Here is a 115,343-nt window from a genome sequence, read left to right as displayed (position 1 = left end):
GATAAAGCGCAACGATTCAACTTATCAGGTTGGAAGAAAAAAAGGCGATTGGTGGAAATGGAAAATTGAACCTCTGGTAATTGATGCCGTTTTAACGTACGCCATGCGCGGCCACGGACGACGCTCGAATCTTTTTACCGATTATACTTTTGCACTTTGGCAAGATAATGATAAAGGCGAACGAGAATTAGTCACTTTTGCAAAAGCCTATTCCGGTTTAACCGATGCCGAATTTAGAAAAGTAGATGATTTTATAAAGAAAAACACCTTGGAAAGATTTGGTCCGGTAAGAAGTGTAACGCCACAACTAGTGTTCGAAATTGGTTTTGAAGGAATTGCACTTTCAAAAAGACATAAAAGCGGAATTGCAACACGATTTCCCAGAATTTTGAGATGGCGACAAGACAAAAAAATTGACGAAGCAAATTCAATTGAAGACCTAAAAAGTATGATTTCATAAAAGGTTCAAAGAGACAAAGTAACAAAGTTTCAAAGAAAAAAACTTTAGGAAACAGCTAAACTTTGTCCCTCTGAGCCTTTGCAACTTTGAACCTTATAAAAAAATGAACAGAGACGAATTATATACCATTGCAGAAAACTGGTTTCATACTCAGGGCTGGAAAGCATTTCCGTTTCAAACCCAAACTTGGACAGCGTTTCTACAAGGAAAAAACGGTTTATTAAACGCGCCAACCGGAAGCGGAAAGACGTATGCCTTATGGTTTCCGATCGTTCTTGATTACATGAAGAAAAATCCGGATTATAAAACCAAACACAAACCCGGATTAAAGGCGATTTGGATTACGCCTTTGCGAGCACTTTCTGTAGAAATTAAACAAGCTGCAGACAGAATTGTTCACGATTTAGATACCCAAATGACAGTTGGAATTCGCTCTGGAGATACTTCGCAAAGCGAAAGAGCAAAGCAAAGTAAAAAAATGCCGGATTTGCTTATTACAACACCCGAAAGTTTACAATTGCTTTTAGCATCAAAAGAATTTGCAAAAACTTTTGCCAATTGTTCTGCAATTGTAGTAGACGAATGGCACGAATTGCTAGGAACAAAACGTGGTGTTCAAATGGAACTGGCTTTGTCACGTTTAAAAACAGTTGCACCAAAAATGCGAATTTGGGGAATCTCTGCCACCATAGGAAATCTCGAATTGGCGCAACAAGTATTATTAGGTTTAGATTCTGAAGCTTATCAGAATTCAGTTTTAATCAAAGCCAACATCAATAAAAAAATCAAAGTACTTTCGATATTGCCCGAAAAAATGGACAGTTATCCGTGGCGGGGAAATATGGGTTTACATTTAATTGATGAGGTTGCTAAAATTATCAGAAAAAGCAAAACGACTTTAATTTTTACCAATGTGCGTTCTGCCTGCGAAATGTGGTTTCAGGCAATACTCGAAAAATATCCTGAATTTGCCGGAGATATGGCCATGCATCACGGAAGCATTAGCAGAGAAACCCGTTTATGGGTCGAAAATGCTATTAGAAATGAAGATTTAAAAGTGGTAGTTTGTACTTCGAGTTTAGATTTGGGAGTAGATTTCGCGCCAGTTGAAACCATTATTCAGGTTGGCGGGCCAAAAGGTGTCGCACGTTTTCTGCAAAGAGCAGGACGAAGCGGCCATCAACCGGGAAAAGAAAGTGTTATTTACTTTTTGGCGACACATGCAATAGAACTTATAGAAGCATCTGCACTTAAAAAAGCGGCAGAGAAAACGATTGTTGAAGACCGGATTCCGTACCTGAACAGCTGGGATGTTTTGGTACAATATCTAAATACCCTGGCAGTTTCTGACGGATTTTTTCCGGATGAAATTTATGAAGAAGTTCGAAAAACATTCTGCTATCAAAACATTACTAAAGACAACTGGAACTGGATTTTAAATTTTATCACCAACGGAAGTCAAAGCCTGCAAGCTTACGACGAATTTAAAAAAGTGGAGGTTGAAGAAGACGGACGTTTTAAAATCAACAGCCGAATGATTGCCATGCATCACAGAATGCAAATTGGTACTATTGTGGGCGATGCAGCACTGAACGTTAAGTTTTTAAGCGGAGGTTATATCGGTTCCATTGAAGAATGGTTTGCTTCAAAACTGCAGCCCGGAGATGTTTTTACTTTTGCCGGAAAAAGGCTCGAGCTTTTTCGTGTAAAAAATATGCAGGTTTTAGTACGAAAAGCCGATCCTAAAAAAGCATCAAAAGTAGTAAGTTGGATGGGCGGCCGTATGGCTTTATCCGTACAAATGAGCGAATTGCTTCGGGAAGAATTATATGCTGCAAATACAGATAATCTAACGCCCGAACTAATAGCATTGCAACCTCTTTTTGCAAGACAAAGAAAAGAAAGCATTGTTCCTGATACCAATGAGTTTTTGATAGAAACTTTTAAAACAAGAGAAGGATTTCATGCCGTTTTTTATCCGTTTGAAGGGCGGTTTGTGCACGAAGCTTTGGCGAGTATTCTTTCGTATCGCATTAGTTTGTTGTCACCAATTAGTTTTTCTTTGGCCTATAACGATTACGGATTCGAATTGCTTTCGGATCAGGAAATTGATATGGAAGCTGTTTTTGATAATGATTTACTTTCGTCAGAATATATACATCACGATCTGCAAAAAAGTTTGAATTCTACCGAAATGGCACGAAGAAAATTCAGGGACATTGCCGTAATTGCCGGTTTGGTTTTTACAGGAATGCCCGGAAAACCAGTTAAAACCAAACATTTGCAAAGCGGTTCGCAATTGCTTTTTGAAGTTTTTAGAGATTATGAACCGGACAATCTATTGCTTCAGCAAGCTTATATTGAAACTTTTGAGCATCAATTAGAAGAAGGACGTTTGCTTCAGGCTTTGGAAAGAATTAATAATCAGACAATTGTCTGGAAACAATGCAAAAAGCCAACACCTTTTAGTTTTCCTATAATTACAGATCGATTAAGAGAAAAATTATCGAGTGAAACATTAGCAGAAAGAATCAAAAAAATGACAGCGAGTTATATGAAATAATCTTGACGATTATAAAAAAGGTTACTATATTTAAATATGAGAATTACAATAAACAGCCAAAATTTTATTTTGCATCAATCGGGTGCTGCGTTTTGGGAAGAAAAAAAAATACTTTTAATTTCTGATGTACATTTAGGGAAAGTAGCACATTTTAGAAAACACGGAATTGGAATACCTAAAGATGCTATTTTTGAGAATTTCACAAGATTAAACAACGTTTTAGCATTATTCCGTCCTGAAATAATTATTTTTCTGGGCGATTTATTCCACAGTAAAATAAATAACGAATGGGATTTTTTTGTTGAATGGACAAAACAACATCAGCAAAAAATAATCTTGGTTGAAGGAAACCACGATATTATTTCAAAACAATATTATGCAGATTTGAATATCGAAATTTACAGCGAATTGGTAATAGATCGTTTTTTGTTGACACACCATCCAACAGAAGAAGAAGGACTTTTTAATTTTTGCGGACACATTCATCCCGGAATCCAATTAAGAGGATTGGGCCGACAATTTTTGAGTTTGTCTTGTTTCTTCCAAAAAACCAATCAATTAATTTTTCCGGCTTTTGGTGAGTTTACAGGAAATTCTTATTTAGTTCCCACAGAAAATGACAAAGCATACGCCATCACAAAAGAAGGAATTATTGAAGTAACGATAAATTAATTTAAAGCAAAAGGAGCGCACATTCTAAAAGTCGGAACAATAACTTTGAATGTTTTTGTAGTCGTGAAATTAATCATATTAAAATGACCTTTCATGGCTCCGTAAGGAGATGATAGTAGACAACCTGAACTGTAAGTGTGATTTTCACCTGGTTTTAAAACCGGTTTTTTTCCAATAACACCTTCGCCGTCAACAAATTCTAGATCATTTAAAGAATCAAAAATTTCCCAGTGACGGGAAGTTAACTGAACTGAATCTTTACTGTGGTTTTCGATTGTGATTACATAACTAAAGGCAAAATGAATCTTATAGTTCTTGAAGTAAGTACCTTCAAAACTAGTCAAAACAGAAATTTTTATACCTCGTGTAATCTGAGAAACCATACTAAAGTCGTATATATGTGTGTGTTATAGAGGCAAACTTACAAAAAAAAATCATTGAACAGAAACCTTTAACAATGTTTTAATTGATGATATTTATAGAATTGGCATTGCCTTTTCCAATAACTCGTTCGTAGCGAGCAGAACTTTCTTTATAATAAACCAGTATAGTATATTCATTTTCTGTTTGGTAGAAATTGCCATCAATCGCATTTTCATAATCAATTATACCTTTTTGGTCTGCAATTGTATATTTAAAATTGGTAAAACCTTGTTTAATCATTACCGCTTTTTCATAAACTCCTTTATCCTGATTATAGTCCATTTTATATTCCGGAGATAAGCTGTAATTGCTGAACATTCCTGTAATATAAATGTCTTTGTTTAATCTGAAAGTGGGAGCAGAAAGCGTAAAGTAAACCCACGCATAATCTGCTTCAATAGAATTATCAGATGCATTAATATTTTTTACGACAAAATTCCCGTTTACATCCTGATAATTCGTGTAAATCTGGTTGGCTCTTGCCTGATTGGTATATAAATAAGAGTTGTAAATATCATTATTAGTGCCAACTTTTCCCACATTGTTGCTGGCAGAACGAATGTCTTTATTTTCAAAATATAAAAATTCGTTTCCGCCCCAAAATTGGGTTTCTTTATCATATTTGTAAACCATTTGGTTTCCGATCGTATATTGAGGAACTATATTTTTAATTCCGGTATTAAAGTCACTGTTTTGCAATAATAAAACTCTAACATTTTGCAACGGATTTTGAAAAACAATATCATTCGAAAGTATCGAGAAATCCAGATTTTGCTTATAATCAATATTGCTGAGGTTTCGGCTTCGTTTTACCTGAGCGGCAACCGTAGCATGGTCTTCGTATAAAATAAATTTTCTCGAAAAAACAACTTCTTTATCTTCATTTAGAATTTTAAGTATATAATTACCTGAAATGCGCAATTGAGTCGTGAATTGGTTTGGAAAAGCCAATCTGTAATGCGAATAAACCTGAAGTGTATTGAAAGAATTCGAATAATCAGTAATTCTTTGATTATCAAAACCTGTTACGTAATCCGTTTTAGGAATATCAGTTGGTTTCCAGTTATAATTGCAGTGTGTTACTTCAAAATAATAATTAGCTTCATTGCCAAATAAATCATCAAATTGAAATTCAAAGGAAGAACCTAATTCAAATATCGGCACAACATTACTTCCGCCCTGAACAAACGTAACGGTTTTAATATTATAAGGAGGAACTACTTCAGTTTGAATTTCCTGGGCTGTCGCCGAAGCAAAAATGAAAAACAAAAGAAGGTTTTGAAATAAAAATTTTGGCATCTTATTATGTTCTAAGATTGTAAATATAACAATTTATATAACGAAAAATAAGACATTTTATTTTTAGAACAATTATTAAGAACCCAAAATGTATTCTAAATTAACTTCGATTTCATCGTTAACAAAACTTTCTTCTAAAAGCGAATCAGATAACAGCTTTTTGTTTTCCTGCAGTTTAATTATTTTTTCCTCAACCGTATTTTTAGAAATAAACCGGATCACGTTTACTTTATTCAATTGTCCAATTCGGTGCGCTCTTCCAATACCTTGTTTTTCAGCAAAAGGATTCCACCACGGATCTAAAAACAAAACATACGAAGCTTTTGTAATATTCAAGCCAACGCCACCGGCTTTGAGCGAAATAAAAAACAACAATGGTTCTTCGTTTTCCTGAAACAGATTCACTTGTTGTTCTCTCTTGTTGGCTGGAGTTTCGCCTGTAATTTCACAAAATGCTATTTTATTTTCCTTGCACCAAGTCGTGTAAAAACTCAAATTAGTAACAAAGGAGCTAAAAATGATCGTTTTTTGTTTCCCCTTAACTAAACTCTCCAGATAATTAGTAACCGCAATATATTTTCCGGAATCAATTTCAGATTCCTGATCTATCATTTTTGGGTGATTACTCAGCTGTCTTAACTTCATTAACGTATTAATAATGCTAATTTTGTCAGGACTTGATCCATCTGTTTTTAGTAAAAAATTGCGAGCTTTAGATTTTTCCTGCTCATATAATTTTTCCTGTTCAGGATCCATATCGCAATAATAAATCTGTTCCGTTAATTCGGGTAAATCTTTTAAAACCTGTTCTTTAGTTCGTCTTAAAATATAAGGCTGAATGATGTTTTTTAATTCGGCTAAACTATTTTCATCTTGCTTTTTCTCAATCGAAATTTTAAAATTCTCTGCAAAAAAAGCATAACTGCCCAAAATATCCGGATTTATAAACTGCATTTGTGACCACAAATCGTCTAGTGAGTTTTCGATAGGTGTACCACTTAAGGCAATTTTATGAGCCGTATTTATTTTATTAATGGCCTTAAAAATCTTAGAGTTTTTATTTTTAATGTATTGGCTTTCATCCAAAATTAAATAGCGGAAATTATATTTTTCTAAGATTGAAATATCACGATGAATAATGCTGTAACTCGTAAAAATTAAATCTGACGACTCTAAACGGTTCACTAACAATTTCCTATCGTTACCAATATACTGCATTTTTGAAAAATGCGGCGTAAATTTTGAAGCTTCGTTGTACCAGTTAAAAACCAATGAAGAAGGCAAAACAATCAGTGTTTTTAAAGGTTCTCTTTCAACAATAGTTTCATTTTGAAACAAATCAAAATTCGTGGTTTTGGTTGTAAATCCTAATTGTTCCTGAACAGCAACCAGAACAGCCAAAGTTTGTAATGTCTTTCCAAGCCCCATATCATCAGCAAGACAAGCGCCTAAATTCGAATTAAAATGACCCAAAAGCCATTTTACACCATCAATTTGATAAGGTCTTAAAGTTGCTTTTAGCAAATCAGAAGATACATATTCCGCCTTATAAATGGGTTCTGCATCGTTTTTGATTTCCGGAATTGCATCCAAAGCAGCAAAATTACTTTTACGCAAAAGGAGATCGCCATTTTCTGTATTTGCCAATTTTGCAAGCGAACGATATTTGCTAAACCATTCTAACGGAATCAAAAAATAGTTTCCGTCAGGCAATAAAAACAGTCTTTCTTTGCTTTTTATATTCGGGATAATCTCGCTGAAGTTGATCGTAAAAGGACCAACGGTAATGATTATTTTGATGTCAAACCAATCTGCTTTTGTTTCTTTTGAAATTGAAACAGTATGGTTTTCTGTAATGATTTCTTTGCTTTCCAGTTTCAAATTCTGAATTGTAAAGCCTAAGTTTTCCAGTTCTTCTTTACGATCAATAACCAACTGAATATTGGCGAAAGGATCGTAAGTTTCTGCATCAAAATTCCATCCGAATAATTCGTTTTTGATTTTTAGGAAACCAAATTCAAGTAATTTGTTTGTATATAAAATTTCATCAGCACTTCGTTTAAACTGAATTATTTTAGGTTCATTAATAATACTAAAATCAACGAACGAATGTGTTTTCTTTGTTTTGCTGGCATCAAATAAATATCCGTTATAATCAAAGTAAAGGTTGAGGTAATAGCAATTTTTGAAGAAATCGTAAACGGGCTGAATCGTACATGAAATGATTGTATCACGATGTTCGATTTCAAAACCAGTAGCTTCGATATTAATTTTTTTGGCTATTTCAGGAATGAAATTCTTAAAATAATTATCAACTAATTTTGAAGGTATTTCGATTGATTTTTTCTTTAAAAAAGGCGAAAGTTTTTTAGCATTAAGGTCTTTTAACTGCCCTAATTTTTTATCAATAATTAGCCATCCCGGCTCATCTAAAAGAATTTCAATACTACTATTCATGGGTAAAAATGTAGTTTCGTTTTCTTTTAAAGAAAGGGTATAAGTGATTCCTTCGTCGTGTTTATCAAATTGAATTTGAGGTTCAAAATAAAGTGGATTAATATCGACTCTGGAACGAAAAAAATCCTTTTCAAGTCCCATGTTAAGAGATAACGGAAATTGTTCCTGCACAATTAGAGTGTAAAAGCAATCTAAATTTAGTTGCAAATGCTGGCGAATGGCAAAATCAATTTTGGAATCTTTTTGCAAATCAGCAATTGTTTTTGCCGATTTGACTTTTGTACTAAATTTTTTGAAAATAAACTCAGGTTTTAAAGATTCGCAAACGGTGAGTATTTTTTTTGTATTCGAATCTAAATTTTCAACAATTCCAAAACTTTCAAGTACATCAGCACTTGCTTTTTTGTTTAAATATTTAATTTCATCGGTATTCTCAACGATGTAAGCTGTTGGAGTATAAATGTTCAGATTTTTTTCAAAACTGATGTCAAAACAAAACTGAAATGATTTAGAAGGTTCCAAGAGTAGGGATTTGGTTTGGTGGATTTGAGAAGTTGGCTAAAATTTAAAAAGTTTTCAAAATAGTAATAAATTGAAAACTTTTTAAATGTATTTATTATGAGAAAAAATCTAATTATTTTGATTTTCCGGTTTGAAACAAAGAGGAATAATTTCTCCTTTTGCCAAACAATATTTTTCTACCAATTCCGGTGACATTTTATTAGTATAATCTTCTTCAATTACGATAAAACCAATGCTTCTTAATTTGTCAAAATAATCACGGCCATAAATACGAACGTGATCGTATTGACCAAATATTTTAGCACGCTCTTTTTGATCTGTAATAGTATCATCGGCAAAAGTAACTTCACGTGATAAGTCTTGTGGAATTTGAAGAATCGCCATTCCACCCGGTTTCAATACACGAAATAATTCCTGCATTGCTTTTGTATCATCCGGAATATGTTCTAAAACGTGATTACATAAAATGACATCATATTCGTTGTCTTTAAAAGGCAAATTGCAAATGTCTGCTTTTACATCTGCCAAAGGCGAAAGCAAATCGGTTGTCGTATAATCAAGGTTTTTTTGCTTGCGGAATAATTTATAAAAAGCTTGTTCCGGAGCAAAATGAAGCACTTTTTTTGGTGCAGTAAAAAAATCAGTCTGATCGTTTAAATACAACCAAAGCAAACGGTGTCTTTCTAACGAAAGTGTACTTGGTGAAAGCACATTGTTACGTTGTTTTCCGTATCCGTAAGGCAAAAATGATCTAAAACTTTTCCCGTCAATAGGGTCAGTGTATTTGCTTCCTTTTAATGATAAAGCTAAAATTGGACGCGCCACATAACTCAAACGAATTAATAATGGGCGTGGTATTGTATTTAAAATAAGCTTAAAAATTTTTTTCACGGCTAAATAGATTTGAACACGAATTTCACGAATTAACACTGATTAAATGTTGTGTGAAATTTCACGAACCTTTGATTTGGGTTAAAGTATTATTCTTTTGTATTTGAGGCTGTCTTCTCCAAAATTAGTAATCCTAATTTGTTTTTTGAAGCAGCTAAATAATTTAATGTTTGTTTTATTTCACTTGTTGATAACGCTGCTAGTGCTTTTAATTCTAAAATTAACAGAATTTATTTAGTGTAATTTTCAGCCTAACAATAATCCGTGCTAATTCGTGAAATTCGTGTTATAATACCAACGGCACTTTTCTGAATTCATCTTCTTCATTGCTTTCAATTCCTAAAGCTTTGTAGATATAATAGAAAGTCGATAATATTTCTGGTTTTCCGTCGATTAGGGCCACATCATGTTCGAAATGCGCGCTTGGTTTTCCATCAGCAGTCAGGATTGTCCAGCCATCTTTTAGTTGTTTGATGTTTCTTGTTCCCATATTAATCATTGGCTCAATGGCAACAACCATTCCTTCAACAAAAAGTTTTCCACGACCGCGTTTTCCGTAATTTGGCATTTCAGGTTCTTCGTGCATTTTTTTCCCTAAACCGTGTCCAACCAATTCGCGTACCACTCCGTAACCGTGAGATTCAGTATATTTTTGAATCGCGTTTCCAACATCTTCAACACGATTTCCAGCTTTAAATTCTCTGATTCCTACGTAAAGAGATTCTTTAGTAATCTGCAAAAGTTTTTTAGTTTCCGGAGCAACTTCTCCAATTTCAAAACTGTAAGCGTGATCACCGTGATATCCGTTTTTAAAAGCACCACAATCAACAGAAATTACATCTCCGTTTTTCAGAGGAGTATTATTAGGAATTCCGTGTACAACTTGTGCATTCGGACTCATACAAAGTGAGTTTGGGAAATCATATAAACCTAAAAAGCTTGGAACTGCTCCGTGATCACGAATAAATTCCTCAGCTAATTTGTCAAGATGTAATGTGGTAACTCCTTCTTTAATTTCAGAAGCAATCATTCCTAATGTTTTAGATACTATCAAAGCACTTTCGCGCATTAATTCGATTTCTTCTCTATTTTTTGGGATAATCATATTTTTCAGATTTTCAGTTCGCAAAAGTACGATTTTAATATTATTTTTTGTCTAAAATTTCTGCGATGAATTAGTTTTTTTGCCACGAATTTCTCGAAGTATAATTTAATAAAATTCTTGAAGCAAATGCATTTCGTGGAAATTATTGCAATTTGTGGCAAACCTTTAAATTGCAGGGTTATCATTCTTTTTAGTTTAATATCTCAGAAAAAACGTAAATTAGTAATAGTTAAAACGAATGAAATTATGGAAACGTCAATAGATCAGGAAAATATATCGAAACAAAAAGCTTTAAACAAAATGAAAAATAACGCTCTGGCACTTTTAGGTGTTGCGGTGTTGTTGTTTATTGTTGCCATTTATTTTAAAATTCCAATTTTGCAGGCTTTTAGCGAAGCTGCAATGGTAGGTGGAATTGCAGATTGGTTTGCTGTTGTGGCATTATTTCGTCATCCGCTGGGAATTCCGATTTGGCATACGGCAATTATTCCGGTCAAGAAAAATGAAATTGGAGAGAATTTAGGAAGTTTTGTTTCTGAAGAATTTCTGAATCGGGAAAAATTAGAAATTAAATTAGACGAATTCAATTTTGCTTCAAAAGCTTCAGATTGGCTTTCACAAAATGAAAATGCCAATAAAATTGCCAGTTCGATCGCATTAAATATTATTCCGGGAATTTTAAAAACGATAAAAGATGAAGACATTAAGCGATTCATTCAGTTTCAGTTTAAAGAAAAATTAGAGGCTATTAATTTTGGAGATTGGGTTGCACTGGCTTTAGAACCTTTACAAAACGGTGAGGTTAAGGATCAACTGCTGACCAATCTTTTGGTAGTTATGAGTGAAGAATTGACGAATAATAAAGATTTGATTCGGAAAAAAGTAAAAGAGTCAACGCCTTTTTTAAGTTTTGGTCTTGCCGATAAAAGTATTTCAGAAGGTGTTTTTAACGGATTGGCCGATTTTTTAAACGAAGCTAAAAATCCGGAAAGCGCGGTAAGAATCAAAATAGATGAATATGTTTATGATTTTCTGGATAAAGTAAAAAACTCTGAAGAAATGCGAATCAAGATCAATAATCTAATTATGGGTTTTGCGGGCAAAAAAGAGGTTCAGGATTATATTAACGGAATTTGGGATGAAATAAAACTTTCGATTTCAAGAGATATTGAAAGAGGTGATGACTCTTCTATAAAAAATAATATTGCAAATCTGATTCAGGGCTTCGGCAGCGGAATTCAGGAAGATCCTGTAATGATCGATAAAATCAATAATTTCATTAAAAATGATTTGTTATCTGTGCTTTTGAACAATAAAAAAGTAATTGGAGATTTAATTTCTTCAACAGTAAAAAGCTGGGACGGAAAAGAAGTTTCTGAAAAATTAGAATTAGAAATTGGAAAAGACCTTCAATACATCAGAATCAACGGAACTTTGGTTGGCGGAATGATTGGGCTTATAATTTATGGAGTTGAGCAGCTTTATCATCATTTCATTATTTGATGAATTTTTGGTAGTTAAAACAGATAGTTGTGTCATCTCGACGGAGGAGAGATCACATGCGTAACTCTACAAAGATTGGCGAATTTCTTTCTGGAATTTCTAGTGTGATTTCTCCTTCGTCGAAATGACAAAACGAGATTAAAACAAAAAAGAGACAAATTCTAAAACTTGTCTCTTTTTTTTATTTTGAATAAAATGTTTTTACAATAAAGAATGACAAGTCATTGCAGCAGGTTGCTGAACACCCATTAATTCCAGAATAGTAGGAGCAATGTCACCTAAAACCCCATCGTTGATATTTTTTAATTGTTTGTCAACTAAAATGATCGGCACAGGGTTGGTTGTGTGAGCTGTATTCGGGCTTCCGTCAGGATTAATCATTGTTTCGCAATTTCCGTGATCGGCAATTACGATAGTGGTGTAATCATTGGCAAGAGCAGCTTCAATAACTTTTTTCACACAAACATCAACCGCTTCGCACGCTAAAATTGCAGCACTCATGATTCCGGTATGACCTACCATATCACCGTTTGCAAAATTCAGACATACAAAATCAACTTCGTTTTTATTTAACTCAGGAATAAGAGCGTCTGTAAGTTCAAAAGCACTCATTTCAGGTTGTAAATCGTAAGTGGCAACTTTTGGAGAATTTCGTAAAATTCTTGATTCTCCTTCAAACGGAACTTCTCTTCCGCCTGAAAAGAAAAATGTTACGTGCGGATATTTCTCTGTTTCGGCAATACGAATTTGTTTTTTGCCTGCTTTTTCTAAAACTTCACCAAGAGTTTCGGTAATATTATCTTTGTTATAAACCACTTTTACGTTTTGATACGTTTCATCGTAGTTGGTAAGCGTTACATAATACAAGTTTAATTTGTGCATGTTTTGCTCATGAAAGTCCTGCTGAGAAAGTGCTTCTGTAAGTTCACGACCTCTGTCAGTTCTAAAGTTAAAGAAGATTACAACATCGCCTTCAACAATTGTTGCCAATGGTTTTTCCTGCTCATCAACCATTACAATTGGTTCAATAAATTCATCTGTAACATGATGTGCATAACTATCCAGAACACTTGCAACTGCATTTTGAGATGGTGTTCCGTGAGCATTTACAACCAAATCATAAGCCTGTTTTACACGTTCCCAACGTTTGTCACGGTCCATTGCATAATAACGACCAATGATCGACGCAATTTTTACCGGAGTTTCTTTAATATATTCTTCAAGATCGTGAATGTATTTTGCTCCGGATTTCGGGTCAACATCACGTCCGTCAGTAAAAGCATGAACGAAAACATTTTCAAGGCCATATTCTTGAGAAGCATCGATTAATCCGCGTAAATGCGAAGTATGTGAGTGAACTCCACCATCAGAAACCAATCCTAAAAAGTGTACTTTTTTATTATTTTGTTTGGCGTAAGTAAAAGCATCAACAAGTACTTGTTCCTTGGCAAGTGTTTTGTGCGCAACAGCCAGATTTATTTTAGCTAAATCCTGATATACAATTCTTCCGGCACCAAGATTCATGTGGCCAACCTCGCTATTTCCCATTTGACCTTCAGGCAAACCAACGTTTAAACCATCAGTTCTAAGTTGTGCGCTTGGGTAATTTTGATAAAGACTGTTTATAAAAGGAACGTGTGCATTGTCTATTGCAGAAACTTTAGGGTCAGGAGATTTTCCCCAACCATCTAAAATCATAAGTATAACTTTTTTGTTCATGATTTTTGTTTTCTACAAAGATAAGCCATTTATAAAACTTGCAAAGAAAGCATTGTTACAATTATGTTTAATAAAATGAACTGTATTTAAAAATATTAAATTAATTATATAAGTCTTTATTTTTTAAAATTAATTCAGAACTAGGCTCTCTTTCTAATCTTATTTTTGACGGCATTGTAGTCAATAAAATATTTTACACTTATAGAAAAAACGTGTTTTAAGGAATCGTTCGTAAGTAAGTTCGTTACGTTGTGCTTGAAATCTTTATCAATAATCCGTTCAAAATTTGAAGCATTATTTCTGTATAATGCAGAAAGCTGACTTCCCGGCGCAAACCACCATGAATACGATAAATCTGCATTCCAGGAATAAAAACTCGAGTTTTTGTTCTCCGTATACTGAGCATAAGGATCTAAAGTTCCGTCTTGTTGAAGCTCAAGAATATTCTTGTTTTCAGCCGAAGACCAATATTGGCGCACCGCTAAATTAAGCGTCATTGCACTGTTTATAGCATATTTTCCGGCTAAGGTATTGGCATAAGTAATTACATCTCTGTTCGCAAAAATGATTTTATCAGTTGTAGTTTCATTATCATCGTCATCAAAACTGTCAATATATCCTTTGTTGTTATTTCTTTTTAAAAAGCTAAAAGTATATGTCAGCAAAAGCTTATCGTTAAAGCGATATCTCGGACCAATATCAACACCATAGGCAACTCTTCCGGGTTCATCGGCAAAAATAATGGTAGGATTTAAATCTAAAGCAAATTTGTAATTGTAATTTGTTGAGATGCTAAACCAAGATTCTATTCTTTTCGGAATTGCTACATATCGGTTATCGGCTCTTGGTTCGTAATAATCGTAACATTCTACAGGATAAACGGTAATCCCCATTCCGTAATAATTATTTTTTACAGTCGTCAGGTTTATATTGGCATTGATACTGTTATCCTGAACTTTACCGGAATCTTTATTGAATTCGGCATACATATTATAATTAATCTTAAAACTGTTGAAAAGCTTTGTAGGGTTTAAGATTCTATAATTGGCATTTCCGTAAAAGTTATAAAAATTTGTATAGAAGTTAATTCCCAAATCATTTGGATCAAAATCTTTCGTAACAAAATCAGTACCAAAACTATAACGATACTTACCGCTTGTTTCGGCAAGGCTAATGGTGGAATAAAAACCAGTTTTATCTTCCGGCGCATTTATAGTACTGTATTTTACATTTCCAAATAAATTATACGTATTTGCTTTTGTGTTTAAATCCCAGGCAATGCCTGTTACGTTGGCATCGCGATAATGTGCATTTCGGGAAACATTAGTATTAATAAGTGTTACTGAAGAATTTTTACGAAAACGCTGATCTAAAACCAAAACATTATAATTGGTCAAAGGTTCTACAATTTCACGTCTGGTTGCGCCGGTTATAGTATCTTTTATCGTGGCGAATGTTTTTTCAGTTACTGCATTTAAAATCCCAACTCCTAATCCGTTTTTCGTTCTTCCGGAAACTTTCAAAGCATTAATAAGATTTACGTTCTGAACCGTTTCGATTATTTCTTCATTATCATTCAAATCCGGTTCAACAGAAGGTTTTCCTCCAATTCTTCTCGAATAGAACATTTTTCCTTTATTAAACAAATCGGTTCCTTCGGTAAAAAAAGCTCTATTTTCATTGAACTCCTGCTCAAACGGACCTAAATTTAAAATCTGATCATCATATTTAGTCTGTCCAAAATCCGGAATCAAAATAGCATCTAGCGTAAAAGCATCGTTAATTCCGTACTTAATATCCATTCCGCCTTTTATCGTACCATATGTTTTTTGACCATCGCTGGCATTTAAATAATAAGAAGCATACGGCATAAAAAACAATCGAGTAGGAGGTTTGATGTTTTCAATTCCTTCCAGATTACCATTTTGTTGCGTAAAGGTGCCTACTTTAGTATCAATTATAGACCATGTGTATTTTCTGCGTTCGCGTTTTATTTCTCTAAAAAAATTAATTCCCCAGGTTTGTTTGTTTTCTCCTGAAAATCGCAAAGCCGCATACGGAATTTTCATTTCTACAATCCAGCCTTTGTCTGTTATTTTTGCTTTGCTAATCCACACAGCGTCCCAGGAATAATCTTCGCCAATGGCATCCGTCATAATACATTCACCCTGAACATCGGCGGCAGAAACAAAAAATTCAAAATTTTGCTGACCATCATTAAAACCATTAATAAAAACGCCAAAAATATCAGCAGTTCCAAAATTATCGCGTTGCGAAATTTCTTTTAAAATTTTATCAGGCTCATCATCATACATAATCGCACCAATATAAATTGCGTCATTATTGTATAAAACTTTAATATCAGTTTTTTTAGAATCGGGTATAGGTTTTCCGTTATCGGGATCAAACATAACAAAGTCTGAAGCTGTTGCTGCATTTTCCCACGCTGCCTCATCCAACTTTCCGTCAACAAGAATATTTTGCGAAATAGATTGTGCTTGCAGTGTTTTCTTTTGGCTATAGCCTAAAAAAGAAGAAAACAGAAGACATAAAAAAGCTATTTTTCTCATGACAATTTTAAAGAAAGTAATTATTAATGGATGATTTGTTGGAATAATAGACTCACTTTTAATCTAAAAGTTACAGTTTTCGAATGTAAAAGTACTGTTTTCTTATATTTTCTTTAAGAAAGTCTTACAAAACGTTTAGATTTTTAGCAGAAGTAAATATCCTACAGAAACGCCCTTTTTTTGTTAATAATGTTAAATTTTAATGAAAAAGTGCCTGATTTTCAGAGTTCTATTTTGTCAAGTTTGAAATTTTTATACTTTTGCCCTACCCAAATTTATTATTAACCTAAAGAGATTCAATGATTTACAAAATTTATCCACTAGTGGTGTTTTTGCTATTGTCTTTTGGAAAAGACACAAAAAGCACCCCCGAATTAAAAGAGGTAACTGCAAAAAGTTTTGCCATGGTTGAAAAGGTTTCTATTGATGCTAAAATTGAAAGCATTTATAGTACATTAAATCCTAACCATTTTAAGTTACCAGAATTACGAACTTTTTCTGAAGCTCTAAAAGGTTTTTACTTATTGAAAGAAAAAGGATTAATTCAAAAAGACATTTTAACTTTAATTGATTTTAGTTTATCATCAAACACCAAACGTCTTTGGGTGATTGATTTGTCGACTAATACAATTTTATTTCAGTCTTTAGTTGCTCACGGCAGAAATACCGGAGAAGAATTTGCAACTGCATTTTCAAATACCAATTCATCTTTTAAAAGCAGCCTTGGTTTTTATTCTACCGGCGAAATTTATAAGGGAAAACATGGTGCTTCACTACGTTTAGATGGTTTGGAAAGAGGTTTTAATGACAATGCCCGCGAAAGAGGAGTTGTTATGCACGGAGCAGATTATGTTTCTGAGTCATTTATCAGAGACCACAAAAGATTAGGCAGAAGCCAGGGTTGCCCGGCACTACCAGTTGAATTGACGGATGAAATAATCCAAACTATTAAAAATAAATCGTGTTTGTTTATCTATCATCCATCAAGAACTTTTACGATGGAAGAAAAACTAATGTCTTAGTTTAGCATACAAATCCGAATCTAAATTATAAATATCAGCTCTGAACAGGAGCTGATTTTTTTTGCTCCAAGCCGTCCAGTACCATTGATATAAAGCATATTTTTTGGTTATTTTGATGTTTATCGTTTTCTTGGTTTCGATAATCGAATCGATTTTTTCTTTAGACCAATTATTAGATGTGGTGTCATTTAAAATATGCTGCGCTAATTCTAGCGGGTTTTCAATACGAACACAGCCTGAACTTAGTGAACGGTTATTTCTTCCAAAATAATTACGGTGATTCGTATCGTGCAAATAAACACTATGATGATTTGGGAATAAAATCTTCATTAAACCCAAAGAGTTATTGTATCCCGGGCTTTGTACGTATCTATAGCTATGAGGTTTGTTTGCATTCCACGCTCTAGGATCTACTTCATGACCGGCAGAATCAAATATCGTAATGTGTTTTCTGGCTAGATAATTTCTGTTTTTTTTCATTTCCGGAACAATATCTTCTTTCAAAATAGTTGGCGGAACTGTCCATGTAGGATTAAAAACGACTGTTCTAAGTCTTGATGTTATAATAGGAGTTCTTCTTTTGCTTGTTCCTACCACAACATTTCTTGCTGCAGTAGTGTCTTGGTTTTCAACGACATTCAAGCTGTAATTGGGGATGTTAATAATAAAATAACTTTCTCCTAAATCACTGGTGTACCATCTCCAACGCTCTAAATTAGCAATGATTTGCTGTTTTCTTTTTTCTTTAGAAAAATTCAAAGCACTCATCGTTCCTGCGCCAATAACGCCATCAGCAGCCAAGCCGTGTCTTTCCTGAAATTTTTTTACAGCTTCAAAAGTTTTTTTGTCGTAAATTTTTGTCAGGCTGTCTTTTCCTTTAAGATCTTTCCAGAATAAAAGTCTTTTTTTGATGTTAATTAAGGCATTATTAGTGTCTTTGAAAGTTATTTTCTCTGCAGATTTAATGCTGTCTATCTTTTCATCAGGAAAAGTATTGATGATTTGAAGCGCGCTTAATAATTGCTTATACGTCTGAGATTTTGGCTGAATATTTTCAACAATGCTGTCTAATTTGTTTTTATTAAAAGCTTTTACAAGAACATTATTTACATCAAAAGGTTTGTCTGCTAAGTCCCAGTCTGGATATAATTTCTTAGGATCCAGTTTGCCTTTATACAAGTGTTTTAGATATAATTCAAAATTATATGTTAGTAATATGTCATAAGTACCCAGCTCTTTATCGTTTAAAGCACTGATTCTTTTCTCATATTTTTCAAGGGTTGAAGCTTTATAATCATTTGGATTTAAACCTAATTCTTCAGCTTTCTTTAATTGAGACAAAACATATTTTCTCTTTTTAAGATTTCCCCAAACGGTTTTATTTCCTGATGATTTATAAAATTGCTGAAGTGTTTCACTTTTAAATGTATTTATCAATACAGTATCAATTGCAACTTTTCTTTCATCAGTAAGTATGATGGTTGGAGGAGGAGTTATTTTTCGGGGAAGAGCTTTTGGCTCCTTTTTGCAACTAATAAAAACACATATTACCAACAGAAAGTAAAGTTTCTTCATTTTATAATTTTTTAGACATTAAATAATGTTCGCCCACATCTTTGATATCAAATGGTGCGCCAATTATTTGGTAATTCATTTTTTTGTAAAATCCCACAGCAGCTGTTCTGGCGTTAAACCAGATTAAATCAACATTTTTTTCTTTGCAATAATTTTCACAATGTAAAACTAAAGCTTCTCCAAATCCTTTTTTTTGATGCGTTTCTAAAACTGCCATCCCCCGAATTTGAGCCTGGTTTTTTTCGGCAAATATAATGTTGCTTTGAGAGAATAATGAAATAATTCCTGTTAATTTATCGTCGTCAAATAACCCGAAATGATGTGTAGTATCTAAATCGTCTCCTTCAAATATGCAGGTTTCAATAGGTTTTCCGTTTCTAAGAACAGGTTGACGAACGATATAAGTTTCTTTTGAGGGTATTTCTTTAATGAGATTCATAATTTGTAAAAAATAAATAAATGTATAACATTTTAGTTTTAAATAGGTTATAAGAAATAGTTGTTTTTAATTAATTTTTTTTCAAAAAAAGCTTGTTTTGAACTGAACTTATTTTTTATATTTGCACCAGTAATGCGAAAGTAGCTCAGTTGGTAGAGCTCCAGCCTTCCAAGCTGGTTGTCGCGAGTTCGAGCCTCGTCTTTCGCTCTAAAAAACCGAAACTTAATTGTTTCGGTTTTTTTATCAAAATTAAATAATTTTTTGATTTTTATTTTTTAGAATCATTTATTTGTTTATATTTGCACCCTGTTAATGCGAAAGTAGCTCAGTTGGTAGAGCTCCAGCCTTCCAAGCTGGTTGTCGCGAGTTCGAGCCTCGTCTTTCGCTCTTCAAAATCCTCAAACAATTTGTTTGGGGATTTTTTTTGTTTTTACCATTAAGATATTAAGAAAATAAAGGATTAAATGTAATTCTTAATGTTGAAAATGCTTTGTTAAGAAGTTAAGCTTAATTTTCTTAATATCTTAATGGTAAAAAAAAACTTTAATTTAAACTACTCAAATCACTTTCAGTTTCTAACTCTTTTGGAGATTCATTTTGTAAAAATAAGCGTGCGGATAAATTCCCCTTTAGCGTAATTTTTTCTCCTTTTACTTCAAGCCAGCTTCCTTCTCTCAAACCCAAAACCGGAATAGCATTAAAAGCATGAAATTCCTTAATTCTAGTTTCGCGGGTTTCGCCCATATGTTTTGATTGTGTATCAGGATCTAAATAATGCGGATTTAAATTGAAAGGAATTAATCCTAAAGTCTGAAAACTTGGCGGATAAACAATCGGCATATCATTCGTGGTTTGCATCGATAATCCGCAAATGTTACTTCCGGCGCTTGTTCCTAGATACGGAGTTCCGTTTTTAATGGTTTCAGCAAGTAGCTGCATTATGTTTTGTTGGTATAACTGACTTACGAGTAAAAAAGTATTTCCGCCTCCGGTAAAAATACCTTCTGCGTTTTTTACCGCGTTTTCTGCATTTTCGAACTCATGAATTCCTTTTACAGAAATGTTAATTGTTGCAAATGCCTGTGCGACTTTCTGCGTATATTCAGTATGCGAAATTCCGCCCGGACGCGCATAGGGAATAAATAGTATGCTTTTGCAATTTTTAAAATGAACTTGTAAAGTTGGTAATAAATACTGTAAATAACTGCCTTCGTGCAATGTAGATGTACTGGCAATGATAATGCTTTTCATAAATTTTAAACTCAGATTATACGGTTAAAGGTATTAAAAACTACATTTTTAAGCTAAAAAAAGTTGGGTTTAATTAACATTTTTTTACCATGCTCTTAATACTAAATTTGGAAGACATTAGGATATTTTTACATTTTAAGAATAATTCTAATTTTATTTTATTTTGATCAACAAAGTTTTTTGTTTTTTAGTAATTATTTTGAGTCAGACTTCCTGGTCTCAAAATCAGGATCGTTCTATTATAAACGGAAAAATCATTTCTAATACAAATGATTTGGAAGGTGTTTATGTAGTAAATGCTCAAACTGAAACGATGGTAGCGACAAGTGCCGACGGATCTTTTTCGATTATGGCTAAAGCAGGAGATACACTTGTTTTTTCATCCATACAATTTAAAGAAAATAGGGTTTTGCTAACTCCTGAAAATTTCTCTGATCTAAATTTTACAGTGAAATTAAATCTCGTAATGCATCAATTACAAGAGGTAATTATTAAAACATACGGTAATATTAATGCTGTCGCTTTAGGGATTGTTCCTGCAGGACAAAAAAAATACACTGAAGCAGAAAGAAAACTCCATACTGCAACAGCTTTAAACGCAACTGCAAATGCGGGATCGATGGCTGGAGGATCTATTTCTGCAGATCCTTTATTAAATTTCTTTTCCGGACGTACGGCAATGCTGAAGAAAGAAGTGGCGGTTGAGAAAAAAGAAACTTTCATGAGGCTTTTAGAGAATATGTTTAGCCTTGACCATTTCGTTAATCGATTAAAAATCCCTCATGAATATGTAAAAGGATTTGAATATTATGCTGTAGATAATGATAAGTTTACGGCTATTTTAGATTCTAAAAACAGAACTTCAACAGAGTTTCTCCTTGGAGAACTAGCTGTTAAATACAAAGAAATACTTGCTATTGAAAACAAATAAAGCACTACTCCTAATACTATTCTGCATTTTTCAAATTTCGTTTGGACAAACTAATGGCGCAAAGGAAATTCCAGGTCAGATTTTTGAGCAATCGACTTCTGTCGAAGGCGTAAATATTATCAATAATACAACTCAGGTTACTACGGTTTCTGATGCAAACGGAATGTTTTCGATTGTGGTTCGGGAAGGAGATGTATTGGTTTTTTCATCAGTTAACTTAGAGACGCTTCAACGCAGAATTAGTGCTGAGGATTTAAAGTCTGCTTCGCTTCAGATAAAAATGACTGCTAAAGAAATTGAATTGAAAGAAGTTGTGGTGAATGAAAATGCAAATATCAATGCCGCAAATCTTGGGATTATTTCGCATGACCAGAAAAAATATACGCCGGCAGAAAGAAAAGTGTATACAGCACAATCGACGCCGGGCGATATGTTATTGAATGCTATTTCAGGAAGAACTTCCATGCTTAAAAAAGAAGTTAAAATCGAAAAAAAGGAGGCGCTTTTCAGAAAAATGGAATATCTTTTTGATGAGAATTATTACACAGAAAGATTGAAAATTTCAGTACAAGACATTAAAGGATTTCAATTTTATTGTATAGATGATGCCGAATTTGCTGTATCTTTGGATAGTAAGAACAAAACGATGAGTATGTTTTTAATAACCGATTTAGCCAGAAAATATCTAAAAATTTTAGAAAATGAAAAATAGCCTTAAAATACTCGTTGTGTGCCTATTTTGTCAAATTATGATGGGACAAAATTCAAGAAAACCATTACACGGACAAGTTATAAATAAATCGCTTGCCATAGAAAGTGGTTATGTGATGAATGTAAATGCCAATGTAAGAACTTTTATTGGTTTAAACGGATTGTTTGATATCATGGCAAGGCCTAAAGATACTTTGTTGTTTACGGGACTGGCATTTCAAGCTAAAAAAATTGTTTTAACGGAGAAGGACTGTGCAGAAAAACTTTTTTCAGTGCCGTTGGATTTAGTAAATATTGAATTGAAAGAAGTTTTGGTTCATAAAGAACTTAAAGTAAAATCATTGCAAGGCGGATCGCAAAGTATAACCGATATGCAATTTGAAGATGACAAACTATCTAGTCCGGAAAATAAGGTAATGTACTCTGATCAGACGATTAAATACGGAATGGATTTCGTAAGGATTTTTAAAGACGTTAAAAAGCTTTTACGCAAAGATGAGCAAGTACAAGAGGAAGTTATAAGTGATATAGCATTTGTTGAATACGCTAAAGATAATTTTACGCCTGATTTTTATACTAAAACATTAAGTTTAAAACCAGATGAAATAGACTTGTTTTTGATGTATTGTTCTAATGATTCAGAATCTAAAAAACACTTAAAACCGGAAGATAAGTTTGAATTGATTGATTTTATGATCAATAAAAACAAAGAGTTTAAAAAAATTGAGATGAGTCAAAAATGAAAAATAGATTAATTTATCCCTTAATCGGGATATTGTTTTTGTCGCTTTCTGCTTTTTCATTCCATAAATTTTATATGGGAGTTTTTCAGGTCAATTACGCTGCAGAAAAGAAAATGCTTCAAATTACGTCCCGGATTTTTATCGATGATCTGAATAATGGAATGGAAAAGAAATATCATCAAAAAACATTCGTTGGTACCGATAAGGAAACCCAGGCGGATGTTGATTTATTAAAAAAATACCTTGCTGAAAACTTTACTGTAAAAATAAACGGCCAGTCAAAACCTATTACTTTTTTATCTAAAGAAGTAGAGGCTGGAGATGTTTTGGTTTGTTACTCAAGAATTAAGGATGTTGAAAAGTTTAAAAACATCGAAATTTCAAACACTATTTTAGTCGACTGGAACGCTGAACAACAGAATATTACACATGTTTCAGCATTCGGAACCAAAATGAGTGTTCTCTTTACAGAATCTTCAAGGAAAGAAGTGTTAAAATATTAATCAATAGGTAAAATTATTATTTTAATTGTTATTTTCACACCCTACAAAACTACCTATTATATTTTATGAAAAAGCTTTCATTATTATTACTTTTTCCTGCTATTTTAATGGCTCAGGAGAAAACCACCACAACAGCTGCTCCAAAACAACAAGGAAAGTACGATACTAATAAATTTAGTCAAATGTATGACCTGTTAGCGACGCCTAACATGTTTCGTACAGCTTCCGGAGCGCCGGGTCCTGCTTACTATCAACAACAGGCAGATTATAAAATTGATATTGAATTAGATGATAAAAATTCAAAATTAACTGGTTCTGAAGTTATTACATATTCTAATAATTCTCCGGACAGTTTAGAATATTTATGGATTCAATTAGATCAAAATCAGGCAAAAGCAAATACACAATCTACTCTAGCTGAAAGCGAAAAAATAAATCAGGTTTTGGCACTTGATGGTTTTTCAAGCAAATATTTAAGAAAAGACTTAGAGCGTGGTTTTAATATTGAACAAGTAAAAGATATAAAAGGAAATCCAATGTCATATACCATCAACGAAACGATGATGCGTATTAATCTGGCAACTCCTCTTAAGCCTGGTGAGAAAATTTCACTGGCTATAAAATGGTGGTACAACATCAATAATTACAGAAAAGAAGGTGGACGTTCAGGTTATGAATTGTTTGAGAAAGACGGAAATAAATTATATGTAATTGCTCAGTTTTATCCAAGAATGGCCGTTTATAACGACGTTGAAGGATGGCAGAATATGCAATTTTGGGGAAGCGGAGAGTTTGCTCTTCCTTTTGGAAATTTTGACGTAAACATTACAGTTCCTGCAGATCACGTGATTGATGCTACAGGAGAATTGACAAACAGAGCAGAAGTTTTTACCGCAGAGCAGGTAAAACGTTACGAACAGGCTCAAAAATCATTTGATAAACCCGTTGTAATTGTAACGCAGGCTGAAGCTGAAGCGACTGAAAAAGGTTTCTCTGAGAAGAAAAAAACATGGAAATTCAGCGCTAAAAACGTTCGTGATTTCGGAATTGCTTCTTCAAGAAAATTCATTTACGATGCAATGGCGGTAAAATTAGGCGGTAAAATTGTGATGGCAGAATCTGTTTATCCAAAAGAAGCAAATCCGCTTTGGGGAGAAACTTCAACCATGACAGTTGCTCATACCTTAAAAAGTTACTCCTCTCATACATTCGATTATCCTTATCCAAAAGCGGTATCAGTTTCTGCAGAAGATCAGGGAATGGAATATCCAATGATTTGTTGGAATTTTGGTCGTCCTGATGAAAATGGAGTGACTAGCAAAGAAGTTAAAAACGGAATGATTGGGGTTGTAATTCACGAAGTGGGTCACACTTTCTTTCCTATGATTGTAAACTCAGATGAGCGTCAATGGACTTGGATGGATGAAGGTTTAAACTCCTTTTTAGAATATTTGGCAGAACAGGAATTAGATCCAAATTTCCCATCAAGACGCGGTCCAGCAAAAAATATTGTTCCGTACATGAGCGGAGACCAAAAGTTTTTAGAGCCAATTATGTCTAACTCTGAAACAATTGTACAATTTGGTAATAACGCTTACGGAAAACCGGCTACAGGTCTTAATATTTTAAGAGAAGTAGTTATGGGTAAAGAGTTGTTTGATTATGCTTTTAGAACCTATGCAAACAGATGGAAATTCAAACATCCAACTCCTGAGGATTTCTTTAGAACTATGGAAGATGCTTCTGCTGTAGATTTAGACTGGTTTTTTAGAGGATGGTTTTACTCAACAGATTTCGTGGATATCGGAATTAAAGAGGTGAAACAATATTATGTTTCTGAAACTCCAACAGCTGATATTAAAGATGTAAAAGTAAGAAAAGGACGTTTTGGATTTGAAAAAGGACCATTCGTTTACTTAGTTGCTGCAGAAAATGCTGAAGTTAATGCTTCAAAGAAAAAAGCCTTAAAAGTAGAAGACGTAAAATTATTGTCTGAATATGTAGATAAAACTTTTACAGCTGAAGAAAAAGCAAGTTTAAAATCGCCTAAATATTTTTACGAAGTTGAGTTTAACAAACCAGGCGGAATGATTATGCCAATTTTGGTTGAGATAACTTACGAAGACGGTTCGAAAGATAATTATCAATATCCGGCTCAAATCTGGAGAAAGAATAATGACACCGCTAAGAAAGTTTACGCAACTTCAAAAGCAATTAAAAGTATTCAGGTTGACCCAAAATTAATGACTGCTGATATTGATGTAACCAATAACTCTTGGCCAAAAGTAGAAGAAAAGTCAAAATTTGACTAAATAGATAAAAGAGACTCTGCAAAGAGTCTTTTTTTTTAAGTAAATTTTAAAACTCTCAGCTACAAAATTTAATATATTTGTAGCTACACAAAAATAAAAGATATGTTTGGTATAGGAGGAGGGGAATTAGTTTTTATACTGTTTATAGTACTAATGCTTTTTGGTTCAGACAAAGTGCCGGAAATTGCCCGTACAATGGGTAAAGCGATGGCGCAATTAAAAAATGCAACCAATGATATTAAAAGTGAAATTCAAAAAGGCGCAGAAGCAAATGGCTACGATGCTAAATCTTTAACAGATATCACCGGAAATATCAATGCCCAGATAAATGAAGCAAAAACGAATCTATTAGGAGATACTACTAGTGTATCCGGTAATATATTAGGCGATACTGCTACAGAAATCGACAAAGTAAAAGAAGACATAGATTCAATCTCCGGACCTGTAAAACGCCAAGGATAATGCTTGAAAAAATAAAAGAATTAGATACCAGTTTGCTGGTATATCTTAATGGTTTAGGTTCTGAAAAATACGATAGCTTATGGCTTATTATAACCAATCAACTTTATTGGGTACCATTTTTCTTATTTCTTTTTTATATTATTTATAAAAAATTAGGCGGTAAACAAACCTTATATATTTTACTTTTTATAGCTATCCTTATTACGTTTACAGATCAGGTAACTAATTTGGTTAAATATAATTTTCAGCGTTTACGCCCGTGTAATAACCCTGAAATCAGTTCACATATTCGTCTTGTACTGATGCGAAATTCCTATAGTTTTTTCTCAGGTCACGCTGCTAACACAATGGCGGTTTCAACCTTTTTATTTTTGATTCTAAGAAATCGTATCAAATACTTTGGATTTATATTTTTATGGCCTTTGATTTTCGCTTACAGCCGTATTTATTTAGGAGTGCATTATCCTGGAGACATTTTAACTGGTTATTTCTTCGGAGCACTTTTTGGATTTTTATTATTTTTGGTTTATAGAAAATTAAAACCACAATATTTTCCGGAAAAGCTTGTATAAGGTTCTGAGTTTCTAAGTCGCTAAAATTCTAAGTCTTTTTTTTAAACCTTAGAATCTTAGTAACTTAGTGCCTTAGTAGCTCAAAAATTAAAGAACTCTACTAACCGTCAAACCATCGCGAATTGGCAATAAAACGGTTTCAACTCTAGGATCATTTTTCAGAAGTAAGTTATATTCTAAAAGGACTTTGGTGCTTATATCGTTCGGATGAACCGGTTCTAAAATTTTTCCGCTCCACAAAACATTATCAGATAAAATAATTCCGCCTTTATTCATTTTCGGAACAATCATTTCCCAGTAGTTGAGGTAATTTTCCTTATCTGCATCAATAAAAACCAAATCAAATTTTACATCCAGATTCGGGATAATATCTACAGCTTCTCCTAAATGCTGAAAAATTTGTTTTCCCCAAGGCGAAGCATCAAAATACTTGCGTTGAAAATCAACCAATTCTTCTTTAATATCAATAGTATGTAGTTGCCCGTTTTCCTGCATTCCTTCGCATAAGCATAAGGCAGCATAACCGGTATAAGTTCCGATTTCAAGAATATTCACCGGACGAATTAATTTAGACAACATACTTAAGACACGACCCTGAAAATGTCCGCTTAACATTCTTGGCAAAAGTATTTTCTGGTACGTTTCCTTGTTTAGTTTTGCTAATAATTCTGGTTCGTTTTCAGAATGTTGTTCAATATAATCTTCTAAGTCCTGTGAAATAAAATGCATCTTGTAAGTGTTCTAATTTTAGTAGCAAAAATACAAAAATATCCACTCTCTTTTTTGCATAAAAAAACCACTCGTCGCAACGAATGGTTTCAATTTTGAACTTAAAAAAAATAAATTATTTTTTCAAAGCTTCATTTACATCTTTAGCCGTTTTTACAGTTCCGTCTTTAGCAGCTTTAGCAGCAGCTTCTGCTTTGTCTGCCGCTCTTTTAGAAGCTTCTTTTACATCTGCAGCTGTTTTTTTAGCAGCATCTGCAACTTCATTTGCTGTTTTTTTAGTACCATCTTTTACTTCCTCAATGGTTTTGTTCGTAGCATCTTTTGCTTCAGCAGCAGCATTTTCTGCTCTAATTACAGCAGTATCTCTCGCTTGTTCAATATCTGTTGTAAGCGTATCAACCTTGTTTCCAAGTGTTAATTCATCTTCTCCCGGTTTTGGTTCTTTTTTTTCGCATGATTGTACAGCGAATACCAATAAAGCAACAGCAGCTAAGCTTAAAATTTGTTTTTTCATAATGAAATTAATTTTTTTAGGTTGATAAAATTTAAAGGTTATAATGGTGAAAAAATAAAAGTACAAATTTTAAAATTAAGCGCTCTTCGTAAGATTATTTTTCTTTTCAGAGCAAGACAATTCCTGTGCCAAAATTTTAATTTTTAAAAGATAAACATAAAGTTTTTTCAGAATTAAAAGGTTTCCATAAATACTTAGTAACTTTGCACCATGCAAATCGAGAAAAAAGACATAAGAGCCTTATCAAAAGATCAATTAAGAGATTTTTTTGTCTCAAATAATGACAAAGCTTTTCGTGGAAACCAAGTCTATGAATGGTTATGGAGCAAAGGAGCACACAGCTTTGAAGATATGACGAATGTTGCAAAGTCAACGCGTTCTATGCTTGAGGATAATTTTGTTATCAATCATATTAAGGTTGATACCATGCAGCGCAGCAGCGACGGAACTGTAAAAAATGCTGTTCGTTTGCACGACGGTTTAGTAGTAGAATCAGTTTTAATTCCAACAGAAACCAGAACAACAGCTTGTGTCTCTAGTCAGGTTGGTTGTAGTTTAGATTGTAATTTTTGTGCAACATCAAGATTAAAAAGAATGCGAAATCTGGAACCGGGAGAAATCTACGATCAGGTTATAGCAATCGATAAAGAAAGTCGTTTGTATCATAATCATCCGCTTTCGAATATTGTTTTTATGGGAATGGGAGAGCCTTTAATGAATTATAACAATGTCATTAAAGCAATTGATATGATTACTTCGCCCGAAGGTTTAGGAATGTCGCCAAAACGTATTATGGTTTCGACATCAGGAATTCCGAAAATGATTAAAAAGATGGCCGATGATGATGTAAAATTCAAACTGGCAGTTTCCTTACATTCGGCTATTGATGAAATTCGCGCCAGAATCATGCCTTTCAGCAAAAACTTTCCTCTGGCAGATTTGCGTGAGGCATTAGAATATTGGTACAGAAAGACAAAAAACAAGATTTCATACGAATATGTTGTTTGGAAAGGAATTAACGACGACAAAGCTTCTATTGATGCCTTGGTTAAATTCTGCAAATATGTTCCCTGTAAAGTTAATTTAATTGAATATAACCCAATTGATGACGGAGAGTTTCAACAAGCTTCAGAAGAGTCTATTATGGCTTACATAAAATCGTTGGAAAATATTGGTATAGTGGTAAAAGTTCGTCGCAGCCGCGGAAAAGATATTGATGCTGCTTGCGGACAATTGGCGAATAAAGAAGGATAAAATATTTAATGTTTCAAAAAACAAAAAGCATTAAAGACAAGAGTATAACTTGTTTTTAATGCTTTTTCATTGGGCAAAAAGGATTCTTATTTTTAAGTCAATTTGTTTTCGTAATAAATAATTTTAAATGCTTTACTTTTAAATAATGAACTCAAATTAGTCTTTAAATAGAGAATGATTTTAGTATGCTTTCTTAATAATTGTATAAAATATCGATATACTAACATAAGTAAAGAACGTTTTTTTATTTAAAATAGTATATTTGGAATCGAAATGAATATTACTTCTCAAATAAAACAGCCAATCTTTAAAGAGATGGAACTTTTTGAAACAAAGTTCCATGAATCGATGACCTCAAAGGTGGCATTATTAAACCGCATAACTTATTACATCGTAAACCGAAAAGGAAAACAAATGCGTCCGATGTTTGTTTTTTTAACGGCAAAAATGGTTTCAGGTGGAATTGTAAACGAAAGAACATATCGCGGAGCCTCAGTAATTGAGCTTATTCATACCGCAACTTTGGTACATGATGATGTCGTGGATGACAGTAATCGCCGCCGCGGATTTTTCTCCATCAATGCGCTTTGGAAAAATAAAATTGCCGTTTTGGTTGGAGATTATTTATTGTCTAAAGGATTATTGCTTTCTATAGACAATGGCGATTTTGATTTACTCCGAATTATTTCTGTAGCGGTTCGCGAAATGAGCGAAGGAGAATTGCTTCAGATAGAAAAAGCCCGAAGACTTGATATTACAGAAGATATTTATTACGAAATTATCCGAAAAAAAACCGCTACACTTATTGCGGCCTGTTGTGCTCTTGGCGCAAAATCAGTAATTGAAGATGATATTCAGGTCGAAAATATGCGTAAGTTTGGTGAACTTATCGGTATGGCTTTTCAAATAAAAGATGATTTATTTGATTATAGCGAAGAAGCAATAGGAAAACCAACCGGAATTGATATTAAGGAGCAAAAAATGACTTTGCCTTTAATTCATGTTTTAAATACGTGTACTCCGCAAGAAAAAAAGTGGCTGATAAACTCCATCAAAAACCACAATAAAGACAAAAAACGCGTTAAAGAAGTAATTGCTTTTGTAAAAGACAATAATGGTTTGGCTTACGCCGAAAATAAAATGGTTAAATTTCAACAAGAAGCACTTTCTATTTTAGAAAATTACCCCGATTCTGAATTCAAAGCCGCACTTATTTTAATGGTAAACTACGTTATCGAAAGAAAAAAATAATTTTTTTTAGATAATTTGTCAATTTGATAATTGTTTTACGGAATCCTTTTTGATTAATTCTAAAAAATTAATCAAACACATAGAAACATAGATTTATATTTTAAAAAAAGTTAATCAAAAAGAAACTCGTTTCTCACACATAGCTATGCGTGTTAATGCAAGTGAAACGCCTTTTTTGAGTTCAATAATTCTATGTTTCTATGTGTTAAAATAACTGCATACAACGGATTACTCAATTATAAATCAGTTGTTTTTTTTATTTTTTATGTTGGAATTTGGAATTTAAATATTGGAATTTCATTTTGTAATTGAATTTTTTAATCCCCATGCAACCATTTCAAAACAATACTCGTCTATGCTAATAGAAGTCTGTTAGTAAAACAAAATTTGAACGCTTATTAATGAAAATTATTCATTTACATCAAGAAGAAACCGAAATTATCAGGTTGGCTGTCGAGCATAATCGACAAGCACAACAACAGATATACAGCAGGTTTTCATCAAAAATGCTAAGCGTTTGCCGACAATACATAAAAGATATTCAATTGGCCGAAGATGTCATGATAACGGCTTTTATGAAGGTATTTACCAACTTAAATAAATTTGAACATAAAGGAAGTTTTGAAGGCTGGATTCGCAGAATCATGGTTAACGAATGCATTTCGTATTTAAGAGTTCAGAAGAAAGTGAAATTTACCGAAGATGAAATTTATACAGAAGAAAGTTTCAATGCAATAGATATTCAGTTTTCAATAGATCAGATTCAGTTTTTGATTGATGCCTTGCCGGATGGTTATAAAATGGTTTTCAATTTATATGCTATTGAAGGTTATAAACACAATGAAATTGCAAAGATGTTAGGGATTAATGAAGGTACATCGAAATCGCAATTATCGCACGCGAGAAAAATGCTTCAAACTCAAATTAATACATTAAAAAAACAAGATAATGGAACCGAATAATTTTGAAAAGGATTTCCGTGATAAATTAAATCAACGCAAAATTGAACCAAGTGATAAAGCCTGGGACCGATTAGATGCGATGTTGAGTATTGCCGAAAGAACCGAACCGAAAGAAACTTCAAAGAGAAAATGGCTGTATGTCGCTGCAAGTATTGTTGGCTTTTTATTGATTGGAACTTTCTTTTTTAATCAAAAGAAAAATACAATCGAAACTCTAAAAGAAAATGTTGTAATAGAAGAAAATCTAAAAAAGGATTCAATTCTAAAACCAATTTTAAATACAATAGATTTCCGTAAGACTGAAATTGCAAATTCAGAAAAAAGTTCAGATCAAACTTCAAATAAAGAAAAAATAAACCTCAATAATAAATCGAGTAAACCAATAAAAAAAGAACAAAATCAAATAGCGGAGTCTTCAATCATCATCAAAAACAATCAGGAAAATCAAACAATCAACAATCAAATTTCAACAGTTGAAACTTCTAAAAATGAGAATAGAGATCAGTTGATAAATTCGGCAGAAAAGACAGCAGTTGCAGAAAATTCGGCGAAAGCAAAAAAAATAAAAGTAAATGCAGGCGATTTACTCAATCAGGTCGATGGCGAATTAGAACTTTCATTTAGAGAAAAAATCATTACAAAAGTTAATAAAAATTATCAAACAGTAAAAGTGGCGGTTACAAATCGAAATCAACAAGAGTAAAGAGTAAAGAATTAAGAATTAAGAATTAAGAATTCACAATTCATAATTAACAATTTACAATTCACAATTAAAAAACAATCATCAATCATTTAAAAATCAATCATGAAAAATTTTACCGTTTACCTCGTAATCCTGGTTTTCTTATTTGTCAGCAAAGTGCTCGGTCAGGAAACTTTTGAATCTAGGGCCAGAGAAATTGCCAATAAAATAGAGAAGATTACCAAAGAAGAAAAAGAAGCTTTAAAACAAGAAATTGAAGCCATAAATGTTCAATTATCAGAAGGAAAGATAACGCAGGAAGTGGCCGATAAGCGCAAAAAAGAATTAGCTGAAGCAAGAGCTGTTATCATCGAAGAAAAAGTGACTTTGGCCCAAAATGAACTTAATGATTTGGTACAGCAAAAAGTAGATGGAAAAATAAAAGAACAGGATTCAGACACAAAATATAGTTTAGTATTTCATCGAAATGATAAAAGAACAGACAGCGATTCTATCTATGGAGAAAAAAGAACCACTTCGCAATTTGTGTTTGCAATGGGTTTAAACAACATGATGGTCGACGGAAAACTTCAGGATTCAAAGTACAGTTTTATGGGTTCGCATTTTTACGAATGGGGTTTAACCTATAATTCAAGGCTAATGAAAAACGATAATTTATTGCACGCCAAATACGGACTTTCATTAATGTATAACAATATTCGCCCAAATGATAACAGAAGCTTTGTCGTAAATAATGATCAGACTAATCTAGAAGTTAATGCTGTGCACCTAAACGAATCACGTTTTAGAAATGTTTATTTAGTCGCGCCCGTACATTTAGAATTCGATTTTTCGAAACCTAAATATAGTGATGGACAAACTTATTTCAAAACACACGAAAGTTTCCGTTTCGGGATTGGAGGTTACGCTGGAATAAATGTAAAATCCAAACAAATTTTAAAATTTGAAGAAGAGGATTTAAAATATAAAACAACAATAAAAGGCGATTACAATGTAAATAATTTTATTTATGGATTAAGTTCTTATGTTGGTTACAAAGAGGTTAGTTTGTATTTAAAATATGATTTGAACCCTTTATTTAAAGACAATTTAGTTGAAGAAAAGAATATTTCATTAGGATTGCGTTTAGATTTAAATTAAAAATTGAGTTGAGTTTAGTTAGTAGAAAAAGTGCTTCGAAAGAGGCACTTTTTTATGCAAAATTTTAAAATTTCAAGATTGATTTGTGTACTTTTACAGGCTCTCAACTTTAAAAATATTTTACGTTTTGATTTCACAAAATACAATTGATACTGTTTTTGAAACTGCTCGAGTAGAGGAGGTTATAGGTGATTTTGTAAATTTAAAACGCGCCGGAAGTAACTTCAAAGGTCTGAGTCCGTTCTCAGATGAACGTTCTCCGTCGTTTATGGTTTCGCCTGTAAAACAAATATGGAAAGATTTTAGTACAGGAAAAGGAGGAAATTCTGTTAAATTCCTGATGGAACATTCGCAATTTACCTATCCCGAAGCCATTCGCTATTTAGCCAGAAAATACAATATCGAAATTGAAGAAACCGAACAATCAGATGAAGAAAAAGCAATAACAGACGTGCGCGAAAGCATGTATCTGGTTTCTGAGTTTGCATCAAAATATTTTCAGGATGTACTTTTAAATTCTGAAGAAGGAAAAGCAATTGGATATTCTTATTTTAAAGAAAGAGGTTTTACCAATGAAACCATCAAAAAATTTGGTTTAGGATACTCGCCTGAAACCTGGGATGCTTTTACCAAAGAAGCATTAGGAAAAGGCTATAAATTAGAATATCTTGAAAGTACCGGTTTAACAATTGCAAGGGAAGACCGTCCTTTTGACCGCTTTAAAGGTCGTGTTATGTTTCCGATTCATAGCATGTCCGGACGTGTTTTAGGATTTGGAGGCCGTATTTTAACCAATGATAAAAAAGCAGCAAAATATTTAAACTCTCCCGAAAGTGATATTTACCATAAAAGTAAAGTGCTTTACGGAATTTTTCAGGCGAAGCAATCGATAGCGAAATTAAATAATTGTTATTTGGTTGAAGGTTATACTGATGTTATCCAGTTCAACCAGGCCGGAATTGAGAATGTTGTAGCATCGTCAGGAACTGCTTTAACACCGGATCAGATTCGTTTAATAAATCGTTTGACAAGAAATATTACCGTACTTTTTGACGGAGACGCTGCAGGACTACGTGCTTCTATTCGGGGAATTGATTTGATTCTGGAAGAAGGAATGAATGTAAGAGTTTGTGCCTTTCCTGATGGAGAAGATCCGGACAGTTTTGCCCGAAAAAATTCTCATGATGATTTAGTAGCTTATTTAGAAGCAAACAGCAAAGATTTTATACAGTTTAAAGCTTCGATCCTAATGGGCGATGCTAAAAACGATCCTATTAAAAAAGCCGATTTAATTCGCGATATGGTCAATAGTATTTCTAAAATACCAGATCGTATTCAGCGTGAAATATATATTCAGGAATGTGCCAGAATCATGGATATTTCTGAACAGGTACTTTTGAGTACACTGGCTCAGTTGATTCAAAAAGATATTGCAGAAGTTAATAAAAAACAAAAGCAGGAGCAAAAACCTTTTGAAGTTTTTAGAAATCAAAAACCAAAAAATGGTGGGTATTCAGGGGGAGATCCTGAAGATCCAAGAGTAGGGCCACCGGAAGGTTATCCGGGAGAGACAGGATATCTGCAAGAACAAGCAGAAAAAGTAGATATTTTGTACGGTTTCGAAAGAAAAATTATCGAAATATTATTGCTTTACGGAAATGTAGAAGAGGACTTTGAAGATGTTTTTTTGAAAGCTGATGAAGAAGGAGTTATTAAAGAAGTAAGCGAAAAAAGAAAATATAAAGTTTACGAAAAAGTTTATTTAAGTCTGCAGGAAGACGAAGTAGAGCTTTCTAATAATTTGTTTCAAAATATATTTGCAGGATTAATTGATTTTTATAATCAAAATGAAGCTTTTAGTTTAGATAAATATTTAATGCATCTTCATCCTGATTTTGCACAGGAAGTGACCAATATTTTAATGGAAGATGAAAAAGTAACCATTCACAACTGGGAAGGACAAAATATTTTTCCAAAACATAAAAGCGTAACCATAGAACAAAATGTATCAGATACCATTTTCTCTATGCGCTGGTATTTGGTTTCTAAAATAATCCACGATTTAAAGAACTCATTATTATCAGATCCTAAAGAAGATAATTCAGAGCTTTTATCGATGGTTGTAGATTATTCAAGATTATTAAATAACTTTTCAAGAAAACTGGGAAGAGTTGTAGTTCCGTATCATTAAATAAAATTAAAAAGCTCTATATAACTGATAAATCAGACAATACAGAGCTTTTGTCTACGGTTTTTGGATTATTCATAGTGGTATTTGGAATATACCAGAAGAGTAATTTTATACCATTAAATAATTTCTAATGTCTTAGCTTTATTAACTAAGTCAACTAAATTAGTAACATTTAATTTAGTTAATAATCTCAATTTGTACGTGCTGATCGTTTTTTCGTTCAGGTTTAGAATTTTTGAGATTTCATTGTTTTTTTTACCATCGCTTAAATAGCGCAAAACTTCAATCTCGCGATTAGAAAGTTTTCTGTACAAACGTTCGCTCTTGCTTTGTTTAGCAATTAGGGCCATGTTTTTGCGAACTGTTTCATTGATAATAATTTTTCCTTCATGCACTTTGATGATAGAAAGACCTAAAGTTTCAAGTTTTTCTGTTTTGTGCACGTAACCAGAGACTCCTGCTTTAATTGCGTTTGGAGCATACATCTGTTCAGCGAGGTCACTAAAAATTACAATTTTTGTTTTTGGAAAATTTTTCAGAATAGATTTCACTTCGAAGATGCTCGAAAGACCTTCTAACTCTAAATCTAGAATTAGGATGTCGATCTCCTTCGTTTGAAGAATATCTCTAACCATTGAAAAATTGCCTACGTTGGCAACAATTGAAATTTGATCGTGGTCTTTAAAATAAGACTTAACGCCAAAGTGAGTCACAGGATGATTGTCTGCAAGACATACTTTAATCATAATTTTACCTTTTTAGAATTATTATCATGTTTTTTGGAGCTGTAAAATTAATAAATAAATTCTGTAATTAATGGCAGACAAATGTTAAAAATGTTATTTTAACGTTTTTGGGATTAAACAAACTGGTATTGGATCCATTTTATGCTTGTTGCTGGTGTTTAAACGTTTATAGATTTCAAAGACAGATTTTTCTCTCCCATTGAAGTCAGCTACCGAATTTCCTGACTCCGCGGCCAGCATCGCCCATTCAAGCTCATCATAACTGGCTCCCAATTGGTCTTCATCTGTTCTGTTATCACCAAATAAACCATCTGTAGGTGCTGCTGTTAAAATTGACTGTGGTATTGTTAAATATTCGCCAAGAGCATAAACATCAGACTTCATTAAGTCAGCAATTGGGCTAAGGTCAACTCCGCCATCTCCGTATTTTGTATAAAATCCTACACCAAAATCCTCTACCTTATTCCCCGTCCCTGCTACTAAAAGTCCATGAATACCAGCTAGATAGTAAAGAGAAGTCATTCTTAAACGAGCTCTGGTGTTCGCTAACGATAAATTAACTTTTGTTGAATCTTTTGATGATGGCACAGCGCTCTTAAAAGCCTCAAAAGTGCTTGTTAAATCAGTTTCAACATTAGAAACATTCGGAAAACGTTTTTTAAGCTGATCAATATGTTCTCTTCCTCTTGACACTTGATTTTCAGCTTGATGAATTGGCATTTCAACACATAAAACTTGTAAACCGGTCTGCGCACATAGCGTAGAAGTTACTGCAGAGTCTACTCCGCCCGAAATTCCAATTACAAAACCATTAGCTTTTGCATTGGTAGCGTAATTTTTTAACCATTCAACAATATGAGTATTTACTTTTTCTGTCTGAATTGTGCTTTTTTTAGCCATAATAGTTCAAGTTTTAAAATACAGGGATGTATATTTGCATAAATTTTTTAAGTATACGTTTTTACTTAAATTCCAGCAACACAAATCTAATTAAAATAAAATGAAAATATATCGCTTTGCAGTGGTTCTGTGCTTGTTTTTTTTGTCTTGTGATCAAAAAAGTAAAGTCGAAAAAGCAGTTGAGGAAATTCCTGTTGATATTAAAGTAGAACGTTTTGATAAAGTGTTTTTTGAAACCAAACCAGAAGATCTGGCTAAAGTAAAAAGGCAATATCCTTTCTTTTTTCCTCCGGGCAATGATGATGCCGTTTGGTTAAATAAAATGCAAGACCCAATCTGGAAGGAAGTTTACACAGAAGTACAAAAAAAATACGGCAATTTTGAGCCCGTTCGTGAGCAATTCAATGCACTGTTTCAACACGTAAAGTATTATTTTCCAAAAACAAAAACGCCTAAAGTCATCACAGTAATTTCAGAAATGGATTATAATGCCAAAGCAATTTATGCAGACAGCCTGGTGATAGTTGCATTAGAATTGTATTTGGGAAAAGACCATAAATTTTATCAGTTCCCAAATTATCTGAAACAAAATTTTGAAGAAAAACAAATCATGCCTGACGTGGTTTCTAGTTTTGCTTACCGAAATATTCCGCCTTCTGCTGATAAAACGTTGCTTTCTCAAATGATTTTTGAAGGAAAACAATTGTATGCAAAGGATTTACTTTTGCCTGACTATACAGATGCAGAAAAAATGGGCTACACGCCGGAACAAATAAAATGGTGTGAAGAGAATGAAAATTATATGTGGCGCTATTTTCTTGAAAAAGAAATGTTATACAGTCCTGATCCTAAATTAAACACCAGATTTATTGCGCCTGCTCCATTCTCTAAATTTTATTTAGAATTAGATAATGAATCCCCGGGAAGAGTGGGAGGCTGGATTGGCTGGCAAATCGTGCGCTCGTACATGAAAAACAACAATGTTACGTTGCCGGAATTATTAAAAACAGATGCAAAAGAAATATTCGAAAAGTCCAAATATAAACCTAAGAAATAATGTCAGATACAATAAACTCAGAAATTAAATTCAATATAGAATTAGACGAAAACCGTGTGCCGGAAAAATTAACCTGGAGCGCTCAGGATGGCGGTGTGCAAGCAGAAGAAGCAAAAGCTATTATGTTGTCTATTTGGGATAGTAAAGCCAAAGAAACGATGCGTATTGACTTGTGGACGAAAGATATGCCGGTAGATGAAATGAAAATTTTCTTTCACCAAACATTAGTAGCAATGTCTGATACTTTTAAACGCGCTACAGATGACGAAAAAATGGCCGATACAATGAAAGATTTCTGTGATTATTTTGCAGAAAAACTGGAGTTGACAAAGCAATAGTTGAAATTTCAATTTTTTAAATCCCAAATTCCAATTGCAAGGTTGGAATTTGGGATTTTTTATATTCAAATTTGATGTTTTGCTATTTAACCGATCTTTTCTTTAAATCTTTAAATACCTTTTTTAAAGCTCCTAACATTAAATTATTTGTGTTTTTGTAGAATGCTATATTGTCTATAAGTTTATCGGATTTTTCTGTTTCCCACATCGATTTTGTATTTCCTTTTTCAGTAATACCCACAACATTCTGAGAATAAATAATTTGTTGTAAGTTTAAATCATATATTTCCAAAATTACAGATGCTTCATTTTTTCCTGTTTCGTAATCAGTCTGGTAAAGTTCTATGTTCGAAAAGTCACTTTTGCTTTTTTTGGTAGAAATATTAATAAAAAAATCAAAACCAGTTCCGTCTTTGAGTTCTTTTAGTTTTACGCTATTGGGATTTAAATGAATCTTTCTTGTAACCAGTAATCCATTAACGTCATTAATGTATGATAATCTATCACCTACACTTTCTCTAAAAAATTTTAAAGACTCTGAAGTCATTTTTTCTTTAGAATTATTCGGGCAATCTAATTCATTTAAAAGCCATTTGCCGGATGTAAAATCAACACCGGTTCTTTGTCCGGTCATGAACATGTATCGTGGGGCATGGCATGATGATAAAATTAAGAGAAAAAGGAATGAGATTACTTTAAAATTCTTCATAGACTAAATTTGATTTGTTTCAAATGTAGTTTAAAAAAGTTGTGGTTTAGTAAGTTATAAATATATTTTGAAGATTTTAACTACAAACAAAAAATCCCAAATTTCAATTTGTAATTGGAATTTGGGATTTTTTTGTCACCCTCAGCGAAGTCGAAGGTTTGGAGCTTAATTCTCAGAATTTAAAACTCGCTGTTATTTTTAAAAACTTCCTGATTTACTTCATCAATATAATTTAAAACTTCATCTTTTCCGGTTTGTTCTGTCGCAGAAGTCACAAAATAGTGTGGCATTTCTTCCCAGTTATTGGCAAACATTTGTTTTTTGTATGCAGCAATATGCGAGTCAATTTTTGTTTTACTGATTTTATCTGCTTTCGTAAAAATAATGCAAAACGGAATTTCGCTTTCTCCCATATACGACATAAATTCAATGTCAATATTTTGAGCTTCATGACGAATATCAATCAAAACAAAAGCGCAAACAAGTTGTTCTCTGGTTTCAAAATAATCGGTAATAAATTGTTGAAAAACCGATTTTGTTTTTTTAGAAACTTTGGCATAACCATAACCAGGTAAATCGACAAGGAACCAGTTGTTGTTAATCTTAAAGTGATTAATCAGTTGGGTTTTTCCGGGTCTTCCTGAAGTTTTAGCTAAATTTTTATGGTTGGTAAGCATGTTAATCAACGATGACTTGCCTACGTTTGAGCGGCCGATAAAAGCATATTCCGGCAAAAAATCTTTTGGACATTTTGCAACTTCAGAATTACTGATAATAAATTCGGCGGTATTAATTTTCATGTGTTTTGTTTTTTAAACCTTCTGAAATCGAAAGTTAGATGCTATAAATTTGTCTTAACGAGCCATTCTTCAAGAATTTTGTTGAATTCTTCAGGATGTTCCATCATAGCAGCGTGTCCACATTTGTCAATCCAGTATAAAGATGAATTGGGCAATAATCTATCAAATTCTTCCGCCACATTTGGTGGAGTTACAGCATCATTTTTACCCCAAATAATACAGGTTTCGACTGTCATTTTTGGTAAATCTTTTGCCATATTATGACGAATGGCACTTTTAGCAATCGTTAAAGTTTTGATCAGTTTAATACGATCATTTACGGTAGCATATACTTCATCAATTAATTCTGGTGTTGCAATTTTAGGATCGTAAAATACATCTTCAGCTTTCTTTCTAATGTATTCATAATCGCCTCTTTTTGGGTAACTGTCTCCCATTGCGCTTTCATAAAGTCCAGAGCTTCCGGTAATTACAAGTCCGGCTACTTTTTCAGGATATAATTTAGTGTGGTAAAGAGCGATGTGTCCTCCTAATGAATTGCCTAATAAAATTACTTTGTCAAAGCCTTTAAAAGTGATAAAATCTTTTACGTATTTCGCAAAACTTTTTACGTTGGTTTTTAAAATACTCTGGGTATATATTGGCAAATCAGGAATTACAACTTTATAACCCTTTGCAGGGAAATATTCTGCTACAGCATCAAAGTTACTTAGGCCTCCCATTAAGCCGTGTAAAATAACGATAGGAGTTCCTTCTCCAGCTTCATAATAGCTGTACTTGCCTTCTTTTTTGTAGTTTTTGTCCATTTAATTTAATGCCAATTTCAATTTGGACAAATATAGGGTTAAATAAATAAAAATGAATTTTTGCCACCGTTTTTTAACTAGATTCTTTTAGTAGAATATATAAGTGTTTAAAAATCAGCTTTTAGAACGTATTTTGTTATAATTTGTAAATGTTAAAATATTTGCATAATGCTTAGTTTTTTAAGAGAATGGCGAGGTATTTTTTGCAATTGTTAAATGATATTGTCTCTAAAACAATTATTAGTTAAAGTATTGATTGTCTAATAATTAATGCTTTAAAATCAAAAGTGGTTAAACTTATTAACAAAGTGGTATTTTGTGGTAAAATGTGGTAATATTTTTTATATTTTTGCTGTATAACATGTTAATACATTTTTTTTGAACACAATTGTCGGAACATATGAGTGTAAAGTCGATGCTAAAGGGAGGCTAATGTTGCCTGCGCCTTTAAAAAAGCAATTGGCGACCTCTCTTCAAAACGGATTCGTTTTGAAGCGTTCTGTTTTTCAACAGTGTTTAGAGTTGTATCCAATGGAAGAATGGGATTTGATGATGCAAAAAATCAACAAGCTGAATCGTTTTGTAAAAAAGAACAACGATTTCATCCGAAGATTTACTGCAGGAGTTAAAGTGGTAGACATTGATGCATTGGGTAGGTTGTTGGTGCCAAAAGATTTGGTAGCCTTTTCAGGTATTGCTAAAGATGTTGTTTTTTCATCTGCGGTTAATATTGTTGAGATTTGGGATAAGGATTTATATGAAAAATCAATAAGCGGCGAAGATATGGATTTTGCAGATTTAGCCGAAGAAGTAATGGGAAATATTAATGACGACGACAATGGAATATCATAATCCGGTTTTGCTTCATCCTACAGTTGATGGTTTAAATATTAAGCCCGACGGAATATATGTAGATGTTACGTTTGGTGGCGGAGGTCATTCAAAAGAAATTTTGAAACGATTAGGGCCAAACGGAAAATTGTTTGCTTTTGATCAGGATGAAGATGCTTTAGCAAATGCATTACCAGATGAGAGGTTTACCTTAATTAATGAGAATTTCAGGTTTATAAAAAGATTTTTACGTTTTCATGGTATAAAAAGTGTCGACGGAATTTTGGCAGATTTAGGTGTTTCATCACATCAGTTTGATGTTCCGGAACGAGGTTTTTCGACAAGATTTGATGCCGAGCTCGATATGCGAATGAGTCAGAAAAATGATTTAAATGCTTACAGAGTTGTCAATGAATATGAAGAACAGGATTTACGTCGTGTTTTTTTTGATTATGGAGAGTTGAAAAACGCACCACTTTTATCAAGAACAATTGTAGAGGCAAGAGAGCACAGGCCAATTAAAACGACAGACGAATTAAAAGAAGTTTTGGCAAAATATTTACCCGAAAGAGTTCGAAATAAAATATTAGCTCAGATTTATCAGGCCATTCGTATTGAAGTAAATCAGGAAATGGATGTTTTAAAAGAATTTATCGAACAGTCGTTAGAAATTCTTAATCCGGGCGGAAGATTCTCTGTAATCTCTTATCATTCTCTAGAAGACAGATTGGTAAAAAGATTTATAAAAAACGGAATGTTTGAAGGAGAACCAGAACGTGATTTCTTCGGAAATTTTTCAGTTCCTTTTAAAACAATAGGTAAATTGATTATTCCGGATGATGCAGAAATCAAAATTAATAATAGAGCAAGAAGTGCAAAATTAAGAATTGCAGAAAAGATATAATAATAAGGTAGAAAAATGAAAGGCGGAGTATTTAGCATATTAAAAGCAAGGTTTCTATTAAACGATGATGCGGTGAAAAACTGGCGATTCATTGTTTTTATCATTTTACTTGCCATAATAATGATTGCAAATACACAACGATACGAACAAAAGGTTTTTGAAATTGCAAAACTGAGCAATAATGTAAAAGAATTGCGATCAGAATTTGTAGACCGACGTTCAGAATTAATGAAGTTGAAAATGGAGTCAACGATATCGGATAAAATGCTCGAAAAGCAAATTTTCCCATCAACGGTTCCTCCGACAAAAATAGAAGTCACTAAAGAAGAAGAAAAAAGTTTCCTTAAAAGAATATGGCAGTAGACGATAAACATATATCCTACAGAATTTACCTCGTAGCAGTTTTCATCTTTGTGATGGCAATTGCTATTGTCGTTAAATTAACTAATATTCAATGGATTGAAGGCGACCACTATAGACAACTTGCAAAACAGCGTACCGTTAGGAATTTTATAATTCCGGCGAACAAAGGAAATATTTATTCGGCTGACGGAAGTTTGCTGGCAACTTCAATTCCTAATTATGAAATTAGATTTGATGCAAGAGCACCAAAAACAGAAATTTTTGAAAAATATGTAAAAGCATTATCAGATTCATTGGCTACAGTTTTAGACAGACCGGGAGGTTATTACGAACAGGAATTAAGAAAAGCCAGAGCCAATAAAAATCGTTATTATCTGATTTCCAGAAATTTGAGTTATACCGAATATGTCAAAATTAAAGGTTTTCCATTATTCAACTTAGGTGCTTTTAAAGGTGGAATTATAATTGAACAGGAAACCGTTAGAAAACATCCGATAGGTAAAATTGCTGAAAGAACAATTGGCTACGATCGTATTGATCCGGCAACAGGTGTTGAAGTGGGTAAAGGAATTGAATGGGCTTTTAAAAGTTATCTAAATGGAAAAGACGGTAAAATTTTAAAACAAAAAATTGCAAAAGGGCAATGGAAACCTATTCGAGATTTAAACGAAGTAGATCCTGTAGACGGCTATGACGTAATCTCGACCATAGATGTATTTATTCAGGATATTGCACATCACGCTTTATTGAAACAACTTCAGGATTATGAAGCAGATCATGGTTGTGTAGTAGTGATGGAAACAGAAACAGGTCATGTAAAAGCCATTTCTAATTTAGGAAGAGGAGAAGACGGATCTTACAGTGAGACTGTAAACTATGCTGTAGCAGAATCTCACGAGCCGGGATCGACTTTTAAATTGGTCGATTTAATGGCAATTTTAGAAGATAAGGTTGCTGATACAAGTACGGTTTATGATAGCCACGGAGGTCAAATTAGATACTACGGTCGTCCAGTTAATGATTCGCACAAAGGTGGTTACGGAAAAGTTTCATTAGCCCGCGGATTTGAACTTTCGTCAAATACGGTAATGGTTCAGGCGGTTTATGATAATTATAAAAGCAACCCATCAAAATTTGTAAACCATATCAAAAATTTTGGTTTGGATAAAACTTTAGGATTGCATTTTAAAGGAGAAGGAAGACCAATCATTCCACATCCTGGAGATAAAAGCTGGTCAGGAATTTCACTCCCGTGGATGGCTTTTGGATATGAAGTTTCGGTAACACCAATGCAAACATTGGCATTTTACAATTCGGTTGCAAATAATGGTGTAATGGTAAAACCGCAATTTGTATCTGAAATAAAAGAATGGAACAAAACAATTAAGAAATTCGATACAGAAGTAATTAATCCAAAGATTTGTTCACCGGAAACGATTAAAAAACTAAGAGCTGTTTTATTGAATGTGGTAAAAAAAGGAACGGCTTCTAAATTGTATTCGAAAGATTTTTCGATGGCAGGGAAAACAGGAACCGCTCAGATGAATTATGGAGGAAAGGAAGGAAAGTCGGCATTGTATTATGCTTCTTCATTCGTAGGTTATTTTCCGGCAGATCATCCTAAATATTCATGTATTGTGGTCGTTCATAAACCCAATACAGCAAAAAATAATTATTACGGGGCAGATGTTGCAGGACCGGTTTTTAAAAGAATCGCTCAAAAAATATTTACAGATGCGCCATCAACAAATATAATTAAACAGCTCGATTCTAAAATTCCCAAACAGGAAATTAGCTATGATAAGTTTGAAAAAGAAGCAAATAAAAAAATAAATCAGATTCCAAATTTAAAAGGAATGCCGGGAATGGATGCAGTTGCTTTATTAGAAAATCTTGACGTAAAGATTAAAGTAAAAGTGATTGGAGTAGGAAAAGTAAAAAAGCAATCTATTCAGGCCGGACAAAATATAAGTAAAAACACAACCATAGTATTAGAATTATCGTGAAAATACTGAAAGACATATTATATAAAGTAGCTATTGAATCTGTAACAGGTTCAACAGAAATCGATGTACATAAAATTGATTTTGATTCAAGAAAAATTGAAGCAAATGATGTTTTCGTTGCAATTCGAGGATCTCTTTCGGACGGGCATGATTATATCGAAAAAGCAATTCAGTTAGGAGCGACAGCAATAATTTGTGATACATTACCTGAAAATGTTAAAAAGGGAATTACTTATATCAAGGTAAAAGATACCAATTCAGCATTGGCTTTTATGGCCGCTAATTATTTTGGAAATCCTTCTGAAAAATTAAAATTAGTTGGCGTAACAGGCACAAACGGAAAAACAACAATTGCGTCATTATTGTTTCAATTGTTTCAAAAAGCAGGTTTTAAAGTTGGTTTATTATCAACCGTAAAAATCATGGTTGATGAAACAGAATATAATGCAACACATACAACACCGGATTCTTTAACAATCAATCATTATTTGAATGAAATGATCGAAGCCGGAGTAACACATTGTTTTATGGAAGTGAGTTCACACGGAATTCATCAAAAGAGAACAGAAGCATTGCATTTTGTTGGCGGGATTTTTACGAATCTTTCGCACGATCATTTAGATTATCATCCAACTTTTGCAGAATACAGAGACGTTAAAAAATCATTTTTTGATTCATTGCCAAAAACGGCTTTTGCATTATCAAATATCGATGATAAAAACGGTACGGTGATGTTGCAAAATACAGTTGCAAGAAAATTTACATATGCCTTAAAAACCTATGCAGATTTTAAAGCACAAATTTTAGAAAGCCAATTGTCAGGATTATTGTTGAAGGTCAATGATAATGAAGTTTGGGTAAAACTAATTGGGACTTTTAATGCTTACAACGTTTTGGCAATTTATGGTACGGCTGTAGAATTAGGAATGGATAATCTTGAAGCACTAAGATTATTGTCTGATTTAGAAAGTGTTTCAGGTCGTTTTCAGTATATAGTTTCAGAAGGAAATATTACTGCAATCGTAGATTACGCACACACGCCGGATGCTTTAGAAAATGTTTTAAAAACAATTGATGACATCCGAACTAAAAACGAGCAATTAATTACAGTTGTAGGCTGCGGAGGAAACAGAGATAAAACCAAAAGACCAATTATGGCTAAAATTGCTGCCGATTTTAGCGATAAAGCGATTTTAACTTCAGACAATCCAAGAAATGAAGATCCGGAAGTGATTTTGGATGAAATGGAAAAAGGTATTGAAGCGCACAATTATAAAAAAATGCTGAGAATTACAGATAGAAAGCAAGCCATAAAAACCGCTTGTCAACTAGCGCAGCCAAACGACATAATATTAATTGCCGGAAAAGGGCATGAAACCTATCAGGAAATAAACGGAGTTCGTCATCATTTTGATGATATGGAAACTGTAAAAGAAATTTTAGATCAATTAAATAAATAAGAACAATAAATTTTTAAGTTCGAATACCACCAGAATGATTGGAATTTGGAATTTCAAAATTGGAATTTAAAAAATAGAAAAATATGCTATACTATTTATTTGAATACTTGAGAAAAACATTAGACATGCCAGGAGCAGGAGTTTTTCAGTACATCACTTTTAGATCAGCTTTAGCATTTATGCTTTCGTTACTACTATCAACCATTTACGGGAAAAGAGTTATTAACTTTTTACGTAGCCAACAAGTAGGAGAAACAGTTAGAGAGCTTGGTCTTGCAGGTCAAAATGAGAAAGCAGGAACACCAACAATGGGTGGACTTATCATCATTTTTGCCACTCTTGTACCGGTTTTATTATTTGCCCGTTTGCAAAATATTTATATAGTATTACTTATCGTAACCACACTCTGGATGGGGACAATTGGTTTTATTGATGATTATATTAAGATTTTCAAAAAAGATAAACAAGGACTAAAAGGAATTTTTAAAGTTATCGGACAAGTTGGTTTAGGAATAATCGTAGGTGCAGTTTTGTATTTTAATCCTGCAGTTACCGTAAGAACAGATGTAGGAAGAACAGATATTTACAAATCTGTAAATTCTACGGTAGTTTTGCCGGCTCAAGTTGAAGAAAAGTCGACAGCAACAACAATTCCTTTCATAAAAAACAATGAATTTGATTATGCTGAAGTTTTATCTTTTTTAGGAGAAGGATATGAAAAATGGGCATGGTTGATTTTTATTCCCGTTGTGATTTTTATCATCACTGCAGTTTCTAACGGAGCTAATTTAACAGATGGTATAGATGGACTCGCCGCAGGAACTTCAGCAATATCGGTCCTCGCGCTCGGGATATTCACATTTGTTTCAGGAAATATAATTTTTTCGAATTATCTAAATATAATGTACATCCCCAACTCGGGAGAAATGACGGTTTTTATATCCGCATTTGTGGGAGCTTTAATTGGGTTTCTCTGGTATAATTCCTACCCCGCCTCGGTCTTTATGGGCGATACAGGAAGTTTAACAATTGGCGGAATCATAGCAGTTTTAGCAATTGCAGTTCGTAAAGAAATATTAATTGTTTTCTTCTGTGGAATTTTCTTAGCAGAAAGTGCTTCAGTAATTATTCAGGTCGCTTATTTTAAATACACAAAAAATCGTTTTGGCGAAGGCCGAAGAGTTTTTCTGATGTCGCCATTGCATCATCATTATCAGAAAAAAGGATACCATGAAAGTAAAATTGTAACCAGATTCTGGATTGTTGCCATCATGTTAGCCATATTGTCAATTGTTACATTAAAATTAAGATAGATGAGGCTAGTAGTATTGGGTGGAGGAGAAAGTGGTGTTGGAACTGCTATTCTTGGTAAAAAACAAGGATACGACGTTTTTGTATCTGATTTTGGAAAAATAAAAGAAAGCTATAAAGAAGTTCTTATTATAAATGGACTTGCCTGGGAAGAAGAAAAACATACAGAAGAACTGATTTTAAATGCCGATGTCGTCATGAAAAGTCCAGGGATTCCGGATAAATCTCCAATAGTAAAAAAGCTGATTGAAGCCGGAGTAAAAGTGATTTCTGAAATTGAATTTGCAAAACCTTTTACAGAAGCATTAACAATTGGAATAACGGGAAGTAACGGTAAAACAACCACGACAATGCTAACCCACCATTTGTTAAAATCGGCAGGTTTAAATGTAGGTTTAGGAGGTAACATCGGAAAAAGTTTTGCCTGGCAGGTAGCCGAAAATAAATACGATGCCTACGTTCTTGAATTAAGCAGTTTTCAGCTCGACGGAATTATAGATTACAGGCCGGATATTGCCATTATAACGAATATTAGTCCGGATCATTTAGACCGGTACGAATATAAATATCAAAATTACATCAATTCGAAGTTTCGAATAACAATGAATCAAACCGAAAGCGATTATCTTATTTATGATGCAGATGACGAGACAATAGCAGAATGGTTGAAAAATAACAAAACAAAAGCAAAATTAATTCCTTTTTCACTAACTGAAAAATTTGACGAAGGAGCTTCTATAAATAACAACAAAATGGAAATAAAGATCAACCAAGAAGAGTTTACAATGGAAACGGAATACATTGCGTTAGAAGGAAAACATAATATGAAAAACGCAATGGCAGCAAGCTCTGTAGCAAAATTGATGCAAATAAGAAATGCAACAATACGCGAAAGTTTATCGAATTTTCAAGGTGTTGAACACCGTTTAGAGAAAGTACTAAAAATTCAGAATGTACAATACATTAATGATTCAAAAGCAACGAATGTAAACGCTACTTTCTTTGCATTAGACAGCATGAATGTGCCAACCGTTTGGATTGTTGGCGGAGTTGATAAAGGAAATGATTACAACGAATTGATGTCATTAGTTCGTGAAAAAGTAAAAGCAATTATATGCTTGGGAGTTGATAATCACAAAATCATCGAAGCTTTCGGAAATGTAGTTGATATCATGGTTGAAGTAAACAACATGAGCGATGCAGTAAAAACAGCTCAAAGGTTAACAGAAAAAGGCGATACTGTTTTATTATCCCCAGCCTGCGCAAGTTTCGATTTATTCGAAAACTACGAAGACAGAGGAAAACAGTTTAAGCAAGCGGTACACAACTTATAATTTTAGATTTTAGAGTTCAGATTTTAGATTTTTGACAAGTGTTAAGATTAGAATTTGGAATTTAAGTATTTGATTTATATAAGGATTTAAGTTCTTTTTATGACGACGGATGAAATGAAGTTGAGAACAAAAAAGTTCTCTTTGAGGATAATTGATTTAGCAGAAAAATTACCAGCAACATATATTGTAAAAGTAATTGCTAATCAAATTGTGAGAAGTGCGACATCTGTTGGAGCAAATTATAGAGCAGTATGCAGGGCCAGAAGTGACAAAGAATTTATTTCTAAAATGAATATTGTTTTAGAAGAATCAGATGAAACTTTATTTTGGTTAGAAATTATAAAAGAAAAAGATTGGAGCGATAAATCAGAGTTAGAAATAATTTTGAAAGAAGGAAATGAGTTAACAGCCATTTTCGTCAGCAGCTTAAAAACAGTAAACAATAGAATTAATAAAAATACAAAACCGAAGGTTTAGAAAATAATCTAAAATCTAAAATCAGAAATCTAAAATGAAAGAGCTCGTAAACAAATTAAAAGGAGATAGAGTAATATGGTCATTCGTGGCTTTATTAGCGCTGTTTTCGTTTATGCCTGTTTTTAGTGCGAGTAGTAATTTGGCGTATATAGGTCACGGAACCGGAAATACATTAGGTTATTTGGTAAAACATCTGGCACATATCTGTATTGGTTTCCTGATTATTTATTGGGTTCACAAAGTTCCGTATCATTATTTTAGAGCGATTTCAAAAATAGCTTTGCCTGTTGTTTGGTTTTTATTGCTTTACACATTGCTAAAAGGAACCGTTATTGCCGGAGCAAATGCAAGCCGTTGGATACAGGTTCCGTTTATCGGAATCACGTTTCAAACTTCGACTTTAGCCGCTAGTATATTATTTATTTATGTTGCACGTTATTTGTCAAAAAAAAGAGAAGAAAATGAACCGTTTCAGGTTTCGTTAATTCAACTGTGGTTACCAGTATTTATCACTTTAGCACTTATTTTACCAGCGAATTTCTCGACCACTGCGTTAATTTTTTCAATGGTAATAATGTTGACATTTATTGGTAAATATCCATTAAAATATATAGGTTTCATTATAGGTTCAGGAGTTGCAATGCTGTTGTTTTTTCTTTTGGTAGCCAAAGCCTTTCCGGATTCAAGATTCTTTAGCAGGGTATCAACTTGGGAAAGCCGTATTATGAACTTTACCACAGATAAACCAGATGAAGATGATTATCAAATTGAGAAAGCTAAAATTGCAATTGCATCAGGAAAATTAGGAGGTTTAGGTCCGGGGAAAAGTGTTCAGAAAAACTTTTTGCCACAATCTTCTTCAGATTTTATTTATGCGATTATTGTAGAAGAATATGGTTTAGTTGGCGGAGTAGCAATATTGGTTTTGTACCTGTTGTTATTATTCAGATTTGTAATAGCCTCGCATAAAGCCAATACATTATTTGGAAAATTAGTCGTCGTCGGGCTTGGGTTTCCCATGATATTTCAGGCCATGATTAATATGGCAGTTGCAGTAGAATTGTTGCCGGTAACAGGGCAAACACTTCCGTTAATCAGTAGTGGAGGTAGTTCAATCTGGATGACGTGTTTCTCTCTCGGAATTATCATTAGCGTGACTAAAAAAGATGAAGAAATTGTAGAGGAACAACTGGAAAAAGAAAGAAGAAAAGAAGCACTTCAAAGATTAATAGATAAAGAACTGTCCGAAGCAGATTTGCCGGTTGATGAAAAAGAAGAGATTTACGAAGGAGAGCCAATGTATTCAATCGAAGATAATTCCAGAAATCCGATGAATGCAGTATTAAACAAATAAAAAGAATAATTTTTAAAACGGTAAAACTTTTAAAAAATGACAAATTATAAATTCATATTAAGTGGTGGCGGAACAGGAGGACATATTTATCCTGCAATCGCTATTGCAAATGAATTAAAATTACAATTCCCTGATGCTGAATTTCTTTTTGTTGGAGCCAAAGATAAAATGGAAATGCAAAAAGTACCTCAGGCAGGATATGAAATAAAAGGTCTTTGGATTGCCGGCTTGCAAAGAAAATTAACATTACAAAATCTGATGTTTCCTTTAAAACTGGCAACAAGTTTGCTAGAGTCAAGAAGAATCATCAAACAATTCAAGCCAAATTTAGTAATAGGCACAGGAGGTTTTGCCAGCGGTCCGTTATTACAAGCGGCAGGCGGAGCAGGAATTCCAACAGTGATTCAGGAACAAAATTCATTTCCCGGAATCACGAACAAGTTGTTGAGCAAAAAAGCAAATGCTATTTGTGTTGCGTACGATAACCTGGAGCGTTTTTTTCCAAAAGGAAAAATTGTTTTAACGGGAAATCCGGTTCGTCAGGATTTAATTGATATTGACAGCAAAAGAGACGAAGCCATTGCTTTTTATGGTTTAGATCCGAATAAAAAAACACTATTAGTTCTTGGCGGAAGTTTAGGTGCCAGAAGAGTTAATCAGTTAATAGAAAAAGAATTAACCAATATGCTGTCGCAAGATGTTCAGGTGATATGGCAATGTGGGAAATTATATTTTGAAGACTATAAAAAACACAATCAACAAAACGTAAGAGTAGTTGATTTTATTGAAAGAATGGATTTTGTTTATGCTGCTGCAGATATTATAATTTCACGCGCCGGAGCATCATCAGTATCAGAATTATGCATTGTAGGGAAACCGGTAATTTTTATTCCGTCACCCAATGTTGCAGAAGATCATCAAACTAAAAATGCTCAGGCAATTGTAGACGCAAAAGGAGCCATTTTATTAAAAGAATCAGAATTAGATGCCGAGTTTTCGCTAGTTTTTGAAGCCTTAATAAAAGATAAGGGAAAACAAAGTCAGTTAAGCGAAAATATAAAAAAGCTGGCCAGACCAAACGCAACAAAAGTTATTGTTGAAGAAATAAAAAAGTTGTTATAATATAACTTTTTTATAAAATTATAGAACAAGATTAAAAAATTAGAACGCTATTTTTAGGCGTTTTGAGTTATTAAAATAAGAAAATTACAAAAGCTTAATTACTAGTTTTTTATATAAAAAAGTGACTTGTAAATAGCTCAAAATAAAATTTAAAATGAATTTAAATCAAATACAAAACGTTTATTTTATCGGCATCGGAGGAATCGGTATGAGCGCCCTGGCCCGATATTTTAAATATATCGGAAAAGAAGTTTCCGGTTACGATAAAACGCCTTCGATGTTAACCAGCGAGTTAATAGAAAGTGGTATTGATATTCATTTTGAAGATAATATTGGTTTAATTCCAAAAAATTATTTTGTAGAAAATACATTGGTGATTTTTACGCCTGCAGTGCCTAAATCACATTCAGAGTGGAATTACTTCATCGAAAGAAATTACGAAATTAAAAAACGTGCCGAAGTTTTAGGGATTATCACGAAAGGCACTTTTAGTTTCGCAGTTGCGGGGACCCACGGTAAAACAACAACATCCAGTATTTTAGGACATATTCTACACGAAAGCGGTGCCGATGTTACAGCTTTTGTTGGAGGAATTGTAGAAAATTATAATTCAAATTTAATCGGAACAGGAAAAACCGTAACGGTTGTGGAAGCCGATGAATTTGACAGATCATTTTTGCATCTTCATCCAAACATCGCCTGCGTAACATCAATGGATGCTGATCATTTGGATATTTACGGAACAAGTGATGCTATTGAAGCTTCGTTTATGGAATTTGCCTTAAAAGTGGAAGATAAAAACAAGTTATTTATCACTACAGAATTGCCTCTGGATGGTGTTCATTGTGGTATAAATGAAGATGCCGGATATAAAGCATTTAATGTTAGAATAGAAGACGGAAGTTATGTTTTTGATGTGCAGACACCATCAGAAATCATGAAAGATTTACGTTTTGGATTGCCTGGAAAACACAATTTAATGAATGCGCTGATGGCGATTGCAATGGCAAAAACATACGGCACATCAACCGATGCAATTGCAAAAGCTCTGGCTTCATTCAACGGAATCAGAAGACGTTTTTCTTATCAGATTAAATCTGAAAATTTAGTTTACATAGATGATTACGCACATCATCCGACAGAAATAAATGCTGTACATCAGGCAGTTACGGAATTGTATCCGGGACGTAAAGTTTTGGCGATTTTTCAGCCACATTTATTTAGCAGAACAAGAGATTTTGCTGATGGATTTGCAGAGAGTTTATCTGCATTTGATCAGGTGTTTTTAATGGATATTTATCCGGCACGCGAATTACCGATGGAAGGGATTACATCAGAATGGCTGTTGGAGAAAATGACAAATTTGAACAAAAAAATTGTTGCAAAAAATGATTTATTAGCGGAGATCAAAGCCAGTGATGCGCCAATAATTGTAACAATAGGAGCTGGTGATATTGGAGAAATGGTACCATCAATCAAAAAAATGCTCAATGAAAATATTTAATTGGACAAACATTCGATTACTGCTCATTTTTGGGCTTGTACTTTTTTTGTATTCATTCGCTCAGCACCGAAATGGAAATAGAAAATTAAAGAAATCTACAGTTGTTTTTGTGGGAGAAAACACACTGTTTGTAAAACCGGAATCGGTTAATAAATTGTTAATAGAAAATAAAAAAGACGCTTCCAGTATCCGAAAAGTTGAACTAGATTTGAATAAGATAGAAAAATCCCTTGATACGCAAGACATGATTGAAAAGTCAGATGTTTTTGTAAGTATCGATGGCGTTCTAAAAGCGATAGTAAAACAGAAGACACCAATAGCAAGAGTTTATGATGGTGATAACTCTTTTTATATTGACTATGAGGGAAATAAAATGCCTTTATCAGACAATTTTACAGCGCGCGTTCCACTTGTTTCTGGGACAATAAATAAAAAAAACAACGAAGATTTAGCTGCCCTATTTCGCACAATTTACGACGATGCGTTTTTGAAAAAAAACATCATTGCAATCCAAATTATGCCTAATGGTAGCCTAAAAATGTTTAATAGAAATTATAATTACTTCATCGATTTTGGCAGAACGATGAATGTTGATAAAAAATTTAGAAACTATAAAGCGTTTTTTCAAAAAGCAGTTTTAGACAGTTCGTTATACAAATACAATAAAATTGACCTGAGGTTTACGGAACAAGTAGTTTGCACAAAATAATAGAAAATGGAAAAAGATAACATTGCAGTAGGTCTAGATATTGGAACCACCAAAATAGTTGCCATGATTGGCAAGAAGAACGAGTATGGCAAATTGGAAATTTTGGGTATTGGTAAATCCAAAAGTTTGGGTGTTGCGCGAGGTGTTGTAAACAACATTACGCAAACTATTCAGTCAATTCAACAAGCTATTTTAGAAGCAGAAAATAATTCAGGTTACAAAATAAAAGATGTTGTTGTAGGTATCGCCGGGCAGCACATCAGAAGTATTCAGCATACAGATTACATCAGCCGTAGTAATCCGGAAGAAGTAATTGGCGAAAATGATATTCAAATGCTGATTGACCAGGTTAATAAACTGGCCATGTTACCGGGAGAAGAAATTATTCATGTTTTGCCACAGGAATTTAAAATCGACGGACAATCTGAAATCAAAGAACCAATCGGAATGTACGGTGGAAGATTAGAATCTAGTTTTCACGTAGTGGTTGGGCAGGCATCATCTATCAGAAATGTTGGAAGATGTATTCAGAGTTCAGGTATCGAATTGTCAGGTTTGACATTAGAACCATTAGCTTCTGCTGATGCCGTTTTAAGCCAGGAAGAAAAAGAGGCCGGAGTTGCACTTATCGATATTGGTGGTGGAACAACAGATTTGGCCATTTTTAAAGATGGAATTATTCGTCATACTGCAGTTATTCCTTTTGGAGGAAATGTAATTACAGATGATATTAAAGAAGGCTGTTCGATTATAGAAAAACAAGCAGAGCTTTTAAAAATAAAATTCGGATCAGCGTGGCCGGGAGAGAATAAAGACAACGAAATTGTTTCTATTCCAGGTTTAAGAGGAAGAGAGCCAAAAGAAATTTCGCTTAAAAACCTATCTAAAATTATTCATGCTCGTGTAGTAGAAATAGTAGAACAGGTTTTTGCTGAAATTAAAGCTTATGGACACGAAGATCCTCGTAAAAAACTGATTGCAGGAATTGTTCTTACAGGTGGCGGAGCTCAACTAAAACATATCAAACAATTAGTAGAGTACATTACAGGAATGGACACGAGAATTGGATATCCAAACGAGCATTTAGCAGGAAATTCAAGCGAAGAAATTTCAAGTCCTTTATTTGCAACTGCAGTTGGTTTAGTAATGAATAGTATCGAAAATAGTACGCAAAGTGCTGTTAGAATGGAACTTGTAAATGAACAGCCAAAAGTAGTGTACAGAAACGCTCCGGTGCAGCCGCAACAACCTGTACAACCGCGATACGAAGTTGAAGAAAACTACGTTGAAAGAGTAGAAACATTCGAACAGCCAAGAGAAGCCAGAGCAACAGCGGTTAAAGAAGAATCTACAGAAACAAAAATTAGAAGATCATTTTTTGATCGTTATGTCGATAAAATCAAAGATTTTTTAGACAACGCAGAATAAAATAATAATAAACGAAAAGGATTACTTTTTGCCCCAAGTCAAGAAGTAAAAAATGTATTTAATAAGAATTTCAAAACCAAAAAGATGATGAGCAACTCAGAATTTGGAAGTATTTCATTTGATTTACCGAAAAACCAATCAAATGTAATCAAAGTAATAGGTGTCGGTGGAGGCGGGAGTAACGCCATAAACCACATGTTCAAACAAGGTATTAAAGGGGTAGATTTTATCGTTTGTAATACAGATTCACAAGCACTACAAAATAGTGCTGTACCAAATAAAATTCAATTAGGAGTAAACTTAACAGAAGGTCTTGGAGCAGGAGCAAATCCTGACGTAGGACAACAATCTGCTATTGAAAGTATCGCTGACATCGAAAAAATGTTAGATCGTGGTACTAAAATGGTGTTTATTACTGCTGGTATGGGTGGTGGAACAGGTACTGGTGCTGCTCCGGTAATTGCACAATTGGCAAAAGAAAGAGAAATCCTGACTGTTGGTATTGTAACAATTCCGTTTCAGTTTGAAGGTAAAGTACGCCAGGAACAAGCACTTTTAGGAATCGAAAAATTGCGCAAGCAAGTCGATTCATTAATCGTGATCAATAATAATAAATTAAGAGAAGTATACGGAAACCTTGGTTTTAAAGCAGGATTTTCAAAAGCTGATGAAGTTTTAGCAACAGCCTCAAGAGGTATTGCTGAAGTAATCACGCACCACTATACTCAAAATATCGATTTACGTGATGCAAGAACTGTTTTAGCAAACAGCGGAACTGCTATCATGGGATCTTCTGTTGCTTCGGGTGAAAACAGAGCAAAAGATGCAATTGTATCTGCGTTGGATTCTCCGTTGTTAAACGACAACAAAATTACAGGAGCCAAAAACGTATTGTTGCTTATCGTTTCTGGATCGAATGAAATTACACTTGATGAGATTGGAGAAATCAATGATCATATTCAGGTAGAAGCAGGTCATAACGCTAATATTATCATGGGAGTTGGTGAAGACGAAACTCTTGGTGATGCTATTGCCGTGACTATTATTGCGACTGGTTTTGATGTTGAACAACAAAATGAAATCGTAAATACAGAGCCTAAAAAAATCATTCATACGTTAGAAGATGAGCAAAGAAGTGTTCATAATCTATCGAATAAATCGGTAGTATCTTTTGATTTAAATGCAGAATCATCTGCACCAAAATCCGAAGAAAAAATTGTTTTTGAATTGATGGAAGATACGGTTGCTCCCGTAACGCCTACACCAGTAGCAGTTGCTCCGGTTGCTCCGTCAATCAATCAGGAAGAATTAGTAGTAATGTCAGAGTTTATTAAAAACCTTGATGTAACTTTTGAAATCGTTTCGCCAATTACAGATATCGATTTTACTATTTCAGCTCCTGAAGTGCAATCTTTTCAGGAAATAAAACCTGTTCAGCAAAGAACTTTTGAAAGAGAAGAACAAACAACTTTCTCTTTTGATTTACCTCTTTTTAAAGCAGAACCAGAAGTTAAAAAAGAGCCGGTTGTTGAGCAAGAAGCTAAAATCTTGTTTGAATTAACAAACGAAACTCGTAATATAAAAGTAAATGATCCGGTACAATTTGTTCCGGTAACTGAACTTTCTGAAAACGGAATTATTAAATATTCGTTAGAAGAGTATATGGAGGTTGAAAACGACCTGATCACATCAAAACCTGTTGATAAAGCGGTAGAAGACGTAATTCCTGCGGAATTAAACATAACCATGAAACCAAGAGTTGATTTTGCTCAGGAAGCTGCATTTACAACAACAGATAATGTATCTCCGCTAGAATTAACTATCGAAGAAACATTACGTTTAAGAGCAGAAGAAAGAAGAAAGAAACTAAAAGAATTTAATTATAAATTCCACAATAATGTTTCCAGAATTGATGAACTTGAAAAAGAGCCTGCTTACAAAAGATTAGGTATCGATCTTTCAAACAATCAATCGAATACAACCAATTCAAGAATATCTGTTGGTACTGATAGTAATAACGATTTACAATTGCGCTCAAACAATTCATTTTTGCACGATAATGTAGATTAAACTTACATTCATAATAGTAGGATAACCCGAAAATTGGATTTAATTTTCGGGTTATTTTTTTTATCTTCGCACAGAATTTAGAAATTTGACTTCTTTTTTGACTTTTAAAGTAAATCTTAATGTAAGTTCGATCGGAGTAAGGAACAACTATTCAAAATAATAGATCAATTATAAGCATAGCTTATTCAAATAAAAAATAAAATGAGTTTACAAACATTAATCATGGACGAAATTAAAACCGCCATGAGAGCAAAAGATACAGTAGCATTAGAAGCTTTAAGAGCTATAAAATCAGAAATGTTATTAGCTGCAACAGCTTCAGGTTCTAAAGAAGAATTGTCTGAAGATGAAGAAGTTAAATTGCTTCAAAAGTTAGTTAAAACCCGTAAAGAAAGTGCGAGAATTTTTACAGAGCAAAATCGTCCTGATTTAGCTGAACCGGAATTGGCTCAAATTGCTGTAATCGAAAAATTCTTACCAGCTCAATTAAGCGAAGAAGAAGTAGAAGCAGTAATTGCTAAAATCATTGCTGAAACAGGAGCTTCAGGAATCGCTTCAATGGGTAAAGTTATGGGATTAGCATCTGCACAATTAGGCGGAACTGCAGAAGGAAAAACTATTTCTACTATTGTTAAGAAACTATTAGTTTAAATAATTATGAGTTTAGATTTTAGATTCCAATCAGTAATCTAAAATCTAAAATCTAAACTCAAAAATCTACAATAATAAAGACCGCGTAGTTCAACTGGATAGAATATCAGATTTCGGCTCTGAGGGTTGGGGGTTCGAACCCCTCCGCGGTCACTATAAATTTTAAAAGCCTGAGAATGTAGATTCCCAGGCTTTCTTATGGTTCGAAAATTTTCAACATTTTCTTCTGGTTTTGAAAATACCTATATTTAAAAGAGATTTTGGTTCGAAGCCCATCATGGATTTTTAAAGGTTTACGATTCTTTTCAAGCTATAAGGTAATTAAGATTTAGTTTCCAGCCTATTACCCAAATCCGCTGTATTAGTTACTACGTATAGCTTTATTATTTATTTAGTTAGTCATCACAGTCGTAAAAACCCTGTTTATACTTTCGCATTGCCTTGCGCCTTATTTTCTTAACTATTCTAGCAGCTTTTTTAGTATAGTAATACAATCCCGTGTCTTTGAATAATTGAGCTGTATAGCAATTTTTTTCAGTTACTGTAATTTCAATCGGTCTTTCTCCGAAAGATGAAATAACTAAAACGTCGTCTAATTTTGCCTGTATAACAAATTTACCATCTGCATCAGTAAACGTTTTTAAATCTGTTCCTTTCACACTAATTTCAACTTGAGCTGGAATTAAATAATCTTCAAAAACAAACCCCCTAATTATTTTATTCTTTTTATTTGCTTCCTGCGCGAAAGAAAAAGCAGTAAAAAGTAATAGCAAAAAAAATATTTTATTCATAATGTGGCATTTCTTTTTATCAAGAATTTTTTGAAGCAAGTTTCCATTTGCTATTTTCTAAAACAAAACTTAGGTGCAATACAGATGAATTTTTTAAATAATCTATAAAAACAACTTCGACTTTGTCAGAGGTTATAGAATCAAAATTTAAAATAAAAATCTTTTTTCCCTTTGATTTTAAACTATCAATAGCATTACCATTTACAACCATAGAATCGCTATCGTTAGGATATTGTTCATTTGAATAGGTCACAATTTCTGTCAGTATAATTTTGTGGGTTTCTTCCAAAGGTTTACCAAAGAGATTGTCAACATATATGACATCTCTATGTGTGATTTTGTAATATTTATTTTTTATATTATCTATGTAATTTGTTCTTATGCCAGTTCCACAATCTATATTATATGTTCTTCTTTTCGCCAAAAATATAGTATCAGATGAGATAAATTTATTTTTAAATGCTACTAAAATTTGATTTCCTAAGTCTTGTTGGTTTTCGATTGGTTTCTGTTCAAAGAGAAAAGAATTATTGGGAGTAATTAGTAAAATCATTAATATAAGGAATGATAAAAATGTTATTGCTGTAGCAATCCTTCTAAACGTACTTTTTCTCATAGTTTATGTTTTCTATATTCTTTTATAGAGTTGTAAAAATAGTACACAATTTATGTACATGAATATCTAGCTTATCTGTCCTAAATTAAGTGATAAATGCCACAGTTTTTTGTTTCAAAAATAGTTTTTTTTATTGAAAAACATTAAACAAACTTTTTATTCGCTGAATACTTTCGTACTAGCATAAGTGTAATTTTAATAGTCTTGCTACTTTGATGAATTAGCAGGAATGGAACTCTAAACATCATTTAAAATCTTTAAATCTTCTAACAAATGGGTTCGAATTTTGTATCATCAAGGTCACAAAAAGGCAAAATACGTGTAAATGTATTTTGCCTTTTTTTATTTCTTAAAGATTAAATTTATTTCTTCTCCACAAACCCAAATTCCTTATTTACATTAAGAATCGACCTTGTTTTTATTTTACCACTTCTTTAACTCGATTCAAAACCCAATCACACTAATATATTTTTAATAATTCTACTACTTGTAATAAATGTCTTTATCTGTTAGGTTAAAAACTTTTACGGGTAATAATAAATTATTATACCTGCAATATTTGAGTAATGAAATAGTATTAAATCTATTTCTGGACGATTTGTCAATGTGTAATTACAATGATTTTACAATCAATACATTAAACTATTTGCTTTTCATTTTTCAAATACATTTTGTGACATCTCGTGTTACGAAATTAAAATTTAGAACCTAAAAGTGATGCATGCTTATGTGAATTTTAAAATTAAGCGCTAGTGATTGATGAAATTATTTTTAGTGAATTGAATGGTCTAAAGTTAAGGAAAGGAGTAAAAAACTAAAAAAAAACTAAATGAGTTAAAACAAGAAGGATGAGTAAAAAATTAGGAATAATGAATGAAAATTGTAAACAAATGAATAGAAATAAAATAAAAATGAACAAAAATTTACTTATTGCATTGGCCTTCCTTTTATTTAATATAGGATATGGTCAGCAACTGAAAACTTGGACAGGAACAGTCAGTACCTCATGGGATGACGATGACAACTGGGACGGTGGCGAAAAGCCCACAGCTAGTGACGATGTATTAATAACAAGTGCAACTAATCAGCCAGTCATAACTAACGCAGGTGCTTCTTGTGCTCATCTTGAGTTAAAAAATTCAACTCCGGGAACTACTGTTTCATTAATGGTAAAAGGATCGGGGAGTTTTTCTCCTGCATCAATAGTTATGAACAGCAGCGGGGGAGATACCAGTGATTGTAGTTTAAATATCAACACTGGGAAAGTAAGTGTATCAGGAAACATTACAATGAATGGAAATGCACTTCAAAATGACGTAACTTTTTCCGGAGATGGAAATTTACTTATTGGAGGAGTAATGACAGGAGGCGTATTAAATGCTGATGCGAAAGGAACTGTAACTTATAATGGTGTAGGAACACGTAATGTTGGTCCATACACTTATAATAATTTAACAATTTCAGGTAGTGGCGTAAGAACAATTACTTCAGGAGTAATTGTAAATGGTAAACTTAATATGGCTGGTACAGCAACTGCATCTGCAGCGCCTACTTATGGTGCCGATGCTTCTTTACAATATAGTGCAGTATCTTATACAGTTGGACCAGAATGGGTAAGTCCATTTACAGCAAAAGGAGGGGTCATAATTTCAACTCCAGGCCTTACTATTGCAAGTACAGTTACTATGGGTAGTAGTGTCGCAGACAAAAAATTTAATGATGGAGTGGCACTTATAGTAGAGGAAGATGCTTCATTAATATTGGGCAACACTAACTTATATTTAGGTGGTGACTTTATCAACAACAACGGATCGCTTACAACTGATGGATTTGTTTATTTAACTGGGAACGTTAATCAAAGTATAGCTAGTTTTACATCTTCTAAGGGAGTTGCTATGAATAAAGGTGCCGGTACAGCTACTTTTACAGGAAATATAAATACAAAAAAATTAATAATTAATGGCTTAGGGACACTTAGTCTTGGATCAGGCCTCACGCATACATTTACAGATTGGGATAGAACTCAGGGAACATTAAACGCCAGATCAAGTTATTTGAAAATTTCAGGAAATGTAACAGGTACAGGAGGTACTTTTACACCGGGAACTGGTACTGTAGAGTTTAATGGAGGAGCTCAAAATTTAGGAACAGGATCGATAACCTATAATAATCTTGTATTGTCAGGATCTGGTACCAAAACTTTTGGTGCAGCAACTACCATAAACGACACTTTTTCGATAGTAGATGGAGTAAAAGCCGATCTTACTGCAAATTTAATACATACTGCTAAAAGTATAAAACTAGGAACTTCAGCCCTATCTGGTGGATCATGGGGAAGTTCGCTTTCAAACGCAGTTAATAAAAACAATACTTTTTTTGTTTCAAATAATGGGATTGTAAATGTTGGGCCAACAATAGTAATAAACACTTCGAGCTTAACAGCATTAACTACAACTTATGGTACGCCATCAAGTTCAAAAAGTTTTGACATATCTGGTTTGGCTATGCTTGAAGGGATTTTAGTTACAGCACCTTCAGGGTTTGAGGTAAGTACAGACGGAACTACTTTTAGTGATGCACTTACTATTGGAGCAGCAGGTGCAATTGCATCTAAGACAGTTTTTGTACGATTAAAAGGAACAATTGATGCTAAAGATTATTCAGGAAATATAGTTCTGACTAGTAATGGTACTACTACTATAAATGTAGCAATAGCTACAAGTACAGTAAATAAAGCACCATTAACGATTAACGCAAAAAGCGATACCAGATCTTACGGATCAGATAATCCAACTTTAGCGGCAACTTATGTTGGGTTTGTAAATGGAGATACTGCAACTAGTTTAACGACACAAGCTACAATTGCAACTACGGCAGTTAAGGGAAGTGCAGTGGGAGATTATCCAATCACAGTTAGTGGAGCATCTTCATCAAATTATACAATTACTTATGGAACAAGCGGGAAATTAACTGTTACACCTGTAGCTTTAACTATTACTGCAATTGATAATAGCAAAGTTTACGGATCAGATAATCCAGCTTTTACAGCAAATTATGTTGGGTTTGTAAATGGAGATACTGCTGCAAGTTTAACTACACAAGCTACAATTGCAACTACGGCAGTTAAAGGAAGTGCAGTAGGAGATTATCCAATCTCAGTTAGTGGAGCAGTTTCTTCAAACTATACCATTGCTTATGGATCAAATGGAAAATTAACTGTTACTCCTGCGGCTTTAACTATTGCTGCAACTGATAATAGTAAAGTTTACGGATCAGATAATCCGGCATTAACAGCAAATTATGTTGGGTTTGTAAATGGAGATACTGCAGCGAATTTAACGACACAAGCTACAATTGCAACTACAGCAGTAAAAGGAAGTGCAGTAGGAAATTATCCAATCTCAGTTAGTGGAGCAGTTTCTTCAAACTATACCATTACTTACGGACCAAATGCAGTACTTAAAATTACTCCTGCAGCTTTAACTATTACTGTAGATAGTAAAACGAGATCTTTCGGATTAGATAATCCAATTTTAACAGCAAGTTATGCTGGTTTTGTAAATGGGGATACTGCAGCGAATTTAACTGCACAACCTACAATTGCAACTACGGCCGTGAAAAATAGTCCAATTGGAGATTATGCAATCACAGCTAGTGGAGCGACTTCATTAAACTATAGTATTACCTATGTACCTGCTATTTTAAAAGTTATCGCTTCTAGTAATGCAGGTATGACAGATCTAGCTATTAGTGAAGGTACTTTAAGCCCCGCTTTTACAGAAGGAAATAAAGATTATACAGCTATAGTACCAAACGATACTAAAACTATTAAAGTTACCCCAACTACAGCAGATACTTCTGCAACAGTAACAGTAAACGGAAAAGAAGTGCCTAGTGGAACTGCTTCTGGAGAAATTCCTTTGGAAGTTGGTGAAAATACAATTACTACTGTAGTGACGGCTCAGGATGGAACTATTAATACTTATACAATAGTTGTTACAAGAGAGCCTTCAAGTAATGCAGATTTGACAGACTTAGCAATTAGTGAAGGTACTTTGAGTCCGGCTTTTGAAGAGGGAACTAAAGATTATACAACTACAGTTCCTAATGATATTACAAGTGTAAAAGTTACTCCAACTACAGCAGATACTACAGCAACAGTAACAGTAAATGGAAAAGAAGTTGCTAGTGGAACTGCTTCTGGAGAAATTCCTTTGAAAGTAGGAGAAAATGAAATTAAAACTGTGATAAAAGCTGAGGATGGAACTACAAAAACCTATACAGTAATTGTTACAAGAGAACCTTCTAGTAATGCAGATTTATCAAATATTATTATCAGTGATGGTACTTTAGATCCAGTTTTTGATAAAGATAAAACTGATTATAAAGTAGAAGTTCCTAATGAAACTAATTCATTTGTAATCAATCCTATACCAGCCGATCCAAATGCGAAGGTTGTAGTGATAGTTGACGGAAAAACTATTGATCCTACCGTTCCAATGGATTTGAAAGTTGGAGATAACGAAATTAAAATCGTTGTTACTGCTGAAGATGGAACAACAAAAGAATATGAAGTAATTGTTACAAGAGACCCTTCTGGTAATTCAGGCTTAAATGATTTAGCAATCAGTGAAGGTATATTGAGTCCGGCTTTTGCAGAGGGAACTAAAGACTATACATCTACTGTACCAAATGATATTGCAGGTATAAAAGTTACGCCAACTACAGCAGATACTACAGCAACAGTAACAGTAAATGGAAAAGAAGTTCCTAGTGGAACTGCTTCTGGAGAAATTCCTTTAGAAGTTGGTGAAAATACAATTACTACTGTAATAACAGCTCAGGATGGAACAACTACAACTTATACTGTAATTGTTACAAGAGAAGAGGCTGCTAAGCCTTCTGATAATGCAGGTTTATCTGATATAGTAATCAGTAATGGTGAGTTAAGTCCAACTTTTAATACACATACAAATGATTATAGAGTGGAAGTGCCAAATGAAACCGATTCATTTGTAATTAAACCTTTACCAATCGATCCTAATGCAACTGTTGTAGTAATAGTAGACGGAAAAACTATTGATCCTACTGCTCCAATTGATTTGAAAGTAGGAGAAAACGTAATTACAATAGTGGTTACAGCAGAAGATGGTACTACAACAGATACATATACTGTAATTATAGATAGAGCTAAGGCTGAAATTGTGCCTACAAATATTATTACTCCAAACGGAGATGGTAAGAATGATTTCTGGGTAATTCCGGGTATCGAATCATATTCAAACAATTCAGTTAAAGTTTTTGATCGTGCAGCAAGATTAGTGTATTCTAAAAATAATTATAATAATGATTGGGATGGTTCTTACAAAGGATCTCCGCTTACTGAAGAAACTTATTACTATCTAATTGATCTAGGAAATGGAACACCTAAACTTAAAGGGTTCATTACAATTATTAGAAACTAACAATTAGTAGCGAAAAGCATTAAAATGGTTAGAGTATAACCACACAGAAATGAGTACAATAAAAATTAAATCAATGAGAGCAATCTATTTACAGGTAATTATGTTCCTGATTATATTAGGAACAAATACCGCAAATGCGCAGTTAACGGAATACGAGTCTATGTATTTTCAAAATCAATATATAAATAACCCTGCTATGGCAGGGTTAAATGAAGGAGTGAAATTAAATCTGGGTTACCAGCGTCAATGGGATCAAGTGCCGGGAAATCCAATTTTAATGAATGGTACTATCGAATACAATGCTGGAAACAGAACAGGATGGGGATTAAACTTTAATAGTGACAGAGCTGGATTAATTAATAGAACAAGAGTAGTAGCAACATACGCTTATCATTTACCAATAGGAGAAGAGGAAAAGCTTAATTTTGGTTTATCAGCAGGTGCCAAATTTGCTTCTATTGATAACAGTAAAGTTATTGGACAATACGATGACATTGCACTACAGAATTTTAATAATGGAGGAACGTTTGATGGAGATTTCGGTATGTCATATACTAGTAGGTTATTAACAATTCAGGCGTCATTGCCAAATCTTAATAATTTTTTAGTTAATACTGACGACGGTGTGAAAAAATATGTAGATCGTTCTATTTTTTATTCAGCTGTAAGTTACAAGATATTGCTTTCAAATGAAGATGAGGACTTAAATGTCGAGCCGTTGATTGCTTATAGAGGTATTAAGGGACACAAGGATATTTTAGATGCCGGAGCTAGATTTAATTTTCCGGATTATAAAATGAATGTATCTGCATTTTACCATACTAATAAGACTGTTTCTACAGCATTTGGAATTGATGTAATTGATAAAGTAGGTGTTTTTATTGCTTATTCTAAATACTTTGGTAGCTTAGGTGCTTATGCAAACAATACTTTTGAATGCGGACTTAATTTCAAAATATAATAGAAAAAGTTATTAGCGTTAAAATAGAAAGCTAAGGAATATGTAATGTATTCTTTAGCTTTTTTTGATTGTAGATAATTGATTTTTTGGAATTTTAATTACGATTGGCACTATTGGATTGCATTGCACTTATCAGATGAACTTATTGAACTACATGACAAATCTTTAGAAAAACTATTTCCAACAACATTTGAGCGAATACATAAATCCTATACTCTTTGTTGGCATCAGGTAGAAAAAAATGTTAAGTTGGTGGAAAGTACAGTATGATTTGAAATTAGATGGTTATTTATCACTCAATCTATTCTTTACAATTTAACCTAACGCCGTTGATACCTAATAAAATAAAGAATAAGCCCGAGACACCGAATATTCCAAAATTCCAATATCTATCTTCAAATCTACTGGCGTTATTTTCTGATAAATACAAATAATCTGTTGTTGCAGACCTTACACTTTCAACGCTAATATTTTCATTAAAAAAATATTTATCACTAAAAGATAAGGAATCTGTTTTTACTATTTTTGACAAATAATCGCCTTTAGCGATACCAATAAATAGCGTATCTCCTTGTTTAATATCATTCAATAAATCTTTTACGAAAGTTGCTTTCAAGGCATTACCGCTTATATAGAAATCTAAATCAGGAGAGTTTTTTAATTTAATAGAAATAGAATTATGCTTTTTTCGAATGTATTTAATATTTAATATTTCATCGCCAAAAACAATAAGATCTTTAGAATTTATCATTTTAACCTTCAATGCATTATTTGCGCCGATAAAAAATAAAATACCGATTATTATAAAGATTATAGAAACCTCAAAATTGATTTTTTTTTCGATTAGTTCTTCAATCTTTAAATTTCGCTTTTTGTCTTTCGTTATTTCATTCTTTATCTCATAATAATTAGCATAGTAATCACTGCATATTTTTATCTTTTTACCTGTTGTGAGATGCAATGTTAACATTTCCCATTTGTCAAATTTTCCTTTGTATTGTTTTTCAGTCCAACTTTCAACGTCATTAATAGTATAACTTTTTGTAGTCTTTCCAAAAGATGATACCTGAAGTAATTTATTATTTACAATACAATAATTTTTTATTGAAATTAAATTGTAAGTACATATTAGTGTCCCAATCAAAAAAATGATGGATAAAATTAGGCAAATATTTGTTGAATAATTTTCAGGATTATATTTTGTAAGAGAGAATATTGATATGAATAGAAAAAATAAAATACCAAGAATGTGACCTTTCCAATATCCGGTTTTCTTTTTTGATTTCAAATGTATATCTGTCAACTTATTTTTTAAGATTTGATTTAGCGCTTTAGATTCCAATAAGCTGGACTTTCTTAGGCTAATATAAGCAGTTTTATCATATATTATAAAAGAAAAAAACTTACTCCTCAAATACTTTTTCAGTATCAACAGGATTGTTTTCCTGATATAGTTTTCGGCCAATTTCGCCTTGATCACCCAAAGCGCGACCTTTTATTAACCACGCAATTCCGAAAGCAAAAAGCGCAAGAGCTTCAAAAACCAAAGTCGAATACGGAAATAATTTAAAAGTTTCTGAAACGGGAACCATTACAACGAAAACTAATATCGAATAACCGCAAACCCTGTAAATGTTATTTTCGTTCAAAATACTTTTCGGATCTCTGGTTTCGTTTTTTTGACCAATGGTAAAAACATTAATTGCCAGTAAAGCCATTATTAAAAAAAGTAAGGCTGCAAACCCATAATGAAGCCATCCCAACCATTTTTCAGGATACGGAAACAGTGTGTAAATTTTAATCGCAAAATCATCAGGATTCACGGGGATGAACGCTACACCAATTGCCATAATTCCTGCAATATTGGTTAATATACTATCATTTTTAAATAATGAAGCATTGCTGTTGCCTTTATAACAAATCAAAAATAAGCCCACTGCACACAGCGTTCCCGTGAAAATTTCTCTTAAATTGGTAAAATAATAATCACTTATAGAAGGCTGAAGTTGGGTTTTGAAAACCGCAATAAACGACAAACCCACTAAAAGCAACGGCAAACTAATTCCTAAATAGCCAATCGCCCGCCTGATTCTTCTGTAGGTAAAAATGTCATCTCTTTCAATTTGGATTTCTTTATTATCTATTTTCATAATTCCTGAATCATTTGGAATAATAAAGTTAAGTTATTGTTTTGAAAAAAGAGATAATAATCTTACGAAATAAGAGTTACGAAATCTTCTTCCCAGAAAATAAATTCTCGACAACCCAAGCCGGGCCAATCATTAAAAACTGAAGATCTTTTAAGAACGAAGGTTTTTTGCCTTCAATATTATGTCCGTAGAATTGTCCGATCCAGGCAATGACAAAAACGCCAATAGAGAAAGCCCATAACGGAACAAATTGACCAATATAATAATTGACAACAAGACAAATTGCAGAGAAAACAGCAATCTTAATCGCCATGATAACTGATAATCGAATGTAGAAAACAAGTACAAAAAGCAAAACCACAACCGCCCAATTTTCGATAATTGGTGCATTCAGTTTTAAGGTATTTGCAATAAAACCACTCGGAATACTCATTAACAATCCCACAATCGAAAAGTAAATTGCCGGGACGCAAATATAATGTATTGCTTTGTTGGTTGGGTTTTGATGACTTACGGCGTATTCATCAAACCACTGATCTAATGTTCTCATTTTTTTTGGTTTAGTTGGTTAGATAGATAACAAAGCTATGTAAATTTTTCTGAGTTTGTTTTAACTCAGAAAAATTTTCACAGCTAAAACCTTAAAAAATATTGGTATTATCTGTGACCAATATTAATTGTTGAAAACGGCTTCTGTCAAAATCTATTCGGTTTGCCTTAACCGCAATTGGGAAATAAATTCCAACATTTGAAATCATTTTTAATTTACTCGCGCTGCTCATTGTAAATTCCAGTTTACCTTCAGCAACTGCATTCAGGCTTGTAATCAAACTTGAATCTAATGTAAAATCAGTTTCGATATTAACTACAAGATTTTTGGCAAAAACAGTTCCGGTTATAAGCAGGATATTGTTGTTGTTTGCATTTTTTAAAAGCGAAGGATTAGGATGCAGAAAATCAGCATCAAATAAATATTCTTCGAGATTACCAATGGCATATTCTTTTGTAATTGAGTTTTCATAACTAATGGTTACTGTTTTTCCTGATTTTATTTTAGCAGAAATTTCAAAAGTACCTAACCCGAGCGTTTTTAGAATTTCTTCTAAAAGTGTAATGCCAATATTAAAACCGTAATCGTCTTTTTGAGTAGCATCGACACTAAGAGCAGGGTTTTCAATTTCGGTTAATACCACATCACTTTTAAAAGCGTGTTCTATACTGCCATAATAAAGCTGAGCTTCATCAAAAGGTTTTTTGATCCATAATTGAAGCGGTTTGTGGCTTCTTACAGGACCTTCGATTAAGTCAAAACCCTGTGCACTTAAATATTTAGTAAGTTTCATTTTGTAGATTTTTTTAAAGTTTTATAAATAGTTTGGGACTTTTATACATCTATTAAGCCATGATTTTTAATAGATTATACTTACAAATCTATTAAATATTATCGAGTTTATGAGATAGTTTGGGATAGCATTATGTTAAATCATCGGTAAATTTAATCTGCAAAGAAATAAAGATTGAAGTCGAAAATTATTTCAAATTGTGAATATCTATTTACGAGAATTGGCAATTTTATTTTCTTTAAAATCTATCTTTGGCATCCTTAAAAAAATATAGACATGAGCGCAGTTTGGTACGAATGCAAAGTAAAATATAGAAAAACAGACGATATTGGAGCACAAAAGGTTACGACAGAGCCTTATTTGGTAGATGCAATATCCTATACTGAGGCCGAAAGCAGAATTAATGAAGAAATGGCGGCTTATGTTAGCGAAGAGTTTAAAATCACGAATATAAAAGTGGCGAATTATGCCGAAATTCATCCTTTTGAAAATGCAGATCGTTGGTTTAAATCGAAAGTTTCATTGATTGCTTTTGATGAAGAAAGCGGTAAAGAGCGTAAAACAAATATGTATTTGTTAGTGCAGGCGAATGACGTAAAAGAAGCGTATGATAACACCGTTTCGGTTATGAAAGGAACTATGGGAGATTATACGATTCCAGCCATTTCAGAATCGCCGATTATGGATGTTTTTCCATATTTTAGTGGAGAAGAAGGAGAGCTGGAACAATTAGAAAGATTCAATGCCCTAAAAGGTTCTAAACCAGAAGTGGTTGCTGTTGGTGATATGGGAGAAAATATAGAAGATCTTGTAGAAGCAGATAGCGAATAATTTATCGGACTATTAAAATAGGGAAGAGGGCTTTTTAGTCCTCTTTTTTTATATGAAAATCTTAACTTTTCGCAAAGTTGTGTCATTGACAAAATTATTCTGATTGGCTTAACACGGATTTTAATCGATTGAAAATAGTATTACTATCCCTTATTATAATCAAAAACCCCGTCCCACAATTCATCAATTTGAATAAGCGCTTTATCTAACGGAATAACTTCCCATTTTCCATTTGTTTCGATACCAAGCCCAATATTTTTTAACTTCAGTAAAGCATCTTTAACATCAAAGTCGAGTTCTGTATTAAACTTAGTTTTAAACCAAAGTTCAATTTGATGGTCAAGTTCTTCGGACGTCAATGGATTATTGCCTTTATATAAAAATGTATAAGCGAGAATAGTTTCCTTTAGCACTTCTTCTTCAGAAGAGTTTAGTAGCGAATAAAAAGCACCGCTGTTGTTTCCGAGATTCTTAAAATACAAACTGTCTGAAAGCATTTTAGAATACCTGATTTTCTTATTTACAAAATTATTGTATTGGCGAAAGCAGTAGGCAGATAAAATTCCCAGTGCAATTAAACCCTGATTTAATGAAGTTTTACTGTTTAATAAGTCAATAGTTTCGCCAGTTTCGTATGCGCCATACATGTTAATAAGAGCGGGAATTACTTTGGCACTTAACAACGAAATACCACCAAAAAGCCCTGGCACCCAAAGTAACAATTTATCTTTTAGGGACATTCTGGGAACAGCGTTCGGGAATATGGTTTCGACGTCGTTTTGAGGAACACGCTTAAATATTTTTAAAGCAATAGTTCCAGGATCAATTGGCATTTTTCCTAATTTGACCCTTTTCTCGCTTAGATAATCGGCTTCGTTATAATTCAGATAAATCATAACACGATCATAATATTCGATCTCAATTTCTTTTGTCCAGAAAATATATTTTTTGACTTTTTCTTTTGCTTTATGATGACCGCGAACATACAATTCATAATCTCTAAAAGCATTAAAATCTATAGAAAGATTTAAACCTATTAAATCAGAATTTTTAAAAGATTTATCTAAAGTTTCCTGATCAACTTGGCGATAATTTCCATGTTTCAAAACCGTAATAAGCGTTTCCTTAAAAACCGAAAAATCACTTTTCCCCACAAATGCTTCCCGTTCTTTTTGGCTTAAATCGGGATCAAAAAGAGCGTAATTTTGTTTTAAGTTTTTGTTGAGATTAAAAGCTTCGTAATGGTAATAATGTTCGATGATATCGAATAGTTTTTTAAAATCATCAACTTTTTGTTTGTCTTCGGCGAAAGCTGCAATTTGTTGCTCGAGTAAGAATTCCTTATTAAAGGGAATATAATGTTCTCGTGTCATATCGATTTTGGGCTTTAATTTTGTGGCATTTACAGGCAAATAGTTTACAATTAATTGCAAGAGCTCAAAGATACATTTTTTTTGAGAGGTACAAAGTTACAAAGGTTCAGAGGTATACTTCGTGAAGCATAAATAAATCAAAATAAATCTGCCTAAATCTGTTTAAAATCTGCGTGAAAAAATACTTTAAACAGATTAGTAAAGAGATTTTTTATATGGATATTACGCAACGATACTATAAAAACTCTGCAAAAGATTTACTACTTAATTATTGTAAATTTGAGTGAGAACTTTTTAATAAGAAGGCTTCTTTAAAATTTAAAGCAAAATAATATTAGATATGGAAAATATTCAAACTACTAAAACTCAAAATTTCTTTAGAATATTGTTGGGGATTTTTATGATTACGGCTGCGATTGGTCATTTTACATTTCAAAGAGCCGATTTTCAGGCGCAAGTACCTAATTGGATTCCTCTTGATAAAGATCTGGTTGTAATACTCTCCGGAATTGTTGAGATAGCATTGGGTCTTGCCATGCTATTTCTAACGCGTTACAGAGTGTATATTGGAATCGCATTAGCGATATTTTATGTTTTGGTTTTTCCGGGCAATATCGCACAATATATAAATGGAACTTCAGCTTTTGGTCTCGATACAGATCTTTCTCGTTTGATTCGATTATTTTTTCAGCCAGTTTTAATTTTTCTGGCGTTATGGTCTACTGGCGCAATCGCTTTTTTTAAAAGTTCAAGACAGAGAAAGTAAAAGATTCAGAAACTTTCTGAATTTGAAACTTGAAATATCACACCTTAAAGATGTTAAAAACAAAAGCCGCAAAGATATTTCTTTACGGCTTTGCCTTCCTAGGGAAAGTAGATATGCATGATCAGGTGCATATCTAAAATCGAATCAGTTACTAATAACTAATTATGTCTCTAAGATCTATTTATTTCTAATATTAATTGTTGAATCATTGCTTGTCTAACTTGCTTACCTGAATTTCGAGAACCTTCTTATATTCGTTTGTAAGCCTTATGTATTCTGCTTTAATAACGTCGCAAATGATACCAACACGATCGCCCCGAATCGATTTTCTGATGTAATCATACGAATAACCATGTCTTTCTTTAATAATCTTTAGCACATCTTGATTATAACTTGGTTTAGTTTTTATATTTTTGTCCATTGCTTCATTTGTATTAAAAGTAATACAAATATAAGTAAGATATTTCTTAGGAGCAAGTAATATGTAAGACATTATCTAAAAAAATAGTTTTTATGACTGAAAACACTTTAAAGAGAATTAAACAATATTTAGATTTTAAGGGCATTAAAGTTAGCGCTTTCGAAAGAGAAGTTGGTATGTCTAATGGCTCATTTGCCAGTCAGTTAAAACACGACAAAACAATTGGTGTTGATAAATTAGAAAATATCTTAAGCAAATATCCTGATGTAAACTCAGACTGGCTACTAAAAGGAACCGGAAATATGCTAAATTTCGATGTATTAAGTGAAAATCCGGAACTTTACGAAAAATTAGAGAAGATTCAAAAGCTCGATATTCCCGTTTATGATATTAAAACAACAGGAGAAATTATCGATTTGTTTGGTGATAATCAGGAACAAATGCCCGTTAGTTATATTAGAATTCCTAAAATTTCGAAGTGCGATGGTGCTTTGTACGTTACGGGTGATAGTATGTACCCATTATTGAAAGGCGGAGATATTGTAGTCTACAAGAAAATTAACAATCTGGAAAACAATATCATTTGGGGTGAAATGTATTTGATTTATGTAAAAAATGATGATAACGATTTTTTCTTTATCCGATTTTTAAAACAATCTGAACGTGAATCTTACGTGCAGTTTGTGTCTCAAAACCCGGATTATCAAACAGTAGAATTTCCTATAAAAAGTATAAAAGTACTTGCCTTAATAAAAGCATCAGTAAGGATTAATACGCAGATTTAATTTTAGATTTTAGATTGTTGGATTTTAGATTTTTGGGAATTTTTGAAATGGAAAATCTTTGTTCCTTTGAACCTCTGAACCTTTGCTACTTAAAAACCTAAACAAAAAATGAGATTTCAAAGCCCCCAAGGTTTGAAATCTCACTTAATTGCTCCAAAAAAAATAACATCTTAATAATAAATAATCTCCTTCCCAGGAAATTTAATTTTTTGACAAAAATTATTCAAGAGCAATTTTACCACAAAATAAAATTCTGGCAATGCGTATTTATACCTGTTTTTTTTTTTTTTTGAGATTGAGAGTTTTAGATGTTGAAAGATGTAAAGAGTCAAAATTCAAAACAACTGTGGTCGGGTGTTGTCCTCCTGAGCGAAGTCGAAGGACACGCACTAAACTCTGCAAACTAATTCTCTGATCTCAGCGAACAGCAAGTTTCCTTGACATTGCGCACAATCAAAAAACCAAAAAAACCTCTGTCCCTTTGCGCCTTTAAGACTCTGAACCTTTTTTTTACGATCTTTTTAATTCAATTATTTTGTGAATGTATAATATCAAGTTCTCTTTTTCAACCGAAAATAATGCCGTTTCATCTTCTGTTTTTAAATATAGAGCAGCAATACTTTCCGCATCCATATCTTCGTGCAGATAGTGATATTCAACATATTTTATGAGATTGTCGATAAAAAGTTCTTGTAGTTTTCCTTTTTCTACGGCTTCGTGGTCGCCATTTTTTATTTTTTCTATTTCAGATTCCGGTAAATCAATAGTGAGGTATGTTGTGTCTACGGCCAATTTTGAGAGCAATTCTTCCGTAACTTTTCCCGAAGCATTACAATAAGCACAGGGTCCGGGCGCCCACTTTAATTGCTTATTGAATCGTTTTATATCTTCTGCATCAACAAATCCTTTTCCCAGGCATCTGGGGCATTCTAAATTTGATTTTTTAAGTAGGAAATTAAAAATGGTCATTCTTCTAAAAATTTGGGGGTTAAAGTTTCATGGCCCTGCGAAGATAATTATTTATGTAAGAAATTTATTTTAATGTTCATTATTTTTTGGAATAGGAGGTTTGTAGGGTGGTTTTAAGGATTAAAAAAAAGCTGCAAGGTTTTTTTCTTGCAGCTTTTTTTGGTTTTATAGTTAAGTTAGATTTTGATCAACCTTGTTAGTTATGACTTAAAATATATTTAACAGATTCTATTTTAATAGATTTAATTAAACCAAAATCTAAAGATTAAAAAGTGACTAATGCCTAAGTAGGGCTTAATTGTGTTAGATGTGAGGATAATTTGGGAATTTTAAAGCTTTACCATTGAAAATATTATATACATTAAAATGATTTTTTTTAGATTAAGTTATTCACTTTCATATTTGGCAATAAAACTTTTAAACAGCTATCTCCAATTGGTGAAGAATCCCAATAACATTTATGCATTTTTATACTATTTAGTAATATAAAATCAACAAAATTTAAAGGTTTATTTCGAATTTCATAATTTATATTTTCAGGAACAGAAATATCTTTGATACCAAATTGAGCATCACCTTTTTTATTATCTTTTCTAAAATTTGTTCCAAAAGTATCGAATAAGGAATAAATATTTATCCACTTTATTTTACCTTCCATTGCACGAGATCTATCATTATAATATTCTGGATAATATGCATTTATAAATTCGAATGGATTCCCTATACTTATAAATGATTTTGTTAGATTTTTGATATTTTCAGAAGGTGGTATTTCCGCTATTGGGAAAAGTGCGTCCATTGCTATAATACTGCCAAAACTGTAGCAATGAAAATGTATTTCTGGGTCAATTTCATTTTCAGCAATATACTCTGTTAATAAATTTAGGTTGCCTACTAAAATTTGGCTTTGTTCTCCATTATTAATATAACTATCAACACAGGCAAATTCCGTTGCCAAAGAAGTAATAATTGTTTTCGATTGCGGTAGAAATAATAATATTAATGCAATGAATGAAAGTATTGATTTTTCATATTTTCTTATTTTTTCAGCATCTATATTTGTTACTATTTTCTCTAAAATTGAATTATCTGGTTTTTTAAAAATTCCAGAGTTTAAAATTAAATCAACACAGGTTGGTATTAAGAAAATTATAAATAATGAGATTATGAAAAGTATAAAAAAAGCATAAAAGGTTTGACCCGGTCTACTAAAGCCATTACCTTTAAAAAGTCTTAAAATAATTTGAGGGAATTTTTTTATTACTAAAGCAAATAACGTTAAGCTTTGAATAAAAATATTATAATGGATAAATTTATCTGTTAGTATATTATGATATTGAAAATCATATATTTTATATACTAATTCTTCTTCGCTTGTAGTCTTGTTTTTTTTTATAATCTGAACTACTGTGCTGCTTTTTTCTGGTATGTAAAATATTTTTTCTGTTTTTAAAAAATATTCAAAGCCAGTTATACTAAAACTTAATTCGTTTTTAAATCTTTCCGCATGTTTTTCTACTGTTTCATTATCAATAGATTGCCCAAGACCTGTGATGTATATTCCTATTTTAGTCATGATAGTTGTTATTATAGGATGAATAATTATATTTTGGTTAGAGGTTGATAGTTTGGTTATAGTTAAATCCCAAAACTATATGTGACATTTAAAAATCCAAGAAAATTTGATGTTTCTGTATCATATTTTACAGTAAAAGGAATCCATAAATCATCTGTAAGTCTAAATCTAAAGTCAGCATTGGCTAAAATTGTTTCTTCTTTCTCACTAGGAAGTGTGTTTTTTAATATTTTGTTATATTCTCCATAAGCTTTAATTTCAAAAAAACTTTTAGCTCCTTTTTTTAATACTTTTAAATTATATCCAATTTTTGCATTAAAAATACTTCTTGGCATACTAGGACTTATTGTATCCAGATAATTATATTTAGCTCTAACGTCGAATTCTCCAAATCGATTTCCAACAACAAAAACCATTTCTGCGGATGCTTGATTTAATTTTCCATCTTTGTCTGTAATTGCATTTGGAGAAACTGATAGGAAAGGTTTTTTTTCAAGACCTTTTATAAACTCATCTTTTAAATCTTGTAAGTATTTGTTAACAATTTCAATATTAGTGAGACTATTTCCTTTTTTATCCTTCTGACTTTGAAAATATTTACTTTTGTTAATTTCTTTATTTAATTCTTCTGTAAGATCCTGCTGAAGCTTTTGTAACTTAAGCTCAATAGTTTCATTATTTAAAATTGATGTACTAACTTTTTCTATATCGTTCGCTAGTAGTTCCGTTTCAGAAGAGTTCATATCTCTATTATTCTTTGTTTTAAAATTATTTATTTCAGTTTCAATAATCCTGTTATTTGCAATCATGACTAGAGAATCTAATTTGAGGAATTGTTTTTCTAAATTATCATCTAAGTCAATAAATCCCCTGTCTCTTTTATTTGAAATAGCCCAAGTAAACCCGATTGAGTAACCATTAAAATCTAATTTCTCATCTAAATTTAGCTTCCCATTTATTTGAAAATTTCTTAAAAAAACTATAGTACTTCTATTTTTAGTATGTAGTATATCTTCATCGTAATTTTTGACTAGTGAAAAAAGAGTAGAATTAAGATCTAAAGATTTTTCATTAACATCAATGCTTTTGAATGCGAATTGATAAAATCCCGCAAATGCATCAATAAGGTTACCAGATTTAGAATTTTCAATTTGATTTAGTATTTTTGAAGCCTGTTCTTTAGTTTGAGAAATTGCATTTGAAGAAAAGCTACACAACATAAGGTATAAAATAATTTTTTTCATTTTTGTTAGTTTACATTACCGATAAATACCATTACATAATTTCCTTTATTCGAAGATTTTGTGGTTGCAATTACAAAATCGCCGCTAACAGTTACAGTGGTTGTATCATCTTCTTGGTTCATTCCAATTACATTAATAATATATCTTCCACTTGAAGCTTCGAATTCTTGATCAAAAGATTTTTGAGATTCATAATGTTTATCATAAAGATCATTGTCAAGATTATTGATAAATACACTAATTTTTTTGGGAGCATAGACTTTTCCAACTCTTGCTACAATTTTAATTTTTTTCATAATTATTTAGGTTTTTAGGTTTTTTCTAGGTTGTTTGTTTTGTTTCAATGTAAGCTTATTTTTAAGCTTGATTTTTCGGTGTTGTTGTAATTATTAGAGTAATATTTTCTTTAACATATCACAACAATATTACCACAAATCAACAAAAAAACAACGCGTATTTATACGGTTTTTTACCACAAAAAAAGCTCAACTATTTAAAGTTGAGCTTTTTATAAATTAAGAATTACGTAACGTTTACTTAAAGAAACTATTTAGCAAAATCTGATATTTACGTCCAACAGGAATAATTTCGTTATTGCACATCGTCAGATTTTTGAAAGTAACAGAGCTAATTTTATCGACATTTACAATAAAAGAACGATGCACCTGAACGAAGTTGGTACTGTCAATTTCTGAGGCGATGCTTGAAACAGAACCGTAAATAATAATAGGCGATTTAAGTTTCGTGCTGTAAAGTTTCATATAATTGCCCAGACTTTCGATATAAATAATATCACACAAAAGCGTGTCGATCATTTGACCGTTTACACGATGCGAAAGTACTTTTGAGTTGGTAGTAACTTCTTTTTTCAGACTATTTCCGGAAAAGTAAATCTTGGCCTTTTCAATCGCTTTAGAGAATTTTTCGAACGAAATGGGCTTTAGTAAATAATCTATCACATCGTTTTGGTAAGCCGAAAGCGCATAGTCAGAATAGGCCGTGGTTACAATCGTAAGCGGGCGATTCGGTTGTAATTCCATCAGTTCAACTCCCGAAATTAAAGGCATATTAATATCCAGAAAAATAATATCGTAGCTGTTGGCGTTGAGCATTTTCACTGCTTCCATTCCGCTAAAGGCACTTCCGGAATGCTCCAGATCGTCAAATTTCGAAATATGCGATGCGAGCGCCTTATGTGCCGGCGATTCGTCATCTATAATCAAACAGCGGTAGGTAGATGCCATATATTTAATTTTACTGTAAAAATATTCTTTTCTTTTTTGCAGTTCAGTTCATGCTTTAATCCGTACACTTCAAGGCGTCTTTTTAAGTTTTCAATACCAATTCCCGTGCTCGAAAGGCGAGAACCCGAATCGAGATAATTGTTTTTTATAGTAAAAGATAAATGTTGGTGCTTCACCTTCAAATCAATATTGATAAAAGGTTCAGTGGTTTCTCCGGAAAATTTAACCGCATTTTCTACCAAAGGCAAAAAGAACAAAGGCGGAATTTCAATATTATCAAAAGCACCTTCGTACTTTTGAGTTACAGACAATCTTTCGCTTCTAAAACTATAATAATCAATGTATTTTTTAATAAAATCGAGTTCATCATCTACTAATACATAATCTTTTTTGGTAGCTTCTATCTGATATCGAAGCATATCTGAAAGATTTAAAATTCTGTCCGGCAATTTCTCCGGCTCAGATAACGATTCTCCATATAAATTATTCATTGCATTCAACAAAAAATGCGGATTAAGCTGCTGTTTTAAAAACGAAAGTTCAGACTTGAAATTAATAATATCCTTATCCGTTTGCGAAACTTTTTTCATGATTCCCAAATGGAGGAAATACAAACAAGTTCCGTTAAAAAGTAAAGAGATAATCGATAGCGTTTTCATTTTTCCCAATCCTGCATAATAAAAATAATCGATCATTACGTTGTATAAACAAATCCAATAAATGATAAATACAACCCAGAAAATCCGATATTTTTTTCTCAAGAGAAGCTTATTAATTATAAACACATTGCTAATGGTTACGCCAAAATACATAGGTAAATAGCCCAGGCAAATATTTTGTAGAAGTATAGTCGAATCTTTTTTATAGTGATTCATTTCGTCATAAATACAAACAAAAATAATACCTATAACAAGAGTATTTACGATGAGGTTTCGGAAGAAAAAATTCTGATATATTTTTAGAATCGTCATAACGGCAAAATTAAGGTAATATTATAGTTTATAGTTATTTGCTTTATAAAATTATACGAACGCCACTGGTATAAATGATACGCCATTAGTATAATTATACTGTTATAATACCAACTTGTCGATTACTTTTGAACTGCATTTAAATACCATCCAAAACAAAATTTAATCTTTACGTCAATTTATGAAAGCAAGAATCATTTCTGTATTATTCGTGTGTACTTCTTTACAAACTATGGCTCAGGAAAAAGAGCCGGGCATGAAAACATTTGGTAAAGCGGTAACAGATAAATTCCCGACCACGAGAACTTTTGATGTACAATACGAACAATTAGGTTCAACAAATTATGATTCGGAACTTTTTGGAAATGATTTTGAAAGAGGAAGAATCGAAAGTCATAACCGATTGAAAGTCGCATTCAACATGCCTTTTTATAAATCAGAATCTAAGCGTTTTGTTTTAACCGCTTCTTTGCGCTATAAATATGAAAATTACAATTTTGGAGATATTTATAATTACAGTTCAGCACAGACCTATACAAGAAATCAGGAAAATTTTCATTACATGGCAGCCGCTGTGAGTGCCACTTATATGTCGACACTTTTCAGGAAACCTGTTATTTATAATGGAACAGCAACGGTTGACGGAAATCAGGAAAATGTGCAGCGTGTAAAAGGTTTTGTAACCGCAAACATTGTACTTAAAAGAACAGAAAATACGACGATTACAATTGGAGCTTTGGCAATGTTAGATCCTTCTTCTATAATTCCCATTACACCAATTTTTACTTACAATCATAAGTTTGAAAACTCGAAATGGGATATCGATTTTATTTTGCCGCAACGCTTACTGTTTAGAAGGGAACTGTTAGAAAACGTAAGAATTTCCTTAGGTACTGAACTAAACTCTGAAAGTTTTTATTTAAATTTGAATACCTCAAATCTCAAGGGGATTTATGAGTTGAATCAGTTGGAGTTAAAATCGGGCATTACTTATGAATACAGCATTACACCTAAAGTAATCAGTTTTCTTAAAGCCGGAGTCAATAACGTTTTAAGCACGCGAATTACTGCAAAAGGCGAACGTACCAATCGTTATGTTTATGACCACAAGGAAGATACTCAGGGATATTTCAGGTTTGGAATATCATACAATCCTTTTTAATCAGATTCAATAATTAAAAACAAATAATTATGGTCGTTGAGGTTTTTAAAACAAATGTTCACAAAGAGGCCGATAAAAATTATGTTATCGCCGTTATTCAAAGTCAGTTTCCACATTACAAAGTCAATTTTGATTTAGAAGATTGCGATAAAATATTAAGGGTTGAAGGTGTTGAACTGGAGGCTAAAAATATCATAGACTATGTAAATTGTCTGGGATATCTTTGTATAGCATTAGAATAATTTATTTTTTATTACTATTGAAAAAAGGGTAAAAATACCCGTTTTTTTACAATAGATTATCAATATTTTTGTTGCTATAATTTCAGTTGTAAAGCTTTACACAAAAGCCGTCTGAAAAACTTTGTAATAAATTACATTTCGAATTATGATAAATTTTATTCTTTTAGTTATAGAGTTGCTTTTAGAGCAATTTTGTTAAACTGTATTTTGGTATAAAGGCGTTTTATTGGGTTTGCTGTAAATTATTTTTTAAATTTGCAGCTTATGAAAAAAGCCTTCTCTCTCTTTGACTTTACTCAAAAAGTTAATTATAAAAACGAAATTTTAGCTGGTTTAACCGTTGCGATGACAATGATTCCGGAATCATTATCGTTTGCAATTTTGGCCGGATTTCCACCTTTGGTTGGTTTATATGCGGCATTTATTGCAGGTTTAATAACCGCGATTTTTGGCGGAAGACCCGGAATGATTTCAGGCGGAGCAGGAGCAACCGTGATCGTTTTAATCGCTTTGATGAAATCGCACGGCATCGAATATGTTTTTGCCGCAGTTGCTTTGGGTGGAGTAGTGCAAATTTGTATAGGACTTTTTAAACTCGGAAAATTTATCAGATTAGTGCCGCAGCCCGTTATGTTTGGTTTTGTAAACGGATTGGCGGTTGTGATTTTCATGTCGCAATTAGAGCAATTTAAAACTATTGTAAACGGACAGGTTTCTTGGCTGCAAGGAACGCCTCTATATGTTATGCTGGGTTTGGTTGCGCTTACGATTGGTATCGTTTTACTTTTTCCTAAAATTACAAAAGCAGTTCCGGCTTCTTTAGTAGCGATAATGGTAGTTTTTGCTATCGTGCTTATATTCAATATCGAAACAAAAACTGTTCAGGATATTGCATCGGTTCAGGGCGGATTTCCTCCTTTTCATATTCCGAATATTCCAATTTCTTTTGAAACCTTTAAAATAATATTTCCTTATTCTGTTATAGTAGCCGCCGTTGGTTTGACCGAAGGATTGCTTACGCTGAATTTGGTTGATGAAATTACTGGAACACGAGGAAACAGTAACAGAGAATGTATTGCACAAGGAAGCTCGAATATCTTAAACGGTTTCTTTTTTGGTATGGGTGGCTGCCCAATGATTGCGCAAACTTTGGTGAATCTAGGTGCCGGATCAAGAGCCCGACTTTCTGGAATAATTGCCGCATTAACGATTTTATTGATTATACTTTTTGGAGCGCCTGTAATTGGGAAATTACCTATGGCGGCTTTGGTTGGCGTTATGATGATGGTTGCGATTACCACTTTTGAATGGGCAAGTTTTAAAGTCATTAATAAAATGCCCCGACATGATATTTTTGTTGGAATTCTGGTTGCCGTAATTACAATTCTACTGCATAATCTGGCTTTAGCAGTTTTGATTGGAGTCATTATTTCGGCTTTGGTTTTTGCCTGGGAAAGTGCAAAAAGAATTCGCGCACGCCATTTTATTGATGAAGCAGGAGTAAAGCATTATCAAATTTACGGACCTTTATTTTTTGGTTCAATTGCCAACTTTATGGAAAAGTTTGATGTTAAAAACGATCCAAATCATGTAATTATAGATTTTAAGGAAAGTCGTGTTGCTGATATGTCGGCCATAGAAGCTTTGAATAATTTGACAAAAAAATACAATCAGGAAAATAAGGTAATTGAGTTACAGCATTTAAGCGAAGACTGCAGAATTTTATTAAAAAATGCCGATGCCGTTATTAATGTTAACATAATTGAAGATCCTACTTATAAAGTGGTTTCTTGATAATGGTGAATGATTAATTGTGAGTTGTAAATTGTGAATTGAATTCGCTTTTCCTCTTTATTCTTTATTCCTTATTCTTTGTTCTCTGGTTTTGTTTGAATTTCGTAACTTTACAAAATGAAACTCACAGAAACCTTAGAAGATTTTTACACGATAAAAGTAAATGGAATGCCCGAGAATCTTAAAAAAGAAATCGGACATTTTAATGTTTTTAAATTGGATGACTTTGTTGGTAATACCTGTAAACCATTTCCTTATACCCGAAAAGACTTTTATAAAATAAGTTTGATTATCGGAAAAAACAAAGTGCATTATGCAGATAAAGTCGTTGGTATTGAAGATCAGGCTTTATTTTTTGCCAATCCGCAAATTCCGTACAATTGGGAGCAGATTGATGAAAATCAAACTGGTTTTTTCTGCATTTTTACAGATGCTTTTTTTAGCCAATATGGAAATTTAAAGGAATATCCTTTATTTCAGCCCGGCGGAAATCCAATTGTTCCGATTTCAAAAGAATTAGCCGAATCTTTAAAAACAGTATATCTAAAAATGTTTGACGAAATCAATTCTGATTATGCTTTTAAATATGATGTGCTTCGGAATCTTGTTTTTGAAATTATTCACCTCGCACTGAAAACCCAAACGGTAACTACTTCATTATACAGTAAGTCGAACGCTACGATTAGAATTTCATCTTTGTTTTTAGAATTGCTGGAACGTCAGTTTCCGATTGAATCGATATCGCAGCAAATTAATTTCCGTTCGCCTTCTGAATATGCGAGTCAGTTAAATGTACATGTAAATCATCTCAATAAAGCATTAAAAGAAACGACAGGAAAAACGACTTCCCAAATTATTTCTGAAAGGATTGTTCAGGAAGCGATGATTTTACTGAAACAAACCAATTGGAATATTAATGAAATTGCATGGTGCTTGGGCTTCGAAGAGTTGTCTCATTTTATCAATTTCTTCAAGAAAAATGTTCAGGTTTCGCCTAAAAATTATCGAATTGCCGAAATTGTTTGATTTTTGTAACTTCTTGCTTGATTGCTTTAATTTTTAACAAGCAGTTCGCCAATACCTTTGTCCTGTAATTAAAACGTAAAAATTTAAAATCATGGAAAATAACAAAGTTTGGTTTATCACAGGTGCTTCAAAGGGACTTGGATTAGAATTAGCTAAAAAATTATTAGCACAAGGTTTCAAAGTAGCTGCAACTTCAAGAAGTGAAGAAGCTTTAGTAAAAGTATTAGGAAATCCATCAGAAAATTTTCTTCCTTTAGAAATGGATTTGGTTGATGAAAAAAGTGTAAAAAATGCCATTGAAGTAACTGTAAGTCATTTTAAAACGATAGATGTTTTGGTAAACAATGCAGGTTACGGTTTGTTAGGAGCATTAGAAGAATTAACCGATGCAGAAGCTAGAAAAAACTACGAAGTAAATGTTTTCGGTTTATTGAATGTCATCAGAAATACAATGCCTTACATGCGTGCTAACCAATCAGGACATATTTTTAATATTTCTTCTGTTGGAGGTTATTACGGAGAATTTCCGGGTTGGGGAATTTACTGTTCTACAAAATTTGCCGTTGCAGGTTTAACAGAATCATTATCGGCAGAAATAAAACCATTCGGAATTCATGCAACAATTGTATATCCTGGTTATTTCAGAACCGATTTCTTAAAAGACAGTTCTTTATTGTTGCCTCAAAGTCCAATTGCAGATTATAAAGAAGTAAGACAATCTGAAAGTGCTCACAAAGGTGATATCAACGAAAATCAACCGGGAGATCCTGAAAAATTAGCTGATGCTTTAATTAAAATTAGCCAGGAAGAAAATCCTCCTTTGCATTTATTTTTAGGACAAGATGCCTATGATATGGCTAACCAGAAAATAGGAAGCGTTCAGGGAGAATTAGAACAATGGAAATCAGTTTCTGTTTCTACTGGATTTTAATCAAAAACCTTGAATTAAATAAAGTTCGCCACGAATTGCACAAATTTTCACAAATTTTAAAGGCATTTTTTAAAATTAATTCGTGAAAATTTGTGCAATTCGTGGCGAAACTTTTTCAATACTTTTATAATTATTTATTTCAGCATATTCTCAACTTCGCTCAATTTTCCATCAACTTCATCAATTTGTAATCCTAAAATATGCGCAATTAAAGGATAAACCGAAACATTTTGAAATGTACCTACCTTTTTATCAACTTTAAAAGCAGGTCCTTTTGCATAAAAAATAGCATGCATGTCTTTCTCGTCATTGTCATAACCATGCGTACCGCCTTTTATGTATGTGCTTACTTTACTTACTAAACTATATCCTTTTTCAGCTTCAATAACAAAATCATGTACACGCGGATTGGTTCCGTAGTGCAGCCTTTTCGGAACTTCACTAGATTTCCAGAACTTAATATGTGGGACTTTTTTCAAAGCAATTGCAATAGAATCCTGAAATCCTGGTTTTGCCTGAAGGCTCATAATTGGGTTAATTACTTCTTTATAGCCAAGCCATTCCGGTTTTAGATAGTCCAGAACAGCCACTTTTTTATCATTGCTGATGTCAGCCATTCCGTGATCTGAAACAATGATTAAATTAATTTGTTTTCCAATGGTTAACTGATCTAATCTTCGGGATAATTCTCCCATAATAGAATCCATTTTAATGACCATTTTTTTATTTTCCGGAGAAAGCGGACCAAAATTATGTCCGGTATGATCTGGTTCGTCAAAATATAAAGTAACTAAATGCGGGCGTTGTTTTTCCGGAAGCTGCAGCCATTTTAAGACTGTGTCAATTCTGGTTTCATACGGAATTTTGCTGTCGTAATTTTTATAATAACTTGGTCTTCTTTGATCTAAATCAGAGCCTGGCCAGAAAAAAGAAGCAGTTTTAATACCTTGTTGCTCGGCAACATTCCAAATCGGATTTCCCCCATAAAAACGGGAATCATTTTTTGCATTAGATGATAAAGAAAAAGATTCGTTCATTGCTGAATCATAAAAAACATTATTAATGATTCCATGATGATCCGGATAAAGTCCTGTTACAATAGAATAATGATTCGGAAAAGTTTTACTAGGATAAGAAGGTTTCATCGATTTTGCATGAACGCCTTCATTGGCAATTTGTTTTAAATTCGGAAGGTCAAATTGTTTTTGATAATCCCAACGGAATCCATCCATAGAAACTAAAACTACATAAGTGTCTTTATTGATTTTAGCATGTAACGCGAAAGAAAATGAAAGAAAAATTAAGAATAGAAGAGATGTAAAATGCTTTTTCATTATTGAAATTTATTGGAATTGCAAAGTTACCAATAACCATTTTTAACAGCAAAAACTGAATGTTAAACAATTTTAAATAAAAAAAGTTTGCCATGAATTTCACTAATTGGCACTAATTTTTTAAAGTAATATTGAAAAAACAATTCGTGGAAATTAGTGAAATTCGTAGCTAAAAAAAACGCCAGATTAATATCTGGCGTTTTAAGTTTTAAGAAAAGAATGATTACATCATTCCTGGCATACCGCCACCCATTGGCATTCCGCCAGCGCTTTCTTCTTTAATATCAATTAATGCACATTCTGTAGTTAGGATCATTCCAGCAACAGAAGCAGCATTTTCTAATGCAACACGAGTTACTTTTTTAGGATCGATAATTCCAGCTTTAAGCATGTCTACATATTCGTCAGTTTTAGCATTGTATCCAAAATCACCAGAACCTTCACCAACTTTTGCCACTACTACAGAACCTTCAAGACCTGCATTTTCAACAATAGTTCTTAATGGAGATTCAACAGCACGAGCTACAATCTGAATTCCGGTTGCTTCATCAGCGTTGTCAGCTGTAATTCCTGCCAATGCAGCTTTTGCTCTTAGTAAAGCAACACCACCACCAGCAACAATTCCTTCTTCAACAGCTGCACGAGTTGCGTGTAATGCATCGTCAACTCTGTCTTTTTTCTCTTTCATTTCAACTTCAGAAGCTGCACCAACATAAAGAACAGCAACACCACCAGCTAATTTAGCCAAACGCTCTTGCAATTTTTCTTTATCATAATCAGATGTTGTAGTTTCCATCTGAGCTTTAATTTGGTTTACTCTGTTTTTGATAATATCAGTTTCACCAGCACCACTTACAATTGTAGTATTGTCTTTATCGATAGAAACTCTTTTTGCAGTTCCTAACATTTCGATAGTTGTGTTTTCTAATGTATAACCTCTTTCTTCAGAAATTACAGTTCCACCAGTTAAGATAGCGATATCTTCTAACATTGCTTTTCTTCTGTCTCCAAAACCAGGAGCTTTTACAGCAGCAATTTTAAGAGCACCTCTTAATTTGTTTACTACTAAAGTAGACAAAGCTTCTCCATCAACATCTTCAGCAATAATCAATAATGGTTTTCCTGATTGTGCAACTGGCTCTAAAACCGGTAGTAATTCTTTTAAAGAAGAAACTTTTTTGTCGTATAATAAGATGTATGGAGAATCAAGTTCAACTTCCATTTTCTCTGGGTTTGTTACGAAGTAAGGAGAAAGATATCCTCTGTCAAACTGCATACCTTCCACAACATCCACGAAAGTGTCAGTTCCTTTAGCTTCTTCAACAGTGATAACACCTTCTTTACCTACTTTTGCAAAAGCAGTAGCAATTAACTCACCAATAACTTCGTCATTGTTTGCAGAGATAGAAGCAATTTGTTTGATTTTGTCAGAATCGCTTCCAACAACTTTAGCTTGTTTTGCCAGGTCAGCAACGATAGCTTCAACAGCTTTATCGATACCACGCTTCAAGTCCATTGGATTTGCACCTGCTGCAACGTTTTTCAAACCTTCTTTTACGATTGCCTGAGCTAAAACTGTAGCAGTTGTAGTTCCGTCACCCGCTAAATCATTAGTTTTAGAAGCAACTTCTTTAACCATTTGCGCGCCCATGTTTTCTAATGGGTCTTTTAATTCGATTTCTTTTGCAACCGAAACTCCATCTTTAGTAACTGTTGGTCCACCAAATGATTTTCCGATAATTACGTTACGACCTTTTGGTCCAAGAGTTACTTTTACAGCATTTGCTAATGCATCAACACCACGTTTTAATCCGTCACGTGCTTCAATATCAAATTTTATATCTTTTGCCATTTTTTATTTTTTGTTTAATGTTTGATTTGTTTCAAGTTACTTTAGTCTTAATTCTTAATACCGAGTACTTAATACGTATTTTTTAGATTATCGCAAGAATATCGTCTTCGCGCATAATCAAATAATCAGTTCCTTCCAGTTTTAATTCTGTTCCTGCATATTTACCGTAAAGGACAGTATCACCAACTTTTACGGTCATAGTGTGATCTTTAGATCCGTTTCCTACTGCCACAACAGTTCCTTTTTGTGGTTTTTCTTTGGCAGTATCTGGAATAAAAATCCCTGAGGCAGTTTTGGTTTCAGCTGCAACAGGCTCAATAAGTACGCGATCTGAAAGCGGTTTAATGTTTAAGGCCATGATTTTATATTATTATAAGTTATACGTTTTTTAATGTTCTATTAGCTTTCAGAAATTGTGCCATGCTATTTTAACTGACATTATTTCCTAAAAAAAATGCCAGCTTTGACAGGCTGGCATTTCATTTTATATTTAAATTATTATTTAGCTGCAGGAGTTGCCGGAGCTGGTGTTTGTTGTACTGGGGCAACTGGTGTATTAGTTGCAGGTGCTTCCGTTTTCTCAATAAGTTTAGAATCAGTATCGCTTAATGATCCTGTAAAGCTTAAGCTTGAAAGTAAGATTAAAGCAATCAGGATAGTAGCCAATGTCCAAGTACTTTTGTCTAAAAAGTCAGTTGTTTTTTGTACTCCACCTAACATTTGAGTTCCACTAATTGTAGACGACAATCCGCCTCCTTTAGGGTTTTGAACCATGATTACTACGATCAATAGAAAACAAACTATTGTGATTAAAACTAAAAAAATTGAAAATGTGCTCATTGCTTACTTATTATTGTTATTTTGTTGTAAAATCTTTATATCCGAAATACGGTCTGCAAAGAAACTAATTTTTTCTGGATATTTCAAAATTAATATTTCATATGCTTGTATTGCTTTTGTATATTTTTTTTGCTCCAGATATACTCTTGCCAAAGTCTCTGTCATTAAGTAAGAATTATCTTCCTGATTAATGTCAAATTGAATAGGAGGCAGCGTTGTTGCTGTTGCTTTAACTGGCGGAATTTTAGGATTAGTTTTTATAAACTTATTGATCAGTTCTGCCTTTTTCTTTTTTTCGTCTTCTTCAGCTACTTCTGTTTCAATAACTATTTTTTCTTCGACAACATTCTCGATAACAGGTTCAGGTGTTTGCTCGATTTGTTTTATTTCTGTAACATCTTCGATTTTCTTAATTGCTTCTACCTTTTCAATTACTGGAGTAACTTCGTTAGTTCTATCAATTGGTTCCGGTCTTGCCAGTTGCAGCCATTCCTGAAATGAATGTTTTTCGTTTACTGAAAAATCTAAAGGTTTGCCTATTTCCAGATTTTCCTCAGCATTTTTTACAGTTTCTTCTAATTGAATTTCTTTTGGTTCTTCAATTACTTTTTGTTCTTCAACAAAAACTGTTGCAGGTTCAATAGGATCCTCTTCTGTAATTTTTACTGGTTCAGAAATTACATTCGCGGCTTCCTGAGTTTCTTCTACAAATGTCGGTTCTTCAAGAATAACAGTAATAATTTCTTTAGAATCTTCTTCAATTGTTTGTGGTTGCTCCAAAACAACGGGAGAAACTTCATTAGATTCTTCCTCAATTGTTTTTACTTCTTCAAAAACAACTGTTGCAACTTCTTTAGGTAGTTCTTCTATAAATTTTGGTTCTTCAACAATACTTGTTTCCGAAGGTTTTGACTCCTCAAAAACAACTGTTGTAGATTCTTTTATAGAGTTATATATAGATTCTTCAATAGGATCAATTCGAATTTCTCTGAATTTTTTCTCTTCTTCAATACTTGGTGTAGTTTCTACAATAGAGGTTGAAACAGATTTCTCAATAATAGGATCTTCTTCTATTTCATCGGTTACTACTTCATCAAAAAATGTTATTCTTTCTTTGACAGGAGCTATAATAACTTCTTCTTTTATAGTCTCAATTGGTTGCTCTTCTGTTTTTATATCTTCTTCAAAAGGAACGATTGTTTCTTCAACAGAAGTTTCAGTTGGCTCTATAATAATAGGTGCGTCTTCTGTTTTAATTGCTTCTTCAAAAACAACTGATGGTGTTTCTTCAGCAGGAGCTGAAATAGTTTCTTCAATAATATGATCAACAGGTTTCTCTTCAGTTTCTGTCACTTCTTCAAAGTCAGCCAATGTTGTTTCTTCGATAGGATTTGAAATAGTTTCTTCTGTAGCAGATTCAATATATTCTTCCTCAACTTTTACCGGTTCTTCATAAACTGGTAACGTAGCCTGTCTGATAGAAGTTAAAATAGATTGTTCAAGCGGATCAATTTTGGCTTCCGGAATTTTCTTGGTTTCTTCAACTGAAACAATTTCACTGTCTAAAACATTAATATTTAAAAGATCACGAAGTTTTCTATTGTAAAATTCGTTTTGAATGGAAGTAAAAGATTCTGAAGTAATAAAATCAAATAAAACAGAACGATCTGTTGTATGAGCCGCAGTAACTTTTAAAGCATAATTATACTTAAAACTATTTTGATTATAAAGTCCTTTTAATCGTAATGCTCGTGCACTTTGAAAATACGGAAATTCAATCAAAACATTGCCTAATGCTTCCGTTTGCTTTTCTGTAATAGCATCGGGTTTGTTTATTAGGTATGTATAATCAGTAACATTCATTTTTTTATTGTTTAATCGATTTTGTTGTTTAATCGTGGATTTGTCTATTTGTTTAATCGAATTGATTTGTTAAACTATTTATCGATTCAACGAATAAACGATTTAACAATTAAACCAAAATTACCATTTTGCCAATGACTCGTTGAAGATATCCTGAGTAATTCGGTCATAAATTTCTTTGATGGCAGCGTTTAAAGATGAACCAACAAGTTGTTGTGTTCCGGGATAATCTTTGTAGAATTCGAATGTTTTTTCAAAATCATCCGTTTCTTTCTTTTTATTGATAAATCGAACATTTATCCTGATTGTCAAACGGTTTTGAGCGGCTTGCTGATCTGCTGTTGCAGTCATTGGAGTTGTTCTGTAATCTACAATTTCTCCTTCATACGTCAAATCGCCACCGCTGCTTACTAAGTTTAAGTTGGTTTGATTTTGAATTAAATCCTGTAGAGCCAGAGTAAAATCTCTGTCGATTCCAGGTTCTATCAAATCAGCATTATTCTGAAAGAAGTTTACCTGAAAAGTTTTAGCATCGATTTTTCCGGTTGATCCTGTAAAGTTATAAAATCCGCAACCGCTAAAAGTTGTAGCTATCAACAGGATTAAGATATATTTTAAGTTTTTCATTTTTTATTTTAAGAATTGCTTCGCCAGTTCGCTGACGCTCGGATCAAAGATATTCATTTTCGTTTAAAACTTTTTGGGTCTTAGTGTCTTTTATGGAAAAACTACAAATCGAATTGTTTAATCTTGCGGTATAAAGTTCTTTCAGAAATACCTAATTCGTCAGCAGCAGCTTTTCGTTTTCCTTTGTTTTTTTCTAATGATTTTTTGATCATTTCGATTTCTTTTTGTTCTAAACGTAAAATTTCTTCCTCTTCAATCGTCTCGGCAAACAAATAATTGTCGTCTTGTATCTGGTAATTATCTTCGCGCGTTGCAGGCGTTATAACAGCAGTTCTTGGTTCTTCTTCAAAATCTATTTCGCTGTCATTTTCTTGTGAACCGTATATTTTCTGAATTAAATTCGGATTAATATCCTGCACTTTCGAACTTCCATTTTTCATTAACTCTAAAGTAAGTTTTTTCAAGTCGTTCAAATCACTTTTCATATCAAAAAGGACTTTATACAAAATATCTCTTTCCGTACTAAAATCACTTTCTTTTTTCTTATCGCTAATTACAGATGGCAAATTGCTTCCTTCGGTTGGTAAATACGATCGTAAAGTGGCAAGTGTAATATCGCGATTGGTTTCTAAAACCGAAATTTGTTCAGCAACATTTCGCAACTGACGAATGTTTCCGTTCCATCTGAATTTTTGTAAAAGCTGAACCGCATCATCATCTAACTTTAACGGCGGCATTTTGTATTTATGCGCAAAATCAGCAACAAATTTTCTAAACAATAAATGAATGTCTTCGTTTCGTTCACGCAAAGGCGGTAATGTGATTTCGACAGTAGTTAAACGATAGTATAAATCTTCACGGAATTTCCCTTTTTCGATGGCATTGAATAAATTAACATTCGTAGCCGCCACAATTCGAACATTTGTTTTTTGAACCTGAGATGAACCTACTTTTATAAATTCTCCGTTTTCTAAAACACGAAGTAAACGAACCTGAGTTGTCAATGGCAATTCACCAACTTCATCAAGGAAAATTGTTCCTCCGTCAGCCACTTCAAAATAACCTTCACGTGTGCTTGTTGCACCTGTAAAAGCGCCTTTTTCGTGTCCAAAAAGTTCACTGTCAATTGTTCCTTCCGGAATTGCTCCACAGTTTACAGCAATATATTTTCCATGCTTTCTGTGCGAAAGCGAATGTATTATTCTCGGAATATTCTCTTTACCAACTCCACTTTCTCCAGTTACCATTACCGAAATATCAGTAGGCGCAACCTGAATGGCTTTTTCAATGGCGCGATTTAATTTTGGATCATTTCCAATAATCTCAAATCGTTGTTTTATTGCTTGAACTGTTTCCATGTATTTTTTGTTTCAAGTTTTTATTTGGCTGAATAATTATAAATCAGACTACCATACTCTTTATTGTCAGCAGTTGAAACTCTTGACATTTTAATAGGTAGGTTGTTTAACTGATAACTGTAAATGTTTTTATAAACATTGTCTACAGGTATTCCACCATATTGGCCTTCTGGATAAGTAGTTTTTATTAAATTATTTGTTCCTGTTCCTGTAACTCTATCTTGAAAACTGCCTCTTTCTACATTAAATGGATAATCATTACTTAAAATATAATTCATATAGTGATTCATATAAATCTGATGCACAGGATTAATTTTATTATCATATTCATAAGTAATTGAATATGTATATACATTTGTTGGACTGTCCGGCAAATCATGAGTTCCATCTTCAGTTACTTTCATTAAAACAACGTTTTTATTTTGATCATATTTCAAAGAAAGATAAGAGTTTGTTCTTATTGGTCTATTTTCTTTAGCAGGATAATCAACATAATCATGTTTAGAAATAAGTAATCCGTCATTATTAAAAGTATATTGAACTTTGACATGATTAAAGTTTGGATCTTGGTCAGAAACTAATTCACCAGTCACAACATTATTACTGTAAGAGAATAACCAGACAAAAAGTTTTCCTGCGGTGCCGGTATTTCTGGTGTCCTTTTCCATTTTAATAATTTGACCACTATCATTATAGGTAAAAGTAGTTATAACAGGGGAACTATCAGGACTCACAGTTATTTTTGTCATTTTGTTATTTGAGTCGTAAGTGAATTTTATAAGTATTTCTCCTGATGGAAACACTATTTTATCATATCTACTACCTTCATTTTCAAATAAATGTATATTTCCATTAGGACTGTCTTCTTTGTAACTTTTCAATATAGTTCCTTCTACATTCTCAGACTCAGTAGCTGAATTGTTATCATTTGAGCATGATAGAATAAATAATGAGAGTAATATAATAATGATTTTTTTCATAGTAAATATTATAGGAATAAACTGTTATGTATATGTCTTTAAAGTTTCAAGTTACAAAGAAAACTTGAAATATTTTCTTAATTCATTTCAGAATACCCAACCGCTTCACCTTTCAAAGTTCCGCTGGTACAGCTAGTGATTTTTACGTTAACGAAATCTCCAATTTTATAATTCTCTTTTGGAAAAACAACCGTAATACTTTGAGAATTTCTTCCTGAAAATTCTTCGGTTGATTTTTTAGACACTTTTTCGACTAAAACCTCCACAACTTGTCCAACGAATTCTTCGCTTCTAAACCAGGCATGCTTTTGTTGTAAGTCGACAATTTCCTGCAATCTTCTCGCTTTGGTTTCTTCGGCAACATCGTCTTCCATTTTTCTTCCGGCCAAAGTTCCAGGGCGTTCAGAATACGAATACATATAACCGAAATTATATTTTACATATTCCATTAAACTCATAGTATCTTGATGATCTTGTTCTGTTTCTGTTGGGAAACCGGCGATCATATCCTGCGAAATCGACGCATTCGGAATAATAGCCCTGATTTTATCAATCAAAGTCATATATTCTTCACGAGTGTGCAAGCGATTCATTTCTTTTAAAATTCGATCACTTCCAGATTGAACAGGTAAGTGAATATGCTTGCAGATATTTGGATATTTTGCAATAACGTGTAAAATACTTTCGTGCATATCCTGAGGATTTGAAGTCGAAAAACGAATACGCATTTTTGGGAAACCAACGGCAACCATTTCAAGCAATTGATCAAAATCTACTGCAGTCGCTTTTTGCATTTCAGAAGCGCTTACAAAATCTTTTTTCAAACCGCCGCCGTACCAAAGGTAACTGTCAACGTTTTGACCTAAAAGAGTAATTTCCTTAAAGCCTTTGTCCCATAAATCCTGAATTTCCTTCATGATACTTTGCGGTTCACGGCTGCGTTCGCGTCCGCGTGTAAAAGGCACAACGCAAAACGTACACATATTATCGCAACCACGCGTGATCGAAACCAAAGCCGTAATTCCGTTGCTCATCAAACGAACCGGCGAAATATCTCCGTATGTTTCCTCTTTCGATAAAATTACATTTATGGCGTCACGGCCTTCTTCGACTTCTGCTAATAAATTCGGCAGATCTTTGTAAGCATCAGGACCAACAACAAGATCGACTATTTTTTCTTCCTCCAAAAACTGACTTTTCAAACGCTCGGCCATACAGCCCAAAACGCCCACTTTCATTTTCGGGTTAATACGTTTTACTGCATTATATTTTTCCAGACGTTTACGAATAGTCTGTTCTGCCTTATCTCGAATCGAGCAGGTATTTACCAGAACTAAGTCGGCTTCTTCAAGGGTTTGTGTAGTATTATATCCGTTTATTGATAAAATGGAAGCTACGACTTCACTGTCCGAAAAATTCATCGCACAACCGTAACTTTCAATAAAAAGCTTTTTTGTATTCTCAGGTTTATTTTCTAAAACAAGACTTTCGCCCTGTTTGCTTTCTTCAATAATCTTTTCCATTGTATAATTTCAAAGTACAAAGATAACGCAAAAGGTATAAATATGACAAGATGTCAGACAAAGAATTAACAATGTTTTCAGAAATGTTGATAGATGAGTAAGCACAGATTTTTAGAAATCAGATTACCACTGGGTTATTCAAAAAACTTCTTTTTCGAATCGTCATTCCAACCCGCCTGATTTGCATACTCGACGTAAAATATTTTAAGGTCAGCCTGATTTTCGTATTGAGTAAAAAATATTTTTTTCTCGGCTTGGTTTTCATATTCTGTAAAAAACCAATTCCCGTTATTTTTTCCAGCCTGATTGCTATGACCTACCCGATAGACTTTTAGGTCCGCAATATTAGCATATTCTGTTATAAAAACTTTTACGTCCGCTTGATTTGCATATTGAGCAGAATATACTTTTTGAGCTTTTGCCGAAAAAGTAAAAGCAATAATGGCTAAAAAATAGAGTTTACTAATTTGAACTTTTAAAATTGGGAATTTATTGAAGGTGTTTTTCATAAATATTACATTTTTAAAATTTTCCTGAAAATAAAGCAGATTGTTTTTTGTAAAACCAAATATAAGATTTTCTCGTAATTGAGGAATTACGAATTTAATGTTAAAGTGAGTTTACGTTCAGTTTTTCAAAGTTGAAGTGTCTAAGGATAAATACTGTAAGTATAATTCTAGGTTTGCTTTATAATACTAATAGGTATAATAGGCCATTAAATCATTAAAAATTATACCTATATATATAATAGATCAGATTACAGATAAATCTGCAATTTTTAGAAACATAATATTAAAATAACTCAAAAATGCGTTATCAAGGTTGATATTTAAAAAAAATAGATACTTTTGTTGCAGAAAAATAGAGCAATGGCAAAGAATTTAGTAATAGTGGAATCACCTGCAAAGGCGAAAACGATAGAGAAATTTCTAGGAAGTGATTTTCAGGTTGAGTCTAGTTATGGCCACATAGCCGATTTACCGTCAAAAGAGATAGGAGTAGATGTTGAGAATGGATTTAAACCTAAATATGAAGTTTCTCCAGATAAAAAAGCTTTAGTAAGTAAATTAAAAACACTATCTAAAAATGCCGAAATGGTTTGGTTGGCAAGTGATGAGGACCGCGAGGGTGAAGCTATTTCATGGCACCTGGCGGAAGAATTAAAACTTGATATTAAAAAAACCAAACGAATTGTTTTCCACGAAATTACCAAGTCAGCGATTCTTAAAGCAATCGAAAATCCAAGAGAAATTGATTATAATTTAGTTAATGCACAACAAGCGCGTCGTGTTTTAGACCGTTTGGTAGGTTACGAATTATCTCCGGTGTTATGGAGAAAAATTAAAGGAGGACTTTCTGCAGGTCGTGTACAATCAGTTTCAGTTCGTTTGATTGTAGAAAGAGAACGTGAAATTCAAAATTTCAATGCTGTGGCAACTTATTCTGTTGTTGCAGAGTTTGTAAACGAAGCCGGAAAAGCTTTTAAAGCAAAATTGCCAAAAAATTTCAATACTAAAAAAGAAGCCGAAGATTTCTTAAAACAAAACATCGGTTCACAATATAAGGTAGCAGATTTAGAAACTAAACCTACCAAAAAATCTCCAACAGCACCATTTACAACTTCTACACTGCAACAAGAAGCAGCGAGAAAATTGTATTTACCAGTTGGAATCACAATGCAATTAGCACAACGTTTATACGAGGCAGGACTTATTACATATATGAGAACTGATAGTGTAAACCTTTCTAAAGATGCAATGGATGCTGCTGAAGCTGAAATCATAAAATCATACGGGAAAGAGTTTTCTAAGCCAAGAACTTTTGCCAATAAAAGCAAAGGAGCACAGGAAGCACACGAAGCAATTCGCCCGACTGATATGTCGCGTCACACGGTAAATATCGATCGTGATCAGGCTCGTTTGTATGATTTGATCTGGAAAAGAACATTGGCATCGCAAATGAGTGATGCACAATTAGAAAGAACGAATGTAAAAATTGAAGCGAATAATCACGGTGAAATTTTTACAGCTTCAGGAGAAGTTTTACTTTTTGAAGGTTTCCTAAAAGTATATCTTGAAGGACATGATGATGACGAGGAAGAACAAGAAGGAATGTTGCCTGCCTTAAAAGTAAATGAAAAATTAGTTAACAACTATATTACAGCTACAGAACGATATTCAAGACCGCCGGCTCGTTATACAGAAGCATCTTTGGTGAAGAAATTAGAAGAATTAGGAATTGGCCGTCCGTCTACGTATGCACCAACCATTTCTACTATTATCAACAGAAATTATGTTGAAAAAGGAACCCTTGAAGGTCAGGAACGTAATTATACACAACTTACTTTGCAAACAGGTAAAGTAGGTGAGAAGCTATTGAAGGAAAACACAGGTTCTGATAAAGGTAAATTAGTGCCAACAGATATTGGAACTATCGTTACAGATTTCTTAGTAAAAAACTTCGGAAACATTCTGGATTATAACTTTACTGCAAAAGTAGAGCAGGATTTTGATGAAATTGCTGAAGGAAATATTGACTGGGCAGTAATGATGCAGGAATTCTACAATAAATTTCATCCTAATGTAAAAGAGGTTGAAGCTAATGCAGAACGTGAGAGCGGAGAAAGAATTCTTGGTAAAGATGCTGATGGAAGACAAGTTTCTGTTCGTTTAGGAAAATTTGGACCAATGGCTCAAATTGGAGAAGCAGATGATGAAGATAAAAAGTTTGCGAGTTTAATGTCAGATCAAAATATCGGAAACATTACACTTGAAGACGCTTTAAATTTATTCTTACTTCCAAAAAGTTTAGGTGATTATAAAGGAGAAGAAGTAGAAGTAAGTAATGGTCGTTATGGTCCTTATGTGCGTCACGGAAGTGTTTTTATTTCATTACCAAGAGGAGAAGATCCACTTGGAGTTTCTAAAGAAAGAGCTCAGGAATTAATTGATGAAAAAGCATTGGCTGATGCGCCAATCGCAGTATATAAAGGAGAAGCTGTTCAAAAAGGTGTGGGACGTTTTGGTCCATTCATAAAATGGAACAGTATTTTTATCAATGTAAGTAAAAAATACAATTTTGATAATTTATCACAACAAGAAGTTGAAGAACTAATTGAAGATAAATTACAGAAAAATATAGATAAAGTTCTTCACAATTGGGAAGAAGAAGGAATTTTGGTTGAAAAAGCACGTTGGGGACGCTCGGTTATTACTAAAGGTAAAATCAAAATTGAATTAAGTAAAGATGTTGATGCAACAAAACTGACATTGGCTGAAGTTCAGGAAATGATTGCCAAAAAAACACCGGCAAAAAAGACACCAGCGAAAAAAGCAACAACAGCTAAGAAAGCTCCAGCTAAAAAAACAGCTGCTAAAAAGAAATAAAAAATGGAATTTGATTTTCTAGAACCAGTTAATGACGGAATTTTAAAATTCATTAGTTCATTGTCTTCGCAAGAATTGGGTAGCAAAGTTGTTTTGCATACTCAGGATCAATTTCCGGATATCAGCAAAATTAACATTGCTATTGTAGGTGTTTTAGAAGATCGTAGAAATATTGAAATTGTAAATGAGGTAAATCTTACAGCTGTTCGTAAAAAACTTTACGGTATGTTTCCGGGTAACTGGGATGCTTCAATTGCAGATTTAGGAGATATTCTGGCAGGTGATTCTGTAGAGGATACTTATTTTGCACTTAAAAAAGTAACAGCTGCTTTAATTAAGAATAAAGTGATTCCTATAGTCCTGGGAGGTTCTCAGGATTTGACATACGCTTTATATAGAGCTTATGACGATTTAGAGCAAATGGTGAATATGGTTTCTGTAGATAACAGATTCGATTTTGGAAAAGAGAATGAAACGGTTTCTGCCAATTCTTATTTAACAAAAATCATCATTGATGAGCCTAATAATCTGTTTAATTATTGTAATATTGGCTATCAAACCTATTATAATTCGCAGGAAGAGATTGATTTGATTGAAAAGTTATTTTTTGATGCCTATCGTTTAGGAGAAATTTCAAACAAAATAGCTTTGGCAGAACCTGTTTTCAGGGATGCTGATTTGGTAAGTATCGATTTAAATTCGGTAAAGTCTTCAGATTCAGGTAATACTGTTTCTTTTGAACCAAATGGTTTCAATGGAAAAGAGATTTGCTCATTAGCAAGATATGCCGGAATTAGTGATAAAATTTCCTCAATTGGAATCTTCAATCATAATAGTACAGCACATGAATCGGCTATGATTGCTCAAATAGTGTGGTACTTTGTAGAAGGGTATCATTATCGTTCTAAGGAATATCCTTTTGGAAGCAGAACGAACTATTTAAAGTATATTGTTCCGTTAGAAGAAGAAGAATTGATATTCTATAAAAGTGACAAGACTGAACGTTGGTGGATTGAAATTCCATTCGTTTCAAACGGTCATAATAAATTGAAAAGAAATACGTTATTACCCTGTTCTTATGACGAATATTTGTGCGCTTGTAACCAAGAATTGCCAGAAAGATGGTGGAAAGCACAAAGAAAAAACGCTTTGTAAAACAGAATTTTAACTAAAATTCAAAATATCAATAATTATTAATAAATTGTTAAATAAATTTAGTAAGATAAGGTTTATAAAATATAAAATTTAACGTTTTACGTCGATTTTTCATGTTAGTTTATCGACAAAATATTTTTTTTTTATTTTATTTAACATTATTTTTGAACGGTGAAATAAATTTCGTGAGTAGTGTTGTTTTTTTAATAAATAATAAATACGTTTACGGACTTATAATAATGAATAGATAATCCCAAATTTATATGAAGAAGTTTATTGCATTTGCAGCAATGTTAACACTAGTAATCGGCTGTGGTAAGTCAGGTGACAAAGGTGAGTTAGTTGGTGTTACAGGAGGGAAATGGCATCCCGAAAAGCCATATGGAATGACTTTGGTTCCAGGTGGGTCATTTATCATGGGTAAATCAGATGCTGATTTAGCTAATGTTGAAGATGCTCCTACTAAAACTGTAACAGTTCGTTCATTTTATATGGATGAAACCGAAATCACTAACAGTGAGTATCGTCAGTTCGTAGAATGGGTAAAAGACTCTACAATGAGAGTTCGTTTAGCTATTTTGGCCGATGAAACTGGACAAAAAAGTACAGGAGATGGTAAAGGTAAAAAAGCTGGTAGCATTTCTGATTATGCATTTAACGATTCTGAGCCAGATAAAATGACGGCATATGATAAGTATATGTATGATAACTACTATAGTGTAGGAACAAAAGATGATCCTTATGCTGGTAGAAAACTAAACAAAAAAGTTAAGTTAATTAAAGATACTAAAGCTTATCCGGACGAGTATTATTCTGAAGTAATGGACTCTATGTATTTACCAATTGAAGAATCATACAATGGTTTAAGAACAGTTGATGTAAATAAATTGAAATTCCGTTATTCTTGGATGGACATTCAGGCTGCAGCAAAAGCTAAAGTTGGAAAAAGAAAAGACTTCGTAAAAACGGAACAAGTGCCAATTTATCCTGACACAACAGTTTGGATTAAAGATTTCTCTTATTCATATAATGAGCCAATGCATAATGATTATTTCTGGCACAAAGCTTACGGAGATTATCCTGTAGTAGGTGTTACTTGGAAACAAGCAAAAGCATTCTGTGCATGGAGAACCTTAAATAAAAATAGCTACATTAAATCAAAGAAAAAAGGACGTGACTTAGTAAATGCTTTCAGATTGCCAACAGAGGCAGAATGGGAGTATGCTGCAAGAGGAGGTCTGGAATCTGCTACATATCCTTGGGGTGGTCCTTACACTAAAAGTGACAGAGGTTGTTTCTTAGCAAACTTCAAACCAAGCAGAGGAGATTATGCTGCTGATGAAGCATTATATACTGTTGAAGCAAAATCATATGAAGTAAACGGATACGGATTATATAACATGGCAGGAAACGTTTCAGAGTGGACAGATTCAGCTTACAATCCAAATGCATACGAATATGTTTCTACAATGAATCCAAACGTAATTGACGGAAACAATCAAAGAAAAGTGGTTCGTGGAGGATCTTGGAAAGATGTTGCTTATTTCCTACAGGTAAGCACACGTGATCACGAATATGCAGATTCTGCAAGAAGTTACATTGGTTTCAGAACCGTACAAGATTATATGGGAACTCAGGTAACCGGAAAAAAGAAAAAGTAAGTAAATTAAATTAAATCAATAACCAAATCGAATCTATTTCAAATTAAAACCTAAAAAAAAATTATTATGGCATTATTAAGTAAAAAAGCAATGAATTTCGCTTATGGTATGGGAGCGGCAGTGGTAATCGTAGGAGCATTATTCAAAATTACTCACTTTGAAATTGGACCATTAACAGGTACTGTAATGCTTTCTGTGGGATTGTTAACTGAAGCGTTAATCTTTGCCCTTTCTGCTTTCGAACCAGTAGAAGACGAATTAGACTGGACACTTGTTTACCCTGAATTAGCTAACGGACAAGCTAGACAAAAAGCAGATAAAGTTGAGACTCCATCTGATGCTCAAGGATTATTATCTCAAAAATTAGACGTAATGTTGAAAGAAGCTAAAATTGACGGTGAGTTAATGTCAAGCTTAGGAAACAGCATTAAAAATTTCGAATCAGCTGCTAAAGGAATTGCTCCTACTGTAGATTCTATCGCTTCTACTAAAAAATATAGCGAAGAATTATCTATGGCTGCTGCTCAAATGGAATCATTAAACAGTTTATACAAAGTTCAATTAGAAAGTGCTTCAAGAAATGCTGAAGCTAATAAAGAAATTGCTGATAACGCATCTAAATTAAAAGAGCAAATGCAATCTATGACTGCAAACATTGCTTCTTTAAACAATGTTTACGGTGGTATGCTTTCTGCAATGAGTAACAAAGGATAATTAGTTTTTAACTATTATATTAAATTTATTAATAAGAACTAATTACAAAATAAAATGGCAGGAGGAAAATTAACCCCTAGACAGAAGATGATTAACCTGATGTATCTGGTTTTCATCGCAATGTTAGCAATGAACGTATCGAAAGAAGTTATTTCTGCTTTCGGTTTGATGAATGAAAAATTTGAAGCATCAAATACTTCTTCAGTTGAAACAAATACTTCATTACTACAATCTTTAGATCAAAAAGCTGCTGAAGCAAAAGGAGAATTCGCAACTGCTGCAGTTACGGCTCACAAAGTAGAATCAATCTCAAAAGAATTTTATGATTATATTGGTACTTTAAAAGCTCAGTCTATCAAAGGTTTCGAAGTAGAAAAAGAAACTGGAAAATTGCCTTACGAAGCAATGGATAGAGGAGATAATATCGACGACTGGTTTACAGGAGACGGTTACACTAAAAAAGGTAACGAAATTATCGCTAAAATTCAAAAATACAAAGCAGATTTAAAAGCTGCTTTAGGAACAGATAAAAAGTATGCAAACATTATAGCAGAGATTGAAAAGAAATTTGACGTTTCTGATGTAAAAAACAAAGAAGGTATAAAAGAAAACTACTTAGCATATCACTTTAAAGGTTTTCCTGCTATTGCTTCAGCTGCAAAACTTTCAGCTTGGCAAAATGACGTTAAAAAAGCAGAAACTGATGTTTATAACAGTGCTTTAGGAAAAGCTGCGGTTGCTGCTGCTTCTTATAGTAATTACCAAGCGATTGTTGTTTTAGATAAAAATGCTTATTTCCAAGGAGAGAAAGTAACTGGTAAGGTAGTTTTAGGTCGTTATGACGAAAACACTAAACCTACTTCATTCCAAGGTCCTGGACAAATTATCAACGGACAAGCGGTTATTTCATTAACTGCCGGAGGTGTTGGAGAGCAAAACATTAATGGTCAATTTACATTCTTAGAAGATGGTAAAAACATTCCACTTAAATTTGCTGGAACTTACGTTGTAGTACCAAGACCTAATTCAGCTACTATTTCTGCTGATAAAATGAATGTTGTTTATAGAGGTGTTGTTAACCCAATCTCTGTATCTTTCGCTGGAGTTGATGCTAACAAAATTGCAGCAAGTGCTCCAGGATTAGTATCTGCTGGTAAACCAGGTAAATATAACATGAGCCCGGGTCAAGGAACAGAAGCTACAATTGCAGTTACTGGAACATTGCCAAACGGAGATAAAGTTACAGATAAGAAAACATTTAGAATTAAAGGTATTCCTGGGCCAACAGGAACAATTAGAGGTGAGATGGGTGTTGTTAAAGGACCTAAATCAAACTTAGAGATTGCTACTATTGGTGCTAAATTACTTGATTTTGATTTTGAAGTTGGTTTAGATGTTGTTGGATTTAACTTAAAAGTAACTGGACAACCTACAGTTGTTGTTTCTGGTAACAGATTAAATGCACAATGTAAACAAATTCTTTCAAGAGCTGGAAAAGGAGATCAGGTTACTATTTCTGAAATTAAAACTAAACTTGTTGGAGCTGGTAGTTATTTATTACCAAGAACTGCTCCGGTAATTTACGAAATACAATAATAAAGTAGGTAAAACTACGTTCAATATCTTATAATGATACCACGATGAAAGTAAGAAATTTTTTAATAGCGATTGTTTCTATCGCAGGCGGATTCGCTTCTAATGCGCAATCTAATTTGCTTAACGCAAAAACACCTGAGCAGATAGGACTTAAGACTCCTGCACAGCTTATCTCAGATAATGATAAGCCATTGGCTTATGGTTATGTAGATGATAGAGATGTATTGATGGGGAAAACTACTTGGGAGATCATCGATTTGAATGAAAAGATCAACTTTCCTTTGTATTTTCCAGTAGATACAGCTAATATTGGTTCTGACAGACGTTCTTTATATGATGTTTTGACGAAAGCTATGAAAAATGGCCAAATAACTGAAGTGTATTCTGATAGTTATTTCAATACTAAAAAATCTTTGAAAGACATTCAAGGTTCATTATCTCGTATTGATACAACAGATGCTGGTAGAGAGTTAATCAATCAATATCCTGATGACTACAAAACACATGTTGTGAAGAAAAAAGTAGTTACTGGTACTGGTAAAAAGAAAGTTGTAACTTATGTTGATGAGACTGTAGGAGCAACAAGAACAGTTCCGGCTGAGTATATCTTGAAACAAGATCTTACTTCTGCAGACGTTACACAATACAAAATTAAAGGATACTGGTATTTTGACAAACGTCAAAGTGAGTTGAAATATCGTTTACTTGGAATTTGTCCTGTAACTCCGGACGTTTATACTATGAATAGTGACGAAAAGGATTATATTGAATTGTTTTGGATTTTCTATCCAAATTCAAGAGCTGCATTGCACGAAGCAAAAGCTTTTAATGACAGCAATTCAGCATTACCAATTTCTTTCGATCAAATTTTGAATTCTAGACGTTTTAATGCTATTGTTTACAAAGAAGAAAACTTGTACGGAGATCGTGAGATCAAAGAATACATGAAAGACAATGCACAAAACCAATTGTTAGAATCGGAAAGAGTAAAAGAGAAAATCCGTAATTTCGAACAAGATATGTGGAACTACTAAGTACCTGTATTACAATTATATCAAAAACTCTTACTACCTTTGTAGTAAGAGTTTTTTTTATTTTACCTACTACGCCTTTAAAATATATTCTACAAATTTTTGATACTTTCTGTAATTCTGAAATGAAATGTAGTTATGATTTTAAAAACTATCAAAAGTAGATTGACAACTACAGATTATTGTTCTTCTTAAATATTTCAAGTCGATACTATCTTAGAACCATTGAATTACTAAGAAGAAATTAGTTTGATTCTAAAATTAAATTGTCAATTACTTAATTTTAAAAAAATGTAGGAAAAATAACAATAAATAAATAAGAACTGCGTTTTGTTTAATATAAAAAGTATTACAATGAAAGTGAAAAGTTTTTTAATAGTTATTGTTTGTATTGCTGGTTGTTTTATATCCAGTGCTCAATCAAATTTGCTTAATGCAAAAACAGCCGATCAGATAGGGCTTAAGACCGCTGCACAGCAGATTTCTGATAACGATAAGCCATTGGCTTACGGTTATATAGATGATAGAGATGTATTGATGGGGAAAACTACATGGGAGATTATAGATTTGAATGAAAAAATCAATTTCCCACTATATTTTCCGGTAGATACGGCTAATATTGGTTCTGATAGAAGATCACTTTACGATGTTTTGACGAAAGCTATTAGAAATGGCAGAATATCAGAAGTGTATTCGGATAGTTATTTCAATACTAAAAAATCTTTGAAAGATATTCAGGGTTCATTATCTCGCGTTGATACCACAGATGCCGGTAGAGAGTTAATCAATCAATATCCTGATGATTACAGGACACGTATTGTTAAGAAAAAAGTAGTTACCGGAACTGGTAAAAAGAAAGTTGTGAGTTATGTTGATCAGACAGTAGGACCAACCAGAACGATTCCTGCAGAGTATATTCTGAAGCAAGATCTTACTGCTGCAGATGTTACACAATACAAAATTAAAGGATATTGGTATTTTGACAAACGCCAGAGTGAGTTGAAATATCGTTTACTCGGAATTTGCCCTGTAACTCCGGACGTTTATACTATGAATGAAGACGAAAAGGATTATATCGAATTATTCTGGGTTTTCTTCCCGAATGCCCGAGAAGTTCTACACGAAGCAAAAGCCTTTAACGATGTCAATTCTGCACAACCCATTTCTTTCGATCAAATATTAAATTCAAGACATTTTAATGCTATTATCTATAAAGAGGAAAATATGTATGGAGATCGTGAGATTAAAGATTACATGAAAGATAATGCACAAAATCAGTTATTAGAATCGGAAAGAGTGAAAGAGAAAATCCGAAATTTCGAACAAGATATGTGGAACTACTAAGTTGCCATATCACATTATAACAAAAACTCTTATTACCTTTGTAGTAAGAGTTTTTCTTTATTTATTATTTGCAAAAAATGATTGATTATTTAATTGTCGGATCTGGATTGGCTGGAATTTCATTTGCTGAGATCGCCCTTAAAAACAATAAATCTATTTTACTGATTGATAATAAATCGCAAGTTTCATCAAAAGTGGCTGGCGGTTTGTATAATCCTGTAATTTTAAAACGCTTTAGCGAAGTTTGGAAAGCGGAAGAACAATTGGTTTTAATGGACGAATTTTACAATCAAATAGAAGATAAACTACAGACCAGATTTAATTTCAAACTCCCTATTCTCAGGAAATTTTTCTCAATAGAAGAACAAAATAATTGGTTTGCAGCTTCAGACAAAAAGAACTTAGCGCCTTTTCTATCTACAAAATTAATTCCTAAAAAATATAATGGTATTGATTCACCATACGATTATGGAGAAGTCTTGCATACAGGTTATGTGGATACAGCTTTGTTATTAGATACTTACAAAGAATATTTACTGAAAAATAATTTATTGCTGGAAGAATTTTTTGATTCCGGTTATATTGAGTTTTTTGATTATGGAATTCAATACAAAAACATTCAGGCACGTCATATTATTTTTGCAGAAGGTTTTGGACTGCATAAAAACCCTTTCTTTAATTACTTGCCTTTGGATGGAACAAAAGGGGAATTGTTTATCATTAAAGCACCGGATTTAAACCTGGATGTTATTATAAATACAAGTGTTTTTATATTGCCATTAGGCGGTCATTTATTTAAAGTAGGAGCAACATACAACTGGCAGGATAAAACAGATGCACCTACTGAAGGAGGAAAACAGGAACTTTTAGAGCGAATTAAAGAAATTCTGAATTGCGATTTTGAAATTGTAAAACATTTTGGAGGCGTTCGCCCAACAGTTAAGGACAGAAGACCTTTGATTGGTACTCATCATGAACGTAAAGCATTGCATATTCTTAACGGATTAGGAACTCGAGGTGTAATGCTTGGACCAGCGATGGCAAAAGCTTTATTTGATAAAATTGAAAATGAAATTCCTTTAGATCCTGAAATTGATATTCAGCGATTTCATAAAAAATATTTAAAAACGCTTATTTTAGACCGGCCTTAGGATCATAAGAAACAAACATATTAATATATAAATTTCTGGAAAGTCTTAAAACAAATGGAAATAATAGAATCAGCGTAATGACGATTGCTATAAACGATTCTCCAATTGTTGCTTTTAAAAAGACAAACGAAACAATAAAAGCAGCAATTCCAACGGCAACATTTAGTCCGTAACTTACATACATTGCGCCGTAAAAAAAGGAAGGTTCAATTTGATATTTTAATCCACAGTGACTACAATTCTCATTCATTTTGAGAACTTTAGTCAAGTGAAGAGGATTTTTGTCCGAATACATGCTCTCATTTTGACATTTTGGACAACTTCCTGTTAAAATACTATTTAGTTTGGATCCTTTTTTTAACATTTGCAAAAAATTAATATTCCCATTAATTCGGGAGTGTAAATTTACATAATCAATTAGTTATAAAATAACAATACATGCTTAATATACATAATTTATCGGTTTCTTTCGGAGGTTCTTATTTGTTTGAAGAAGTAACTTTTCGTCTGGGAGCTGGTGATCGAGTAGGACTTGTCGGAAAAAACGGTGCAGGAAAATCAACAATGCTAAAAATTCTGGCCGGAGATTTTAAACCGGATTCCGGGCAAATCGCTACTGAGAAAGAAGTAAGAATGGGTTTCTTGCGTCAGGACATCGATTTTGAACAAGGTAGAACCGTTCTTGAAGAAGCTTACGAAGCTTTTACAGATATTAAAATTGTTGAAAAAAAATTAGAACAAATCAATCATCAATTGGTAACCAGAACCGATTATGAAAGTGAAGAATACAGCCAGATCATTGAAGATTTATCTGATTACACACATCGTTTTGAACTTCTTGGAGGTTATAATTATGTTGGAGATACAGAGAAAATTCTTTTAGGTCTAGGTTTTAAAAGGGAAGTTTTTAACAACCAAACCGAAACATTTTCTGGAGGTTGGAGAATGCGTATCGAGTTGGCTAAATTATTATTGCAAGCAAATGATGTATTGCTTCTGGATGAGCCAACCAATCACCTGGATATCGAAAGTATCATTTGGTTAGAGAGTTTCCTTCGTAATTATCCTGGAGTTGTAGTGATTGTATCGCACGATAAAATGTTTTTAGATAACGTTACGAATCGTACAATCGAAATCTCTTTAGGAAAAGCATACGATTTTAATAAACCCTATTCTCAATATTTAGAATTGCGTCATGAAATTCGTGAAAAGCAATTAGCAACTCAAAAGAATCAGGCAAAGAAAATTGAAGAAACAGAAAAATTAATCGAAAAATTCCGTGCAAAAGCTTCAAAAGCTTCGATGGCGCAATCGTTGATTAAAAAATTAGATAAAGTCGAAAGAATTGAAGTTGATGAAGACGACAATTCTGTTATGAATATTTCTTTTCCGGTATCAAAAGAACCTGGAAGAGTTGTAGTAGAAGCTGAGCACGTAACAAAAGCTTACGGAGATAAAGTTATCTTAAAAGATATTGATCTACTGGTAGAACGTGGTAGTAAAATTGCATTTGTTGGTCAAAACGGTCAGGGAAAATCAACCTTTATCAAAGCCATAGTAAATGAATTTGAATACCAAGGTAATATTAAATTGGGTCACAATGTACAGTTAGGTTATTTTGCTCAAAATCAGGCAGAATATCTTGACGGAGAAATTACATTGCTGCAAACTATGGAAGACGCCGCAACAGATACCAACCGTTCAAAAGTTCGTGATATGTTAGGTTCGTTCTTATTCCGCGGTGATGATGTCGAGAAAAAAGTAAAAGTACTTTCAGGTGGAGAACGTAACCGTTTGGCGCTTTGTAAATTGTTATTACAGCCAATTAACGTTTTGCTAATGGATGAGCCTACCAACCACTTAGATATCAAATCTAAGAACGTTTTAAAGGCTGCTCTTCAAAAATTTGGCGGAACTTTATTATTGGTGTCTCACGATAGAGATTTCCTTGTAGGTATGTCGAATATCGTTTATGAATTTAAAGATCAAAAAATAAAAGAATATTTAGGCGATATCAACTATTTCTTAGAACAACGCAACCTTGAAAATATGCGTGAAGTTGAGAAAAAAGATGTTGCCAAAGCTGCTGCTCCAAAAGAAAACAACAAAACTTCATACGAAGATCAGAAAAAAGGAAAATCGCTGCAGAACAAATTAAGTAAAGTCGAAAGCCAAATCAAGCAATTAGAAAGAGACATTCAGCACGACGATAAATTGTTGGCTTCGAGTTACGATAAACATATAGAAGATGCGTCTTTTTTCACCGCTTACAAGAAAAAGAAAAAAGACCTTGATCAATTACTTTTAGATTGGGAAGTTGTTCAGGAAGAGATAGATAATTTCAACGCATAAGATAATTTTCAGGAGCTAATCCAGCTTTTCGTTACAAGTCCTCACAAAAAAAATGCATTTCTAATGTTGCAAAAAGAGCTTCTTTCAGTCGCTTTTTTTTAACAAGAAATGCAATTTTTTTTGCTCCGGGCTTTCACTTCAATCTGGGCTAGGAAATCGAGTTTAGAGTTTTTTTTTGTTTTAAGTTTCAGGTTTTCTGCACAATTAATCGTAACGATATAAAGGCCTAGTGTGTCATTTCGACGGAGGAGAAATCACACTAGAAACTCCATAAAGAAACTCATGAATCTTTGTCGAATTCCGAGTGTTATTTCTCCCTTCGGTCGAAATAACAAAACTAGAAATCACTTAATAATCCCAATAGATTTTGAGTGCATAATTGCTTCGCTGCTGTCTTTAAAGTAACAAACAGATACGTCAAGCGTTTCCATGTTTTTCATGATTTTTTCGACTTCAGGTTTTTGAGCTCTTCCTGTTTGTCTTATGTAAACAGCAATAACCGTAACGGGAAAAATTTTGCAAATTCGCTCATACAAAATCGGATCGTGTTGAGAATCATCTCCCAATAAAACATATTTAAGATTAGGATAAAATTCTAATACGTGTTTGATCTTCTCAAATTTATGATCGTGATTTCCTCTTCCGCTCATAAAAAAATCAGTAATCCCTCGTTTTATATCTTTCAATAAAATAACAGCTCGAGGTAATTGGTGCATTTTGGTAAACTTTACAATAAATCCATATAAATTCCATTCACTGCTCGAGATATAAAAAAAAGCATTTTCCTCTTCCTTATTGTTTCTTCCGGCAGAACTTAGGGCCTGATAATGCGGAACAACATCTTTAAATACCTTTCTGTCATTCACATTTTTAAACAAAAGAATGTACATTTTCTTGAAAACATTACGAGTATGCGAAATCAAAAAAGTATCATCAATATCAGATATAATTCCCAGATTTCCTTGGTGAGGCCTTATAAAACTGCCTTTAGAAATGATGGTTTCTCCCTCATATTTTAAACTGACTTCATATTCCATCCACCCAAAATTAGATTCTTTTTCGAGCGGAATACAAAATTTAAAATAACCATCGTCTAATGTTTTAGAGTGAATAATTTCCTGATTTCCACACTTAAGATAAACATCATAATTTTTAATAGTTTGTATCCTAAACTGATTAATTACGGAAGTAGCGTTTTTAAAGTTTTTTTTCTGAAAATCATAATCATAAGTTCTCTTAAAAACATGTCCCATCACAATTAATTCTTGTTGATTAGCATAACCGCGATATAATTGTAGGATTGGTTTCATTAATTGTGTATTTTTATAGGAGACTGTAAATTAATTATTTTAATCGGTATTAAAAATAAAATGTTGAAAAAGAATATCATTTTTGTTGTAAATCCTATTTCGGGAGATCTGGATAAATCAGATTTAATTGCTAGCGTAGAAGAGTTTGCGACCACAAACCATTTTAATTTAGTAGTTTACGAAACTACTGGCGAACGAGATGAGCATCAGATACAATCACTATATAATAAGCACCTGCCTGAACGAATTATCGTAGCCGGAGGCGATGGAACCATAAAAATGGTTGCCGAAGCTGTGGAACATCATGATGTAATCATTGGTATTTTGCCTGCAGGAAGCGCAAACGGGCTTTCTGTTGACTTAAATTTACCCGTTACGATTGAAGAAAATTTGAAAATTGCATTTTCAAATCGTTTTATCGAGATGGATATGATTTGCATCAACGGCAAAAAAAGTATTCATTTAAGCGATATTGGTATCAATGCCGATTTGGTGAAAAATTATGAGGAAAGTAATATGCGCGGTTTTTGGGGTTATGCATTGCAGGCCTATACAACTTTGAAAGATTCAGATGAGCCTTTTACAGCCACAATTACAGCCAATAATCAAACTGTTGAACATACGGCAAGAATAGTTGTGATTGCCAATTCTCAAAAATACGGAACCGGAGTAATTATTAATCCGCATGGTACAATGAACGATGGTAAATTTGAATTGGTAATTCTGAAAAGCCTTGATATTTTCCTGCTCGGAAAAATCATTACAGGAAACATGCCCATAGATTCAGAAGATATCGTAATTATTTCGACAGATAAAGCGACTGTAAAAACAAATGCTCCGGTTAATTTTCAAATTGATGGTGAATATTGCGGCGCTCAGACTTCGTTAGAAATTAATATCCTGCACAAACAAATGAAGATTGCTGTTCCTTAAAAAGCGCTATAATAATGCTTTGATAAAGTTCTAAACCTTGTCAAAGCTATTATTTAAAAGGATTTCGTTCCTGCCAATCCATTTTAGGTTCGAGATAATTAAAGAAACGAGCAATATTATGATTGATCAGCGCATTGGTATGTGTAATTAAACCGTACATTTTTACAGGTTTTGCGCCAACAGAACTTTTAATTTCGAGTGCAGTTCTGGCAAAAACGATTTCCTTAAACCCTTGATTTATAGAATAGGCAATCATGTCGTACAGCATATTTAAATATAACATTTTCTCGCGCTGAATACCTTCATTGTAACCCAGAAAATAAGTATCCATTACATTTCCGTTTTTGATAAGCGTGTTAAAACCAATTAGTTCTCCGTTTAAAAAATAACCATAAAAAAGAAAATCATCTTTCATGATTTCTTTAAAAAAGCTAAAATGATTTCGGGCTAAGAAAAAAGTATTGAAAGGCGCATTTTTAGCCACATGAAAATATAAATCGTAAATAACATCTTCATATTGTTGAATGTCAGACAAAGCCATTTTTTGTTTTTCGATTCCTTCGGCTTTCTTTCTGGCACGTTTGTATTGATCACGATATTTTTTTGACAAAGCATCAATATAATCCTGTTCAGTTTTCCAATTATCATTGATTTCAAAAATCATATTGGGCTGCGTCGAAAACGTATAATTGTTTTTAAATTCAGCTTGCAACGGTTCAATTTCTGTTGCTGTAAAATCTTTTATGCTGGTTATGTGAACTTTTTTTCCATTTGCCTTTAAATCTTTTTTAAGCTGATTAATGGCTTTATGAAGCGTTTTAATTCCTTTTGATTCATTTATTGTTTTATCAAAAGCAAAAGCATTTTGTCCTGTTAGCATATTGTTTCCGACGAACAATACGTGCGAAGCAAAATTTTTAAAAGCAAAATTACGGACAGAAGTTTTTAAGCATTGATCGCGTTCTCCAAAAGATTCGAGTTTTTCTGCAAATAAAAATTGGGTTAAAACAATTCCAATAAGTTTTTCCTCTTCGTCAAAAATTCCAATAAAATGACAAATCATATTTATTGGCGAAGACTTTTCAAGGACTTCGAGATATTCCCGTGTCAAAAAAATATTTTCAGTTGCAAGCGAATTCCATTCTAAAGGTAGTAATGATGCGCTATTGTATATTTCGAAAGAATAAGTTGTAGTCAAAAGTGTGAGCTAATTTCTTCAAAATTAGATAATATTTATAATAACTCGTCTGGTTTAAGTTATTATTAAGAAAACCCGTTTGAGGTTTCAGTTCAAACGGGTTTTGTTTATAATTTTTTTAGGCAAATCCACAAATGATTCCGCCCATTAAAGTCAAAGTAACAATCCAAAATCCCGCGTGAATCAAAATATATTTCCAGGATTTTCTTTCAAATAAAGAATTGATACCAATTACCGGAAAAGCAAAAAAGAGACCCGACAAAAAGCCATGAAGTGCTCCATGCTTAAATGTACGATAAGCCGTTCCATAATCAGCCATGAAAGCAGCAAACGAAGGTTTTGCATCTGCTAACAAAGGTGGACCGCCAACCATTCCGACAGCTCCGGATTGATGAATTGTTAACGACATTAATGTCATTGTTATCATCAAAGAAAAAACATACGTTAATCCAAAAATTTTAAGCATGTTTCCAGTTTTAAGCTCTTCCTGAGTCAGGTTGTTTTCCTTCATCCAGATCGTTCCAAAAACATTTGGATGATACCAAATAAAACCAACTACAAGTGTGACAATTCCTGCAAGTAGTAATGCAATAAAGTTAATTTCCATATTATGAGGTTTTTATAATTAGTTATTCAAATTTAATCAAAAAAAGTTAACCATATATTTTTATAAAAGTAATAAAAATAGTATTAAATATTTACTTATTAACAGTTTGTCGACATTTTGTGCTGAATGTCTATAAAATTTATAATTTTACAGTTTACAACAACCCCAAATCTTTGTTTAATAATAATTTTGAAGGAGAAATTCCGAAAGAATTAGAAAAATACATAATTTATCTAAAATAAATCTTTCTTATAATCATTTTAAAGGAAGCGTTTCTAAAGATTTAACTTTACTACACGCTTTAAATATGACTATGTTTGACGAAAACGGAAATCCATTTTTATTAGGAATAAATACTGAAAAAGAAGCCATAATAATAACCAAAAATGAATAATGCTTATGAATTAAAGTTACTATCAGTTAATTATTAAAACCGTAATTATACGGTTTTTTTTATGCTGTAAAGTTTCGAATGAATTTAATATGAGTAACTATAAATTATGTTAACTTTGTGCCGAATTGATATTTTAAGATCAGTTTGTAAAACAATTTACTTTTTTTCATAACTTTAATTTTGAATTCGGCAAGAAAGAGTTGAGTGGTGAAAAAACAATTAAAAACTTAAAAACTTAAATACTAAAATTATGGTAGTACAGTATCAGGGTGAACAATACGGAAAATCTACAACATTTACGATAAGAATTATTGGAAACAACCTTTCTAAAAGCAGTTCTAATTATCAAATTGATTTATTGGTTGGAGATAAACAATTACCGACTTTTACCACATCAATTCACCAAAGTTTGTCGAATTGCTTAAAAGAAATCTACTTATTCAGAAAGCATAACGGAATTAAATTCAACGAATCTTCAGAGAAAATAGCACCAAAATTAGTGCCTTATGATTTGGTTTTATTCAACTATAATAAATATGCTTTGTTTATGGCGTAAGCTTTAAATGTAAATTTAAAATATATAAAGACTGTTTCCTTTTGGGAAATGGTCTTTTTTTTGTTTTAAATGAAATATTTAAATGATTTTTTTTATCATAAACATAAGAACAAACCTTCAAATAAATAGATTTTGGAGGTTTTTTTAATTTGACTTAGATTGATTTTATAGTTTGACTAATAGATTTTAAAAAAAATATTCCAAAATGAGGAAAGCCGTAAAGTTTTAACAGATTAGATATTTAGATTTGCGCGCAAATCTATACTAAACCAAAACTTTATCATCAAATACGCTTATGAAAAAACTTTACCTATTACTTCTTATTTTATTGCCCTTTTTTACTTACTGCCAGGATATTCTTTGGGAAAAATCATATGGAGGACAGCACGCAGACTACCTTTTTGATGCGCAGCCCACAGCCGATTACGGTTTTATTTTGGCAGGAAGCTCCCTTTCTAATAAAACAGGAAATAAAAATGATGATAACCACGGAGACCTGGATTATTGGATCTGGAAAATGAACGAAAAAGGAGATCTTGACTGGCAGAAAAGTATTGGAGGAAGCGGTTTTGACTTACTACAAAGCAT

102 protein-coding genes, 3 tRNA genes and 1 pseudogene (1 of these 106 running past the window's edge) are annotated in these 115,343 nt (G+C 33.0%); 60 read left to right on the top strand and 46 right to left on the bottom strand.

Annotated features, from left to right (window positions below):
- The 3 genes from EV143_RS07035 to pdeM form a co-directional block, all read left to right on the top strand.
- A protein-coding gene (locus tag EV143_RS07035) for an ATP-dependent DNA ligase (protein WP_133507264.1) crosses the window boundary here: on the top strand, positions 1 to 460 show its 3' portion. Its footprint begins 1,142 nt before the window's first position; the window shows 460 of its 1,602 coding nt (coding positions 1,143-1,602); the start codon falls outside the window, past its left edge; it ends in the stop codon at positions 458 to 460.
- A gap of 103 nt (positions 461 to 563) precedes the next feature.
- Positions 564 to 3,023 carry a ligase-associated DNA damage response DEXH box helicase gene (locus EV143_RS07030; protein ID WP_133507263.1) on the top strand — a complete coding sequence of 820 codons (2,460 nt, stop codon included), beginning with the start codon at positions 564 to 566 and terminating at the stop codon, positions 3,021 to 3,023.
- Between the two features lie 36 nt (positions 3,024 to 3,059).
- A complete protein-coding gene (pdeM, locus tag EV143_RS07025) occupies positions 3,060 to 3,695 on the top strand; it encodes a ligase-associated DNA damage response endonuclease PdeM (protein ID WP_133507262.1) in 636 nt (211 codons plus the stop codon).
- On the opposite strand, the gene apaG is transcribed toward pdeM, so the two are convergent.
- The 6 genes from apaG to map all read right to left on the bottom strand — a co-directional run bounded on the left by apaG (position 3,692) and on the right by map (position 10,392).
- Complete coding sequence (gene apaG / locus EV143_RS07020) at positions 3,692 to 4,078, bottom strand: Co2+/Mg2+ efflux protein ApaG (RefSeq protein ID WP_059117893.1); 387 nt, start codon at positions 4,076 to 4,078, stop codon at positions 3,692 to 3,694. The genes pdeM and apaG overlap by 4 nt on opposite strands.
- 79 nt (positions 4,079 to 4,157) lie before the next feature.
- A complete protein-coding gene (locus EV143_RS07015; RefSeq protein ID WP_133507261.1) occupies positions 4,158 to 5,417 on the bottom strand; it encodes a type IX secretion system plug protein in 1,260 nt (419 codons plus the stop codon).
- Positions 5,418 to 5,492: 75 nt separating this feature from the next.
- Positions 5,493 to 8,396 (bottom strand): DEAD/DEAH box helicase, encoded by a 2,904-nt coding sequence (locus tag EV143_RS07010; protein WP_133507260.1) that lies wholly within the window; start codon positions 8,394 to 8,396, stop codon positions 5,493 to 5,495.
- Between the two features lie 108 nt (positions 8,397 to 8,504).
- A complete protein-coding gene (locus tag EV143_RS07005) occupies positions 8,505 to 9,287 on the bottom strand; it encodes a class I SAM-dependent methyltransferase (protein WP_133507259.1) in 783 nt (260 codons plus the stop codon).
- 89 nt (positions 9,288 to 9,376) lie between these two features.
- Positions 9,377 to 9,466, bottom strand: a complete 90-nt coding sequence (locus tag EV143_RS21760) for a hypothetical protein (protein ID WP_243739825.1) — start codon at positions 9,464 to 9,466, stop codon at positions 9,377 to 9,379.
- A gap of 107 nt (positions 9,467 to 9,573) precedes the next feature.
- Positions 9,574 to 10,392 (bottom strand): type I methionyl aminopeptidase, encoded by an 819-nt coding sequence (map, locus tag EV143_RS06995; RefSeq protein WP_133507258.1) that lies wholly within the window; start codon positions 10,390 to 10,392, stop codon positions 9,574 to 9,576.
- A gap of 246 nt (positions 10,393 to 10,638) precedes the next feature.
- Between map and EV143_RS06990 the strand changes: the two genes are divergently transcribed.
- On the top strand, positions 10,639 to 11,895 hold the full coding sequence (locus tag EV143_RS06990; protein WP_133507257.1) for a DUF445 domain-containing protein: 1,257 nt from the start codon (positions 10,639 to 10,641) through the stop codon (positions 11,893 to 11,895).
- A 201-nt stretch (positions 11,896 to 12,096) separates the two neighbouring features.
- Here EV143_RS06990 and gpmI read toward each other — a convergent pair whose 3' ends face one another.
- Both gpmI and EV143_RS06980 read right to left on the bottom strand, forming a co-directional pair.
- On the bottom strand, positions 12,097 to 13,614 hold the full coding sequence (gene gpmI, locus EV143_RS06985) for a 2,3-bisphosphoglycerate-independent phosphoglycerate mutase (protein WP_133507256.1): 1,518 nt from the start codon (positions 13,612 to 13,614) through the stop codon (positions 12,097 to 12,099).
- 140 nt (positions 13,615 to 13,754) lie between these two features.
- Complete coding sequence (locus EV143_RS06980) at positions 13,755 to 16,184, bottom strand: DUF5916 domain-containing protein (RefSeq protein ID WP_133507255.1); 2,430 nt, start codon at positions 16,182 to 16,184, stop codon at positions 13,755 to 13,757.
- A gap of 299 nt (positions 16,185 to 16,483) precedes the next feature.
- Here EV143_RS06980 and EV143_RS06975 point away from each other — a divergent pair, with 299 nt between their 5' ends.
- Positions 16,484 to 17,206 (top strand): murein L,D-transpeptidase catalytic domain family protein, encoded by a 723-nt coding sequence (locus EV143_RS06975; protein ID WP_133507254.1) that lies wholly within the window; start codon positions 16,484 to 16,486, stop codon positions 17,204 to 17,206.
- Here the strand turns inward: EV143_RS06975 and EV143_RS06970 are convergent.
- Complete coding sequence (locus EV143_RS06970) at positions 17,195 to 18,781, bottom strand: L,D-transpeptidase family protein (RefSeq protein ID WP_133507253.1); 1,587 nt, start codon at positions 18,779 to 18,781, stop codon at positions 17,195 to 17,197. The two genes, EV143_RS06975 and EV143_RS06970, sit on opposite strands and share 12 nt — an antisense overlap.
- Before the next feature lies 1 nt (position 18,782).
- Positions 18,783 to 19,220, bottom strand: a complete 438-nt coding sequence (locus tag EV143_RS06965) for a GNAT family N-acetyltransferase (protein ID WP_166638127.1) — start codon at positions 19,218 to 19,220, stop codon at positions 18,783 to 18,785.
- A gap of 134 nt (positions 19,221 to 19,354) precedes the next feature.
- On the opposite strand from EV143_RS06965, the gene EV143_RS06960 reads away from it, so the two are divergent.
- Together EV143_RS06960 and EV143_RS06955 are read left to right on the top strand one after the other, a co-directional pair.
- Positions 19,355 to 19,427, top strand: a tRNA-Gly gene (locus EV143_RS06960).
- 107 nt (positions 19,428 to 19,534) lie between these two features.
- A tRNA-Gly gene (locus tag EV143_RS06955) sits at positions 19,535 to 19,607 on the top strand.
- Positions 19,608 to 19,763: 156 nt separating this feature from the next.
- Here the strand turns inward: EV143_RS06955 and pepE are convergent.
- Positions 19,764 to 20,471, bottom strand: coding sequence for a dipeptidase PepE (gene pepE / locus EV143_RS06950; RefSeq protein ID WP_133507251.1), 708 nt, complete (start codon positions 20,469 to 20,471; stop codon positions 19,764 to 19,766).
- 163 nt (positions 20,472 to 20,634) lie between these two features.
- On the opposite strand from pepE, the gene EV143_RS06945 reads away from it, so the two are divergent.
- The 7 genes from EV143_RS06945 to EV143_RS06915 all read left to right on the top strand — a co-directional run bounded on the left by EV143_RS06945 (position 20,635) and on the right by EV143_RS06915 (position 26,705).
- Entirely contained in the window at positions 20,635 to 21,402 is a 768-nt protein-coding gene (locus tag EV143_RS06945) for a carboxypeptidase-like regulatory domain-containing protein (RefSeq protein ID WP_133507250.1), read from the top strand.
- A complete protein-coding gene (locus EV143_RS06940; RefSeq protein WP_133507249.1) occupies positions 21,389 to 22,114 on the top strand; it encodes a carboxypeptidase-like regulatory domain-containing protein in 726 nt (241 codons plus the stop codon). Before EV143_RS06945 ends, EV143_RS06940 begins: the two co-directional genes overlap by 14 nt.
- Entirely contained in the window at positions 22,104 to 22,856 is a 753-nt protein-coding gene (locus EV143_RS06935) for a hypothetical protein (protein WP_133507248.1), read from the top strand. Before EV143_RS06940 ends, EV143_RS06935 begins: the two co-directional genes overlap by 11 nt.
- A complete protein-coding gene (locus EV143_RS06930; RefSeq protein WP_133507247.1) occupies positions 22,853 to 23,359 on the top strand; it encodes a DUF6702 family protein in 507 nt (168 codons plus the stop codon). Before EV143_RS06935 ends, EV143_RS06930 begins: the two co-directional genes overlap by 4 nt.
- Positions 23,360 to 23,424: 65 nt before the next feature.
- Positions 23,425 to 25,671, top strand: coding sequence for a M1 family metallopeptidase (locus tag EV143_RS06925; RefSeq protein ID WP_133507246.1), 2,247 nt, complete (start codon positions 23,425 to 23,427; stop codon positions 25,669 to 25,671).
- A gap of 102 nt (positions 25,672 to 25,773) precedes the next feature.
- Positions 25,774 to 26,133, top strand: a complete 360-nt coding sequence (locus tag EV143_RS06920) for a Sec-independent protein translocase subunit TatA/TatB (RefSeq protein WP_133507245.1) — start codon at positions 25,774 to 25,776, stop codon at positions 26,131 to 26,133.
- The gene (locus tag EV143_RS06915) at positions 26,133 to 26,705 is read left to right on the top strand and encodes a phosphatase PAP2 family protein (RefSeq protein ID WP_133507244.1); all 573 of its coding nucleotides are present in this window, start codon (positions 26,133 to 26,135) and stop codon (positions 26,703 to 26,705) included. Before EV143_RS06920 ends, EV143_RS06915 begins: the two co-directional genes overlap by 1 nt.
- A gap of 87 nt (positions 26,706 to 26,792) precedes the next feature.
- On the opposite strand, the gene EV143_RS06910 is transcribed toward EV143_RS06915, so the two are convergent.
- Positions 26,793 to 27,434, bottom strand: coding sequence for an O-methyltransferase (locus tag EV143_RS06910; RefSeq protein ID WP_133507243.1), 642 nt, complete (start codon positions 27,432 to 27,434; stop codon positions 26,793 to 26,795).
- Between the two features lie 115 nt (positions 27,435 to 27,549).
- Positions 27,550 to 27,948 (bottom strand): hypothetical protein, encoded by a 399-nt coding sequence (locus EV143_RS06905; RefSeq protein ID WP_133507242.1) that lies wholly within the window; start codon positions 27,946 to 27,948, stop codon positions 27,550 to 27,552.
- A gap of 210 nt (positions 27,949 to 28,158) precedes the next feature.
- Here EV143_RS06905 and rlmN point away from each other — a divergent pair, with 210 nt between their 5' ends.
- The 6 genes from rlmN (at position 28,159) to dnaG (ending at position 35,449) form a co-directional block, all read left to right on the top strand.
- Positions 28,159 to 29,202, top strand: a complete 1,044-nt coding sequence (gene rlmN / locus EV143_RS06900) for a 23S rRNA (adenine(2503)-C(2))-methyltransferase RlmN (RefSeq protein ID WP_133507241.1) — start codon at positions 28,159 to 28,161, stop codon at positions 29,200 to 29,202.
- Positions 29,203 to 29,475: 273 nt separating this feature from the next.
- Complete coding sequence (locus EV143_RS06895) at positions 29,476 to 30,453, top strand: polyprenyl synthetase family protein (RefSeq protein WP_133507240.1); 978 nt, start codon at positions 29,476 to 29,478, stop codon at positions 30,451 to 30,453.
- Positions 30,454 to 30,854: 401 nt separating this feature from the next.
- On the top strand, positions 30,855 to 31,415 hold the full coding sequence (locus tag EV143_RS06890; protein WP_133507239.1) for an RNA polymerase sigma factor: 561 nt from the start codon (positions 30,855 to 30,857) through the stop codon (positions 31,413 to 31,415).
- A complete protein-coding gene (locus tag EV143_RS06885) occupies positions 31,402 to 32,118 on the top strand; it encodes a hypothetical protein (RefSeq protein ID WP_133507238.1) in 717 nt (238 codons plus the stop codon). Before EV143_RS06890 ends, EV143_RS06885 begins: the two co-directional genes overlap by 14 nt.
- A 102-nt stretch (positions 32,119 to 32,220) precedes the next feature.
- Complete coding sequence (locus EV143_RS06880; protein ID WP_133507237.1) at positions 32,221 to 33,258, top strand: hypothetical protein; 1,038 nt, start codon at positions 32,221 to 32,223, stop codon at positions 33,256 to 33,258.
- Between the two features lie 127 nt (positions 33,259 to 33,385).
- Entirely contained in the window at positions 33,386 to 35,449 is a 2,064-nt protein-coding gene (dnaG, locus tag EV143_RS06875; protein ID WP_133507236.1) for a DNA primase, read from the top strand.
- 116 nt (positions 35,450 to 35,565) lie between these two features.
- On the opposite strand, the gene EV143_RS06870 is transcribed toward dnaG, so the two are convergent.
- Both EV143_RS06870 and nadE read right to left on the bottom strand, forming a co-directional pair.
- Positions 35,566 to 36,195 carry a response regulator transcription factor gene (locus EV143_RS06870; RefSeq protein ID WP_026730588.1) on the bottom strand — a complete coding sequence of 210 codons (630 nt, stop codon included), beginning with the start codon at positions 36,193 to 36,195 and terminating at the stop codon, positions 35,566 to 35,568.
- Between the two features lie 93 nt (positions 36,196 to 36,288).
- On the bottom strand, positions 36,289 to 37,095 hold the full coding sequence (gene nadE, locus EV143_RS06865; protein WP_133507235.1) for an NAD(+) synthase: 807 nt from the start codon (positions 37,093 to 37,095) through the stop codon (positions 36,289 to 36,291).
- A 100-nt stretch (positions 37,096 to 37,195) separates the two neighbouring features.
- Between nadE and gldB the strand changes: the two genes are divergently transcribed.
- Together gldB and gldC are read left to right on the top strand one after the other, a co-directional pair.
- Entirely contained in the window at positions 37,196 to 38,152 is a 957-nt protein-coding gene (gene gldB / locus EV143_RS06860) for a gliding motility lipoprotein GldB (RefSeq protein WP_133507234.1), read from the top strand.
- Positions 38,152 to 38,490, top strand: a complete 339-nt coding sequence (gene gldC / locus EV143_RS06855; protein WP_166638126.1) for a gliding motility protein GldC — start codon at positions 38,152 to 38,154, stop codon at positions 38,488 to 38,490. Before gldB ends, gldC begins: the two co-directional genes overlap by 1 nt.
- Before the next feature lie 82 nt (positions 38,491 to 38,572).
- Here the strand turns inward: gldC and EV143_RS06850 are convergent, their stop codons facing one another.
- From EV143_RS06850 to EV143_RS06840, 3 genes are all read right to left on the bottom strand, one after another.
- Entirely contained in the window at positions 38,573 to 39,199 is a 627-nt protein-coding gene (locus EV143_RS06850; RefSeq protein WP_133507233.1) for a hypothetical protein, read from the bottom strand.
- 179 nt (positions 39,200 to 39,378) lie between these two features.
- Positions 39,379 to 39,999, bottom strand: a complete 621-nt coding sequence (yihA, locus tag EV143_RS06845) for a ribosome biogenesis GTP-binding protein YihA/YsxC (RefSeq protein WP_133507232.1) — start codon at positions 39,997 to 39,999, stop codon at positions 39,379 to 39,381.
- Between the two features lie 41 nt (positions 40,000 to 40,040).
- On the bottom strand, positions 40,041 to 40,805 hold the full coding sequence (locus EV143_RS06840; protein WP_133507231.1) for an alpha/beta fold hydrolase: 765 nt from the start codon (positions 40,803 to 40,805) through the stop codon (positions 40,041 to 40,043).
- 378 nt (positions 40,806 to 41,183) lie between these two features.
- On the opposite strand from EV143_RS06840, the gene mraZ reads away from it, so the two are divergent.
- The 16 genes from mraZ to EV143_RS06760 all read left to right on the top strand — a co-directional run bounded on the left by mraZ (position 41,184) and on the right by EV143_RS06760 (position 58,482).
- Positions 41,184 to 41,657: a division/cell wall cluster transcriptional repressor MraZ gene (mraZ, locus tag EV143_RS06835; RefSeq protein ID WP_133507230.1), complete on the top strand. Its 474-nt coding sequence runs from the start codon at positions 41,184 to 41,186 to the stop codon at positions 41,655 to 41,657.
- Positions 41,632 to 42,540, top strand: a complete 909-nt coding sequence (rsmH, locus tag EV143_RS06830) for a 16S rRNA (cytosine(1402)-N(4))-methyltransferase RsmH (RefSeq protein ID WP_208111258.1) — start codon at positions 41,632 to 41,634, stop codon at positions 42,538 to 42,540. The genes mraZ and rsmH overlap by 26 nt, the downstream gene beginning before the upstream one ends.
- A 15-nt stretch (positions 42,541 to 42,555) precedes the next feature.
- Positions 42,556 to 42,903, top strand: a complete 348-nt coding sequence (locus EV143_RS06825; protein WP_133507228.1) for an FtsL-like putative cell division protein — start codon at positions 42,556 to 42,558, stop codon at positions 42,901 to 42,903.
- Positions 42,894 to 44,909, top strand: a complete 2,016-nt coding sequence (locus EV143_RS06820) for a penicillin-binding protein (RefSeq protein WP_133507227.1) — start codon at positions 42,894 to 42,896, stop codon at positions 44,907 to 44,909. The genes EV143_RS06825 and EV143_RS06820 overlap by 10 nt, the downstream gene beginning before the upstream one ends.
- The gene (locus EV143_RS06815; RefSeq protein WP_133507226.1) at positions 44,906 to 46,369 is read left to right on the top strand and encodes a UDP-N-acetylmuramoyl-L-alanyl-D-glutamate--2,6-diaminopimelate ligase; all 1,464 of its coding nucleotides are present in this window, start codon (positions 44,906 to 44,908) and stop codon (positions 46,367 to 46,369) included. The genes EV143_RS06820 and EV143_RS06815 overlap by 4 nt, the downstream gene beginning before the upstream one ends.
- Positions 46,370 to 46,452: 83 nt before the next feature.
- Positions 46,453 to 47,682: a phospho-N-acetylmuramoyl-pentapeptide-transferase gene (gene mraY, locus EV143_RS06810; protein ID WP_133507225.1), complete on the top strand. Its 1,230-nt coding sequence runs from the start codon at positions 46,453 to 46,455 to the stop codon at positions 47,680 to 47,682.
- On the top strand, positions 47,683 to 49,014 hold the full coding sequence (murD, locus tag EV143_RS06805; protein WP_133507224.1) for a UDP-N-acetylmuramoyl-L-alanine--D-glutamate ligase: 1,332 nt from the start codon (positions 47,683 to 47,685) through the stop codon (positions 49,012 to 49,014). It abuts the gene before it with no gap.
- A gap of 99 nt (positions 49,015 to 49,113) precedes the next feature.
- Positions 49,114 to 49,491 carry a four helix bundle protein gene (locus EV143_RS06800; RefSeq protein ID WP_133507223.1) on the top strand — a complete coding sequence of 126 codons (378 nt, stop codon included), beginning with the start codon at positions 49,114 to 49,116 and terminating at the stop codon, positions 49,489 to 49,491.
- 34 nt (positions 49,492 to 49,525) lie between these two features.
- Positions 49,526 to 50,845, top strand: a complete 1,320-nt coding sequence (locus EV143_RS06795; protein WP_133507222.1) for an FtsW/RodA/SpoVE family cell cycle protein — start codon at positions 49,526 to 49,528, stop codon at positions 50,843 to 50,845.
- Positions 50,846 to 50,881: 36 nt separating this feature from the next.
- Positions 50,882 to 51,967 carry an undecaprenyldiphospho-muramoylpentapeptide beta-N-acetylglucosaminyltransferase gene (gene murG / locus EV143_RS06790; RefSeq protein ID WP_133507221.1) on the top strand — a complete coding sequence of 362 codons (1,086 nt, stop codon included), beginning with the start codon at positions 50,882 to 50,884 and terminating at the stop codon, positions 51,965 to 51,967.
- 154 nt (positions 51,968 to 52,121) lie between these two features.
- Positions 52,122 to 53,471, top strand: a complete 1,350-nt coding sequence (gene murC / locus EV143_RS06785; RefSeq protein WP_133507220.1) for a UDP-N-acetylmuramate--L-alanine ligase — start codon at positions 52,122 to 52,124, stop codon at positions 53,469 to 53,471.
- Positions 53,458 to 54,180 carry a cell division protein FtsQ/DivIB gene (locus EV143_RS06780; protein WP_133507219.1) on the top strand — a complete coding sequence of 241 codons (723 nt, stop codon included), beginning with the start codon at positions 53,458 to 53,460 and terminating at the stop codon, positions 54,178 to 54,180. Before murC ends, EV143_RS06780 begins: the two co-directional genes overlap by 14 nt.
- A 6-nt stretch (positions 54,181 to 54,186) precedes the next feature.
- Complete coding sequence (gene ftsA / locus EV143_RS06775) at positions 54,187 to 55,608, top strand: cell division protein FtsA (RefSeq protein ID WP_133507218.1); 1,422 nt, start codon at positions 54,187 to 54,189, stop codon at positions 55,606 to 55,608.
- Between the two features lie 84 nt (positions 55,609 to 55,692).
- On the top strand, positions 55,693 to 57,678 hold the full coding sequence (ftsZ, locus tag EV143_RS06770; protein ID WP_133507217.1) for a cell division protein FtsZ: 1,986 nt from the start codon (positions 55,693 to 55,695) through the stop codon (positions 57,676 to 57,678).
- A gap of 201 nt (positions 57,679 to 57,879) precedes the next feature.
- On the top strand, positions 57,880 to 58,329 hold the full coding sequence (locus EV143_RS06765; RefSeq protein WP_133507216.1) for a GatB/YqeY domain-containing protein: 450 nt from the start codon (positions 57,880 to 57,882) through the stop codon (positions 58,327 to 58,329).
- Between the two features lie 79 nt (positions 58,330 to 58,408).
- Positions 58,409 to 58,482: transfer RNA gene (locus tag EV143_RS06760), tRNA-Arg, on the top strand.
- A 242-nt stretch (positions 58,483 to 58,724) separates the two neighbouring features.
- Here EV143_RS06760 and EV143_RS06755 read toward each other — a convergent pair.
- Positions 58,725 to 59,120, bottom strand: a complete 396-nt coding sequence (locus tag EV143_RS06755; RefSeq protein ID WP_133507215.1) for a hypothetical protein — start codon at positions 59,118 to 59,120, stop codon at positions 58,725 to 58,727.
- A 19-nt stretch (positions 59,121 to 59,139) separates the two neighbouring features.
- Positions 59,140 to 59,736, bottom strand: a complete 597-nt coding sequence (locus tag EV143_RS06750; protein ID WP_133507214.1) for a hypothetical protein — start codon at positions 59,734 to 59,736, stop codon at positions 59,140 to 59,142.
- 848 nt (positions 59,737 to 60,584) lie between these two features.
- On the opposite strand from EV143_RS06750, the gene EV143_RS06745 reads away from it, so the two are divergent.
- A complete protein-coding gene (locus EV143_RS06745) occupies positions 60,585 to 65,201 on the top strand; it encodes a cadherin-like beta sandwich domain-containing protein (RefSeq protein WP_133507213.1) in 4,617 nt (1,538 codons plus the stop codon).
- A gap of 49 nt (positions 65,202 to 65,250) precedes the next feature.
- Positions 65,251 to 66,162 (top strand): PorP/SprF family type IX secretion system membrane protein, encoded by a 912-nt coding sequence (locus EV143_RS06740; RefSeq protein ID WP_133507212.1) that lies wholly within the window; start codon positions 65,251 to 65,253, stop codon positions 66,160 to 66,162.
- Positions 66,163 to 66,463: 301 nt separating this feature from the next.
- Here the strand turns inward: EV143_RS06740 and EV143_RS06730 are convergent, their stop codons facing one another.
- The 4 genes from EV143_RS06730 to EV143_RS06715 form a co-directional block, all read right to left on the bottom strand.
- Entirely contained in the window at positions 66,464 to 67,504 is a 1,041-nt protein-coding gene (locus EV143_RS06730) for a hypothetical protein (RefSeq protein WP_133507211.1), read from the bottom strand.
- A 61-nt stretch (positions 67,505 to 67,565) separates the two neighbouring features.
- Positions 67,566 to 68,312 (bottom strand): hypothetical protein, encoded by a 747-nt coding sequence (locus tag EV143_RS06725; RefSeq protein ID WP_133507210.1) that lies wholly within the window; start codon positions 68,310 to 68,312, stop codon positions 67,566 to 67,568.
- A 76-nt stretch (positions 68,313 to 68,388) separates the two neighbouring features.
- Positions 68,389 to 68,862, bottom strand: coding sequence for an Mpo1 family 2-hydroxy fatty acid dioxygenase (locus EV143_RS06720; protein ID WP_133507209.1), 474 nt, complete (start codon positions 68,860 to 68,862; stop codon positions 68,389 to 68,391).
- A 91-nt stretch (positions 68,863 to 68,953) separates the two neighbouring features.
- Complete coding sequence (locus EV143_RS06715; RefSeq protein WP_133507208.1) at positions 68,954 to 69,655, bottom strand: gasdermin; 702 nt, start codon at positions 69,653 to 69,655, stop codon at positions 68,954 to 68,956.
- A gap of 276 nt (positions 69,656 to 69,931) precedes the next feature.
- On the opposite strand from EV143_RS06715, the gene EV143_RS06710 reads away from it, so the two are divergent.
- On the top strand, positions 69,932 to 70,486 hold the full coding sequence (locus EV143_RS06710; RefSeq protein ID WP_133507207.1) for a DUF4494 domain-containing protein: 555 nt from the start codon (positions 69,932 to 69,934) through the stop codon (positions 70,484 to 70,486).
- 143 nt (positions 70,487 to 70,629) lie between these two features.
- Here the strand turns inward: EV143_RS06710 and EV143_RS06705 are convergent, their stop codons facing one another.
- Positions 70,630 to 71,859 (bottom strand): TMEM143 family protein, encoded by a 1,230-nt coding sequence (locus EV143_RS06705; RefSeq protein WP_133507206.1) that lies wholly within the window; start codon positions 71,857 to 71,859, stop codon positions 70,630 to 70,632.
- 340 nt (positions 71,860 to 72,199) lie between these two features.
- Between EV143_RS06705 and EV143_RS06700 the strand changes: the two genes are divergently transcribed.
- The gene (locus EV143_RS06700) at positions 72,200 to 72,625 is read left to right on the top strand and encodes a DoxX family protein (protein WP_133507205.1); all 426 of its coding nucleotides are present in this window, start codon (positions 72,200 to 72,202) and stop codon (positions 72,623 to 72,625) included.
- 205 nt (positions 72,626 to 72,830) lie between these two features.
- Here the strand turns inward: EV143_RS06700 and EV143_RS06695 are convergent, their stop codons facing one another.
- Complete coding sequence (locus EV143_RS06695) at positions 72,831 to 73,118, bottom strand: hypothetical protein (RefSeq protein WP_133507204.1); 288 nt, start codon at positions 73,116 to 73,118, stop codon at positions 72,831 to 72,833.
- A 20-nt stretch (positions 73,119 to 73,138) separates the two neighbouring features.
- Between EV143_RS06695 and EV143_RS06690 the strand changes: the two genes are divergently transcribed.
- Positions 73,139 to 73,831, top strand: a complete 693-nt coding sequence (locus EV143_RS06690; RefSeq protein WP_133507203.1) for a S24 family peptidase — start codon at positions 73,139 to 73,141, stop codon at positions 73,829 to 73,831.
- A 510-nt stretch (positions 73,832 to 74,341) separates the two neighbouring features.
- Here the strand turns inward: EV143_RS06690 and EV143_RS06685 are convergent.
- The 6 genes from EV143_RS06685 to EV143_RS06660 all read right to left on the bottom strand — a co-directional run bounded on the left by EV143_RS06685 (position 74,342) and on the right by EV143_RS06660 (position 79,559).
- Positions 74,342 to 74,800 (bottom strand): hypothetical protein, encoded by a 459-nt coding sequence (locus EV143_RS06685; RefSeq protein ID WP_133507202.1) that lies wholly within the window; start codon positions 74,798 to 74,800, stop codon positions 74,342 to 74,344.
- Positions 74,801 to 75,176: 376 nt separating this feature from the next.
- Positions 75,177 to 76,376: a hypothetical protein gene (locus EV143_RS06680; protein ID WP_133507201.1), complete on the bottom strand. Its 1,200-nt coding sequence runs from the start codon at positions 76,374 to 76,376 to the stop codon at positions 75,177 to 75,179.
- Between the two features lie 62 nt (positions 76,377 to 76,438).
- Positions 76,439 to 77,620 (bottom strand): dynamitin family protein, encoded by a 1,182-nt coding sequence (locus tag EV143_RS06675; RefSeq protein WP_133507200.1) that lies wholly within the window; start codon positions 77,618 to 77,620, stop codon positions 76,439 to 76,441.
- A gap of 5 nt (positions 77,621 to 77,625) precedes the next feature.
- Positions 77,626 to 77,916 (bottom strand): hypothetical protein, encoded by a 291-nt coding sequence (locus EV143_RS06670; protein WP_133507199.1) that lies wholly within the window; start codon positions 77,914 to 77,916, stop codon positions 77,626 to 77,628.
- Between the two features lie 237 nt (positions 77,917 to 78,153).
- Positions 78,154 to 78,864, bottom strand: a complete 711-nt coding sequence (locus EV143_RS06665) for a LytR/AlgR family response regulator transcription factor (protein WP_133507198.1) — start codon at positions 78,862 to 78,864, stop codon at positions 78,154 to 78,156.
- Positions 78,840 to 79,559, bottom strand: a complete 720-nt coding sequence (locus EV143_RS06660) for a sensor histidine kinase (protein WP_243739812.1) — start codon at positions 79,557 to 79,559, stop codon at positions 78,840 to 78,842. Before EV143_RS06660 ends, EV143_RS06665 begins: the two co-directional genes overlap by 25 nt.
- Positions 79,560 to 80,016: 457 nt before the next feature.
- On the opposite strand from EV143_RS06660, the gene EV143_RS06655 reads away from it, so the two are divergent.
- The 5 genes from EV143_RS06655 (at position 80,017) to EV143_RS06635 (ending at position 84,990) form a co-directional block, all read left to right on the top strand.
- Complete coding sequence (locus EV143_RS06655) at positions 80,017 to 80,997, top strand: hypothetical protein (protein ID WP_133507196.1); 981 nt, start codon at positions 80,017 to 80,019, stop codon at positions 80,995 to 80,997.
- Between the two features lie 29 nt (positions 80,998 to 81,026).
- Positions 81,027 to 81,239, top strand: a complete 213-nt coding sequence (locus tag EV143_RS06650) for a hypothetical protein (protein WP_133507195.1) — start codon at positions 81,027 to 81,029, stop codon at positions 81,237 to 81,239.
- Between the two features lie 264 nt (positions 81,240 to 81,503).
- Positions 81,504 to 83,033, top strand: coding sequence for a SulP family inorganic anion transporter (locus tag EV143_RS06645; RefSeq protein WP_133507194.1), 1,530 nt, complete (start codon positions 81,504 to 81,506; stop codon positions 83,031 to 83,033).
- Between the two features lie 117 nt (positions 83,034 to 83,150).
- Positions 83,151 to 84,059 carry a helix-turn-helix domain-containing protein gene (locus EV143_RS06640; protein ID WP_133507193.1) on the top strand — a complete coding sequence of 303 codons (909 nt, stop codon included), beginning with the start codon at positions 83,151 to 83,153 and terminating at the stop codon, positions 84,057 to 84,059.
- 91 nt (positions 84,060 to 84,150) lie between these two features.
- Complete coding sequence (locus EV143_RS06635; protein ID WP_133507192.1) at positions 84,151 to 84,990, top strand: oxidoreductase; 840 nt, start codon at positions 84,151 to 84,153, stop codon at positions 84,988 to 84,990.
- Between the two features lie 134 nt (positions 84,991 to 85,124).
- Here the strand turns inward: EV143_RS06635 and EV143_RS06630 are convergent, their stop codons facing one another.
- From EV143_RS06630 to EV143_RS06585, 10 genes are all read right to left on the bottom strand, one after another.
- The gene (locus EV143_RS06630) at positions 85,125 to 86,324 is read right to left on the bottom strand and encodes an alkaline phosphatase family protein (protein WP_133507191.1); all 1,200 of its coding nucleotides are present in this window, start codon (positions 86,322 to 86,324) and stop codon (positions 85,125 to 85,127) included.
- 223 nt (positions 86,325 to 86,547) lie between these two features.
- Positions 86,548 to 88,176 carry a chaperonin GroEL gene (gene groL, locus EV143_RS06625; protein ID WP_133507190.1) on the bottom strand — a complete coding sequence of 543 codons (1,629 nt, stop codon included), beginning with the start codon at positions 88,174 to 88,176 and terminating at the stop codon, positions 86,548 to 86,550.
- Between the two features lie 82 nt (positions 88,177 to 88,258).
- Positions 88,259 to 88,534 carry a co-chaperone GroES gene (locus EV143_RS06620; RefSeq protein ID WP_012023920.1) on the bottom strand — a complete coding sequence of 92 codons (276 nt, stop codon included), beginning with the start codon at positions 88,532 to 88,534 and terminating at the stop codon, positions 88,259 to 88,261.
- Between the two features lie 140 nt (positions 88,535 to 88,674).
- The gene (gene secG, locus EV143_RS06615) at positions 88,675 to 89,016 is read right to left on the bottom strand and encodes a preprotein translocase subunit SecG (protein WP_133507189.1); all 342 of its coding nucleotides are present in this window, start codon (positions 89,014 to 89,016) and stop codon (positions 88,675 to 88,677) included.
- A 3-nt stretch (positions 89,017 to 89,019) separates the two neighbouring features.
- The gene (locus EV143_RS21755) at positions 89,020 to 90,879 is read right to left on the bottom strand and encodes a tetratricopeptide repeat protein (RefSeq protein ID WP_243739811.1); all 1,860 of its coding nucleotides are present in this window, start codon (positions 90,877 to 90,879) and stop codon (positions 89,020 to 89,022) included.
- Between the two features lie 120 nt (positions 90,880 to 90,999).
- Positions 91,000 to 91,506 carry an LptE family protein gene (locus EV143_RS06605; RefSeq protein WP_133507188.1) on the bottom strand — a complete coding sequence of 169 codons (507 nt, stop codon included), beginning with the start codon at positions 91,504 to 91,506 and terminating at the stop codon, positions 91,000 to 91,002.
- A gap of 101 nt (positions 91,507 to 91,607) precedes the next feature.
- Positions 91,608 to 92,864: a sigma-54 interaction domain-containing protein gene (locus EV143_RS06600; protein WP_133507187.1), complete on the bottom strand. Its 1,257-nt coding sequence runs from the start codon at positions 92,862 to 92,864 to the stop codon at positions 91,608 to 91,610.
- A 20-nt stretch (positions 92,865 to 92,884) separates the two neighbouring features.
- On the bottom strand, positions 92,885 to 93,844 hold the full coding sequence (locus tag EV143_RS06595) for a hypothetical protein (RefSeq protein WP_133507186.1): 960 nt from the start codon (positions 93,842 to 93,844) through the stop codon (positions 92,885 to 92,887).
- Positions 93,845 to 93,921: 77 nt separating this feature from the next.
- Positions 93,922 to 95,367, bottom strand: a complete 1,446-nt coding sequence (gene miaB / locus EV143_RS06590) for a tRNA (N6-isopentenyl adenosine(37)-C2)-methylthiotransferase MiaB (protein ID WP_133507185.1) — start codon at positions 95,365 to 95,367, stop codon at positions 93,922 to 93,924.
- Positions 95,368 to 95,501: 134 nt separating this feature from the next.
- Positions 95,502 to 95,876: a DUF6150 family protein gene (locus EV143_RS06585; RefSeq protein WP_133507184.1), complete on the bottom strand. Its 375-nt coding sequence runs from the start codon at positions 95,874 to 95,876 to the stop codon at positions 95,502 to 95,504.
- A gap of 360 nt (positions 95,877 to 96,236) precedes the next feature.
- On the opposite strand from EV143_RS06585, the gene topA reads away from it, so the two are divergent.
- The 8 genes from topA (at position 96,237) to EV143_RS06545 (ending at position 107,405) form a co-directional block, all read left to right on the top strand.
- The gene (gene topA, locus EV143_RS06580; protein ID WP_133507183.1) at positions 96,237 to 98,753 is read left to right on the top strand and encodes a type I DNA topoisomerase; all 2,517 of its coding nucleotides are present in this window, start codon (positions 96,237 to 96,239) and stop codon (positions 98,751 to 98,753) included.
- 3 nt (positions 98,754 to 98,756) lie between these two features.
- The gene (locus EV143_RS06575; RefSeq protein WP_133507182.1) at positions 98,757 to 99,908 is read left to right on the top strand and encodes a formimidoylglutamase; all 1,152 of its coding nucleotides are present in this window, start codon (positions 98,757 to 98,759) and stop codon (positions 99,906 to 99,908) included.
- Positions 99,909 to 100,171: 263 nt separating this feature from the next.
- Positions 100,172 to 101,569, top strand: a complete 1,398-nt coding sequence (porK, locus tag EV143_RS06570; protein ID WP_133507181.1) for a T9SS ring complex lipoprotein PorK/GldK — start codon at positions 100,172 to 100,174, stop codon at positions 101,567 to 101,569.
- A 66-nt stretch (positions 101,570 to 101,635) separates the two neighbouring features.
- Complete coding sequence (porL, locus tag EV143_RS06565) at positions 101,636 to 102,283, top strand: type IX secretion system motor protein PorL/GldL (RefSeq protein WP_133507180.1); 648 nt, start codon at positions 101,636 to 101,638, stop codon at positions 102,281 to 102,283.
- A 54-nt stretch (positions 102,284 to 102,337) separates the two neighbouring features.
- Positions 102,338 to 103,879 carry a type IX secretion system motor protein PorM/GldM gene (gene porM, locus EV143_RS06560; RefSeq protein ID WP_133507179.1) on the top strand — a complete coding sequence of 514 codons (1,542 nt, stop codon included), beginning with the start codon at positions 102,338 to 102,340 and terminating at the stop codon, positions 103,877 to 103,879.
- A 44-nt stretch (positions 103,880 to 103,923) separates the two neighbouring features.
- Positions 103,924 to 104,913, top strand: coding sequence for a type IX secretion system ring subunit PorN/GldN (gene porN, locus EV143_RS06555; protein WP_133507178.1), 990 nt, complete (start codon positions 103,924 to 103,926; stop codon positions 104,911 to 104,913).
- Positions 104,914 to 105,264: 351 nt separating this feature from the next.
- Complete coding sequence (porN, locus tag EV143_RS06550; protein ID WP_133507177.1) at positions 105,265 to 106,254, top strand: type IX secretion system ring subunit PorN/GldN; 990 nt, start codon at positions 105,265 to 105,267, stop codon at positions 106,252 to 106,254.
- Positions 106,255 to 106,331: 77 nt separating this feature from the next.
- Positions 106,332 to 107,405, top strand: a complete 1,074-nt coding sequence (locus tag EV143_RS06545; protein ID WP_133507176.1) for an NAD(P)/FAD-dependent oxidoreductase — start codon at positions 106,332 to 106,334, stop codon at positions 107,403 to 107,405.
- Here the strand turns inward: EV143_RS06545 and EV143_RS06540 are convergent.
- Positions 107,386 to 107,769 carry a DUF983 domain-containing protein gene (locus tag EV143_RS06540; RefSeq protein ID WP_133507175.1) on the bottom strand — a complete coding sequence of 128 codons (384 nt, stop codon included), beginning with the start codon at positions 107,767 to 107,769 and terminating at the stop codon, positions 107,386 to 107,388. The two genes, EV143_RS06545 and EV143_RS06540, sit on opposite strands and share 20 nt — an antisense overlap.
- A 74-nt stretch (positions 107,770 to 107,843) precedes the next feature.
- Between EV143_RS06540 and EV143_RS06535 the strand changes: the two genes are divergently transcribed.
- Entirely contained in the window at positions 107,844 to 109,757 is a 1,914-nt protein-coding gene (locus EV143_RS06535; protein ID WP_133507174.1) for an ABC-F family ATP-binding cassette domain-containing protein, read from the top strand.
- 344 nt (positions 109,758 to 110,101) lie between these two features.
- On the opposite strand, the gene EV143_RS06530 is transcribed toward EV143_RS06535, so the two are convergent.
- Entirely contained in the window at positions 110,102 to 111,067 is a 966-nt protein-coding gene (locus tag EV143_RS06530) for an App1 family protein (RefSeq protein WP_133507173.1), read from the bottom strand.
- Positions 111,068 to 111,130: 63 nt separating this feature from the next.
- Here EV143_RS06530 and EV143_RS06525 point away from each other — a divergent pair, with 63 nt between their 5' ends.
- On the top strand, positions 111,131 to 112,000 hold the full coding sequence (locus tag EV143_RS06525) for a diacylglycerol/lipid kinase family protein (protein WP_133507616.1): 870 nt from the start codon (positions 111,131 to 111,133) through the stop codon (positions 111,998 to 112,000).
- Between the two features lie 49 nt (positions 112,001 to 112,049).
- Here EV143_RS06525 and EV143_RS06520 read toward each other — a convergent pair whose 3' ends face one another.
- Together EV143_RS06520 and EV143_RS06515 are read right to left on the bottom strand one after the other, a co-directional pair.
- Positions 112,050 to 113,198: a GNAT family N-acetyltransferase gene (locus EV143_RS06520; RefSeq protein WP_133507172.1), complete on the bottom strand. Its 1,149-nt coding sequence runs from the start codon at positions 113,196 to 113,198 to the stop codon at positions 112,050 to 112,052.
- Between the two features lie 118 nt (positions 113,199 to 113,316).
- A complete protein-coding gene (locus EV143_RS06515; RefSeq protein ID WP_133507171.1) occupies positions 113,317 to 113,805 on the bottom strand; it encodes a DUF1761 domain-containing protein in 489 nt (162 codons plus the stop codon).
- Positions 113,806 to 114,449: 644 nt separating this feature from the next.
- Between EV143_RS06515 and EV143_RS06505 the strand changes: the two genes are divergently transcribed.
- Entirely contained in the window at positions 114,450 to 114,755 is a 306-nt protein-coding gene (locus EV143_RS06505; protein WP_059115897.1) for a hypothetical protein, read from the top strand.
- Between the two features lie 295 nt (positions 114,756 to 115,050).
- Positions 115,051 to 115,343: pseudogene (locus tag EV143_RS06500) on the top strand (T9SS type A sorting domain-containing protein); the annotation flags it as partial.

Origin of the sequence: Flavobacterium chryseum, assembly GCF_004362015.1 — a bacterium.
GTDB lineage: Bacteria > Bacteroidota > Bacteroidia > Flavobacteriales > Flavobacteriaceae > Flavobacterium.
The sequence above is the reverse complement of the archived record's forward strand: the minus strand, read 5'-3'. Positions and strand labels throughout refer to the sequence as shown.

Bases quoted from the DNA above. Each gene is read 5' to 3' on its own strand.
- EV143_RS07030 (WP_133507263.1), top strand. From the start codon at position 564: ATGAACAGAGACGAATTATATACCATTGCAGAAAACTGGTTTCATACT.
- pdeM (WP_133507262.1), top strand. From the start codon at position 3,060: ATGAGAATTACAATAAACAGCCAAAATTTTATTTTGCATCAATCGGGT.
- apaG (WP_059117893.1), bottom strand. From the start codon at position 4,078: ATGGTTTCTCAGATTACACGAGGTATAAAAATTTCTGTTTTGACTAGT.
- EV143_RS07015 (WP_133507261.1), bottom strand. From the start codon at position 5,417: ATGCCAAAATTTTTATTTCAAAACCTTCTTTTGTTTTTCATTTTTGCT.
- map (WP_133507258.1), bottom strand. From the start codon at position 10,392: ATGATTATCCCAAAAAATAGAGAAGAAATCGAATTAATGCGCGAAAGT.
- EV143_RS06990 (WP_133507257.1), top strand. From the start codon at position 10,639: ATGGAAACGTCAATAGATCAGGAAAATATATCGAAACAAAAAGCTTTA.
- gpmI (WP_133507256.1), bottom strand. From the start codon at position 13,614: ATGAACAAAAAAGTTATACTTATGATTTTAGATGGTTGGGGAAAATCT.
- EV143_RS06980 (WP_133507255.1), bottom strand. From the start codon at position 16,184: ATGAGAAAAATAGCTTTTTTATGTCTTCTGTTTTCTTCTTTTTTAGGC.
- EV143_RS06975 (WP_133507254.1), top strand. From the start codon at position 16,484: ATGATTTACAAAATTTATCCACTAGTGGTGTTTTTGCTATTGTCTTTT.
- EV143_RS06970 (WP_133507253.1), bottom strand. From the start codon at position 18,781: ATGAAGAAACTTTACTTTCTGTTGGTAATATGTGTTTTTATTAGTTGC.
- EV143_RS06965 (WP_166638127.1), bottom strand. From the start codon at position 19,220: ATGAATCTCATTAAAGAAATACCCTCAAAAGAAACTTATATCGTTCGT.
- pepE (WP_133507251.1), bottom strand. From the start codon at position 20,471: ATGAAAAGCATTATCATTGCCAGTACATCTACATTGCACGAAGGCAGT.
- EV143_RS06935 (WP_133507248.1), top strand. From the start codon at position 22,104: ATGAAAAATAGCCTTAAAATACTCGTTGTGTGCCTATTTTGTCAAATT.
- EV143_RS06930 (WP_133507247.1), top strand. From the start codon at position 22,853: ATGAAAAATAGATTAATTTATCCCTTAATCGGGATATTGTTTTTGTCG.
- EV143_RS06925 (WP_133507246.1), top strand. From the start codon at position 23,425: ATGAAAAAGCTTTCATTATTATTACTTTTTCCTGCTATTTTAATGGCT.
- EV143_RS06920 (WP_133507245.1), top strand. From the start codon at position 25,774: ATGTTTGGTATAGGAGGAGGGGAATTAGTTTTTATACTGTTTATAGTA.
- EV143_RS06915 (WP_133507244.1), top strand. From the start codon at position 26,133: ATGCTTGAAAAAATAAAAGAATTAGATACCAGTTTGCTGGTATATCTT.
- EV143_RS06910 (WP_133507243.1), bottom strand. From the start codon at position 27,434: ATGCATTTTATTTCACAGGACTTAGAAGATTATATTGAACAACATTCT.
- EV143_RS06905 (WP_133507242.1), bottom strand. From the start codon at position 27,948: ATGAAAAAACAAATTTTAAGCTTAGCTGCTGTTGCTTTATTGGTATTC.
- rlmN (WP_133507241.1), top strand. From the start codon at position 28,159: ATGCAAATCGAGAAAAAAGACATAAGAGCCTTATCAAAAGATCAATTA.
- EV143_RS06895 (WP_133507240.1), top strand. From the start codon at position 29,476: ATGAATATTACTTCTCAAATAAAACAGCCAATCTTTAAAGAGATGGAA.
- EV143_RS06890 (WP_133507239.1), top strand. From the start codon at position 30,855: ATGAAAATTATTCATTTACATCAAGAAGAAACCGAAATTATCAGGTTG.
- EV143_RS06885 (WP_133507238.1), top strand. From the start codon at position 31,402: ATGGAACCGAATAATTTTGAAAAGGATTTCCGTGATAAATTAAATCAA.
- EV143_RS06880 (WP_133507237.1), top strand. From the start codon at position 32,221: ATGAAAAATTTTACCGTTTACCTCGTAATCCTGGTTTTCTTATTTGTC.
- EV143_RS06870 (WP_026730588.1), bottom strand. From the start codon at position 36,195: ATGATTAAAGTATGTCTTGCAGACAATCATCCTGTGACTCACTTTGGC.
- nadE (WP_133507235.1), bottom strand. From the start codon at position 37,095: ATGGCTAAAAAAAGCACAATTCAGACAGAAAAAGTAAATACTCATATT.
- gldB (WP_133507234.1), top strand. From the start codon at position 37,196: ATGAAAATATATCGCTTTGCAGTGGTTCTGTGCTTGTTTTTTTTGTCT.
- gldC (WP_166638126.1), top strand. From the start codon at position 38,152: ATGTCAGATACAATAAACTCAGAAATTAAATTCAATATAGAATTAGAC.
- EV143_RS06850 (WP_133507233.1), bottom strand. From the start codon at position 39,199: ATGAAGAATTTTAAAGTAATCTCATTCCTTTTTCTCTTAATTTTATCA.
- yihA (WP_133507232.1), bottom strand. From the start codon at position 39,999: ATGAAAATTAATACCGCCGAATTTATTATCAGTAATTCTGAAGTTGCA.
- EV143_RS06840 (WP_133507231.1), bottom strand. From the start codon at position 40,805: ATGGACAAAAACTACAAAAAAGAAGGCAAGTACAGCTATTATGAAGCT.
- rsmH (WP_208111258.1), top strand. From the start codon at position 41,632: ATGACGACGACAATGGAATATCATAATCCGGTTTTGCTTCATCCTACA.
- EV143_RS06825 (WP_133507228.1), top strand. From the start codon at position 42,556: ATGAAAGGCGGAGTATTTAGCATATTAAAAGCAAGGTTTCTATTAAAC.
- EV143_RS06820 (WP_133507227.1), top strand. From the start codon at position 42,894: ATGGCAGTAGACGATAAACATATATCCTACAGAATTTACCTCGTAGCA.
- mraY (WP_133507225.1), top strand. From the start codon at position 46,453: ATGCTATACTATTTATTTGAATACTTGAGAAAAACATTAGACATGCCA.
- murD (WP_133507224.1), top strand. From the start codon at position 47,683: ATGAGGCTAGTAGTATTGGGTGGAGGAGAAAGTGGTGTTGGAACTGCT.
- EV143_RS06800 (WP_133507223.1), top strand. From the start codon at position 49,114: ATGACGACGGATGAAATGAAGTTGAGAACAAAAAAGTTCTCTTTGAGG.
- EV143_RS06795 (WP_133507222.1), top strand. From the start codon at position 49,526: ATGAAAGAGCTCGTAAACAAATTAAAAGGAGATAGAGTAATATGGTCA.
- murG (WP_133507221.1), top strand. From the start codon at position 50,882: ATGACAAATTATAAATTCATATTAAGTGGTGGCGGAACAGGAGGACAT.
- murC (WP_133507220.1), top strand. From the start codon at position 52,122: ATGAATTTAAATCAAATACAAAACGTTTATTTTATCGGCATCGGAGGA.
- EV143_RS06780 (WP_133507219.1), top strand. From the start codon at position 53,458: ATGAAAATATTTAATTGGACAAACATTCGATTACTGCTCATTTTTGGG.
- ftsA (WP_133507218.1), top strand. From the start codon at position 54,187: ATGGAAAAAGATAACATTGCAGTAGGTCTAGATATTGGAACCACCAAA.
- ftsZ (WP_133507217.1), top strand. From the start codon at position 55,693: ATGATGAGCAACTCAGAATTTGGAAGTATTTCATTTGATTTACCGAAA.
- EV143_RS06765 (WP_133507216.1), top strand. From the start codon at position 57,880: ATGAGTTTACAAACATTAATCATGGACGAAATTAAAACCGCCATGAGA.
- EV143_RS06755 (WP_133507215.1), bottom strand. From the start codon at position 59,120: ATGAATAAAATATTTTTTTTGCTATTACTTTTTACTGCTTTTTCTTTC.
- EV143_RS06750 (WP_133507214.1), bottom strand. From the start codon at position 59,736: ATGAGAAAAAGTACGTTTAGAAGGATTGCTACAGCAATAACATTTTTA.
- EV143_RS06745 (WP_133507213.1), top strand. From the start codon at position 60,585: ATGAGTAAAAAATTAGGAATAATGAATGAAAATTGTAAACAAATGAAT.
- EV143_RS06740 (WP_133507212.1), top strand. From the start codon at position 65,251: ATGAGTACAATAAAAATTAAATCAATGAGAGCAATCTATTTACAGGTA.
- EV143_RS06725 (WP_133507210.1), bottom strand. From the start codon at position 68,312: ATGAAAATAGATAATAAAGAAATCCAAATTGAAAGAGATGACATTTTT.
- EV143_RS06720 (WP_133507209.1), bottom strand. From the start codon at position 68,862: ATGAGAACATTAGATCAGTGGTTTGATGAATACGCCGTAAGTCATCAA.
- EV143_RS06715 (WP_133507208.1), bottom strand. From the start codon at position 69,655: ATGAAACTTACTAAATATTTAAGTGCACAGGGTTTTGACTTAATCGAA.
- EV143_RS06710 (WP_133507207.1), top strand. From the start codon at position 69,932: ATGAGCGCAGTTTGGTACGAATGCAAAGTAAAATATAGAAAAACAGAC.
- EV143_RS06705 (WP_133507206.1), bottom strand. From the start codon at position 71,859: ATGACACGAGAACATTATATTCCCTTTAATAAGGAATTCTTACTCGAG.
- EV143_RS06700 (WP_133507205.1), top strand. From the start codon at position 72,200: ATGGAAAATATTCAAACTACTAAAACTCAAAATTTCTTTAGAATATTG.
- EV143_RS06695 (WP_133507204.1), bottom strand. From the start codon at position 73,118: ATGTCTTACATATTACTTGCTCCTAAGAAATATCTTACTTATATTTGT.
- EV143_RS06690 (WP_133507203.1), top strand. From the start codon at position 73,139: ATGACTGAAAACACTTTAAAGAGAATTAAACAATATTTAGATTTTAAG.
- EV143_RS06685 (WP_133507202.1), bottom strand. From the start codon at position 74,800: ATGACCATTTTTAATTTCCTACTTAAAAAATCAAATTTAGAATGCCCC.
- EV143_RS06680 (WP_133507201.1), bottom strand. From the start codon at position 76,376: ATGACTAAAATAGGAATATACATCACAGGTCTTGGGCAATCTATTGAT.
- EV143_RS06675 (WP_133507200.1), bottom strand. From the start codon at position 77,620: ATGAAAAAAATTATTTTATACCTTATGTTGTGTAGCTTTTCTTCAAAT.
- EV143_RS06670 (WP_133507199.1), bottom strand. From the start codon at position 77,916: ATGAAAAAAATTAAAATTGTAGCAAGAGTTGGAAAAGTCTATGCTCCC.
- EV143_RS06665 (WP_133507198.1), bottom strand. From the start codon at position 78,864: ATGGCATCTACCTACCGCTGTTTGATTATAGATGACGAATCGCCGGCA.
- EV143_RS06660 (WP_243739812.1), bottom strand. From the start codon at position 79,559: ATGATCGATTATTTTTATTATGCAGGATTGGGAAAAATGAAAACGCTA.
- EV143_RS06655 (WP_133507196.1), top strand. From the start codon at position 80,017: ATGAAAGCAAGAATCATTTCTGTATTATTCGTGTGTACTTCTTTACAA.
- EV143_RS06650 (WP_133507195.1), top strand. From the start codon at position 81,027: ATGGTCGTTGAGGTTTTTAAAACAAATGTTCACAAAGAGGCCGATAAA.
- EV143_RS06645 (WP_133507194.1), top strand. From the start codon at position 81,504: ATGAAAAAAGCCTTCTCTCTCTTTGACTTTACTCAAAAAGTTAATTAT.
- EV143_RS06640 (WP_133507193.1), top strand. From the start codon at position 83,151: ATGAAACTCACAGAAACCTTAGAAGATTTTTACACGATAAAAGTAAAT.
- EV143_RS06635 (WP_133507192.1), top strand. From the start codon at position 84,151: ATGGAAAATAACAAAGTTTGGTTTATCACAGGTGCTTCAAAGGGACTT.
- EV143_RS06630 (WP_133507191.1), bottom strand. From the start codon at position 86,324: ATGAAAAAGCATTTTACATCTCTTCTATTCTTAATTTTTCTTTCATTT.
- groL (WP_133507190.1), bottom strand. From the start codon at position 88,176: ATGGCAAAAGATATAAAATTTGATATTGAAGCACGTGACGGATTAAAA.
- EV143_RS06620 (WP_012023920.1), bottom strand. From the start codon at position 88,534: ATGGCCTTAAACATTAAACCGCTTTCAGATCGCGTACTTATTGAGCCT.
- secG (WP_133507189.1), bottom strand. From the start codon at position 89,016: ATGAGCACATTTTCAATTTTTTTAGTTTTAATCACAATAGTTTGTTTT.
- EV143_RS21755 (WP_243739811.1), bottom strand. From the start codon at position 90,879: ATGAATGTTACTGATTATACATACCTAATAAACAAACCCGATGCTATT.
- EV143_RS06605 (WP_133507188.1), bottom strand. From the start codon at position 91,506: ATGAAAAACTTAAAATATATCTTAATCCTGTTGATAGCTACAACTTTT.
- EV143_RS06600 (WP_133507187.1), bottom strand. From the start codon at position 92,864: ATGGAAACAGTTCAAGCAATAAAACAACGATTTGAGATTATTGGAAAT.
- EV143_RS06595 (WP_133507186.1), bottom strand. From the start codon at position 93,844: ATGAAAAAAATCATTATTATATTACTCTCATTATTTATTCTATCATGC.
- miaB (WP_133507185.1), bottom strand. From the start codon at position 95,367: ATGGAAAAGATTATTGAAGAAAGCAAACAGGGCGAAAGTCTTGTTTTA.
- EV143_RS06585 (WP_133507184.1), bottom strand. From the start codon at position 95,876: ATGAAAAACACCTTCAATAAATTCCCAATTTTAAAAGTTCAAATTAGT.
- topA (WP_133507183.1), top strand. From the start codon at position 96,237: ATGGCAAAGAATTTAGTAATAGTGGAATCACCTGCAAAGGCGAAAACG.
- EV143_RS06575 (WP_133507182.1), top strand. From the start codon at position 98,757: ATGGAATTTGATTTTCTAGAACCAGTTAATGACGGAATTTTAAAATTC.
- porK (WP_133507181.1), top strand. From the start codon at position 100,172: ATGAAGAAGTTTATTGCATTTGCAGCAATGTTAACACTAGTAATCGGC.
- porL (WP_133507180.1), top strand. From the start codon at position 101,636: ATGGCATTATTAAGTAAAAAAGCAATGAATTTCGCTTATGGTATGGGA.
- porM (WP_133507179.1), top strand. From the start codon at position 102,338: ATGGCAGGAGGAAAATTAACCCCTAGACAGAAGATGATTAACCTGATG.
- porN (WP_133507178.1), top strand. From the start codon at position 103,924: ATGAAAGTAAGAAATTTTTTAATAGCGATTGTTTCTATCGCAGGCGGA.
- porN (WP_133507177.1), top strand. From the start codon at position 105,265: ATGAAAGTGAAAAGTTTTTTAATAGTTATTGTTTGTATTGCTGGTTGT.
- EV143_RS06545 (WP_133507176.1), top strand. From the start codon at position 106,332: ATGATTGATTATTTAATTGTCGGATCTGGATTGGCTGGAATTTCATTT.
- EV143_RS06540 (WP_133507175.1), bottom strand. From the start codon at position 107,769: ATGTTAAAAAAAGGATCCAAACTAAATAGTATTTTAACAGGAAGTTGT.
- EV143_RS06535 (WP_133507174.1), top strand. From the start codon at position 107,844: ATGCTTAATATACATAATTTATCGGTTTCTTTCGGAGGTTCTTATTTG.
- EV143_RS06530 (WP_133507173.1), bottom strand. From the start codon at position 111,067: ATGAAACCAATCCTACAATTATATCGCGGTTATGCTAATCAACAAGAA.
- EV143_RS06515 (WP_133507171.1), bottom strand. From the start codon at position 113,805: ATGGAAATTAACTTTATTGCATTACTACTTGCAGGAATTGTCACACTT.
- EV143_RS06505 (WP_059115897.1), top strand. From the start codon at position 114,450: ATGGTAGTACAGTATCAGGGTGAACAATACGGAAAATCTACAACATTT.